We start from the raw sequence: 94,776 nt of genomic DNA on the forward strand, positions 1-94,776 counted from the left end.
ATGAGGCTTCCGGCCCCGTGGGTTCGCCCCGGGGCCGGAAGCTTTTTCACATTTGTCCATTTATGCATTGAATTTATTGACCGAAATTCGCAGAGTGCATGTTGCACATTGCCGGTCAAGGGTGTTGTTCACCCGATCAGGTCGACAGTTCTTGCGGGTATTACTACAGTGGTCCGGTCCCTGCATATCCGCGCTTTAGTCGACGGCTGGAGCAATGGCCGCACGAACGTTCCGTGTGCTGACCACGACGGCCCTGGCCGGGCTGGCGCTACTGGTGATCGTCACCAGCTCGGGGATGCTCTCCTGGTGGGCGTCGATGATCACGGACAAGGCCTTCCAGCTGGTGGCGGCGCTGTTCGCGGTGTTCGGGTACGCCTGGACCGCACGCGGCCGCACCGGTGTCGGACGCAGGTGGCGGTGGTGGATGGCCGCGGCCAGTGTCGGCCTGGCCTTCGGACTGGGGGCGCTGACCGTCGGCTCGGTGTTCGGGATGAGCCGGACCATCGCCATTCTCGCCTCGGTCGCCTTTGTCGTGGCGCCATTGCTGTCCATGGCCGGCGTGGTCGAGTTCGCCAGGGGTGAGCATTCCGAGGTGGCCGCGCCGGTGATGAAGCGGCGTTACGGCGGCGCGATGCTGCTGGTGGACGCGCTGATCATCCTCGGCTCGCTGTCCTTCCTGGTCTGGGTGGCCTCGGCCATCCCGAGCGGAGCGCCGCGGTCCTGGTTCAACGGCGGGGCCGGGATGATCACGCTGCTGATCCACCCGGCCGCCTACGTGGTGCTGCTCGGCGTGGTGGCCACCCTGTCCCGAGTGCGCCTGCCGGCCCGGCAGCTGCCGGTGGTGTTCCTGAGCATCTCCTTCGCCTGCCAGTCCGCCTCCGGATGGCTGTTCGCCTACCTGATCTCCAAGGGCACCGGGCACGTGCCGCCGATCGCCGACATCGGCTTCATGGCAGGCACCCTGGTCTTCGCGCTGGCGCCGTGGGCGCCGGTGGAGCAGAAGCCGGGTGAGCGGGAGTCGGTCCGGTTGCAGGCCGGGGACTACCTGCACCTGGTGGTGCCGTACGTGCCGCTGGTGATCACCGGTGTGTTCATCGCGATCGGCACCGCGCTGGGCATCCAGCTCGGCATCTGGCAGGTCTACCTCGGGCTGTTCTGCGTCGGGCTGATCATGATCCGCCAGCTGCTGACCTCCGCGGACAACATGCGGCTGCTCAAGCGCCTGCAGGACAGCCAGCGACAGCTGGAGTACCAGGCCTACCACGACTCGCTCACCGGGCTGGCCAACCGGGTCGTCTTCCGGGACCGGCTGGCCAAGGCGATCCACAGCCGGATCGAGGAGCACCGGCCGCTGATGCTGCTGTTCATCGACGTGGACGACTTCAAGGCCGTGAATGACAGGTTCGGACATGCCGCGGGTGACGCGGTGCTGCGCGCGGTCGGCGAACGGCTCCGCGGCTGCGTGGTCGCCAGCGACACGGTGGCCCGGCTCGGCGGCGACGAGTTCGGTGTGCTGCTCGACGGCACCGAGTACCCGCCGGAGGAGGTCGGCGAGCGGGTGCTGGCCGCGTTGCAGGTGCCGTACGCGATCGCCGGGCAGCAGCACGTGGCCAGGGCGAGCATCGGCGTGGTGTGCCTGACCGTGTTCGAGCACGACCTGACCGCGGACAAGCTGCTCGGCCTGGCCGACGCGGCGATGTACACGGCCAAGCGGCGCGGCAAGGCCAGGCTCGTCGTGCACGGCACCGGGGTTGAGGTCACCGCCGAGGGGCAGGACCAGGCGCGCCGGCTGGGGATCAGCGGCTGAGTCGCCCGCGCTGGTCGCGGTTCAGCAGCCGCCGAGGTTCACCCGGAACGGGTCCAGCGAACCCACCGGCGCGGACTCGCCGAACTGGAGCAGCTCCACCATCCGGTGCGACCGGAACGGCTCGCTGACCGGCGGGAACGTCCGGGCGCGGCCGAGCAGCTGCAACGGCGTGGCCGTGCGCAGGCGCAGTGGCCTGCCCGAGCCGGGGGAGCGTTCGATGTCCACCGCGCAGTGCAGGAACAGCGCGCTCACGCCGGGGAGCTCGGCACTGCCGTTGTCGACCAGGCTGGTGGGCGCGGAGTCCGGTTCGGTGCGGGTGATGGTCACCTTGCCCAGCTGCGGGTGGTCGGCCAGCAGGTGGAAACCCAGCACGCGCAGCCGGGTGCGGCCGTCGACGGCGGGTTCGGCGCGCAGGCGCAGGCCGCCGGAGAGGAACAGGTGCAGGCAGCGGTGGCCTAGTTGCAGGCCGACCCGGGGTGCGAAGGCCAGCAGCGGCACCTCGGTGCCTGGCTTCGGCGATACGGACCGCCGGGCGAGCTGTACTGGTGCGTTGCCCTCCACGATCAACCTCCCTACCCCAGTACTGACAACGCCTTCTCTGCGCAAGCTAACCCGGGATGACACACACCACCGGATCCACTGCGGATTTGCACCCGTTGGGGGCGGCCAACGGTCGGTGAAAGCCGTAGTGTGCCGACATGCGACGATCATCGAGCCGACTGCGCGGTGTCGCGTCGCTTCTCGTCCTCAGCCTCGTTTTCGCCGGTTGCACGGCAGGCAACCTGGCCACCGCGCCGGCCGATCCGAACACCGTCAGCATCGGATTCACCGCTGAGCCGCAGAACTTCGACTTCACCCGCACTGACGGCTCCGCGATCTCGCAGGTGCTGCTCGGCAACGTCTACGAGGGGCTGGTGAAGCGGGACGACGGCGGCCGGATCGTGCCCGGACTGGCCGAGAAGTGGGAGATCAGTCCGGAGGGGACGGTCTACGACTTCTGGCTGCGGCCCAACGTGCGCTTCGCCAACGGGGCGCCGTTCACCGCCGAGGACGTGAAGTTCAGCCTGGAGCGGGTGCGCACCGACTGGGCGGTCTCGCTGAAGTCCACAATGGACGTTCTCAAGCAGGTCGACGTGGTCTCGCCGCTGCACGCCAGGGTGGTGCTGCAGCGGCCGAGCAACGGCTGGCTGTTCGCGATGACCGGGCGGGTCGGCGCCATGTTCAGCCCGACCGGGGTCAACGAGCTGGGCACCCGGCCGGTGGGCACCGGGCCGTACGAGGTGCTCTCCCGGACCAGGGGCGACTCCATCGTGCTGCGGGCCAGGGACGGCTACTGGGGAAAGCGGCCCGCTTACACCACCGTGCAGCTGAAGTACTACCGCGATCCGACCGCGCTGAACAACGCGCTGCTGAGCAACGGCATCGACGTGATCTCCACCGTCGCCGCGCCGGACTCGATCCCGCAGTTCACCCAGGACCGCCGGTTCCGGGTGATCGAGGGCACCACCAACGGCGAGGTCGTGCTCTCCTTCAACAACCGCAGGGCTCCGCTCAACGACGTCCGGGTGCGGCGCGCGCTGACCCACGCCATCGACCGGGCCGCGTTGCTGCGCCTGGCCTGGGGCGGCAAGGGCACGCTGATCGGCAGCATGGTGCCGCCGACCGACCCCTGGTACGAGGACCTCACCGGCGTCACCCCCTACGACCCGGACCGGGCGCGGGCGCTGCTGAGCGAGGCCGGGGTGAGCGGGCTGGACCTGCGGCTGCGCATCCCGAACCTGCCGTACGCGGTCTCCGCCGCCCAGGTGGTGAAGTCCTACCTGGACAAGGTCGGGGTGACGGTGCGGATCGAGCCGGTGGACTTTCCCTCGGTGTGGCTGAAGCAGGTGTTCACCGAGCACGACTTCGACCTGTCCATCGTGCAGCACGTCGAGGCCAGGGACATCGCCAGCTTCGGTAACCCGAAGTACTACTGGGGCTACGACAACCCGGCGGTGGGCCAGCTGCTGACCGTGGCCGACAAAGGCGACGCCGCGGCCCAGGACCGGGCGATGCGGCAGGTCGCGCGGACCATCGCCGAGGACGCCGCGGCCTGCTGGCTGTTCCTGTTCCCGATGCTGATCGTGGCCAGGACCAAGGTCACCGGCCTGCCGCTCAACGAGGTCGGTGAGTCCTTCGACCTGGCCCGGCTGGGCAGGCAGTGACCGCGGGCATGCTGCCGCGGCTGTTCCGGCGCACCACGATCCTGCTGATCAGCATGGTTGTCGCCTCGGTGGTGGTGTTCGGCTTCCTCGCGGTGCTGCCCGGTGATCCGGCGCAGGTCGCGCTCGGGCTCAACGCCTCGCCGGAGCTGGTGGCGCAGACCAGGCGGGAGTTCGGCACCGATCGGCCGCTGGTCACCCAGTACCTGGACTGGCTCGGCGGGTTCGTCACCGGTGAGTTCGGCCGTTCCTACGTGACCAGGGAGCCGATCGGGCCACAGCTGGTAGACCGGCTGGGGGTGACGTTGTGGCTGGTCGGGGCCGGGATGCTGGTGGCGCTGCTGATCGCGGTGCCTGCCGGGGTGTACGCGGCGGTGGCGCGGCGGCGGGCCGGTGGGGTGGCGGTGTCCTGGCTGAGCCAGCTCGGGCTGGCGGTGCCCGGGTTCGTCGCGGGCATCCTGCTGGTGCAGCTGTTCGCGGTGCGCTGGCAGCTGCTGCCCGCCGGGGGCTGGACGCCGCCGGTGCGCGATCCGGCCGAGTTCCTGCGCGGACTGGTGCTGCCGGCGCTGTCGTTGGGCCTGATCCAGGGCGCGGTGCTCACCAGGTACGTGCGCTCCGCGGTGCTGGACGTGTCCACTGAGGACTACCTGCGCACCGCGCGGGCCAAGGGGCACACCAGGTTCAGCGCGCTGCTGCGGCACGGGCTGCGCAACGCGGCGGCGCCGGTGCTGACCGTGCTCGGCCTCCAGCTGACCACGCTGCTGATCGGCGCGGTGGTGGTGGAGCGGGTGTTCGTGCTGCCGGGACTGGGCAGTCTGCTGTTGGACGGGGTGGCGGCACGGGACCTGCTGGTGGTGCAGAACGTGGTGATGGTGCTGGTGTGCGCGGTGCTGCTGGTCAACTTCGCGGTGGACGTGCTGTACACGGTGCTCAACCCCCGGCTGCGGCAGGCCACGTGAGCGCCCGCGCCGAACGGTCGGCCAGCCTGTGGGCCGGCACCGTCCTCATTGGACTGGTGCTGGCCGCCGCGCTGCTGTCGCTGGTGTGGACCCCGCACGATCCGCTGCTGGTGGACGCGACGCTGCGGCTGCTCGGGCCGGGCGCGGAGCACTGGCTGGGCACCGACCGGTTCGGCCGGGACGTGGTCAGCCAGTTGATGGTGGGCGCGCAGACCACGCTGCTGATCGGCCTGGTCTCGGTCGGCGCGGCGGCACTGGCAGGCACTCCGCTGGGGGTGCTGGCCGCGCTCGGGCCGCGCTGGCTGGACGAGCTGGTGATGCGGGCCAACGACCTGCTGCTGGCCTTCCCGACCCTGTTGCTGGCCATCATGTTCGGCGCGGTCTTCGGCGCGGACACCGGCACCGCGATGATCGCCATCGGCATCGCCTCGGTGCCCGGCTTCGCCCGGATCGCCAGGGCAGGCACCGCGCAGGTGCGCGGCACCGAGTTCGTGCTGGCCGCGCGGGCGGCCGGGCGGGGGCGGGCCGGGATCGCGGTGCGGCACGTGCTGCCCAACATCGGCGGGCTGGTCATCGTGCAGGGCTCGGTGTCCTTCGCGATCGCGGTGCTGGCCGAGGCCGCGCTGTCCTTCCTGGGTTTTGGCACCCGGCCGCCGACGCCGAGCTGGGGCCGGATGTTGCAGGAGTCGCAGGAGCTGCTCTCGGTGGAGCCGCGGCTGGCGCTGGCGCCGGGGATCGCGATCGCGGTGGCGGTGCTCGGGTTCAACCTGCTCGGCGACGGGCTGCGGGACCGGTTCGACCCCAGGCTGGTGAGCCGCCGATGAGCGTGCTGAGCGTCCAGGGACTGACGGTGTCCACTGTGGACCGGACGCTGGTGCGCGAGGTGTCCTTCACCCTGGCGCGGGGCGAGCGGCTCGGGCTGATCGGGGAGTCCGGTTCCGGCAAGAGCCTGACCGCCGCCGCGGTGCTCGGGCTGCTGCCGGAAGGGGTGTCGGCGAGCGGGTCGGTTCGGCTGTCCGGTGTGGACGGTGACCTGCTGCGGCTGCGGGAGCGGGAGCTGGCCAGGGTGCGCGGGCGGCGGCTGGCCATGGTGTTCCAGGAGCCGATGACCGCGCTCAACCCGGCCATGCGGGTCGGCAGGCAGGTCGCGGAGGCGATGACCCTGCACCGCACCAGGACCAGGCGGGCCGCGCGGGCGGCCGCGGTGGAGCTGCTGGACCAGGTGCGGCTGCCCGATCCGGCGGTCACCGCGCGGGCCTATCCGCACGAGCTCTCCGGCGGGCAGCGGCAGCGGGTGCTGCTGGCGATGGCCCTGGCCAACGATCCGGACGTGCTGATCTGCGACGAGCCGACCACCGCGCTGGACGTCACCGTGCAGGCCAAGCTGCTCGCGCTGATCCGCACGGCCACCGAGGAACGCGGCACCGCGCTGCTGTTCATCACGCACGACCTGGCCGTGGTCGCGGACATGTGCGAGCGGGTGCTGGTCATGCACGGCGGCCGGGTGGTCGACTCCGGCACGCTGCCCGGCCTGTTCACCGCTCCCGCGCACCCCTACACGGCGGGACTGCTGGCCGCCTCCGACCTGGAGTCGCTGGACGAGCACGGCCGGCTGCGCACGATTCAGTGGACGGCCGATGAGTGAACCGCTGATCCAGGTCCGCGACCTGCGCCGCACCTACCGGCGCGGGCGGACCTCGCTGCTGCGGCCGGGCGCGGAGATCCCCGCCCTGCACGGCATGTCCTTCGACATCGCGGCGGGCCAGCGCTTCGGCGTGGTCGGCGAGTCCGGCTCCGGCAAGTCGACCCTGGTGCGGCTGCTGGCCGCGCTGGACCGGCCCACCGGGGGCTCGATCCGGTTCCAGGGCAAGGAGATCACCGGCCTGCCCGAGCGGCGGCTGGGTTTCCTGCGGCGCGAGCTGCAACTGGTGTTCCAGGACCCGATGGGCTCGCTCAACCCGCGCCTGCGGGTCGGCGAGATCATCAGCGAACCCCTTGTGGTGCAGGGGATTCCCGGCCGCGCGGCGCGAGTGGCCGAGCTGCTGGCCGCGGTCGGGCTGCCCGCGGATGCCGCGCGCGGGTATCCGCACCAGTTCTCCGGCGGGCAGCGGCAGCGGATCTCCATCGCGCGGGCGCTCGCGCCCAGGCCCAGTGTGCTCATCGCGGATGAGCCGGTCAGCGCGCTGGACGTGTCGGTGCGGGCGCAGATCCTCAACCTGCTGGACGATCTGGTGCGCCGGTTCGCGCTGACCCTGGTGTTCGTCTCGCACGACCTCGGCGTGGTCCGGCACGTGTGCGACACGGTGGCCGTGCTGCGCCGGGGCGAGCTGGTGGAGCTGGGACCGGTCGAGCAGGTCTACGGCGCACCGCGACAGGAGTACACCCGAGGGCTGATCGCGGCCGCGCCGAACCTGGCGCGCTCGCTGGCCCGCTTCGAGTGAGGAGTGTCCACAGTGGACTATTCGAGCCTGTTCCGGCTGGACGGCAAGACCGCGGTGGTGCTCGGTGCGGGCAGCGGCATCGGCCGCGAGTCCGCGCGGGCGCTGGCCGGGCACGGCGCCGAGGTGGTGTGCGCCGACTTCAACCTGGTCACCGCGCGGGAGACCGCCGAGCTGATCGGCCCCTCGGCCACCGCCCGGCAGCTCGACGTGCTGGACTCGGCCGCGCTGGCCAGTGCGGCGGAGAGCATCGGCGAGATCGACATCGTGGTGCTCACCGCGGCCACCAACGTGCGCAAGCGGTTGCTGGACTACAGCCGCGCGGAGTTCGACCGGGTGATCGCGCTCAACCTCACCGCGACCTTCGAGGTGGTGCGGGCCTTCGGCGCGGCCATGGTGAGCCGCGGCCGGGGCAGCATCATCGCCTTCTCCTCCATTCGCGCGGTGACCGTCGAGCCCGGCCAGGGCGCCTATGCCGCGACGAAGGCGGGCATGGTGCAGCTGCTGCGCACCGCGGCCGCGGAGTTCGGGCCGTCCGGGGTGCGGGTCAACGCGATCGCGCCGGGTGTGGTGGAGACGCCGCTGACCCAGCAGATCAAGAACAGCCCGGAGTGGTACCAGGCCTACGCGGACAAGAACGCCCTCGGCCGGTGGGCGACGCCGCAGGAGCTCGCGGGCGCGGTGGTGTACCTGGCCTCGGAGGCGGCCAGCTACGTCACCGGCTCGGTGCTCAGCGTCGACGGCGGCTGGACCGCCGTGGACGGCCGCTTCGACCCGCCAGCCAGCTGAGAGGAACACCGGGGATGACAACCGAACTGCCCGACCTGACCGCGGTGGAACTGCTGGCCGGCTACGCCTCCGGCGCGGTGTCGCCGGTGGAGGTGACCGAGGCGGTGCTGGCCAGGATCGGCGCCTGGGAGCCGAGCCTCCAGGCCCTCTACGCCCCCGACCCGGCCGGTGCGCTGGCCCAGGCGCGCGAGGCCGAACAGCGCTGGCGGCGCGGTGAGCCGCAGGGCGCGCTGGACGGGGTTCCGGTCACCATCAAGGAGAACATCGCCACCAAGGGCGTGCCGGTGCCGCTGGGCACCGCGGCCACCGAGCTGGTGCCCGCGGCCGAGGACGCGCCAGCCGCGGCCCGGCTGCGCGAGGCCGGGGCGGTGTTGCTGGCCAAGACCACCATGCCGGACTTCGGCATGCTCACCTCCGGCCTGTCCAGCTTCCACCCGCTGACCCGCAACCCGTGGCGGCTGGACCGCAACCCCGGCGGCTCCAGCTCCGGCGCGGCGGCGGCCGCGGCCGCGGGCTACGGGCCGTTGCACGTGGGCACCGACATCGGCGGCTCGATCCGGTTGCCCGCCGGGCTGTGCGGACTCATGGGGCACAAGCCGAGTTTTGGCCGGGTGCCGGTGGATCCGCCGTTCCCCGGCCGCACCGCCGGTCCGCTGACCCGTACGGTGGCCGATGCGGCGTTGCTGATGTCGGTGCTGGCCCAGCCCGACGACCGCGACTTCACCAGCCTGCCGCCGGCCCAGATTCCTTGGCAGGAGTTGGACATCGAGGTCAAGGGCCTGCGGATCGGGTTGCTGGAGGAGGCTGGGGCCGGGCTGCCGGTGGAGCCGGCGGTGCTGGCCGCGGTGCGCGCGGCGGCGGCCGCGTTCGAGGCGGCGGGCGCGATCGTCACGCCGGTGCGGCCGTTCCTCACCGAGGAGATGCTGGCCGGGCTGAACCGCTTCTGGCGCACCAGGTTCGCCGCCGACCTGGCCGGGGTGCCGAAGGAGCGGATCGAGCGGATCCTGCCCTACATCAGGGACTGGATCTTCGGTGAGTCCGAAGTGGACGGTGTGTCGGTGTACCGCGGCTTCGCCCAGATGGACGTGATGAGCGCGGCGGCCACCAGGGCCTTCCGCGAGCTGGACTTCGTGCTCAGCCCGGTGTGCCCGGTGGTCTCCTTCGGCGCGGACCAGGCGTCACCGGTGCACGATCCGGCGAAACCCTTCGAGCACATCGGGTTCACCGTGCCGTTCAACATGTCCGGCCAGCCCTCGGCCTCGGTCAACGCCGGCTACAGCGCGGACGGGCTGCCGATCGGCGTGCAGATCACCGGCAGGCGCTTCGACGACCTCGGCGTGCTGCGGGTGGCCCGCGCCTTCGAGCAGCTCCGGCCGGAGCAGCGGCCCTGGCCGACGCTTTAGTTGCCGCGCACCAGGTGCGGGGCGACGCTGCGCAGCTTCTCGCAGGTCTCCTCCAGCTCGCGGTCCGGGTCCGACTGCTCGATGATGCCGGCCCCGGCCCGCAGCCAGGTCTGGCCCGCGCGCTGGAAGACCGTGCGCAGCACCAGCGCCGCGTCCAGGGTGCCGTCGCTGTCGGCGTAGAACACCGCGCCGCTGTAGAGCCCGCGCGGTTGCGCCTCGTGCCGGGCGATGGTCTCGTAGGCCGCGCGCTTGGGCACGCCGGAGGAGGTGACCGCGGGGAACAGCGCGGCGAAGGCTCCCCAGGGGCCCTCGCCCGCGGGCAGCTCGCCGGTCACCGTGGAGGCCAGGTGCTGGGCGCTGCCCCGCTTCTTCACGGACATGAACCCGTGCACCTCGACGCTGCCGGGGCGGCACAGCTCGGCCAGCTCGTCGTGCGCGACCTTCACCGAGATGGCGTGCTCGTAGATCTCCTTGCTGTCCTGTAACAGGTCCGCCTCCAGCCGCCGGTCCTCCTCGGCCGACCCGGTCAGCGCCCTGGTGCCGGCCAGCGGCTGGGTGGTGACCCTGCCGTTGGCGTCCACCTCCAGGACCGTCTCCGGGCTGAACCCGGCCGCGCGGATGTCGCCGAGGTCGAGCAGGAAGGAGCGGGCCGGGGTGTTGCCGCGGCGGCCGACCAGGTAGGTGCCCGCCAGGTCGACCGGCTGTGCCACCGGCACCACTCTGGAGAGGATCACCTTCTGCAGGCGGCCCTGGCGGATCTCCTCGATCGCGCCGGCCACCGCGGCCCGGTACTGGGTGGCGCCGGCTTCGCCGAGCTCCACCGGGACCGGCTGGTAGGCGGGTTCGGTCATCGGCTGGGCGAGCAGGTCGGCGACCTTGCGCAGCAGGGCGGGATCGGTGCCGCGGACGGTCGCCGCGCCCGCGCTGAGCCGCGCCTCGACGGCCGGGATGACCAGGTGGAGCAACGGTTCCTCGCCCACCTGGTCCAGCAGGCCCGCGTGCGCGTAGGCGAACTCGAACCCGGCCCAGCCGTAGGCCCGCCAGCCGGCCAGCGGCACCTCGGCGAGCAGTTCGCCGATGTCCTCCAGCGGGGTGCGCCGCCACGGCTGGCTGCGCCGCAGGCCGCCGGCGACCAGGCTGATCTGGCTGCGGGTGACGGTGATCCGGGCGACCGCGCCGAGGGCGACCGCGAACTCGCCGTCCCGCTCGTAGAGCACGTGCGTCTCGGTCAGTCCCGCCTCGGTCAGCCGGGTGGCGGCCAGCAGCGGATCGGCCACGAGATCGACCGTGAGCTGCTCGTTGTCCTGTCTGGCTGGCGCTTCGAGCGGCACCGGCTGCCTCCACCACTCAAGATCGGACGGTTCTGGTAGGCAACGCTAACTTAGGTTAGGCTAAACACCTAGTTCGACAAGGGCGACTGTGGTCTGCGCGGCATCTGGGCGGTGCGAGCTTGACAGGGGCGCGACTGATTGTTTCGGTAAGCCTAACCTAAGTTTCCAGTGCCGTGGCTCGGCAGTGAAGGGGCAAGTGTGTCGACTGCGACCGAGGAACGAGACATTCCGGTCCTGGACTTCGTGGGCATTGGTTTCGGCCCGTCCAACCTCGCGCTGGCCGTGGCGATGGAGGAGCGCAACCAGCAACAGCCCGGCCAGCGGCAGCTGCGCGGCGCGTTCTTCGAGAAGCAGGCCCGCTTCGGCTGGCACCGCGGGATGCTGATCGAGGGCACCACGATGCAGGTCTCCTTCCTCAAGGACCTGGTCACCATGCGCAACCCCACCAGCCCGCACAGCTTCCTGTGCTACCTGCAGGACAAGGGCAGGCTGGCCGACTTCATCAACCACAAGATGCTCTTCCCCACCAGGGTCGAGTTCCACGACTACCTGGAGTGGGTGGCCGGCCGGTTCGAGCACCTGGTCTCCTACGACAGCGAGGTGGTCTCGCTGCGCCCGGTGCACGCCGCCGACGGCGCGATCGAGCACTTCGACGTGGTGGTGCGGCAGGGCGGCAGACTGGTCGAGCACCGGGCCCGCAACATCGTGCTGGCCGCCGGTCTCCAGCCCAACCTGCCGCCGGAGGTCGTTGTCTCCGAACGGGTCTGGCACAACCAGCAGTTGCTGCACCGGCTTGAGGAGCTGCCCGAGGCCGCGGCCAAGCGGTTCATCGTGGTGGGCGCCGGGCAGAGCGCCGCGGAGACCACCGAGTACCTGCACCGGCGCTACGCCGACGCCCAGGTGCACGCGGTGTTCGCCCGCTACGGCTACGCCCCCGCCGACGACAGCGCCTTCGTCAACGGCATCTTCGACCCCGAGGCGGTGGACTACTTCTTCTCCGCCAGCGACGAGGTCAAGCGGATGCTGCTGAACTACCACCGCGGCACCAACTACTCCGCGGTGGACATCGACCTCATCGACCAGCTCTACGCCAGGGTCTACCAGGAGAAGGTCCGGGGTGTGCACCGCATGCACATCCACAAGATCTCCCGGATGGCCGAGGTGCACGCCACGCCGAACGGGGTGCGCGCGGTGCTGCGCTTCCTGCCCACCGGCGAGCTCAGCGTGATCGAGGCCGACGTGCTGGTCTACGCCACCGGCTACCGCCCGGTCGACCCGCTGTCGCTGCTCGGTGAGCTGGGCGAGCACTGCCTCCGGGACGAGCGCGGCGAGCTGCGCGTGGACCGGGACTACCGGGTGTCCACACAGGACGGTGTGCGGGCCGGGATCTACCTGCAGGGCGCCACCGAGAGCAGCCACGGCATAACCTCCACGCTGCTGTCCAACACGGCGGTCCGGGTGGGCGAGATCCTGGACTCGATCCTGCTGGCCACCGAACGCCCCACCGCGTCCCTGGTGACGGACCAGGCCGTACCCGCCTGAGCAGAGGTCTGAAGCAACGGGCAACGCCCGTGCGCCTGAGTTGTCCCAGGCGCACGGGCGTTGCCGCGTCTACTTCCTAGCGCGGTTCCCACTTGTAGAACTTCGCGGTGATGATCCCCAGCACCACCGCGGACAGCGCGATCCCGGCGGGCAGGATCAGGGGCAGCTCGGTCAGCTGGATGCCGGCGGTGCCGCCGCCCCAGCCCTTGGCCAGCATGTCGGTGGGGCCGTTGAGCGGCATCAACATGCCCAGGGTGCGGGTCAGGTCGGAGTCGGAGAAGGTGGCGATCATGCCACCCAGCGCGGCCACCAGCACCGGCATCGCGGTGATCTGGGTGACCTCCACGCTGCTGCTCAGGCTCGCGGTGGCCGCACCCGCCAGCACCGCGACCGCGGTGCCCAGCAGGATGCCGCCCAGGGCCAGCAGCGGGTTCTCCGGCAACGGGGCGCCGATGGCCAGGCAGAAGCCCAGGTACACCGCCATCTGCGCCAGGGTGATCACGATCAGCGGGGTGATCATCCCGGCGACCAGTGCGGAGTCGGTGATCTCGGCGGTGCGCATCCGCTTGAGCACCAGGGACTGGCGGCGGGCGGTGAACACCGTGGTGCTCACCAGGAAGGTGGACACCAGCAGCACGATCATGAAGGCGTGCGCGAAGATCGAACCCCAGCCCGCCGCGTTCTCCGGACGGTCGTTGGAGTAGGCCACCGCGCACATCGCCACCGGCACCCCCAGCACCGATGCCGCGTTGATCTTCTTGCGCAGCACCAACTTCAGCTCGGTCAGGCCGAGCAGCACAGCGGCACGCATGCCGGTCATCCCTTCTCGGAGGCGGCCAGGAACACCTCGTGCAGCGAGGCGGGGCTGGCGTTGAGGTTTTCCAGTGTCAGCCGGTGCTGTTTGGCCCAGACCAGCAGCGTGGTGAGGTCTTCTTGCAGGGCAAGGGTTTCCACCCGCAGCCGGGAGAGGTCCACGACGGCCGTTCCGTGCAGCTGGGGCAGGGCGGGGGCGGCGGGCGGCAGGTCGGCGACGATGCTGGCCGGGCGGCCGGAGAGCACCTCGTGCAGCGTGCCGGAGATCTGCGCGATCCCGCCGTGCATGATGGTCACCTGGTCGGCCAGCGCCTCGGCCTCCTCCAGGTAGTGCGTGGTCAGCAGGATGGTGCTGCCGCGCTCCTTCAGCTCGCCGACCCGGCTCCACAGCCGCTGCCGCGACTCCGGGTCCAGGCCGGTGGTCGGCTCGTCCAGCACCACCAGCTCGGGCGCGCCCCAGGTGGAGATGGCGAAGTCCAGCCGTCGCCGCTCACCGCCGGAGAGCTTGACCACCTGGACCTCCGCCCGATGGCTCAGGTCCACTCTGGACAGTGCGGTGGTCACCTCGTCGGTGCGGCTGGACAGCTTCTGCCACAGCCGCAGCGTCTCGGCCACGGTCAGCTCCTCGACCAGGCCCGCGTTCTGCAGCATGATGCCGACCCTGGGCTGCACCTGGTAGCGGTCGGCGTGCGGGTCGAGGCCGAGCACCCGGACCCGGCCCCGCGCCGGCCGGCGGAAGCCCTCGATGACCTCCAGCGTGGTGGTCTTGCCCGCTCCGTTCGTCCCGAGCAGGGCGAAGGTCTCCCCTCTGCGCACGGTGAAGCTGATCCCGCGCACCGCGGCGAACTCGCCGTAGCGGTAGTGGAGGTCCTCGACCTCGATCACGTTGCCGTTCATGGGGACAAAGTTAGGAAGCCGGGGGCCGCGCGGGCAGTGTGCGCTGTCAGGGGGTGGGGTGACGGGTGTCGCGCCCGGGCATGACAGGTGTCATCAGCGCTGCTCGGCGGGCCGGGGGCGCTGCTAGTTTCTGGGTGTGAAGGGCAGTCGGGCACAGGAGCCGGAGTCCGCCGCGCTGGGTCACCTGCGGCGGCACAGCCGGGACTCGCTGTACAGCGTCGCGTTCCTGGCGGTGATCTTCCCGCCGGTGGCCGCGCTCAACGGCGGGCCTGGGGGCGCGGTCGAGCTGGTGGTGCTCGGGGTGGGCTGGGCGGTGTTCAACGCGGTGTTCCTGCCCGGCGCGCTGAGCGTGCTGCGCGATCCGTGGCGGGTCCGGTCGCTGCGCACCGGAGTGCCGCTGCTGGTGCTCGGGGTGGTGCTCACCGTGCTGGCCGCGCTCTGGCTGAGTTCCGGCGTGCTGTGGGCGGTGCTGCCCGGGCTGGCCGCGGCCGAGTTGCTGGCCAACCGGCCGACCCGGCTGATCTGGCCGGTGGTCGTGGCGGTGGTGCTGGTCACCGCGGGGCTGGTGCTGCTGGTCAGCCAGGCCAACGCGGTGCCGGAGATGGTCCGGGAGGCCGTGCTCGCGGGGGTGGTGATCGGCACCACCAGTTATATGCAGGAGACCTCGGTGCGGCTGTGGCGGTCCAGCCTGGAACTGGACAACGCCCGTCAGGAGGCCGCCGAGCTGGCCACCACCAGGGAGCGGTTGCGGCTGTCCCAGGACCTGCACGACATCCTCGGCCACGCGCTGGAGGTCGTCTCGCTGAAGAGCGAGCTGGCCGCTCGACTGTCCACTGTGGACCCTGGGCGGGCGCACGCGGAGATGGTGGAGGTGCAGGAGCTGGCGCGGGGCGCGTTGCAGGACGTGCGGGCGCTGGCGCACGCGCAGCGGACCACGGACCTGGTGGCGGAGCTGGCCGGGGCGCGGAAGCTGTTGGCCTCGGCGGAGATCCGGTGTGAGGTGGACGCCCGGCCGGAGGAACTGCCCGCGGCGCAACGGGAGCTGTTCGGCTGGGTGCTGCGGGAGGCGGTGACCAACCTGCTGCGGCACGCCGATGCTCGCCGGTGCTGGATCACCCTTGGCGCGCAAGGGGACTTGGTGGTGCTGACGGTGGGCAACGACGGGGTGCTGGCAGCGGGGGAGTGGGGGTCGGGGCTGTCCGGGCTGGCTGAGCGGATCGCCGGCGGTGGCGGTTCGTTCGCGGCGGCGGCGCGGGACGGGGAGTTCGTGGTGACCGCGAGCCTGCCGAAGGTGGAGGTGGCCGGGTGATCAGGGTGCTGCTGGTCGACGACGAACGGCTGACCCGGCAGGCGGTGGCCGCGCTGCTCGAGCTGGAGCCGGACCTGACCGTGGTCGCGGACGTCTCCGACGGGTTGCAGGGTATGGCGGCGGTGGCCGAGCACCGGCCCGATGTGGTGGTGCTGGACGTGGAGATGCCGGGGCTGGACGGGCCCGCGGTGGCGGCGCGGCTGGCGCGGGAGTTCCCGAAGGTGCGGGTGGTGATGCTGACCCGGCACGCCCGGCCGGGTGTGCTGCGGCAGGCGTTGTCGTTGGGGGCCAAGGGGTTCCTGGCCAAGAACGCGCCGGCCTCGCTGCTGGCCGAGGTGATCCGGCGGGTGCACGCCGGGTTGCGGTACGTGGATCCGGAGTTCGCGGCCGATGCGCTGGCGGAGGCGGACTGCCCATTGACCGAGCGGGAGCTGGATGTGTTGCGGCAGGTACATGACACGGCGACGGCGGCGGAGATCGCGGCCGCGGTGCACCTGTCACCGGGCACGGTGCGCAACTACGTGTCCTCGGCGATGGCCAAGCTCGGGGCGCGGACGAGGGCGGAGGCGGCGCGGATCGCGCGGGACCACGGGTGGCTGTGATTCTGGCTTGAACTTGACGTTACGTCATGGTGCAGCGTTGCGGGCATGAGTGAGATTGGGACTGGTCGCCGGGAGTTCCTTGGGTGGCTGAGCGGGATCGGGGCGGCGGCGGTTGCCGGGGGCTGGTTGGGTGCTGGGGTCGCGGCCGCTGATTCTGTTGCGGTGACTGTGTTGCGGGGTGTGAACCTGGTGGACACCTCGGGGGCTCCGGTGCGGCGGAATGCCACGATGGTGCTGGGGGACGATCGGATTCTTGCGGTGGGTGGGTGGGATCTGCCGGTTCCGGCGGGGGCCCGGGTGTTCGATCTGGCGGGGAAGTACGTGATCCCTGGGTTGTGGGACATGCACATGCATGGGGCCTACTTCGAGAAGATCACGTTGCCGTTGTGCCTGGTGCACGGGGTGGTGGGGCTGCGGGAGATGTGGGGGTTCCCGCAGCATCACGATCTTCGGCGGCGGATTGAGGCTGGGGAGGTTTTTGGGCCTCGGTTGGTCATTGGGAGTGTGATCATCGATGGGCCGGACTCGGTGTTGCCTGGGGCGTTGATCGTGCGGAGTCCGGAGGAGGCTCGGGCTGCTGTGCGGGCTGCCGTGGAGGGGGGCGCGGACTTCGTGAAGGTGTATCCGTTTTTGGGGCGGGAGTTGTTGCGGGCTGTCGCGGATGAGTGCCGGGGCTTGGGGATTTCGTTTGCTGGGCACGCTTCTGACCATGTGTCGATGGCGGAGTCGAGTGCCTTGGGGCAGCGGACGTTTGAGCACATGTTCGGGTTGAGTCTGGCGACGAGTACGCGGGAGGCGGAGTTTCGGCGGCGGATCGCTGCCCTGCCGTTGGATCCGGCGGACTCGTTCGCCTGGTTCAAGGCGGTGCGGGAGATCGAGCGGGAGGCGGTGGCGTCACACTCTCCGGTGAAGGCTCGGGTGCTGGCGGAGTTGTTGCGGCGCAATGGTTCTTGGCAGTCGCCTACGTTGCGGGCGATGCTGGTTTACTCCTCGCCTGCGGAGGAGTTCGCTTCGGATCCGCGGATGAAGTATCTGCCGCCGATGTACAAGGATTACTGGGCGAGCTCGTTGAAGCGGTGGGTGCCGGTGGGCGCGGAGGAGGTTCGGCGGCAGCGGGAGTACTTCGCGGCTCGGCTGCGGATGGTGGCGGCTCAGCACCGGTATGGGGTGGGGACGTTGCTGGGGACTGATTCGGGGAATCCCTATGTGTTTCCTGGGTTTTCGGTGCATGAGGAGTTGGAGTTGCTGGTGCGGGCGGGGTTGAGTCCGTTGGAGGCGTTGCAGGCTGGGAGTCGGGATGTGGCTCGGTTCTTGGGGATGCCGGTGGGGGCTGGGACGTTGGGGGTGGGGCAGCGGGCGGATGTTGTTGTGGTGGAGGGGGATCCGTTGGTGGATATTCGTAATACCCAGCGGATCTGTTTGGTGGTTGCTCGGGGGCGGGTTCTGACGGCAGCTGATCGGGAGCGGATGTTGGGTGAGGTGGAGAAGGCTGCGTTGGAGCCTGTTGGCGGGCGAGCTTTTGGTGGCTGCTGCTAGGTTTTCGCGGCGTGCGGTGGATTGTGTGATTTGGTTTGGGGCCCCTAGGCCATCCCGGATTGGGCTGACGGGGCAGGCGGTGAGGCCTGCCCAATCGCTGGGGTAGCTTATGGGATGGCCTTCCCCCAAACAAAATCACACAATCCACCGAGCGGGTGAGGTCTGATTCCGCTTCGCGCCAAGGCGATCGCGCAATCGTGGCAAGCTCGCTCGCGCGGGTCCATTGTGGACAGTCGGGCGCGTGGGTTGGCTAGACGACGGGCTGCGGGGGTTCTGCCGCTCGTTCGTCGAAGGCTTGGCGGGCGGTGACGACCTGGGGGAGGTTGGCGGTGGACCAGGCTCGGACTGCTGCCAGGGGGGCTGCGGCGGAGCGGCCCAGCTCGGTGAGCTCGTAGTCGACTCTTAGGGGGACGGTGGGGTAGACGGTGCGGGTCACCAGGCCGTCGCGTTCCAGGGTGCGGAGGGTTTGGGTGAGCATCTTCTGGCTGACGCCCTCCAGTTTTTGTCTCAGCTGGCCGAAGCGGCGAGGGCCGTCCTCCAGTGCGCCGATGGTCAGGGCGGTCCACTTGTCGGCCAGCATGTCCAGTAGGTCGCGGCAGGGGCATTCGCGGGAGTAGACGTCCCGCACCCCCTCCTCTGGGACCCAGTCGGGGTTTTCCTGCATACTTCCCATAAGAGACTTGGTACCACATGGAGTGATGGGGAGAAAACGATGCGTGCGGTGCTGGTACGGGAGCCGGGTGGGCCTGAGGTGCTCGAGCTGACCGAGGTCGAGCGGCCGGAGCCTGCGGCTACCGAGGTGCTGGTGCGGGTGCGGGCGGCTGGGGTCAACCCGGTGGACTGGAAGGTGCGGGCCAGCGGGGACCTGCGTGGGGCGCGGGCGACTGCGGTTGGTTGGGATGTCGCTGGGGTGGTCGAGGCGGTGGCGCCTGGGGTGACCTGGCTCCGGGTGGGGGATGAGGTGCTGGGGATGCCGTACTTCCCGCACACGGCCACCGCCTACGCCGACTACGTCACCGCGCCGGCTCGGCACCTGGTGCGCAAGCCCGCTGGGCTGGACTTCTTCCAGGCCGCGGGGTTGCCGTTGGCGGGGTTGACCGCGTGGCAGGCGTTGGTGGACACGGCGGACGTGCAGCCTGGGCAGCGGGTGCTGGTGCACGCGGCGGCCGGTGGGGTTGGGCATCTGGCGGTGCAGATCGCCAAGGCGCGGGGGGCTTATGTGCTGGGCACCGCGAGTGCCGGTAAGCACGAGTTCCTGCGGTCGCTTGGGGTGGACGAGCCGGTGGACTACACGGCCGGGCCGTTCGAGGAGGCGGTGTCCAAGGTGGATGTGGTGGTGGACGCGCTGGGGCCGGAGACCAGTCTTCGGTCGCTGGAGCTGCTCGGCGCCGGTGGGTACCTGGTGTCGGTGTTGTGGGGGGTGGATGAGCAGGTGGCGGCCGAGGCTGAGCGGCGCGGGGTCCGGGCGGACAACGTGATGGTCGAGCCGGACCACCTCGGGCTCGGGGAGCTGGCGGCGCTGGTGGACGCGGGGCGGTTGACCGTGCACGTGGACAAGGTGTTCCCGCTGGCCGAGGCCGGTGCGGCGCACGCCTACGGCGAGGCGGGCCGCACCAGCGGGAAGATCGTGCTGGCCGTCTAGTCCTCGCGGTGCTCGGTGATCGGGGAGGGCACCATCGCCTCGGTCACCGCGTGGCCCATCCGGCGTAAGGCGGCCTCGATGGCCAGCCGGATGGAGCCGTTCATCGGCAGCAGCGGCAGCCAGGGCTGCGCGTTCCACTCCGGGCCGCGCAGTCCTGGGCTGACCGTCACGCTGGCCAGCTCGTCGTTGGGCAGCAACAACTCCAGCCGCGCCTGCCGGACCACCACCTCGGCGCTGTGCTCCGCGCGGGGCGGTGGCACCGGCTCGTACTGGGCGGCCACCAGCCACTCCAGGTCATCGCTGATCCGCTGCACGGCCTCGGCGATGCCGATCAACAGCTCCGCCCTGCGGTGCGGACAGGTCTCCTCGGTCGCCTGGGACAGTCGCCCGGCCACCTCGGTGAGGGCCACTGCGGCCTCGGACTCGGTTCGGCACTCCACCATGTCGTGATCAACGGCACGGGCCGCGGAAAGTCGCGGCTTCCAATCGTTGTCACCCGATTGTGTAAGCCGACTTGTCACCTGGGTCACAAATTTCTCAGCGGGCGGGACTGAGCCGCGTTTGGACTCGGCTTAATATCATCGGAGTTCACCTCCTGGGTATTGACAGTCTTCCTCGTTGATAAATAGCGTCCAGCTCCGGGGAAGTCGGAGGAGAAAACATTGTGATCGGGTCTTTTCGTGCTGCCTCACTAATTCCGCAACAGCTCTTCCATAAGCTGGACCAGGGCGGATTGTCCCTGCCGGACAACCTCAACCGCTGGGCGGCCGGGTTCGGGGACCAGCCGGCGCTGAGTTTCCTCGACCACCACGGGCCGCGGCCCGTCGGCGAGGCCAGCGTGCTCACCTGGGCCGAGCTGGACCGCAGGGTCAGCGCGGTCGCCGCCTGGATCCAGCGCCGCGCCTGCCGTGGCCAGCGGGCCGCGATCCTGGCCCCGCACGGGCCGGACTACGTGATCGCGTTCCTGGCCGCGCTGCGCGCCGGGATCATCGCCGTGCCGCTGTTCCCGCCCGGGCATCCCGGCTCGGTGACCAGGCTGGCCGCGATGTTCGCCGACTGCGGCCCGCGCCTGGTGCTGACCACCCGCGCCCAGCTGGCCGTGGTGGAGGCCTTCCTGGAGGGCCACGGCCTGCGCAAACCCGAGGTGGTCGCGGTGGACGCGCTGCCCGATGCCATCGGCGCGGAGGTCGAACCGGCCTGGCACACCGGCGACGACGTGGCCTACCTGCAATATCCGCCCACCTGGACCGGCTCGCCCTGCGCGGTGCAGGTGACCTTCCGCAACGCGGTGGACAACGCGCTCACCCTGGTCGAGTCCATCGGCGCGCTGCCCGGCCAGTCGCCCTCGGTCAGCTGGCTGCCGCTGCACCACGCCGAGGGCCTGCTGCTCGGGGTGATCGCCCCGGTCGCGGTGCGCGCCCGCGCGGTGCTGATGGACCCGGCCGCGTTCCTGCTCAAGCCCGAGCGCTGGCTGCGCGCGCTCACCGCCAACCCCGGTGCGGTCAGCGCCGCGCCGGACTTCGCCTACGCCTACTGCGCCACCCGGATCGGCGCCCAGGAGAAGGCGCTGCTGCGGCTGGACCACGTGCGCGCGCTGTTCGTGGACGGGGCAGGCGCGCAGGCGGAGACGCTGACCAAGTTCCTGGCCGCCTTCGCCGAATGCGGGCTGCGGCCCGAGGCGGTGCGCTGCGGGTACGGGCCGGTCGGCGCGGCCGCCCTGGTGTCGGTGACCAGCGCCGCGCCCCGGCGCACCGCGTTCGACCGGGCCCTGCTGCGCCGGGGTCGCGCCACGCCCTGCGCGCAGGAGTCACCCGATGCGCTGACCTTGCTCTCCAGCGGAACTCCCACCCGGCACCGGGTGCGGATAGTGGCCGCGGACAACGGTCGGACGCTGCCCGACGGCTCGGTCGGCGAGGTGTGGGTCTCCGGCTCGCTCGGGCCTGGGTTCTGGGGCCGCCGGAAGCCGGGGGAGCGGCCCTTCGGCAACCGGCTGGAGGACGCCGCCGCGCCCGCGCACGGCTGGCTGCGCACCGGGGACCTCGGCGTGGTCGACGACGGCGAGCTCTACGTGCTCGGCCGGGTCGCCGACCTGCTGACCGTGCGCGACCGCCAGCACTACCCGCAGGACGTGGAGGCCACCGCGGCCGGCGCGCACTCGGCGCTGCGCGCGCACCAGCTGGCCGTGTTCACCGTGCGCGAGTTCGACCGGGTGCTCACCGTGCTGGTCGCCGAGCGGATCAGGGAGTGCTCGACCCAGCAGGTCCTCGGCCAGGTGCGCCGCGCGGTGACCGCCCGGCACAGCCTGGTGCTGGACCGGATGTTGCTGGTGGACTCCGGCCGCCTGCCACGCACGCCCGATGGCGCGATCTGCCGCGCCACCACCCGCGAGCGCTACCTGACCGGCGGGTTCGACTGACGGAGCCGGGCGGCCCGCAGCACGAGCTCCAGCTCGAAGCGGGCCGCCGGGTCGGTCAGCGTCTCGCCGAAGAGGTTCTCCAGCTGGTGCATCCGGTAGCGCACGGTCTGCGGGTGGATGCCCAGCCTGGCGGCCACCTCCGGCGCGCCGCTGCGGGTCTCCAGCCAGGCCAGCAGGGTCTCGGTGAGCCGCTCGCGCTGGCGCGGGGTCAGCTCGGCCAGCGGGGCCAGCACCCGGCGGGTCAGCTCGTCCAGCAGGAACTGCTCGTGCAGCAGCCACAGCGTGGCCAGGTGGTCCGCGCAGTGCTGCACCTCGGCCGAGGGCAGCGTGCCCGCGCGCATCAGCTGCAACGCGTGCCGGGCCCAGCGCAGTGACTGGGCCGCGTCGGGCAGCTCCACGGTGGGGCCGACCGCGACCAGCCAGTCCTGCAACGGCCGGTCCAACAGCTGTTCGTGGTCCGCGCCCGCCGGGATGAGCAGGCAGGGGGCGCTGCCCTCGAAGTCGACCAGGATGGCCCGGTCCAGCCGGGGCTCGGCCCGGTGCGGGCGGTCCGGGCGCGGTTCCAGGGCCACCGCGCAGACCCGGTCCGGCAGCTCCCACTCCGCGGCCGCGGCCAGCTCGATCACCAGGTGCCGCGGGTTCGGCGGCTCGGCCAGCAGCACCTCCAGCAGGCGACGGCGGCGGCGCTCGCGGGCCCCGGTGGCCCGCTGCTGCGCGGCCACGTAGCCCTCGACTGACAGCGCGGCCAGCTCGTCGATGTGCGCGAACACCGCCTCGCCGAGCAGCCGCATGGTGTCCACCGACAGGTGCACCCGCTCACCGAAGTCGGTCAGCCTGCGCCAGGCGATCCGCGCGCCCAGCCGGTAGGCCTGCTGAAGGGTGTCCAGGCTGCGGCCCTCGTGGAACTCGCCGCGGCCCAGCCGCCGGTACATCTCCGCCCGCTTCGGGTGCGCCGCGGCCGGGTCGGCCACCCGGTCCACGAACTGCATCAGCGCGTGTTCGATCCCGTCGCTGATGATCTGCCCGAACGCCTCGTCCAGCGGCCGGGAGTACTCGGGTATACCGCGTTGGATCTCGCCGAGTATCTGGTTGGCCACATCCGGCACCTCGGCCCGCATCAGCGGCGCGAGATCGCGGGAGAGGCCTTTCCACGGGTCGATGCCCGCGCGTAGCTGGTTCACGCCCGACTCCAATGGCGGGTAGGAGGTCGAAGCATTTCAAGGAGGGGGTCAACAATGGTGCTGATCAGGCGGGTTGTCATCCTCCGAAAGAACTACATCCCATGATCGGCCCTGATTCCTGTGGAAAGCGCTCTCATTTGTTCCTCCCCGCTGAAAAACGCCTGGTCGGCCTCATCCGTCACTCCGACTAACGAGCGGGGTGGGCCAGGGGGAACGCAACCGCTCGCAGCGGTTCCTGGCTTAGGCAAGCCTAAGGTAAGTTCCGGGGGTGCGACTCGGACAGCTCGTCATCGACACCGCCCCGCTGCGCAGCAGCCCACCGTTCCGGCTGGTGTTCGCCGTGCAGGTGATCGCCATGGTGGGCACCAACCTCACCGTGGTCGCGGCCAACCTCCAGGTCTTCGCGCTGACCCGCTCCTCGCTGCAGGTCGGCCTGGTCAGCCTGGCGCTCGGGGTGGCCCTGCTGTTCGGGCTGCTGGCCGGCGGCGTGCTGGCCGACCGGGCGGGCAAACGGATGATCATCGTGACCACCCGGCTCGGCATGGTCGCGGTGCTCGGCGTGCTGGCCTGGAACTCCGCGCTGCCCGAACCGAGCCTGACCGTCATCTACGTGACCGCGGTGCTGGCCGGGCTGGTCAACGGCCTCGGCGCGCCCGCGCTGATCGCGGCCACCCCCGCACTGGTCGGCGCGGACAACCTGGCCGCGGCCGGCGCGCTGACCGCGATCACCACCCAGATCGGCGCCATGGTCGGCCCGCTGCTGGCCGGGTTCATCGCCGAGGCCTGGGGCCTGGCGGTGTGCTTCGCCATCGACGCGGCCACCTTCCTGCTCGGCGCGCTGCTGCTGGCCTTCCTGCCCAAGCTCGGCCCGGACGGCACGGCCGAGCACGCCCACCCGGTCCGCTCCATCGCCGAGGGCTTCGCCTTCCTGCGGCAGAGCCGGGTGGTCACCGGCCTGCTGCTGATCGACGTCTTCGCGATGGTCTTCGCCATGCCGTACGTGCTGTTCCCGGAGATGGGCCTGGCGGTCTTCGGCGGTGAGTTCGCCACCGGCCTGCTCTACGCCGCCCCCGCGGTGGGCGCCTTCCTGGCCGCGCTGACCAGTGGCTGGACCGCCACCGTGCGGGCCTCCGGCAAGGTGCTGATCGGCTCGGTCCTGTTGTGGGGCCTCGCGGTCATCGGCTTCGGGCTCAGCCCCGCGCTGTGGCTGGCACTGGTGTTCCTCGCGCTGGCCGGCGCGGCGGACACCATCTCGGAGATCCTGCGCCGCACCCTGTTGCAGCACTACACGCCGGAGCGGCTGCTCGGCAGGGTGGGCAGCATGTGGCTGGCCCAGGCCACCACCGGCACGGCGGCGGGCAACGCGGTGATGGGCGGGCTGTCCCGCGTGCTCGGCTCCGGCATGGCGCTGGTGACCGGCGGCGTGGCCTGCGTGGTGGGCGTGGTCGGCATCGCGATCGCCTTGCCTGAGCTGCGCAAAGCCACGCTGAGCGGGCCCAGTGCGGAGGAGTCCGAACGCGTCACAGAAGGTTGCAAGGTTAGCTTTACCTAACCTAGGCTTCAGTCGTTCGGACAGTCGCGCAAGGAGTTGTGGATGAACCCGCTGGATGACGAGAACGGCACGTTCTACGCCCTCGTCAACGAGGAGGGCCAGTACTCGCTGTGGCCGGTCTTCGTGGATGTGCCCGCCGGCTGGACGATCGCCTTCGGCAAGGACACCAGGGCCAACTGCCTGGAGTTCATCGAGCGGACCTGGACCGACATGCGCCCGAGGAGCCTGGCCGAGGCCATGCGCGCCGCCGACTGACCCAGCCACTGACGTTCGCGAAGAGGAGAGCGCCAAAGTGCGGCGTACGTTGATGAACGGCAAGATCCACCGGGCCACCGTGACGCAGGCCGACCTGCACTACGTCGGCTCGGTGACCATTGACGCCAACCTCATGGAAGCGGCCGACATCGTCGAGGGCGAGGTCGTGCACATCGTCGACATCACCAACGGCGCCCGCCTGACCACCTACGCCATCACCGGCGAGCGGGGCAGCGGCGTGATCGGCATCAACGGCGCGGCCGCGCACCTGGTGCACCCGCAGGACATGGTGATCATCATGTCCTTCGCGGAGTTCACCGAGGAGGAGCGCGCCGCGCACGTGCCGCACGTGGTGCACGTGGACGCGGACAACCGGATCATCGCGCTGGGCAGCGACCCGGCCGAGCCGGTGCCGGGCAGCGACCAGCTCTCCGGCCGCGTGGTCGCCGCCGCGCACTGAGGACTCGCGGACGACACCGGTTCGGGGCCGGTGCCGATCGCCACCGAGGGCGGTCACCCGGGGTGCGGGTGACCGCCCTTCACTTATGCGGCAACGAGATCAGCTGCCGACAGCCTTGCGCAGCTTGGGTAGCACCTCGGTGATCAGCCAGGGGATGTTGCCCGGGGTCGGTGTGCGCAGGGCGTGGAAGGCCAGGCCGTCCAAGGAGATCCGGCCGCCTGCCTTGACCACGCGCAGGTTGCGGAACAGCGGGTTGGACTCCACCTCTCGTTCGTTGTCCGCCGAGCCGTCGTAGTTGATCAGCAGCAGGTCCACGTCCAGCTTGTCGTACTGCTCTGCGCTCAGCTCGGCCGCGAAGTTGCCGGGAAGTGCTTGCAGGGACTCCGGAATGCGCAGCCCGAACGCGCCCAGCTGGACCCCGGCCGGGTCCTTCGGCTCGCGCAGCGCGTACAGCTTGCCCGCGCCGGCGGCCTGGGCCATGGTGGCCCGTTTCCCTTGCAGCGCCGGGTTGTCCGCGCGGGTCTTGGCCAGCGCGGACTCGGTGCCGTCGACCAGCTTGTCCGCCTCCGCGCCCTTGCCGACCGCCTTGCCGACCTGGCGGGTCACCGCCTGCCAGCCGTCCTGGTAGGCGCCGAGCTCGAACGCGGTGGTCGGCACGAAGGCGCTCAGCCGCGCGTAGTACTTCTCCAGGTAGTAGTCGGTGTTGGCCAGGACGAGGTCCGGTTGCAGCTTGAGCACCTGTTCCGGGTCGAACCCGCTGTCGCCGGCGGTCAGCAGTTCGGGCGCGGCGCCGTTGAGCTTCGCCTTCGCCCACGGGGTGATGCCGCTGGGGTGCTCCTTGGACCTCGGCATGCCCACCGGCGTGATGCCCAGTGCCAGCAACGCGTCCTGGTCCACCTCGCCCAGCACCACGATCCGCTTCGGCGTCGCCGGGATCGTGGTGGTGCCGAGCTTGTGCGTCAGCGTCACCGGGTATCCGGCCGCCGCGGCGGGTGGGGGCGCCTCCGGCGCGCTGCTACACCCTGCCGCAACGACAAGGGCCGCGCTGACGAGCAGCGCGGCCCCGTTCCTGATCGCTGTGCTGGAAAGGCTCACCAGCTCAGTCTGGCATCAGGTAGCCGTCTTCTTCACCGCCTCGGACAGCTTCGGCACCATCACGTCGATCGCGTACGGGATGCCCAGCGGGGACGGCGTGCGGATGGAGTAGAACTGGGTCAGGTCCACCACGATGTTGGCGCCCTTGCTGACCACCTTGAGCTTCTTGAACAAGGCGTTCTGCTCGACGTCGTTCTGGTGCTGCTTGTTCTCGTTGTAGTACGTGATCAGCACGTCCTGGTCCAGCACTTCGTACTTCTCCGCACTCACCTCGACCGCGAAGCTCTCGCCAGGCAGCTGCTGGATGACCGGCGGCAGCACCATGCCGAACTCGCCGAGCAGCTTGGTGGCGGTGTCCGTGGTGGACTTCAGCACCATGATCGTCCCGGTCTGGCCGGTGACGCCGAAGGCGAACTTCTTGCCGGTCAGCTCCGGGTTGCTCTTCTTGACCCCGGTGATCTTGCCCTCGACGTCGCTCACCAGCTTGTCCGCCTCGGCGCTCTTGCCGACGGCCTTGCCGACCTGGCGGGTCAGCTGCTGCCAGGAGTCCTCGGCCGGGCCCGCCTCGTAGGCGGTGGTCGGCACGATGTCGTTGAGCTTCTTCCAGTACTTGTCGATGTAGTAGTCGTAGTTGGCCAGGATCAGGTCCGGTTCGAGCTTGAGGATCTGCTCGACGTCGAAGCCGTTGTCCCCCGCGGTGAGCAGCGTGGGCATGGCGCCGGTGAGCTTGGACTTGGCCCACGGCGTGACGCCGTCACCGATGTTGGCCTTGACCATGGCGATCGGCTGGATGCCCAGCGCCAGCAGCACGTCCTGGTCGGTCTCACCGAGTGCCACGATCCGCTTCGGCGCGGACTTGATGGTGGTGGTGCCGAGCTTGTGCGTGATGGTGATGGGGTATCCCGGCGCGGCACCGGCCGACGTGTCCTTCGGGGCGCCGGTGTCACCGCCGCCACCGCACGCGGACAGGCCCAGCGCCAGGGCCGCGCCCACCGCGAGCATACGAACGAGCCGACTCGACGACCTGTGCGTTCGCGTCGTCATACGGAGGTCCTTCTTTCCTAGTGAGCCGATTAGGTTAGCCAACCCTAATCCACTGGTGCGGTCGATCGATCACGGGACTGTCCGCTAGCGGTAACGGAACTACTCCACTTCCCGCAGCGCGGCGGTGAGCACCGGGCCGAAGACCGCGACGGCCTCCGGGGACAGCAGCTCGTCGTGCGGATACGGCAGCACCCGGTCCTCGATCTTCCCCGCCACCTGCCCGGCCCAGCTCGCCGCGCCGGTCCCGGTGGACCCCTCGGCGCTGAACAACAGCAGCGTGCCCCGGCAGGCGGGGTAGTCCTGGCCGGGCAGCAGCCGGTCGTGCACGGTCCAGGCCCTGACCAGCGCCTCGGTGGTCGGCTCGGCCGCGCTCAGCCGCAGCCGGTCCCTGATCTGCCCGGCCTCCAGCGGCTCGTCCGGCGGCAGCGCGGGATCGGCGGGCTGGGCGTCGAGCACCGCGAGCAGCGCGACCTGTTCGCCCTCGGCCTGGAGCAGTCCGGCGACGGCGTGCGCGAGCTGGCCGCCGAAGGACCAGCCGAGCAGGTGGTACGGGCCGCTCGGCTGCACGGTGCGGATCCGCCGCAGGTGCTCGCGGGCCAGCGCGTCGAAGCTGTGCACGGTCTCCCCGGCCACCACGGGCGACTGGAGGCCGTAGAGCGGCCGGTCCTCGTCCAGGTGCGGCACCAGCGCTGCGTAGGGCCAGGCCAGGCCGAAGCCGGGGTGGATGGCGAACAGCGGGGCCTTGCCGCCCTCGGCGCGCAGCGCGAGCAGCCCGGCCAGCGCCGGGTCGGCGCCGTCGGCCGCGCCGAGGCGTTCGGCCAGCGCGGCCACCGTGGGGGCGGCCATCACCGCGCCGACGGAGACCCCGTCGACCCCGGCCGCGCGGAGCTGGCTGACCAGCCGCATGGCCAGCAGCGAGTGCCCGCCCAGCTCGAAGAAGCTGTCGTCCACGCCGACCTTGGGCACGCCGAGCACCTCGGCGAACACCTGGCACAGCACGGCTTCCCGCTCGGTGCGCGGTCCCCGGCCGGAGCTGCGCGCGCCGAAGTCGGGCGCGGGCAGCGCGGCCCGGTCGAGCTTGCCGTTGACGGTCAGCGGCAGCGCGTCCACGGTGATGAAGGCCGAGGGCACCATGTAGGCGGGCAGCCGCTGCCCGGCCCACTCGCGCAGCTCGGTCTCACCCGCCGTGCCGACCAGGTAGGCGACCAGCCGCTTCACCCCGGCCAGCTCGCTGTCCACGGCGAGCACCGCAACCTGCCGGACACCGGGGTGCTCGGCCAGGGTGGCGTCGATCTCGCCGATCTCCACCCGGTAGCCGCGGATCTTGACCTGGTCGTCGGTGCGGCCCAGGAAGTCGATGGTGCCGTCGGCGCACCAGCGGACCAGGTCGCCGGTGCGGTACATCCGCTCACCCGGCGCGCCGAAGGGGTTGGCCACGAAGCGTTCCGCGGTGAGCGCGGCCCGGTCCAGGTAACCGCGGGCCAGGCCGACCCCGGCGATGTAGAGCTCACCGGCCACGCCCGGCGGGACCGGCCGCAGGTACTCGTCGAGCACGTGCGCCCTGGTGTTCCAGATCGGGCGGCCGACCGTGGGCAGGTCCCGGTCGGTGGTGCCGCCGCCGAGGGTGTTGATGGTGTATTCCGTTGGGCCGTAGAGGTTGTAGCCCAGCACGCCGGGGGTGTCCCGCAGGGTTTCCCACACCTGGTTGGACACCGCCTCGCCGCCGAGCAGCACCAGCAGCGGCCGGTGGCCGGGATCCTGGTCGAGCAGACCGGCTTCGATGAGCTGCTGGCAGTAGGTCGGGGTCACGTTGACCACGTCGATGAGGTGCTCGTCGCAGTAGGCGGTGAGCGCCTCGGCGTCCCGGCGCAGCTCCTCGTCGCACACGTGCACCTCGTGGCCCTCGACCAGCCAGAGGAGTTCTTCCCAGGACATGTCGAAGGAGAAGGACACGGTGTGCGCGATCCGCAGCCGCCGTCCGGCTTCGGCCACCACCGGATCGAAGATCGCGGCCCGGTGGTTGAACTGCATGTTGGTCAGCCCGCGGTAGGGGGTGACCACGCCCTTGGGCTTGCCGGTGGAGCCGGAGGTGTAGATGACGTAGGCCGGGTGGTCCAGGCTGAAGACCGGCCGTTCCGCCGCACTGAGATCGTTGCCGGACAAGGCGTTCAGCTCGTCCTCGACGGTGTCCAGCAGCACCGTCGGCGCGGCCGTGGCAGGCAGCGTGGCAGCGACCTCGGTGGTGCTGACCAGGCACCCGGCCCGCGCGTCGGCGAGCATGAAGGCCAGTCGCTCGGCCGGGTAGTCCAGGTCCAGCGGCAGGTAGGCGGCGCCGGTCTTGAGCACCGCGAACAGGGTGGCCACCATGTCGGCCGAGCGCGGCAGGCCAAGGGCCACCACGGTTTCCGGCCCGGCGCCGCGGTCGCGCAGCAGGCGGGCGATCCGGTTGGCGCGCTCGTTGAGCTGCGCGTAGCTCCAGCGGACCTCCCCTGGCAGTCCAGGGTTAGCGACCAGGGCGGAGGCGGAAGGGGTGCGTGCGGCCTGCTGTTCGAGCAGGTCGGCGATGGTGAGCTCGGGGAAGGCGCGGCCGGTGTCGTTCCAGGCGGCCAGGCGGGCGCCTGCCGCGCCGAGCACGTCCAGCTCGCTCATCCGCAGGTCCGGGTCGGCGGTGACCCGGTCGAGCAGGTCGAGCAGCCGGTCCAGCAGGGTGGCCGCGGTGGCCTGGTCGAACAGGTCGGCCGCGTACTCCACGTCCAGGCCCATGCCGTCGGTGTCCGAGCCGTAGTCGCGCAGCACGAAGTCCAGGTCGAACTTGGCGGTCGGCGGGTCGAAGCGGCCGTCGGCCACGGTCAGGCCGGGGAAGCTCGCGCCGCCGGTGCCCTGGTTCTGGTAGCCGACCATCACCTGGAACAGCGGGTTGCGGGAGAGCGTGCGGGTCGGGTTGAGCGCCTCGACCAGCCGGTCGAAGGGCAGCTCGGCGTGGCTGAGCCCGGCGATGTCGGTGTAGCGGACCCGGTCCAGCAGCTCGCCGAAGCTCGGGTTGCCGCTGACGTCGGCCCTGATCACCAGGGTGTTGACGAAGAACCCGATGAGGTCGTTGAGCTGTTCGTTGTCCCGGCCGGCCGCCGGGCAGCCCAGCGGGATGTCCACGCCGCCGCCGTAGCGGTGCAGCAGCGCGGCCACCGCGGTCTGGAACACCATGAACACGCTGGCGTCCCGGCTCCTGGCCAGCCGCCGCAGCCGCACCGCCAGCTCGGGGCCGATGTGCCGCTCGATGGTCTCGCCCTGGAAGCTGGCCACCGCGGGGCGCGGCCGGTCCAGCGGCAGGGACAGCTCCTCCGGGATGCCGGCCAGCGCCTGCCGCCAGTACGCGAGCTGCTTGCTGTGCAGGCTGTTCGGGTCCTCCGGCGAGCCGAGCAGGGCGCGCTGCCAGAGCGCGTAGTCGGCGTACTGCACCGGCAGCGGGGCCAGTTCCGGCGCCTGGCCGGCGTGCCGGGCGGCGTAGGCGGTGGTGAGGTCCTCGACGAAGGGCCGCATCGACCACTCGTCGAAGGCGATGTGGTGGAACACGGCCAGCAGCACCGAGTCCTGCGCGCCGAGGGAGAGCACGGCCAGCCGGACCGGGTGGCCGGTGGCCAGGTCGAAGGGCTCGGCGATGGTCGCGGCCACCGCGGCGTCCAGCTCGGCCTCGCTGACCGCGGTCACCGTGACCCTGGGGTCGATCTCGGTGACCGGCAGGACGCGCTGGTACGGCGTGCCCTCGTGCAGCTCGATCACCGTGCGCAGGCTCTCGTGCCTGGCCAGCACATCGCCGAAGGCGGCGCGCAGCGCGTCCAGGTCGAGCACGCCGGTGAGCCGGATGCCGGTGGGCACGGTGTAGGCGGCGCTCGCGGTGTCCAGCTGGTCGAGCAGCCACAGCCGCTGCTGGGCGAAGGACAGCGGGATCCGCTCCGGCCGCTGGCCCGCGGTGAGCACCGGGACCGCGGAGCGGGGCGCGCTGCCCAGCGCCTTGGCGGCCAGTTCGGCCACGGTGGGCGCGGTGAACAGGTCCCGGATGGCCAGCTCCACGTCCAGCGCGGTGCGGGCCTTGCCGATCAGCCGGGCGGCCAGCAGCGAGTGGCCGCCGAGGTCGAAGAAGTTGTCGTGCACGCCGACCTTGGGCACGCCGAGCACCTGGGCGAACAGCTCGCCCAGGGCTTCCTCAGTCGGGCTGTCGGGCGCGCGGCCGCCGCCTGCGCCCGCGGCCAGGTCGGGGCTGGGCAGGGCGCGGCGGTCCAGCTTTCCGTTGGTGGTCAACGGCAGCCGTTCCATGGTGACCAGCGCGGCGGGCACCATGTAGTCGGGCAGCACCGCCTTGAGGTGCTCGCGCACCCTGGCCACCAGGCCGGTGTTGTCGCGGGCCGCGGAGGGGTTGTTGGCGTAGCCGCTCAGCGCGGCCCTGCGGGTGCGGGTGGGCGCGTAGGCGTCCAGCAGGATCTCGTCGGTGGCCAGGGTGAACACCGCGTCGAAGCTGCCGTCGGTGGTGTCGGACCAGGTGAGCAGCAGCCGGTAGCCGGTGCGCTCGGCCAGTTCGCACAGGGCCTCGGGTTCCACCCCGGCGGCGGTGTCCGGGCGCAGCAGGCGCTGGGCGACCGCGATGGGCGAACCGGCCTCCAGCGCGCGCTGGGCGGCGACCTCGGCGGTGAGGCGGGCGTTGGGGATGCGGGTGACCCGCAGCGACTCCGGCCGCTCGGCCAGCCGGGAGGCCAGGTCCACGGCGCTGTCCCACACCAGCTTCGGACCGTCCACAACGGACAGCGCGTCCGCGCCCGCCTTGCGCAGCACCACGTCATAGCGGTGCCGGGACAGCTCGTTGTGCATGTGCCCGCGCTTGATCCGCAGGTCCGCGCCGGCCAGCGTGGGCAGGTGGTCGGACAGGGCGGTGAAGTAGTCCGGGTCGACCAGCAGCTCCTTCTCCAGCAGCACCGCGCGCTCGATCGCCTTGCGCAGTGCGGCTTCCCCGGTCCCCTCGCCGGTGCGGCCGAGCTGGATCGCGGTGTGGAAGGTGCGGGCCAGCCGCAGGTTGCGCACGTCGCCGATGAACAGCGCGCCGCCGGGAGCGAGCAGGTCCATCGCCTTGCCGATGACCTCGGTGAGGTAGTCGACGTTCGGGAAGTACTGGATCACCGAGTTGATCACGATGGTGTCGAAGTGCCCGACCGGCAGGCCCTCGGTGTCGTGCGCGGCCCGCACGCTCAGCTCGACCTTGGCGGCCAGGTCCGGGTCGGCCAGCAGGTCCCGGCGCAGCTTCTCGATCACCGGGGCGGCGAAGTCGCAGGCCCAGTAGGACTCGGTGTGCTGGGCCAGGCCGGAGAGCAGCAGGCCGGTGCCGACGCCGATCTCCAGCAGCCGCTTTGGCTTGAGCTCGCGGATACGTTCCAGGGTGGCCGCGCGCCAGTCGCTCATGTCGGCGAACGGGATGGGCGCGCCGTCGTAGCTGCTGTCCCAGCCCGCGTAGTCCTCCTCGAAGACCGCGGTCGGGATCTCGGTGTACTCGTCGCTGTAGATCTGCCGCCACTCGGCGATCTGCTCGGCCTCCACCTCGGCGCGGAAATCCTCGTCGGTGGCCTCGGCAGGCACCAGGTAGCCGAGAAGTCGTTTCACGCCGGGCAGATCGGTGTCCGCGGCGATGACCGCGGCCTGGGCGACCTCGGGGTGCGCGGCCAGCGCGCTCTCCACCTCGCCGATCTCCACCCGGTAGCCGCGGATCTTGACCTGGTCGTCGGTGCGGCCGAGGAAGTCCAGGTTGCCGTCTGGCCGCTCCCGCACCAAGTCTCCGGTGCGGTACATGCGTTCGCCCTGCGCGCCATAGGGATCGGCGATGAAGCGGTCCGCGGTCAGGCTGGGGCGCTTGAGGTAGCCGCGGGCCAGGCCGACGCCAGAGATGTAGAGCTCACCCGGCACTCCGACCGGGACCGGGCGCAGGTAGGCGTCCAGGATGTAGGCACGGGTGTTCCAGATCGCCTTGCCCACGGTGGAGGTCGCGCTGTCCTCGGTGCCGCCGCCGAGGGTGTTGATGGTGTATTCCGTTGGGCCGTAGAGGTTGTAGCCGAGCACGCCGGGGGTGTCGCGGAGGGCGGACCACACCTGTTCGGAGACGGCCTCGCCGCCGAGCAGCACCAGCACCGGGCGGTGGCCGGGGTTCTGCTCCAGCAGCCCGTTGTCGATCAGCTGCTGGCAGTAGGTGGGCGTGACGTTGATGACGTCGATGAGGTGCCGGTCGCAGTAGGCGGTCAGCGCCAGCGCGTCCCGGCGCATGTCCTCGGTGAGCACGTGCACCTCGTGGCCCTCGACCAGCCAGAGCAGCTCTTCCCAGGACATGTCGAAGGAGAAGGACACCGTGTGCGCGATCCGCAGGCGTCGCCCGGCCTGCGCGACCACCGGGTCGAAGATGGCCACCCGGTGGTTGAACTGCATGTTGGTCAGGCCGCGGTAGGGGGTGACCACGCCCTTGGGGCGGCCGGTGGAGCCGGAGGTGTAGATGACGTAGGCCGGGTGCGCCAGCCGGTGCGGGTCGGTGCGGTTGAACCCGCGCCGCTCGGCGTCGGCCAGGTCCGTGCCGGGCAGCGCGGCCAGCTCGGCGGCGATCTCCGCGGAGTCCAGCAGGACGTGCGGGATCTCGGTGTGCGGCAGCGTCGGGTCGACGTCCACAGTGGACAGAACGTAGAGCGGCACGGTGTCGGTGAGCATGAACTCCAGCCGGTCGGCCGGGTAGTCCAGGTCCAGCGGCAGGTAGGCGGCGCCGGTCTTGAGCACCGCGAACAGCGCGGCCACCATGTCCGAGGACCGGGGCAGGCCAAGGGCCACCACGGTTTCCGGCCCCGCGCCGTGCTGGACCAGCCAGCGGGCGATCCGGTTGGCCCGCTCGTTCAGCTCGGCGTAGGTGTGGGTGGTCTCGCCGAAGACCAGCGCGGTCGCCTCGGGCGTGCGCGCGGCCTGCTGCTCCAGCATGTCCGCGATGGTGATGTCCGGCACCGGGTTGGCGGTGCTGTCCCAGCCCGCGCGCAGCAGCGCCAGCTCGTCACCGACCAGCACGTCCACCGCGGCGCAGGATGCCTGCGGGGTGTCGGCCAGCGCGGTCAGGATGTTCAGGTAGCGCTCGGCCAGGCGCTCGATCTCGGTGCGGCTGAACACATCGCGGTGGAACATCACCCGCAGCTCGGTGGTGACGCCGGGGTTGACCACCATGGTGACCGGGTAGTGCGTGGCGTCGAGCACCTCGTGGTCGCGCACCCGCAGCGAGCCGTCCGGCCCGAAACCGCGTTCCTTGGACGGGCGCGGGAAGTTCTGGAACACGAACAGGGTGTCGAACAGGGTGCCGATGCCGACCAGGCCCTGCACGTCGGTGAGCCCGAGGTACGGGTAGTCGAAGAGCTCGGCCTGCTCCTCCTGCACCCGGCGCAGCACGGTCTCCAGCGGGTCGGTCGCGCCCAGCTGGACCCGCACCGGCACGGTGTTGAACAGCAGGCCGACCGTGGTCTCCACACCGGCCACGTCGGGGTGGCGGCCGGAGACCGAGGCGCCGAAGACCACGTCGTCGCGGCCGGTGAGCCTGCCCAGCAGCATCGCCCACGCGGTCTCGTACAGCGTGCTCGCGGTGACCCCGGACTCGCGCATCCGCTTGGCCAGCCGGGCGGCCAGGTCGGCTGGCAGCTCCAGGTGGATCTCGTCCGCGGCGGTGAGGTCCACCGCGCGGCTGTCCGCGCCGGGGGCCAGCAGGGTGGGCTCGGTGAGGCCGTCCAGGTTGCGCCGCCAGGCCGCGCGGGCCTGGTCGTGGTCCTGCGCGGTGAGCCAGCGCAGGTAGTCCCGGAACGGGGTGGTCGGCCGGGCGGACTCGGCGGCCGGGTCGGTGTAGAACTCCAGCAGGGTGCTCAGCAGCAGACCGCCGGACCAGCCGTCCAGCAGGATCAGCTCGGAGGTCATCACCAGCCGGTGCTCGCCCGCGCCGACGGTGGCCAGGCCGAAGCGGATCAGCGGCGGCCGGTCGGCGTGGAAGGGCCTGGAGCGCTGGTCGGCGACGAAGGCCTGGAACGCGGCATCGTCCTGAGTGGACAGATCGGCGTACTCGAACGGGGTGTCGAACTCGGCGGGGATGAACTGCACGGCGGGGGCGTCGTCGGCGGTGGCGAACCCGGCGACCAGGTTGGGGTACTTGGCCAGGGACAGCCGCACCGCCTCGCGGAAGCGGTCCGGGTCCAGCGTGCCGGTCAGGTGCAGCACGGCCTGCTGCACGTAGACGTCCCGCTCGGCGCCATCGAGCATCAGGTGGAAGAGCAGGCCCTCCTGCAACGGCGAGAGCGGCAGTGCCTCGACCGCGCCGGGCGGCAGCGCGACCGAGGGCGCGGGCGCGGCGGCGGGCTCGTGCGCCAGCAGGGCCTTGCCCCAGGCGGAGAGCAGCGCCTCGGCGTCGAGCTCGGGCAGCGCGGCCGGGTCCCAGGAGACCGTGGCGCGCACGCGCTCGCTGTTGCGGTCGAACCAGGCGCCGATCCGCAGTAGGTAGCGGGCGGCGTTGTCCGGCACGGGTTCGCCCGCGCCGGGGTCTGGGTCGTCGCCGAGGTCGGTGATTCCGTACTCGATGAGGACGGCGGCCTCGGCCAGGTCGGCGAAGGTGGCCGAGGTGCTGCCGCTGAGGTACTTGGCCACGCCGAACTCGGTGGCCGCGGCGGCCTCGACCGCCACCGCCCGTGCGCCCGCACCGTCCACATCGGACAGCTCGGCCGGGCCGAACAGCACGGGGAACACCCGGCGCAGGTTGCCCAGCACACCGGGGCGGTCGCGGTCGGACTCGCTGACGTCGACCAGCAGGCCGTCGGTGGCGCCCAGGTGCGGGACCAGGCCGAGCAGCACCCGCGCGCGCAGGCCCTCGGCGACCGCCACCTCGTTCAGCGGCAGCACCCGCTCAAGCGTGCGCTGCGGCCCGCTGGGCTCACCGTCGCTGACCCAGGGCGCGGCCAGGTCCAGCTCGTCCACCCGGTCGGCCAGCTCCAGCCAGGGCTCCACCCGGTCGGCCAGACCCGGGTCGCGGGCCAGGGTGTCCAGCGCGGACAGGTACTCCCCGGTGCCCGAGGTGCTCGGTGTGCCACCGGCGAGCGCGGCGCGCAGGTCGGCGACCAGCACCGCCCAGCCTTCACCGTCCACATCGGACTCATGTGCGGCCACCACGAGCAGCCCGTCCCGCTCCGCGCCCCGGTCCACCCAGGCAGCGGCCAGCGCGGCGTCACCGTCGAGCGAGGCCGCGGTGTGCTGCTTCGCCTCGGCGAGCTTGGTGGCGGTGCCGGCCCAGCGCAGCTCGCCGCGGTGCCGCAGCACCTCGTGCGCCTCGATCACGGCCCGCACGGCGGCCTGCGCGTTTTTCTCACTGGTGCCCGAAGGTCCGGCGACCACGCGCAGCACGGGCGCGGAGGTCCCGGTGAACGCCTCGTCCAGCCAGGCGGCCGCCGGGGTGTCGGCGAGGTGGATCTGACCGGATGATGCGCTCAACTCTTCGGCTCCGATTCTGCTGGTGCGGTCACTGCGGCCGACCACAACCCGAGCAGCGCGCTGGCGGCCGCCGGGTCGAGGTCGGGGGAGAACTGGAGGTCGAGCAGCACGCCGTCCGCCCGGACCTGGTGGGTGGCCACGAGCACGCGCCCGGCCGGGAACAGCGGATCCGGCGCGCCTGCGCGCAGCAGCACCGCGGCGTCCCGGTGCCCGCGCAGCGCTTTGGAGCCTGCCCTGCTGGCGTGCCGGAGCAGGCCGAACTCGTGGCCGCGGTCGGCCCAGTAGCGCAGCTCCAGCTCGGTCTCCGCGCGCGGGGCGGCCGCGGCGGTGAAGGCGAACGGGTGGATGTGGCTCAGCGGCCCAACCGTGCCGGAGAGGTCACCGGCCGCGGACTTCGCGCCGGTGCGCGGATCCACCTCGCGGTCGATCCGCAGCCGGGTCCCGTTCGCGCCGGACCAGGTGCGCAGCGCCTCGATGAAGGCCGCCGCCACCGGGTCCGGATCGGCCGCCACGAGCTCGTTGATCCGGCCGCCGTCGCTTGATGCCAGCGCTGAGGCGGGAATCGGGTCGGCGGTCTCGTGCAGGGCGGCGGTCCACTCCGGCAGCGCGGCGGCCACCTCGTTGGCCTGCGCGGCCAGGTGCTCGGTCCAGGCCCGGAAGGTGGTCGGCGGCGGGGTCAGGGTCTCCCCGGCCAGCACGGCGGTGAGCTCGTCCGCGATCAGCTCCAGCGAGGGCTGGTCCACCGCCAGCCCGTGCCCGGTCAGCGTGACGCCGTCCGGGGTCAGGTCGAGCCGGAGGGTGGCGCCCCTGGTGATGTCGATCTCGGTCAGGTCCGGCTCGCCGGGCTGGATCTCGGCCCGCCACAGGCGTTTGTTGCCCGGGTCCACCACCAGGTGCAGGGCCTCGTGCCGGGCCAGCACGGTGGCCGCGGCGGCCCGCAACCGCTCCTCGGTGGCCTCGATTGACCTGGTGACCGAGACCAGCAGGCCGTTGACGCCCAGTTCGCTCTGCCGCAGCCAGTGCAGCAGCGGCGGCGGGGTCACCGGGCCGGGCGTGATCGCCGGGGGCGCGCACAGCTCGGCCAGCGCGGCCACCGTGCGGTGCTTGAACACCTCGCGCACCGACAGCGCCAGCCCGGCCTCCTTGGCCTTGGCCACCAGCAGCGCCGCGCTGATGCTGTCACCGCCGAGGCTGAAGAAGCTCTCGCGCACGTCCACCGTGGTCAGGCCGAGCTGTTCGGCGAACAGCCGGGCCAGGGTGGCCTCGGTCGGCGTGGCCGGTTCGGTGGCCGCCGCGACCTGCGGGGCGGGGTCGGGCAGCCGGGCGCGGTCGAGCTTTCCGTTGGGGTTCTTGGGGAACTCGGCCAGCGGCACCAGCAGCGCGGGCACCAGGTAGTCCGGCAGCCTGCCCGCGAGCCGCTCGCGCAGCGCGGCCGGGTCGGGCTCGGTGCCCGGCGCCGCGATGAAGTAGCCGATCAGCCGGAGCGCGCCGCCAGGTCCCGGCCGGGCGACCACCACGGCCTTGTCCACCTCGGGCTCGGCCAGCAGCGCGGCCTCGATCTCGCCGGGCTCGATCCGGAAGCCGCGGATCTTGACCTGGCTGTCCGCCCGGCCGAGGAACTCGATCACCTCGCCGCGGCGGCGGGCCCGGTCGCCGGTGCGGTACAGCCGGGAGCCGGGCGGGCCGAAGGGGTTGGCCAGGAAGCGTTCCGCGGTCCGGCCGGGCTGGCCGAGGTAGCCGCGGGCCAGTCCGTGCCCGGCCAGGTACAGCTCACCGGCCACCCCCGGCGGTACCGGCCGGAGCGCGTGGTCGAGCAGGTAGGCCTGGGTGTTGGCCACCGGCACGCCGATCGGCACCGGCCCCGAGCCGGGGCTGCCGACCTGCGCGAGGCTGTCGCCCGCGGCCTCCGAGCAGCCGTAGAGGTTGACCAGCCTGGCCAGCGGCCAGCGCGCGGCCACCTGCCCGGCCAGCTCGGCGGAAAGCGCCTCACCGCTGGAGATCCAGGTGCGCACCGAGCCCAGCGTGCCCTCGGGCGCGGTGCGCAGCAGCGCGGAGAGCAGGCTGGGCACCACGGTGACCAGGTCCACCGCGTGCCGGTCGATCAGCTCGACCAGTGCGGCCGGATCGCTGACCGCGGCGTCATCGGCCAGCACCACGGTGTCCCCGGCGACCAGGCCGCCGAGCAGCTCGGTGGAGCCGTCGATGAAGCTCAGCGAGCTCTTCGCGATCCGCACCCCGCCGGCCAGTTCCCGGCCCCAGTCCAGCCGGTTGGCCAGCGCGGTCTGGGTGCCCGCGACTGCTTTGGGGCGGCCGGTGGAGCCGGAGGTGAACACCAGGTAGGCCGGGTGCTCGCCGCGGATCTCCACCGGTGGCCGGGCAGGCCCGGTGGCCGCCGGTGGGCAGGTGTCCGTGAGCCCGAACTCGGCGGCGAACTCCGGCAGGCACACCACCAGCGCGGGCCGCGCGTCGGCCAGCATCAGCTCGATGCGGTCCCGCGGGTAGCCCAGGTCGACCGGCAGGTAGGCGGCGCCGGTCTTGACGATCGCCAGCAGCGCCACCACCAGCTCCGCGGTGCGCGGCAGCGCCAGCGCGACGATCCGCTCCGGTCCCGCGCCCCTGGCCGCCAGCGCGTCCGCGAGCCGTTCGGCCCTGCGGTCCAGTTCGGCGTAGCTCAGCGACTCCGCGCCCGCCAGCACCGCGGTGGCCTCCGGCGTGCGCGCGACCTGCGCGGCGAACAGGGCGGCCGGGTCGGGCGCGGTCAGCTCGGTCGCGTTGCCGGGCATGGTCACCGCGGCCAGCTCAGCCTCGGTCATGATGTCCACAGTGGACAGTGCGCGGTCCGGTTCGGCCAATGCGGTGCGCAGCAGCAGCTCCAGCCGGTCGATCAGGCGCTGCACGGTGCCGTGGTCGAACAGGTCCTTGGCGTAGACGGCGAACCCGTCCAGCCCGGCGGACTCGGTCTCGGTGAAGTACAGGTCCAGGTCGAACTTGACCCCGCCGGTGTCCGGCAGGAACGGCTGGGTGGTCAGGCCGGGCAGCTGGAGCTCCAGGTCGTCGGCGCGCTGGTGGATCAGCATCACCTGGAACAGCGGGTGCCGGGACAGCGAGCGCTCCGGCGCGACCCGCTCCACCACCCAGTCGAAGGGCACGTCGGCGTGCGCGAAGGCGTCCAGGTCGGCGGCGCGCACCCGGCCCAGCAGCTCGGTGAAGCTCGGGTCGCCTGCGAGGTCGGTGCGCAGCACCAGCGTGTTGGCGAACAACCCGACCAGGGGTTCCAGGTCCGCGTCGCCGCGGCCGGTGATCGGCGAGCCGAGCGGGATGTCCGTGCCCGCGCCGAGTTTGCTCAACAGCGCGGCCAGTGCCGCGTGCAGCACCATGAAGACGCTGGCGCCCTGCCGGGCCGCGAGCGCGCGCATCGAGTCCAGCAGTTCCTGGGGCAGCTGGAACTGGACCAGCCCGCCGCGGTGGCTGGCCTCCGCCGGTCGCGGCCGGTCGGTGGGCAGGGACAGTTCCGCCGGCGCGCCGGCCAGGGTCCGCGCCCAGTAGTCGAGCTGGCGACCGGCCACCGAGTCCGCCTCGGTGCGGGCACCGAGGATCTCCCGCTGCCACACCGCGAAGTCCGCGTACTGCACCGGAAGCTCGGGCCAGCTCGGCTCCTGCCCGGCGGCCCTGGCGGTGTAGGCCTCGCCGAGGGTGGCCAGCAGCGGGCCGAAGGACCACTCGTCGGCCGCGGAGTGGTGCAGCAGCAGCACGAGCTCCCACTCCTGCTCGCCGGTGCGGGCCAGGCTCACCCGCACCGGCAGCTCGGCGTCCAGCCGGAAGGTGTGCTCGGCCGCCGTGCTCAGATTGTCCACAATGGACACGCTGAGCTGCTCGCGAGCCTCGGCGGGGGAGAGGATCCGTTGCACCGGGAGGCCGTCCGGCCCCTCGGTCAGCAGGGTGCGCAGCGCCTCGTGCCGGGCGACCACATCGCCGAAGGCCGCCCGCAGCGCGTCCAGGTCCACCGGCCCGCGCACCCGCACGCCCAGCGGCAGGCCGTAGGAGGTGGACGGGCCGCGCAGCTTCTCCTCGAACCACAGCCCGGTCTGCGGGAACGAGGCGGGCACCACCTCGGGCCGCCGCACCTCGCGCACCGCGGGCCGGGTGTCCGTGGCCGAGGGCAGCCGGGCGGCCAGCTCGGCCACGGTCGGCGCGTCGAACAGCGCCCGCAGGTCCAGCTCCACCGACAGCAGGGCGCGCACCCGGCCGATCACCTTGGTGGCCAGCAGGGAATGCCCGCCCAGTGCGAAGAAGTCGTCGTCGATGCCGATCTCCGGCAGCCCGAGCACCTCGGCGAACACCCCGCACAGCACGCGTTCCCGCTCATCCCGGGGGCCGCGGCCGGAGACCTGCGCGCCCAGGTCGGGCTCGGGCAGCGCGCGCCGGTCCAGCTTGCCGTTGACCGTGACCGGCAGCTCGGTCATGGCCACGAAGGCCGCGGGCACCATGTAGTCCGGCACCCGCTCGGCCACCCCGGCCCGCAGCGCGGCCAGGTCCACCTCGGCGGCAGGCACGAAGTAGGCGACCGGAAGTCCTTGGCGCAGCACGACCGCGCACTGCGCGACCTCGGCCTGCGCGGCCAGCGCGGCCTCGATATCGCCCAGCTCCACCCGGAAACCGCGGATCTTGACCTGGTCGTCGACCCGGCCGAGGCAGTCCAGGCTGCCGTCGGCCAGCCAGCGCGCCAGGTCGCCGGTCCGGTACATCCGGCTGCCCGCGTGGCCGTAGGGGTTGGCGGTGAAGCGTTCCGCGGTCAGGCCCGGCCGGCCCGCGTACCCGCGCGCCAGCTGGGTCCCGGCCAGGTACAGCTCGCCGGTGACACCCGGCGGCACCGGCCGCAGCCGCTCGTCCAGCACGTAGGCCTGGGTGTTGTGGAACGGCCGCCCGATCACCGGTGTGCCGGTCACCTCGGCCGAGGTCGCCCAGATGGTGGCCTCGGTCGGCCCGTACACGTTCGTCACCCGCGCGGCGACCGCGCGCAGCTCCGCCGCGGTGGCCGGGGGCAGTGCCTCGCCGCCGACCAGCACCCGCAGGCCGCGCAGCAGACCCGGTTCCTGGGCCAGGATCGCGCCGAAGAGCGAGGGCGTGGCCTGGATGACGGTGGCCCCGGAGCCGGCGGCCAGCCTGGCCAGCCGGGCCGGGTCGCGCACGGTGTCCTTGGTGGCCAGCACCACCTGCGCGCCGGAGACCAGCGGCAGGTAGATCTCCAGGGCCGCGATGTCGAAGGCGATCGTGGTCACCGCGAGCAGCCGGTCGGCGCAGGCCAGCGGCGTCAGGTCGTCCATTGTGGACAGGAAGTTGGCCAGCGCGGAGTGCGGGATGCCCACGCCCTTGGGGCGGCCGGTGGAGCCGGAGGTGTAGATGGTGTAGGCGAGTTGGCCCGGCCGCAGTCGCCCGTGCGGCTCCGCGTCCAGCACGTCCCAGCCCGGCCGGTCCAGCACCAGCTGCTCCGGCCCTGGCGCCAGTTCGGCCAGTGCGGCGGTGGTGAGCACGCAGGCCGCGCCCGCGTCGGTGATCATGTAGTGCAGCCGGTCCGCCGGGTGGTCGGCGTCCAGCGGCAGGTAGGCCGCGCCGGACTTGAGCACGCCGAGCAGCGCCACCACCAGTTCGGGGGTGCGCGGCAGCAGCAGCGCCACCACCGACTCCGCGCCGATTCCCTTGGCGCACAGGGCTGCCGCCAGTCGCTCGGCGCGGTGGTCCAGCTCGGCGTAGGTCAGCGTGGACCCGTCCTCGCCGCGTACGGCCACCGCCTCCGGGGTGCGCCGGACCTGCGCCTCGAACCGGTCCACCACCGTGGTCTCCGGCACCGCGCGCCCGGTGTCGTTCCACTCGGCGAGCTGGGTGAGCAGTTCTTCCTCCGGCAGCAGGGGAAGTGCGCTGATCGGAGTGTCCGGAGTGGACAGTGCGGCGGCGAGCAGGTGCTCCAGGTGGTCCAGCAGCCGGGTGATCCGGTCCGCCTCGAACAGGTCCAGCCGGTAGGTGGCCTCCACCAGCAGCCCGTCCGGCCGCAGGAACGCCTCCAGCCACAGGTCGAACTGGGCGCCGTCGTTGCGGATGTGCTCCCAGTCCGACTCGATGCCCGGCAGGTCGAGGCCGCCGATGCGCTGGGCCAAGAACAACAGCATCACGTCGAAGAGCGGACCGCGCCCTCGGCGGCGTTCCGGGCGCAGGTCGTCGATCAGCTTGTCGAAGGGCAGGCCCTGGTGGGCGAACCCGTCGGTGGCGGTGCGCCGCACCTGGCCGAGCAGCTCGCGGAAGGTCGGGTCGCCGGAGACGTCGGTGCGCAGCACCAGGGTGTTGCCGAAGTTGCCAACCAGCTGCTGTGCCTGCGCGTGCCCCCGGTCCATCACCGCGGAGCCCAGCGGGATGTCGGTGGCCCCGGTGTAGCGCCGCAGCAGCACCGAACAGGCCGCCACCATGATCATGAACGGCGTGACGTTCTCGCTCGCCGCGACCGCGCGCAGGCCCTGCGCCACCGCCGGGTCGAACCACTTCGCGACCAGCCCGCCGCGCTCGGAGCCGCTGGTCGGGCGCGGGTGATCCGTCGGCAGGTCAAGGGGTTCCGGGGCGGGGGTGAGCTGCTCGCGCCAGTACGCCAGGTCGGCCTTGCTGCTCTCGGTCGGCCAGCGGGACTGCTCCCAGGCCGCGTAGTCGGCGAACTGCACCTCCATCGGCGGCAGCCCGCTGGGCTCGCCGGTGACCTCGGCCCGGTACAGCGCGGAGAGCTCGTGCGAGAGCACGCCCCAGGTGCCGCCGTCCCAGGCGATGTGGTGCACCACCAGGATCAGCGCCAGCTCGCGCTCGGCGAAGCGGAGCAGCGCCAGCCGGATCGACTCCTCGGCGGAGAGGTCGTAGGGCACCGCGGCCAGCCGCTCGGCCGCCGCCCGCCCGGCTGCGGCCCATTCGGACTCCGGCAGCGACGTGTGATCCGTCACGGGCAGCTCGACCCGGTAGTCCGCGGTGACCACCTGGTGTGCGGTCCCGTCGGCCTCGGCGAGGTAACGGGTGCGCAAGATCTCATGCCGGTCCACCAGGACTTGCAGCGCGCGGTGCAGCGCAGGCACGTCCACCGGGCCGGACAGCCGGACCAGCAGCGGCACGTTGTAGGTGGTGGAGTGCGGAAACGTCCGCTGGTGCACCCACATGCTCTGCTGGGCGAAGGACAGCGGGGTGCGCGCGGAGCGGTCCCTCGGGGTGACGCGGTCCGGTGACGAGTCCTCGGCGATGCCGGCCTTGGCCATCAGCTGGCGCATGAGCGCGCGTCGCTTGGCCGCGGCGTCGGTCCGCGCGCCCGGTTCGTTCGTCATCAGTCGTTGTCCTCGGAGAGCGCGGGGAGCAGGGTCTATGAGGCTAACCTTGCTTAGGTTAGCCTTCCTTTTGCAAGAGGCCAGTGTGCCATGCAGCCTGGATCACAAGGGAGTACAAGCCCGTGCCGAGCAGCCCGACCGCCGATGACCTGCGCCGCGAAGTGGCACAACTGGTGGACCGCACCCCGGAGGAGCTCCAGGACGCGGACAACCTCATCGAGCTGGGGCTGGACTCGATCCGGCTGATGCGGCTGGCCGGGCAGTGGCGCAAGCGCGGCATCGAGGTGACCTTCGCCGAGCTGGCCGAGCGGCCGAGCCTGGGGGAGTGGTTCGACCTGCTCAGCGAGCGCCTCGCCCCGGCGGCGGCTCCGGCCGCGCCCGCGGCCCCGGCGGCCCGGTTCGACAGCGCCGCGCCGTTCCCGCTGGCGCTGATGCAGCACGCCTACTGGGTGGGCCGTGGCGACGGGCAGGCCCTCGGCGCGGTGGCCGCGCACCTGTACGTGGAGTTCGACGGCGGCGACGTGGACCCGGACCGGCTGATCCCGGCGGTGCGCGCGCTGGTCCAGCGGCACGGCATGCTGCGCGCCCGGCTCACCGACGACGGCCACCAGCGCATCCAGGACCAACCCAGCGCCGACTCGCTCACCGTCGAGGACCTGCGGGAACTCGACGCCGCGGCGGTCGAGGCGCGGCTGGCGGAGCTGCGCGAGGCCTGGTCGCACCAGATCCTGGACATCGAGGGCGGGCAGGTCTTCGCCCTCCAGCTCACCCGGCTGCCCGGCGGGCGGACCCGGCTGCACGTGGACGTGGACATGGTGGCCGCGGACGCGCTCAGCTTCCGGGTGCTGCTGGCCGACCTCGCCGCGCTCTACCAGGGCGCCGAGCTGGCGCCGATCGACTACAGCTACCCGCAGTACCTGGCCGAGCGCGCGCCGCTGCGCCAGGACGCCTGGGAGAAGGCCCGCAGCTGGTGGCAGAGCCGCCTGCCCGAGCTGCCCGCCGCGCCCGACCTGCCGCTGGTGCCCGAGCAGGACCGCGGCGACGCGCTGCGCACCGTGCGCAAGCACCTGTGGCTGGCGCCTGCGGACAAGCAGCGGCTGATCGAGCGCGCGCACCAGCACCGGATCACCCCGGCGATGGCGCTGGCCACGGTGTTCGCCGAGGTGCTCGCCGCGTGGAGCGGGCAGCCCCGGTTCCTGCTCAACCTGCCGCTGTTCGACCGGGAGAACACCCACGCCGACGTGGCCAAGCTGGTCGGCGACTTCACCGGCTCGGTGCTGCTGGACGTGGACCTGTCCGAGCCGCGCTCCTTCCTGGAGGACGCCCGGCGGCTGCAGGGCCGGATGCACACCGACGCCGCCTACGCCGACTACTCCGGCGTCGAGGTGCTGCGCGACCTCTCCCGCGCCAACGGCGAACAGGTGCTCGCCCCCGTGGTCTACACCAGCGCGCTCAACCTGGGCGAGCTGTTCGACGAGGCGGTCAAGAGCAGCTTCGGCGAGCCGGTGTGGATCATCTCGCAGGGCCCGCAGGTGCTGCTGGACGCGCAGGTCACCGAGGTCAACGGCGGTCTGCTGGTCAACTGGGACATCAGGGACGCGGCCTTCCCCGCCGGGCTGATGGACGCGATGTTCGAGGCCTACCGCACGCTGGTGCACTGGCTGGGCTCGGCCGACTCGGACTGGAACCAGCCGGTGCCCGCGCTGCTGCCGGAGTCCCAGCTGGCCGTGCGGGAGGCCGCCAACCAGACCGCCGCGCCGCGCTCCGGCCGCCGGCTGCACGAGGGATTCTTCAACCAGGCCAAGAAGACGCCGGACGCGCCCGCGGTGCTGTGGGGCGCGGACGGCTCGCTGAGCTACCGCGAACTGGCCGAGCAGGCCCGCCGGGTGGCCGGGGCGCTGCTGACCCGCGGCGTCGAGCCGGGCGAGGCGGTCGCGGTCACCCTGCCCAAGGGGCCGGAGCAGATCGTGGCCGTGCTGGGCGTGCTCGCCGCGGGGGCGACCTACGTGCCGGTGAGCGTGGAGCAGCCGGCCGCGCGGCGGGAGCGGATCCACGCCCGTGCCGGGGTCCGGCTGGTGCTCGATGCCGACCGGCTGGCCGAGGCGCTGCGGGCGGAACCGGTGGAACCGTTGCTGGGCAACGAGGAAGTCCCCGCCTACGTGCTGTTCACCTCCGGCTCCACCGGCGAGCCCAAGGGCGTCGAGGTGCCGCACCGGGCCGCGATGAACACCATCGACGACCTCAACGCGCGCTTCGAGATCGGCCCGGCGGACCGCACGCTCGGGGTGTCCGCGCTGGACTTCGACCTGTCCGTGTTCGACATCTTCGGCCCGCTCTCCGTCGGCGGCGCGATCGTGCTGGTCGGCGAGAGCGAGCGCAGGGAGGCCGCGGACTGGGCCACCCTGGTGCGCGAGCGCGGGGTCACCATCGTCAACTGCGTGCCGCCGCTGCTGGACATGCTGCTCAACGCCGGAAACCTGGGCGAGAGCCTGCGCCTGGTGCTGCTCGGCGGCGACTGGGTCACCGTCGACCTGCCCGGCCGCCTGCGCGCCCAGGCCCCGGCGGCCAGGTTCGTCGGCCTCGGCGGCACCACCGAGACCGCCATCCACTCCACCGTGTGTGAGGTCACCGGCGAGGTGCCCGGCCACTGGATCTCGGTGCCCTACGGCACTCCGCTGGCCAACGTGCGCTGCCGGGTGGTGGACGCGCGCGGCCGGGACTGCCCGGACTGGGTGGCCGGTGAGCTGTGGATCGGCGGCGACGGCGTGGCACTGGGCTACCGCGGCGACCCGGAGCGCACCGCCGACCGGTTCGTTGTCCACAATGGACAGAACTGGTACCGGACCGGGGACCTGGGCCGCTACTGGCCGGACGGCACCCTGGAGTTCCTCGGCCGCCGCGACCACCAGGTGAAGCTGCGCGGTTTCCGGATCGAGCTGGGCGAGGTCGAGTCCGCGCTGGGCGCGCTGGACGGGGTCGGCCGGGCCATCGCCGGGGTGACCCGCGCGCCAGGCGCCGCCCTGGTCGCCGCGGTCGCCGCCAGTGGGGTCACCGGCGAGGAGCTGCGCGAGCGGGTCAGGGAGTCGCTGCCGCCGCACATGGTGCCCGAGCGGGTGCTGGTGCTGGCGGAGCTGCCGCTGACCGCCAACGGCAAGATCGACCGGCGCGCGGTGCAGAAGCTGTGGGCCGAGGAGGACACCGGCAGGCCGTTCGTGCCGCCGCGCACCGCGCTGGAGAAGGTGATCGCGGGCGTCTGGCACGAGGTGCTCGGCGGCGCGGAGTTCGGCCTCGATGACGACTTCTTCCAGCGCGGCGGCGACTCGGTGCTGGCCACCACGATCGTCAGCAGGCTGCGCGAGGCACTGGACACCACGGACGTCTCGGTGAAGCTGCTGTTCGCCACGCTGTCGGTGGGTACCATGGCCGCCCAGCTGGCCGAGCGGGAGAGCACCCCCGGCAGGCTGGCGCAGGTGGCCGAGATCTACCTGGCCGTGCAGGAGATGTCGGCCGATGAGGTCGAGGCCGAACTGTCCCGCACCGCAGGCGAATGAGGACAAGATGATCGAGAGTCAGTCCACATTGGACGGATTTGTGCCGTGGCCTGCCGAGTACGCCCAGCGCTACCGCGAAGCGGGCTACTGGCAGGACGTCCCGCTCGGTGAGCTGCTCCGCGACTGGAGCGCCCGCTACGCCGACCGGACCGCCCTGGTCGACGGCGAACGGCGGATCAGCTACGCCCAGCTCGACGCCGCCGCCGACCGGATGGCCGCGGGCCTGCGTGAGATCGGTGTGCGGCAAGGCGATCGGGTGGTCGTCCAGCTGCCCAACGTCGCCGAGTTCGTCGTGCTGCTCTTCGCCCTGCTCCGCCTCGGCGCGGTCCCGGCCCTGACCCTGCCCGCGCACCGCTCGCACGAGATCGGCCACCTGGCCGAGCTCTCCGAAGCGGTCGCCTACGTCATCCCCGAGACCTTCGGCGGCTTCGACTACCGCGGCCTGGCCCGCGAGGTGGTCGCCAGGGTCCCGTCGGTCAAGCACGTCCTGGTCCTCGGCGACCCCGGCGACATCGGCACCGCACTGTCCACAGTGGACGCGGAACCGGCTGACCTGCCCGCGGTCAACCCCGCCGACGTGGCCGTGCTGCTGGTCTCCGGCGGCACCACCGGCCTGCCCAAGCTGATCCCCAGGACGCACAACGACTACGCCTACAACGCCCGCGCCAGCGCCGAGGTCTGCCAGCTCACCCAGGACGACGTCTACCTGGTCGCCCTCCCGGTGGCGCACAACTTCCCGCTGGCCTGCCCCGGCGTGCTCGGCATCCTGGGCGTCGGCGGCACCGCGGTCTTCCTCTCCGATCCCAGCCCCGACAACGCCTTCCCGCTGATCGAGCGGTCCGGCGCCACGGTCACCGCGCTGGTGCCGCCGCTGGCCATGCTGTGGGGCCAGGCCACGGAATGGGAGGACGGCGACCTGTCCAGCCTCCGCCTGCTCCAGGTAGGCGGCGCGAAGCTTGCCCCCGAACCCGCCAGGGAACTTCCCGGCCAGCTGAACTGCGCCCTGCAACAGGTCTTCGGCATGGCCGAGGGCCTGCTCAACTACACCCGCGCCGACGACAGCGAAGACCTGATCAGCACCACCCAGGGCCGCCCGCTGTGCGCCGACGACGAGCTCCGCGTCGTCGACCCCAACGGCAACGACGTCACCCCCGGCGAGACCGGCGAGCTCCTGGTCCGGGGCCCGTACACCATCCGCGGCTACTACCGCGCGGCCAAGCACAACGAGACCGCCATCACCCCGGACGGCTACTACCGCAGCGGTGACCTGGTCCGCCAGCTCCCCACCGGCCACCTGATCGTCACCGGCCGGGTCAAGGAGGTCATCAACCGCGGCGGCGAGAACGTCTCAGCCGAGGAGCTGGAAGAACACCTGCTGGCCCACGCCAACATCCGCCAGGTAGCGGTCATCCCGGTCCCGGACGACATGCTCGGCGAACGAGTCTGCGCCGTCATCGTCCCCGAAGGCGAAGCCCCAGCCCTGCGTGACCTGAAGGCCTTCCTCACCGCACGCGGCCTGGCCCAGTACAAGCTGCCTGACCTGCTGGAACTGGTCGAGGACCTGCCGCGAACCGCCGTCGGCAAGATTGACAAGCGTGAGGTGGCAGCCAGGCTGACCAAGGCCTGACCCAGACGAGGCTTCGCCCGGGGCACGGAATCCCCCCGGGCGAAGCCCGACCCAGGGCGCCGGGTTCGCGACCAAGGACCAGCGACGGGCTGGCTTCTCAAAACTTGTCCGAAGTCTTGAGGTTCCCCATGCCCGTCAACCTGGAGAAAACGAACCACATCCCAGCCCACGGACGTTCACAGCAACCGCCGCCAAGGCCACGCAACGCGAGGGCGGCCGTGGGCTGGGATGTGGTTTGATTTCGGAGGGTTGACGGGCATGGGGAACCTCAAGACCTGCCTGCGTCTTGGCCTTTGACTTTGACTTTCCCCCCCATGCTTTGATCTCTGCCCGTCCGGCGAGGACGCTCTTGACTTTGATCTTCGCCTGAAAAAGCCGACCAGCCGCCGTCACGTTGCGAGGCTTCGGCGGTGGTTGCTGTGAGCGTCTGCTCGGCGGGATGCGGTCAGCAGTCTCCAGGCCGTACGGAGAAGACGAGAGCCCCGCTTCGTGGGTTGTCACCCCGCTCCGTGCCGCGATCCCCGGTCACTCCGTGTGTCCTGATCGACACCCGACCGCAACCGCTCACCCCCGTTGTTGAGCCCCCAGCTTCCTATAGTTAGCCTCGCCTTAGTTGAGGAGCGCGGACGACGGAGGGGGCAAGCGGTGGTCTCGGCTGGTCGGGTCACCCGCAGTGCGGGGCTGGTCGTGGCTGTGGGCTTGCTGGTGCTGGTGTGCCTGCTCAGCATCGCCGTCGGCGCCAGGAGCATTCCGCTGCCCGAGGTCTGGCAGGCGCTCTGGACCCGGGACGGCTCCACCGAGTCCCTGGTCATCCACGACCTGCGCATCCCGCGCACCCTGATCGGCCTCGGTGTCGGCGCCGCCCTGGGGCTGGCCGGCGCGCTCATGCAGGCGCTGACCCGCAACCCGCTCGCCGACCCCGGCCTGCTGGGCATCAACCTCGGGGCCTCGGCCGCCGTGGTGATCGGGATCGGCTGGTTCGGGGTGGGCAGTGCCTCCGGGTATGTCTGGTTCGCCTTCGTTGGTGCGGCGGTGGCCTCGGTGCTGCTGTTCCTGCTCGGGTCGGCGGGGCGGCGGGCGGCGACGCCGGAGCGGCTGGTGCTCTCCGGGGTGGCCATCAGCGCGGTGCTCAGCGCGTTCATCTCCACGCTGATCCTGTTGGACAGCAAGACTTTTGACCAGTTCCGCTACTGGGTGGTGGGCGCGCTCGCCGGGCGCAAGATGGAGACCGTCTATGAGCTGGCCCCGTTCCTGCTGGTCGGGATCGTGCTCGCGCTGCTGCTCTCCCGCGCGCTGAACGCGGTCGCGCTGGGCGAGGAGGCGGGGCGGGCGCTGGGGGCCAACATCGGGCGAACCCGGTTCTTCGGCGCCATCGCGGTGACCCTGCTGTGCGGGGCGGCCACCGCGGCCGCCGGGCCGATCGGGTTCGTCGGGCTGGCCGTGCCGCACATGGTGCGCGGGTTCACCGGACCCGACCAACGCTGGCTGCTGCCCTACTCCACCATCCTCGCGCCCGTGCTGCTGCTCTCCGCCGACATCCTCGGCCGGGTGCTGCTCGCGCCGAGCGAGCTGGAGGTCGGCGTGGTCACCGCCTTCCTCGGCGCGCCCGTGTTCATCCTGCTGGTGCGGCGCCGGAAGCTGGTGGCGGCATGACCCAGCTGGCCACCCGCCCCCGCCCGCGCCGGGTGCTGCGCAGCCGCGGCGGCTCCGTCTCACTCCGGCTACACGCGCGCAGCACCGCGGCCACCCTCGGCCTGGTGCTGGCCATCCTGGTGATCGGCGTGCTCACGCTGACCATCGGCGAGTACGAGCTGACCGTCAGCCAGGTGCTCTCCGCGCTCGCCGGGGAGGGCGGCCGGGCCGCGCAGTACGTGATCACCGAGTTCCGGCTGCCGCGCTGGCTGACCGGCCTGCTGGTCGGCGCGGCGCTCGCGGTCAGCGGCGCGATCATGCAGAACCTGGCCCGCAACCCCTTGGGCAGCCCCGACTTCATCGGCTTCACCACGGGCGCGGCCACCGGCGGCATCCTGATGGTGCTGGCCGGGGCGAGCGCGGCGCAGCTGGCCTTCGGCGCGATCGCGGGCGGGGTGCTCACCGCGCTGGCCATGTACCTGCTGGCCTTCACCAATGGCGTGCACGGCTCCCGGCTGGTGCTGGTCGGCGTCGGGGTCAACGCCGTCCTGATCGCGGTCAACTCCTACCTGATCAGCCGCGCCAGCCTGCGCGACGCCACCGCCGCGCAGGCCTGGCTCACCGGCAGCCTCAACTCCCGGGGCTGGGAGCACGTGCTGCCGGTGACCGTCGCGCTGGCCCTGCTGCTGCCGATCGCCTTCGCCTACGGCCGCAGGCTTTCCCTGCTGGAGATGGGCGACGAGGCGGCCAGCGCGCTGGGCGTGCCGGTGCAGCGCAGCCGGGCCATCCTCATGATCACCAGCGTCGCGCTGGCCGGGGTCGCGGTCGCCTCGGCCGGGCCGATCGGGTTCGTGGCGCTGATGGCGCCGCAGCTGACCCGGCGGCTCACCAAGGCCGCCTCCGCGGTGTTGCTGCCGACCGCGCTGATGGGCGCGTTCGTGGTCTCCCTCAGCGACTTCGCGGCGCAACGGTTCTTCTCCCCGGTGGCGGTGCCGGTCGGGGTCATGACGGCGGCGGTCGGCGGGGTCTACCTCGCCTGGCTGCTGGCCACCGAATGGCGAGGAAGGTAGATCGGACCATGGCTGTGGAACGCACCGAACCCCGGCTGCACGCCGAGGACCTCACCCTGGCCTACGAGGCCCGGATCGTGGCCGAGGGACTCGGCGTGCGCATCCCGGACGGGTCCTTCACCGTGATCGTCGGCCCCAACGCCTGCGGCAAGTCCACCTTGCTCAAGGCGCTGTCCCGGATCCTCAAGCCCAAGGCCGGATCCGTGCTGCTCGACGGCGCCGCGATCTCCTCCTACCCGGCCAAGGAGGTGGCGCGGCGGCTCGGCCTGCTGCCGCAGACCTCCATCGCGCCCAACGGGATCACCGTGGCCGACCTGGTCGCCCGCGGCCGCTACCCGCACCAGCGGCTGCTGCGCCAGTGGTCGCCGGAGGACGAGCTCGCGGTGTCCGAGGCGCTGCGGCTGACCGGGGTGGACGAGCTGGCCGAGCGGTTCGTGGACGAGCTCTCCGGCGGGCAGCGGCAACGGGTCTGGCTGGCCATGGTGCTGGCCCAGCAGACGCCGATCCTGCTGCTGGACGAGCCCACCACGTTCCTGGACATCGCGCACCAGGTCGAGGTGCTGGACCTGTGCGCGGACCTGCACGAGGACCGCGGACACACCCTGGTCGCGGTGCTGCACGACCTCAACCACGCCTGCCGTTACGCCACCCACCTGATCGCCATGCGCGGCGGCCGGATCGTGGCCCAGGGCGACCCCAGGGAGATCGTCACCGCCGAGCTGGTGCGGGAGGTCTTCGGCCTGGCCTGCCGGGTCATCCCGTGCCCGGAGACCGGCACCCCGCTGGTGGTGCCCGCCCGCCGGGTCCGCGAGCAGACCCCGGTCACCGCCGTCGGCTGATCCAGTGTGGACGGTGGGTCCTTTGGGGCCTAAGGACCCGGTCCCAAAGACCACCGCGCCAAACCTTGCCGCGCGGGCCGCGGTTTTGCCAGCATCGGCACCATGACCCGCCGCCCGGCCACCGCGCTCCTGCTCGCAGGCGCGCTGCTGGCCGGGTGCGGGGCGGCCGAGCCCGGACTGGTGCAGCTGCGCCACAGCGCGGAAACCCCGGCCGCGGCGGCCGAGATCGCCGGGTTCACCTGGGCCGTGCCGCGTGAGCCGCGGTCGCTGGACTGGCCGCAGGGCGGCGAGGCGCCCGAGGACACCGTCACCGCGAACCTGTGCGAGCCGCTGGCCGCCCTCGCCGCCGAGATCGGCAACCCGGAACCGCTGACCCATGTCTACCGGCTGCGCCCCGGCGTCCGGCTGCACGACGGCACTACGCTGACCGCCGCGGACGCGGTGGCCAGCCTGCGCCGTTCAGCCGACCGGGGATCCGGCGGCAGGCTGTCCCGCGGCTTCGACAAGGTGGAGAGCATCACCGAGACCGGCCCGCTGGAGGTCACCCTCCGGCTGCGCGTCCCCGACCCGCTGCTGAGCCGCACCCTGGCCGGGCGCGCGGGCACGGTGGCCAGCCGCGAGTACCTCGCCGCCGGAGCACCGTCCACTTCGGATGGTTGCAGTGGACCGTTCCGGCTCGCCGAGTGGGCGCCCGGCTCGCACATCCTGCTGACCCGCTTCGAGGACTACTGGAACCCGGCGGCCCGCGCGCTGGCCGGCGCCGTCCGGTTCACCTTCGCCAGCGGTCCGGCGCTGGTCAACGGCCTGCTGGACGCCTCGATCGAGGGCAGCTACCTGGACAGCCCCACCGCCGTGCTCCGGCTCGGCCACAGCACCGGCGGCCGGGTCTACTTCGGTCACGGCAACGCCGTCGCCGCACTGGACCCGGTGCCCGGCGGCGCGCTGGACAACCCGCGCCGCCGCCGCGCGCTGGCCTTGGCCCTGGACCGCAAGGCCATTGCCCGCGAGGGGTTCGCCGGACTGGCCCAGCCCGCCGACCCACCGGTGCCCGAGGGCGGCGGCACCATCCTGGCCGCGGGACCCAGTCCGCGGCTGCCGCTGACCGTGCTGGACGAGGCCCGCCAGCTCGTCGCCGAGACCGAGCCGCTCGGTCAGGACCTGGTGATCCAGGGCGGCGGGGGAGTGGAGGCGGTCGCGACCGCCGCCGAGGTGCTCGCCGCCTGCACCCGCATCGGCCTGCCCGCCCGCATCGGTTCGGAGCAACCCGACCTGGCGCTGGTCAGCGGCGCGCCCACGCCCGCGGATCCGGCCTGGACCAGGTGGATTCCGCTGGTCCAGTTGCCGAACACGCTGTACCTGAACCACCGCATCACCGGCGCGCCCACCGGCGCGGGGTACCTCGATGAGGCCTGGGCGGCCCGGATCGGCCGCAGCAGGCGCTGAGTGCGGGTCAGTGCAACGCGGCCCGCACGTCGTCGAACAGCTCGAAGGTGCGGAGCAGGCCGGTCGCGGCCAGCGGCCGGGTGACCGAGCGGGCGGTGGACACCAGACGTAGCTTGACCGAGTTGGCCGTGGCGGCGCGCTCGAACTCCACCAGCGCGGCGAGTCCGCACGAGGCGAGGAAGGACACTCCGCTAAGGTCGAGGACCAGCAGCTTCGGTGCGGTGGCTAGTTGTTCGTCCAGCGCGGCGCGAAGACTGTCCACAGTCAGCAGGTCGACTTCGCCCACCGCGGTGAGCACCACCGCATCGCCCGTGGTGCGCGAGGACAGCCGCAGCATCTGCTGGCTGTCCTGCGGCTCGCCGGGTTCGTGCGTAGCTGGAATCACCCGCTCACCGTAACCCCAATGTTTGCTGAGCGACAACTAATGCGCGCCCGTTGAGCGACGTGTCCTCGATCGCCCGGACATAACAGTCAGCCACCTCGGCGGCAGGCACCCCCCGATCCGGCACCCCCAGCGTCTCCCGGACCCACCCCGGCGCGACCAGGTTCACCCGCAACCCACGCGGCAGCTCCGCCGCGGCCGCCGCCACGAACCCGGCCAGCCCCGCGTTGATCAACGCGCCAAAACTGGCCCCAGGCAACGGTTCGGTGAACGTGCCGCCGGTCAACGTGACCGACCCGCCGTCCCGCAACCGGGGAATCGCGGCGCGCAGCAACCGCACCTGCCCGAGCAGTTTCCCCGCCAGCCCCGTGGTGAACTCCGCCTCGTCCCCTTCGTGCACCAAAGTCAGCCCGCCGCTGGCCGCGCAACACACCACCGCGTCCAGCTCCGCCACTCCATCGAGCAACGCCACCACCGACTCCGCCCGTGTCAGATCCACCACAGGTTCACTCAACCGAGAAGCCCCCAGCACCGCATGCCCCCGCGCCCGCAACGCCCGCGTCACGGCCGTCCCGATGGTTCCGGACGCCCCCACCACCAACACCTTCACCAGACCTCCAGCGCCAACTCGCCGAACAACACGCCCTCGATCGTGGCCGCCGCCGGGTGGGCGTGCCTGTCCCTGTCAGGTGCAGGATGCTGAAGGCATGGACACGGTGCTGGGCGAGTTCCTGCGGTCGCGCCGGGCGCGGCTGACGCCGGCCGCCGCCGGGCTCACCGACTACGGTGACCGGCGCCGCGTGCCGGGGCTGCGCCGCGAGGAGCTGGCCCAGCTGGCCGGGGTGAGCGTCGGCTACTACACCCGCCTGGAACAGGGCCTGAACCACAACGCCTCCGAGTCGGTGCTGGACGCGCTGGCCGCCGCGCTGCGCCTGGACGCCGACGAACGCGCCCACCTGCACACCCTGGCCCGTCCCAGGCCCAAGGCCGGCCGTAGGCACGGCCCGGAACACCTCCAGCCCCACCTGCGCAGCCTGGTAAGCACGGTCAACCTGCCCGCGCTGGTCCTGGGCAGGCACACCCACGTGCTCGCCTGGAACCCGCTGGCGCACACCCTGCTGGCCGCCCACCTGGACTTCCACGCCCCCGGGGACCCGGCCACCCGCCCCAACTGGGCCAGGCTGTTCTTCCTGGACCCGCGCGTGCGCGAGCTGTTCGGCGACTGGGCGGACAAGGCCAGGGACACCGTGGCCGACCTACGGCAGATCGCCGGGCGGGACCGCGGCGACCCAGGACTGGCCAGGCTGATCGAGGAGCTGACCCGGTGCAGCCCCGAGTTCGCCGAGCTGTGGTCCGGCCACCCGGTGCGCGGCTGCGCCAGCCACACCAGGGAGTACCGGCATCCCCAGGCCGGCTCACTCATCCTGGCCGACGAGTTGCTGACCCTGCCGGATACCGACGGTCAGCGGCTGGTGCTCTTCCACGCCGAGCCCGGGTCCGCCTCGGCGGCCGCGTTGGCGCTGCTCAGCGATACTGCCCGGCACGCCGGGGAGGTGCTTGCGATATGACAAATGCTTAAGGTTAGAATCCTTGCCTCATGGCAAAGACCTGGCTGGGTTGGCTCGCGGAGGGTGGGAATGCGATGGCTGCTAGGCCGTGTCCTCCTGCTGAGCTTCCAGCCCGCCGGATGCCGCGTGGAAGCTGGCGAGCCCGCTCAGCAGCGCGGTCTGTTCAGCCGGGCTCATGGCCCCCAGCACTCGTCCCAGCTCGGCCTGCCGCGCGCCCCGCAGCTGCGCCAGCAGCCGGGAACCGTCCTTGGTGAGTTCCAGCGACACCTCTCGCCGGTCCGCCAGGTTCGATCGCCGCGCCAGCAGTCCCGCGGCCTGCAGCCGGTCGCACAACCGGCTCGCCGAGGACGGGATCGCACCGAGCTCCTCGGCCAGCTTGCCCAGCGTGATCGACTGGTGCCGTTCGACGACGACCAGCGCGCCCAGCTGCGAGGCCGATACCTTCGGGTGGACGCTCTCCGCGGCGCGCCCCCACACGATGACCAGTGTTTCCGCCGCAGCCTCCACCGCGGCCGCAAGCTCGGCCGGACGGTGACTGTGGTTCCGAACCAGGGCAGTACTCCACTCAGGCAGGTGTCGTGACATGCGAACCAACCGTCTCGCCTTTGCTGAGCGTGCCATGCTCTGCGCCCCGGCGCACGATCTGGGTGATGTCCTGGCCGACATTCTCCACACTGAGTATGGGGCCAGTAGCACTGAGGTGTTCCTCGCCGACTACCGGATGCTCGCCCTGCAGCCGCTGCGCGCGGAGAATCCGGGCCCGATGGCCATCGCGGGCACCCCGGCCGGCCTGGCTTTTGGCGGCCAGGAGCCGGTGCGCCGCACCGAGGGCGCCGAGGAGGCGTGGTACCTGCCGATGACGGTGCGTGGCGACCGCTTCGGCGTGCTGCGGGTCACCTTCCCCGACCCGTCCGATGACAACACCGCCGAGGAGCTCATCGACCTGGCGCACGCCGCGACCCAGGCCTTCCAGGTAGCCGAGGCCGCCACCGACCGCTTCCGCCTGGCCCGCCGGGCCGAACGCCTGACCCTGGCCGCCGAGATCCAGTGGCAGCTCCTGCCCGGCCGGGGCCTGGACCGCGAGGAGTTCAGCCTGGCAGGCCAGCTCGAACCGGCCTACGCCGTCCGCGGCGACAACTTCGACTGGACCGCCGACGCCGACGCCCTGACCATCGCCGTCACCAACGGCATGGGCGAAAGCGTAGACGCCGCCCTGCTGACCAGCCTGGCCATCAACGCCCTGCGCAACGCCAGGAGAGCGGGCGTCAGCCTCCCCGACCAGGCGGCCCTGGCCGACCAGGCCATCTGGTCCCAGTACGGCGGCCGCCAGCACGTCTCCACCCTGCTGCTCCGCCTGGACATCGCCGACGGCCGGGTCACCGCCATCGACGCGGGCTCCCCGAGGATCTGGCGCCTCCGCGATGGCGAGGTCGAACCCGTGCACCTGGAGCCTCAACTCCCGCTGGGCATGTTCGACAGCACCGTCTACGTCGAACAGGAGTTCAACGTCCTCCCCGGCGACCGCCTGTTCCTGCTCAGCGACGGCATCTTCGAGTCCGTCTACGAAGGCCGCCGCTACTCCGACAATTTGGAACGCATGCTCCGCGCCACCGCCAGCCTGCCCCCCGGCGAGGCGATCCGGGCGTTGTTGCACGACCTGCGCGCCTTTTGTCAGGACCAGTACCTGGACGACGACGCGGTGGGCGTGTGCCTGGACTGGACGGGGAAGGGTTAGCGACCCAGGGCGAAGCCCGCGAACAAGCGGCCGGGGCTCGCGACAAGGAACCAGCGACGGGCTGGCTTTTCAAGACCTGCCTGCGTCTCTGACTTTGATCTTCGCCTGAAACCCCGAAGATCAAAAGAAGTGTCCTCGCCGGACGGGCAGACCCCCGGAGGGGTTTGACAAGTCAAAAGCCGGTTGAGCAGGTTGCGGGGCTGAGCAGGCTGCCGGGGCCGGTTCCAGCGTGCTCGCGGTCCTCTCGTCTTCTCCGCACGGCCTTCCGACAGCGAACCACATCCCGCCGAGCAGCCGCCGTCACGTTGCGAGGGTTCGGCGGCGGTTGCTGTGAGCGTCTGCTCGGCGGGATGCGGTTAGCAGTCTCCAGGCCGTACGGAGAAGACGAGAGGCCCTCTTTGTGGGTTTTCACCCCGGCCCGGCTACACCAATCCGTTCAAATGCGCGTACACCACCGCGTGCACCCGATCCCGCAATCCCAGCTTCGCCAATATCCGCGACACATGCGTCTTCACCGTCTCATCCCCCACGTGCAATGCCGCCGCGATCTCCGCGTTGCTGTGTGCCCGGGCCACCAACAGCAACACCTCTCGCTCCCGAGCCGTCAACGAGTCCAACCCGGGTGCCGACGCGGGCGGCGCGATGCTTCCCGCGAACCGGGAGATCAACCGCTGCGTCACCGACGGGTCGATCAACGCGTCCCCGCGCGCCGCCACCCGGATCGCGGTCAGCAGCTCCTCCGGCGGCAGGCTCTTTAACAGGAACCCGCTCGCTCCGGCGCGCAGTGCCCGGTACACGTACTCGTCGTTGTCGTAGGTCGTCAGCACCACGACCTTGGTCCGGTTGTCCGGCGCGGCCAGGATCGCCTCGGTGGCGCTCAGGCCGTCCACCTTCGGCATCCGGATGTCCAGCATCGCCACGTCCGGGCGCAACCGGGCCACCTCGGCCACGGCCGCGCGGCCGTCGGCTGCCTCGCCGACGCATTCCAGGTCCGGTTGTGTGGTCAACAGTGCCCGCAGGCCGGATCGCAGCATCGCGTGGTCGTCGGCCAGCAGTACCCGCACCGTCACGCCCGGACCTCCAGTGGCTCCAACGGAAAAGTCACCGACGTTTGCCAGGTTCGGCCGTCCTCGGTGACGCCGTAGGTGGTGACTCCGTCGAACATGCCTGCCCTGCTGCGGATTCCGGCCAGGCCGCGTCTGCCGCTGGGCTCCGGGTCGCGGGTTGCCTTGGCCGCCACCGTGTTCCGGGTGGTCAGTTCCAGCTCGCCTTCGCGGAACTCCAGTGCCACGTCGATGCCCCGGGAATCGCCGTGCCGCAACGCGTTGGTGAGCATCTCCTGGATGATCCGGTACAGGGTGATGCCCAGGGAGTCCGGTAGCGCGCGGGGTTCGCCGCTGGTGCGCAGCCGGGCCGGGATGCCTGCCGCGCGTACGCCGTCGAAGAGCTCGTCCAGGTTGTCCAGGCCTGGTTGGCGGGCGCCGTCCAGGTTGTCGCCGTGCAGCAGGTCCAGCAGGTGGCGCAGGTCGATCATGGCGGACTGGCTGGCGGTTTCCACCGCGCTCAGGGAGCTGGCCACGGCCTCGGCGCCGGGGGCCAGGTTCAGGCGGGCGGCGCCGGCGTGCAGGTTGATCGCGCTGACGTGGTGGGCGATCACGTCGTGCAGGTCCCTGGCGATGGCGCTGCGCTCCTTGGCGATCGCCTGCGCCATGGCCTCCTCGGCGTCGCGGCGTTCCCGTTCGGCGCGCTGCTCCAGCTCGGCCAGGTGGGCGCGGCGGGCGGTGGTGTAGCGGCCGACCAGCCAGGGCAGCACCGCGCCGGAGAGCACCGCCACCGGCCACAGGTGCCAGACCTCGGGGCGGCGCATCAGCTGGACGGCCATCCTGCTGATCACCAGCACGCCGAGTGCGGTCCACGCGTGCCAGCCGGAAAGCCAGGCCCCGGCCCGATATCCGGCGATCATCAGGCCCGCGTCGTTGCCGTGCACCGGCAGCATCGCCGCGGTCATGTGCACGATTCCGTGCACGGCGGCCATGATCCCGGATTTCCGGGCCGGACCGGCCAGGCCCGCGTCGGCCAGGATGATCGCGCCCAGCACCGCCCAGGTGTCCCAGGTGGTGGCGCAGCCGGTGAGCAGGAACAGCATCGAGTCGGTCAGCAGGGCCACCGCCGCGACCAGCACCGACTGCCGGGACAGCGACCGGCTCGGCTCGTCGGTGGTCAAGCGCATCGCACCGCTCCTTCCCCTGGGCCACCGCAGCGGACCCTGAGATGATCCGGCACCATCCCCCGGCACCGAGTCCCCCGTGCGGGGGAGGCCGGATCACCCGCCGTCGTGACGCCCCCGACCCCCGGCCGACCCTAACCTCCAGCGGCGATGGACATCTCCGCGAACCGGCGGCGCGGCGCGCTGGTCACCCTGCTCTGCGCGCTCGGGCTGCTGCTCGGCGCCGGTGCCGCGCACGCCGACGGCGCGGACCGCGGCGCGGACATCCAGGTCGCGCAGACCCTCGGCGAGCGCGAGCTGACCGTGGTGATCCGCGCGGTCGAACCGGTGCCGGGACCGGTGCACGTCGACGTGGTCACGCACGCCGGCAGCCCGCCCGGCGAGCTCGCGCTGCGGCTGTCCAGCTCGGGCGTGCAGCACAGCGCCACCCGCGTCCGCCTGGGCGCTGTCCCGGGTTTCCACCGCGCCACCCTGAGCGTGGACCGCGCCGGGCCGTGGGAGCTCGCGGTCGAGGACGGCAGCCGCACCGCCACCATCCCGTTCGTGGTGCCCGCGAAGGTCAAGTCACCGGCGGAGAACACCGTCTACGGCGGGTTCGTCGCCGCCGGGATCCTGTTGCTGGCGGCCCTGTTCCTCGCCCTGCGCGGCCACGCCCTGATCGCGCTGGCCCCGGCCGCGGGCCTGGTCGCCGCGCTCGCGGTGGCGGTCACCGCGGCGCTGCTGTCGGCCACCGTGCCGCTGCCGCCCGCGCCCGGCTCGGTGTGGGACCCGACCTACGACAGCGTCGCCGACCCCTACGCCCGCACCCAGCGACCCGCCGTCGACCCGGCCCGGCCACCGGTCACCCTGCTCGCCGACCAGGTCGGCGAGGACCTGCGGCTCGCCCTGGCCGACAGCGCCACCGGCCAGCCCGTCGACGACCTGCTGGTGCACGACAACGCCTTGGTGCACCTCGCGGTGGTCTCGCCCTCGGGCCGCCTGTGGCACCTGCACCCGATCCGGGTCGGCCCCGGCGACTACCGCGCCCGGCTGATCGCCCCGGAGACCGGCCGCTACGCCGTGGCCGCCGAGCTCGCCCGGCGCGGCGGCGGCCGTCAGCTGGCCCGGACCTCGGTGCGCCTCAACGAGATCGCGCCCAGCACCGCCCAGCTGGAACCGGTCGAGCTGCACCGCCGGATCGAACCGGCGGGCACGCCGAGCACGCTCACCGCCCGCTTCGGCGCCGCGGATCTCCAGCCCTGGCTGGGCATGCTGGGCCACCTCATCGTCATCGGGCCGGTGCGCGGAGAGGTCGCGGACGCCCCGGTGTGGGCGCACGTGCACTCGATGATCCCGCCCACTCCCGGGCAGCCGGGCAAGCCGGATGAGAGCGTGGCCGCCTACGGCCCGGACGTGCCGTTCACCTACACCTTCCCGCTGCCCGGCCGCTACCTGGTGTGGGCCCAGGCCGAACGCGGCTACGCGGTGCGCACGGTCGCGGCCGAGATCACGGTGCCGGAGGCAGCCCGGTGAAGAAGGCGGTTCTCCTTGCCACGGCGGGACTTCTACTGCTCGCCGGAGCGCTGTTCGTGTTCTGGCCACGCGCCGAAGCCGGGGCCACCACCGCCCAGCAGAGCACGCCCAAGCACACCGTCGCGCTGTCCATCGCCGACCCGAAACCCGGCGACAACACCGTCACCCTGGCCGTCACCGACCGCGAGGGCAAACCCGCCGCGGTGGACCGGGTCAGCCTGGAACCGGTGATGCCGCAGATGGGCCACGCGCTCGCCCCAGTAGGCGCGCAGGCCGAGGCGCCCGGCCGGTTCCGGGTGCACGGGTTCCTGTTCCACATGTCCGGTCCCTGGCAGCTGACCGTGGTGCTGCACGGCGCTTCCGGCGTCGACCGGGTTGTTTTTCCCTTGCTGGTCAAGTGAAAGGGACGCCAATGGAGACCACCGCGCCGAAAGGGTTGGTAGCGGCCGGTTTTGTGCTCGGCGGCAGCCTGCTGTCGCTGACCGGGCTGACCTGGGACATCCAGTGGCACAGCGATGTCGGCCCGGACACCTTCTTCACCCTGCCGCACCTGTTCCTGTACTCCGGCAGCGCGATCGCCGGTATCGCCAGCCTGGTCGTGGTGCTGCTGACCACCGCGGCCCAGCGCGGCGGCCGGCCGGTGGACCCGCTGGTCGGCGGCCGCGCGGTGGGCGTGTTCGGCCGCACCTTCGCCGCCCCGGTGGGCTACCTGGTCTGCGGGCTGGGCGCGGCCTCGTTCCTGCTGTACGGCCTGTGGGACCAGTGGTGGCACTCGCTGTACGGCTTCGACGCGGTGATCGCCTCGCCACCGCACATCGGCCTGCTGCTGTCCATCTCCATCACCATGATCGGCGCGGTGATGGTCTTCGCGGTCGCCCGGTCCTACCGCTGGGGCGCGATCGGCACCCTGGTCGGCCTCGCCGTGCTGCTCGCCTTCAGCACGGTGATCACCATCGGCCTCGGCGAGTTGCCCGCCGCCCCGGTCAACCCGATCGCCGCGGGCACCGCGTTCCTGTGCGTGCTGGTGGTGATCATCGGCGCGAGGGTGCTGGACCGGCCAGGTGGCGCGATCGGCGTGGCCGCGGTGCTGGCGGCGTTGCAGGCGGTGTTCTGGTGGTTCTCGCCGTGGGCGGCCAGGACGTATGCGGACGCGATCGGCCTGCCGGTGCGCGACTTCGTCAGCGAGGTGCCGGGCATGCCCTCGCTGTGGCCGCTCTGCCTGCTGCTGGTCGGCGGCGGCCTGGAGTTGTGGCTGGCCGCGGCACGGCGGGGCGGGGCTCGGCTGACCAGGGTGGGCGCGCTGGCCGGGGGAGTGGCCGGGCTGCTGGTCGGCGGTCTCGCGCCGGTGCAGGCCTCGCTGCTGCGCGGGCTCGCGCTGCCGGCTGCGGAAGTGTTGGTCAGTACCGCGATCGCCAGCCTGGTGCTCGGCGTGCTCGCGGGATTCCTGGGTGTGCGGTTCGGCGGGATGCTGCGGCAGCTCGCCCCGGTGCGGGAAGGGTGAACGGGATGCGCAGGACACTGGCCGCGCTGCTGGGCGCGATCGGACTGCTGGTCGGCTCGGCCGCACCGGCACTGGCCTACGAGCCGGTGAACGTGGTGCACGCCGAGACGGTCCAGGCCGGGCCGTACAAGCTGACCGTCGGGTTCAGCACCTGGCCGGTGAAAGCCTTGCAGTCACTGGACTTCAGCTTCATCCCCGAAGGCGGCATCCAGGGCCGCACCGGCACGCTGAGCATCATGGGTCCAGGCGTGAGCCGGGAACGTCCCCGGCCGCTGGTGCGGCACCCGCGCAAGCGGGAGGTGTGGGGACTGGACGTGCAGAGCCTGCCCAGCGAGGGCGACTGGACGTTCAAGTTCACCGTCAACGGCGCCGAGGGCTCCGGCACCGGGCAGCTGACCCTGCCCGTGCTGGAGCAACCCGGCCCGCCGATGGCGCTGAGCTGGTCGATCAGCACCCTGCCGCTGTTCGGTCTGGTGGCACTGTTGGTGATCGCCTGGCGCCGCAGCACACCTGAGGCGGCGCCCGCGCCCGGCTAGCGCCGGATCTTCCGCAGCAGCAACAACACCACGATCACCGCGAGGCCGCCGAGGGCGAACGGGACGAGCTCGGCGGCCTTGTGCATCTTCTCCTCGGCCCGCCGGTTCAGCTCGTCCACGGTCTGCCCGAGCTGCGCCCGGGTGTGCTCGACCTGGTGCTGCAACTCTTCAACCTGGTCGGTGCCGCTCATCGCAGGGTCCCTTCCTGGATCAGCTCCATGTCCTTGCGCACGTTGGCCCGTGCCTGTTCCGGGATCGGCGGCACGGCCCGCTTGAGCTGCGCGCGCCCGGCCAGCGCCAGAATCCCGGCGATCACCAGGATCCCCGCCCCGACCACCAGTGCGGACGCCCACGGCACCAGCACCGTGGCCAGCAACAGCACCAGCCCCGCGATCACCGCCGCAAGTCCGTACAAGGCCAGCAAACCGGCCGCGCCGGCCAGCCCCGCGCCGACCCCGGCCTTCTTGCCCTTCTCCTGCAGCTCGGCCCTGGCCAGCGCCATCTCTTCCCGGACAAGCGTGCTGACCTGCTCCGTCAAGCTCTTGACCAGCTCTCCAGTGGACCGCTGGTCAGCGTGCTCCACAACGGGTCTCATCCTCCGCGCTCCTTCCAGCGACTGCAATCGGAGTAACCCCGCACCGCGATGTGAAACCCCCCGTTTCCGCAGGCAGCATCCGGGGCACAGCCAGCACATGGAGACCATCGAACCCACCCCGTTACGCCGCGGCTCGGCCACCGCCACCGACGAGGGCCGGGCCGCGCCCGAACAACTGCACGCCGAGGCCCTGGCCGCCTGCCTGTGGCACGCCATCGCGGAGGCGGCCGGACGCCTGGAGCTCAAGCCCGGCAAGGTCGAGGTGCGGGTCGAGTCGCAGATCGCCAGCAGTCTCAACGGCGAGTACAGCGTGGAAGTGGTGGCCAAGGTCGACGTGCCAGACCTCGACGAGCGGGACCGCCACCGGCTCATCAGGGAGGCGGACCGCCTGTGGCCCTACACCAGCGGGAACTGGGGACGAATCGCGATCCGGGTCGGCATGGTGGAACAACCCGCCCAATAGTGCGCCAAGGCGGTACCACTTCCGGCCGGGCCGCGACGGCGGTCCGCCGAACGACTGGCGCAGCGTCTTCGGCGGCCCGGCCTGGACCAGGATGGGCCGGAACGAGTGATACCTCCACCTCTTCGCCCCGGAACAACCCGACCTCAACTGGGACAACCCGGAAGTCCGCGCCGAGTACCTCGACATCCTCCGGTTCTGGCTGGACCGCGGCGTGGACGGGTTCCGCATCGACGTGGCGCACGCCCTGATCAAGGACCCGGACATGCGCTGCCCCCGGACGCCGCGGCCTGGCTGGTCAGGCCGGGAGTCGCAGCCAGCGGTATCCGTAACCGTTGAGCGACAAGGAGTTCAGGTCCACGTCCTGGTCGTAGTCGCCGTCCGCGGCCAGGTTGGGCGGCGGACGCTCGCCCTCCCGCAGCTCGCACAGGAACTGGTAGTCGTAGTGGCCGCCGGCGCCGTTGCCCGACCGGCGCTCCAGCAGGAACGGCGCCCCGTCGATGCGGAAGCCGGCCACGCCCAGGCGCTAGAAGCGGTGCCGGCACCAGAGTCCGGCCTGCTCGCTGAAGGTCCAGGTCTCGTGCTCGACGCCGGGGAACACACCGCCGCTCCAGCGGTCCACCGGCTCGTCCCCGGGCCACCACCAGGTCCAGGATGATCCGCATGCCCAGCTCGTCGGCCTGGTCCAGCAGTTCGGCGAAGTCGCCGAGGCTACCCAACCGGGGATCGACGTCGTAGTAGCCGGTGACGTCGTAACCCCCGTCCTGGCGCGGCGAGGGGTAGATCGGGTTGAGCCAGATGGTGCTCACCCCGAGCCGGGACAGGTAGTCGAGCCGGCTGCCCAGCCCGGCCAGGTCGCCGATGCCGTCGCCGTCGGAGTCCTGGAACAGCGACACGTCCACCGAGTAGATGACCGTGTTCCGATACCGCCGTTGGGTCACCAGGTAGTGGTTCCCCGGGGTTGACCAGGTATGTCCGCCCGATCAGGGCCCTTCGCAGGCGCACCGCGGCCAGCGCGGTGCCGAGCAGGGTGACCAGCCCCGCCAGCAGCAGCGCCCGGCCAGGGGCGAGGTGCTCGCACAGCCAGCCCAGCAGCGGCGCGCCGGTGGCGCCCGCGGCCGCGGCGACCGCACCCTGCACCGCGAGCACCCGGCCGCGCAGGTCCTCGGCGGTGTCCAGTTGCACCCTGGTGCCCAGCACGGTGTCGATCAGCACCGCGCCCGCGGCGATGGGCAGGATCACCGCGGCGAATCCGATCAGCCCTGGCATGAAGCCGCTGACCGCCTGCAACGCGCTGGTGACCGCGGCCGCGCCGAGCAGCACGGGCAGGGTCAGCTCGGTGATGCGGGCGGCGATCAGGCCACCGATCACGGTGCCGACGGCGAACACCGCGGACAGCACGCCGTAGCCCGCCGCGCCCGCGCCGAGCGGGCCTTCGCTCATCGCGGCCATGGTGACCTGGTAGTTGCGGCCGAGACCGGAGAGCAGGAAGCCGAGGGCGAACAGGGTGAGCAGCCGGTGGTCGCGGCGGACGTGCCGGAGTCCGGCTCGGACGCCCGCGCGTTCCGGCGGGCTGACCGCCAGCGGGTGCAGTTCGGCGGGGCGGACGGCGCGGATGGCGATGATGACGGCGAGGAAGCTGGCCGCGTTGATCAGGAACAGGGCGGGTTCACCGATGGTGACGGCCAGGATGCCCGCGCCGCTCATGCCCAGCACGCGGCCGGTGGAGTTGAGCACCGAGCCGAGGGCCAGCGCGTTGCCGAGGTCCTTGGGCGGCACCACCTGCGCGCCGAAGCGGCCGAGCGCGGGGGACTCGAAGACGGTGACCAGGCCGGAGAGCGCGGTCAGCGCGTAGAGCGTGCCCAGCGGCGCGGCGGTCCAGACCAGGAAGGCCAGCGCCAGCGCCAGGACGGCGTGCGCGGTCTGGCCCGCGAGGATGATGCGCCGGGGGTCGAAGCGGTCGGCCAGCGCGCCCGCGTACGGGGAGAGCACCAGCGCGGGCAGGGTGCTGACCATGACGGAGAGGCCGACCGCGGCGGGGGAGCCGGTTCTGGCCAGTACGACCCAGTTGAGGGCCAGGACCTGCATCCACGATCCGGTCACCGAGATGAGGTCGGCACCGGCCCAAAGCCGATAGTTGTGGTTCGCGAGCGCGCGAAACATCGGCGGCATGGTTCGCCGCAACGGGGATTCCCTTCGAGATGGTGAGCGATCGGTACGCTAGCCACTTCTCGGGGGGCGCTCCAAACTTCGGGGCTGTGTCTTGAGTAACAGGGAGTGGTGTAACGCTTTGCGGCGTTTCTCTTGTTCGGTGGATTTTGTGAATTGGTTCGGTCCTAATGGCGGTCCGTGGATCTGTTCCTTTCCGGGATGTGGTTCGCGTCAGGTGCGTCCGGTGCGGCGGGCGTAGGCGCGGGCGGCGCGGGCGCGGTCGCCGCACCGGGTGGAGCACCAGTGGCGGCGGCCGTGGCGGAGCAGGTAGCGGTTGCAGGGGGTGGAGGCGCAGGCGGTGAGGCGCTCGGCTTCGGGGCCGGTGAGGAGATCGGCGGCGTCGGCGGCGAGGGCCGCCAACGCGTGGTCGACGAGCTCCGAGGTGGGGTGGGGCATGGCGCGGTAGGGGCCGCTCTTGTCGTCCCAGGCCAGCAGCGGGGCGGTGGGAACGCGGGTCAGGGCGTCGTTGATCGCGGTGACGGCGGCCGGCAGGGCGGGCAGCCCCGCGACCCGGGAGGCGAAAAGTGCCCGGACCTGCTCGCGGAGGGAGCGCAGCTGCGCGGCGCACATGTCGAGCATGCCCGCGTCAACCGGGGTGAGGCCCTGCTGGGTCAGCCACTGGTCGGCCCCGGCGGGCGTGCCGAGCTGGTCGACGTAGTGTCCGCCCGGTAGCGCGATGACGCTGTTGACCAGGGCGAGCGAGGGATGCTGCTCGGCCCCCGGTGCCGGTGGCAGCCCGGACTCGGTGGTGGCGCTCTCTTCCATGCCTGTCATGGTACGACCTGCTCCCAAACGTGACTCACGGTTGAGCTTGCCCTCATCCGTGATGCCTGTTTATAGTCGAGTCACGGTTCAAGCAAATCTATCCGTGAGGTTTTGGTGTCTGCTTCTCCTGCGACCACGCAGTTCCCCGTCCGCGTCTTCGGTGGCCCCACGGCCCTGTTCGAGTACGGTGGCCTGCGCTTTCTGACCGACCCGACCTTCGACGCTCCCCGCTCCTACCCGGCACCCCCCGGCGTCCCGGTCCTGACCAAGACCGCCCCCGCCACCGGCACCCCGGCCGAGCTCGGTCCCGTCGACGTCGTCCTGCTCTCCCACGACGAACACGAGGACAACCTCGACCACGCCGGCCGCGCGCTGCTCGCCGACATCCCGCTCACCCTCACCACCACCGGCGGCGGCGAACGCCTCGGCCGGCGGGCCAAGGGGCTGGCCGACTGGGAGTCCATCGAGCTGGACCGCCCCGGCGGCGGCACGCTCACCGTGACCGCCGTTCCCGCCGTCCACGGGCCCGGCGCCCGCGACGAAGTCGAACCGATCACCGGACAGGTCATCGGGTTCGTCCTGACCGGCGAGGACCTGCCCACCGTCTACGTCAGCGGCGACAACGCCTCCCTCGACGCCGTCAGGGAGATCGCCGAACGCTTCGCCCCCATCGACACCGCGATCCTCTTCGCCGGCGCGCCCCGCTTCGCCGGGATCTTCGACGGCGGAGTGCTCGTCCTGGACAGCGCCCAGGCCGCCGAGGCCGCCCAGATCCTCGGCGCCCGCCGCGTGGTGCCCGTCCACTTCGACAGCTGGGCCCACTTCACCGAGGGCCGCGAGGAACTGGAGGCCGCCTTCACCGCCGCCGGTCTGGCCGACCGCGTGCAGCTGAGCTGAGGCGCGTCAGCCGAGGTTTCGCGCCAGTCTGAATCCGACGTCGTCGATGGCGTAGGTGGGGTGGCTTTTCCTTCTCACTCCGGCCCGGACGCTCCAGCGCTCGTCCAGCCAGCCGCCGCCCTTCAGCACCCGGTAGGTGCCGTAGGCCTCCGGGTCGTACAGGTCCCAGCACCACTCCCAGACATTGCCGAGCATGTCGTGCAGGCCCCAGGCATTGGGTTCTTTTTCGCCCACGTTGTGGATTTGTTCTCCGGAGTTTTCGCGGTACCAGGCGATGTCGTCCAGGTCGCCATAGCGGGGAGTTGTGGTGCCTGCTCGGCAGGCGTGTTCCCATTCGGCTTCGGTGGGGAGGCGATAGCCGTCGGCGGTCCGGTCCCACTGGGTGGTTTCGCCGGTGGGGTGGTAGGCCGGGGTCAGGTTCTCCTGGCGGGACAGGGTGTTGCAGAAGGTGATCGCGTCGTGCCAGGACACGGATTCCACCGGGTGGTCGCCTTGGCCGGCGCCGGAGCGCCGGCCGATGGTGGCCGCGTACTGGGCCTGGGTGACCGGGAACGCGGCGAGCCGGTAGGGGAGCAGGCCCACCGGCCGGCTGCGCTGGGTTCGCCGGTCGGTCAGGACCACCCGGCCCGGGGGAACGGCGATCATCCTCATGATCGGCAGGTTAGCCGCGCTGAGCGCGAGGTGAGGTCAGCGGAACACGGCGAAGGACTCCGGCGGGAGGGTGAGGGATTCGGCGGGGCGGACCGGGGCGGAGGAGAGCAGGACGGTGCTGGCCGGGTAGGGGAGCTGGGCTTCGGTGGCGGCCAGGTTCACCGCCACGCGGAGCTCGCCCCGGTGCATGACCAGCCAGCGGGCCTGTTCGTCGTAGTCGACCCGCAGGCGGTCCAGGCGCGGGTCGGACAGCTCGGGCTGCTCGCGACGCAGGCGGATCAGGTCGCGGTACAGGGTGAGCAGCTGTGCGTGTGCCGGGCGGGCCGGCTCCGACCAGTCCACTGTGGACTGTTCCAGGGTTTCTGGGGCCATGGGGTCCGGGACGTCCTCGGCGGACCAGCCGTGGTCGGCGAACTCGCGGCGGCGGCCGGTGCGGACCGCTTCGGCCAGGGCTGGGTCGGGGAAGGTGGCGAAGAACTGCCAGGGGGTGCGGGCGCCCCATTCCTCACCCATGAACAGCATGGGGGTGTACGGGCCGCAGAGGACCAGGGCCGCGCCGCAGGCCAGCAGGCCGGGGGACAGGGTCGCCGAGAGGCGGTCGCCGGTGGCTCGGTTGCCGATCTGGTCGTGGTTTTGCAGGTAGGCCAGGAAGCGGTGGCCGGACTGGCGGTGCGGGTCGATCGGGCGGCCGTGGGTGCGGCCGCGGAAGGAGGACCAGGTGCCGTTGTGGAAGAAGGCTTCGCGCAGGGTGCGGGCCAGGGACTCCAGGGAACCGAAGTCGGCGTAGTAGCCCTGGCGTTCGCCGGTGAGGGTGGTGTGCAGGCAGTGGTGGATGTCGTCGGCCCACTGCGCGTGCAGGCCAAGGCCGCCTGCCTCGCGTGGGGTGACCAGGCGGGCGTCGTTGAGGTCGGACTCGGCGATCAGGGTCAGCGGGCGGCGCAGGTGCGCGGACAGCGACTCCACCTCGACCGCGAGCTCCTCCAGCAGGTGGGTGGCGCGGCGGTCGGACAGGGCGTGCACCGCGTCCAGGCGCAGGCCGTCCACGTGGAAGTCGCGCAGCCAGGACACCGCGTTGTCGATGACGTAGCGGCGGACCTCGCCGGAGTCCGGGCCGTCCAGGTTGAGCGTCGGACCCCAGATCGTCTCGCCGGCGAAGTACGGGCCGAACCGGTCCAGGTAGGCCCCGGACGGGCCCAGGTGGTTGTAGACCACGTCCAGGATGACGCCAAGGCCCTTGCCGTGGCAGGCGTCCACGAACCGCTTGAAACCGTCCGGGCCGCCGTAGGACTCCTGCGCGGCGTACCAGAGCACCCCGTCGTAGCCCCAGCCGTGCGGGCCGTCGAAGGAGTTGACCGGCATCACCTCCACGAAGTCCACGCCCAGCTCCACCAGGTGGTCCAGGCGCTCGATCGCGGCGTCGAAGGTGCGGCCGGGGGTGAAGGTGCCGATGTGCAGCTCGTAGATCACCGAACCCGGCAGCGCCCGGCCGGTCCAGCTCTGGTCGGTCCAGGCGAAGTCGTGCCGGTAGACCCTGGACAGCCCGTGCACGCCATCCGGCTGGCGCAGTGAGCGCGGATCGGGCAGCACGGCCGGGTCGTCGTCGAGCAGGAAGCCGTAGTCGTTGCCGGACAACGGTTCCGCCGGTCGCCACCAGCCGTCCTGGTGGCGGCGCAGGTCGTGCTCGGCGCCGTCGAGGCGCAGGCGGACCCGCTCGGACTTCGGCGCCCAGACGCTGAACCCGCTCATGACCGCACCAGCAGCGCCACCGGGTACGGGGACAGCAGCTCGGCCAGCCGGGGGCAGCCGGAGACCTCGCGGCCGGTCAGCGCGTCCGTCCACGAGCCCTCGCCGATCGGCAGTGGTAGCACCGTGGACCGCCAGCCGCCTGCCGCGCCCAGCCCCACCGGCAACCGGGTCGCCACCGCCACCAGGTTCAGCTGCGCCCCGCGCGCGAACACCAGCGCGTGCTCAGCCGACGGGCCTTCGGCATCCAGCGGGCGGTAGCCGGTGAACAGCTCCGGCCGGTCCCGCCGCAGCCGCAGCACCCGCGAGGTCAGCAGCAGCTTGGCCGCGCCCAGCTCGTCCACCTCCGGCAGCCAGCCGGAGTCGATGCGCGCCAACAGGTTCCGCCGCGCGGCGAAGTCCACCGGCCGCCGGTTGTCCGGGTCCACCAGGGAGAAGTCCCACAGCTCGGTGCCCTGGTACACATCCGGCACGCCCGGCCCGGCCAGCTGGACCAGCTTCTGCCCCAACGAGTTCGACCAGCCGTGCGCCCGGATCGCCTGGGCGAAGGCGGCCACGTCCGCGGCCAGCTCGGTGTCGGCCAGCACCCGCTCCGGCCAGGCCGCCACCACCGCGTCGAACTCGGCGTCCGGGTCGGTCCAGGAGGTGGCGACCTTGGCTTCCTTGGCCGCCTTCGCCAGGTACTCGCGCATCCGCTCCGGGCTGATCGGCCAGGCCCCCACCAGGGTCTGCCAGGCCAGTAGGTTCAGTGAGGGCTCGGGCAGCCCGGCCCGGTCGGTCCACCGGCGCACCGCACCGGCGAACTCGTCCCGCACCTCGGCCAGCACCGCCAGCCGGGCCCGCACGTCCTCCGAACGCTTGGTGTCGTGGGTGGACAGCGTGGTCATGGTGGCAGGCCAGCCCGCCTCGCGCGCGGCGTTGCGGAAGTGCAGCTCGGCCACGGACACCCCGAACCGGTCCAGCGCCCCGCCCACCTCGTTCAGCGCGGCGAACCGGGTGCACCGGTAGAACGCGGTGTCCTCAACGCCCTTGGCCATCACCATGCCCGAGGTCTGCTGCACCCGCTGGGTCAGCTCGCACTCCGGATCGGTGAGCATCCGCTGACCCACCAGGCTGATCACGTCGGAGAGGTCCGGCCGGGCCATGCTCGCCGCGGCCAGCGCCGCGCACAGCGGCCCGCGCCCCTCCGGCAGATAGCTGCGGTACACCCGGAACGAGGACAGCAGCTCGGCGATCCCGGCCTCCGCGCGGGCGGCCTCGAACTCCGGCAGCAGCCGGGCGATCCGCCGCACCTCCGCGGCCAGGATGGTGCCCGCGGCCCGGCGACGGCAGCCGCGCTCCACCTCGTGCACCTGCACCGGCACACCCAGCTCCGCCGCCAGCCTGGTGAACACCGGCTCGCCCTTGGGATCCACGAACACCCCGCAGATCTCCCGCAGCGCGTCATAGCCCGTCGTGCCCGCCACCGGCCAGGAGGTCGGCAGCGCCTCGTCCACGCCGAGGATCTTCTCCACCACCAGCCACACCTCCGGCGCGGCCGCGCGCAGCCGCCGCAGGTAGCGGCCGGGATCGGTGAGACCGTCCGGGTGGTCGATCCGCAACCCGGTCACCTGCCCCGCGGACACCCAGCGCAGCAGCTCGCCGTGGGTGGCCTGGAAGACCTCCTCGTCCTCCACCCGCACCGCGGCCAGCTCGTTGATGTCGAAGAACCGCCGGTAGTTCAGCTCAGTGGAGGCCCGCCGCCAGTCCACCAGCCGGTAGTGCTGCCGCTCGTGCACCACCCGCGGCGAGCCCTCCTCGGTGCCCGGCGCCAGCGGGAACCGCAGGTCGCCGTAGACCAGGCAGTCCTCCTTGATCTGCAGCTCGTCCAGCGCCGCCTCGTCATCGGCCAGCACCGGGATCAACAGCGGCCCGTGCGACCACTCCACGTCGAAGTAGTGCGCGCACGGCGAGGACTGCCCAAGCTTGAGCACGTCCCACCACCACGGGTTGGCCGCGGCGTCGGCCACCCCCATGTGGTTGGGCACGATGTCGAGCACCAGCCCCAGCCCGCGCTGGCCGAGCCTGGTGCTCAACGCGGCCCGCCCGTCCGGCCCGCCCAGCGCCGCCGAGGGCTGGGTCGGGTCGACCACGTCGTAGCCGTGCGTGGAACCGGGGGCGGCCTGCAGCACGGGGGAGGCGTACAGCGCCCCCGCGCCCAGCTCGGCCAGGTAGTCGGCCAGGTCGGCCGCCGCGGCGAAGGTGGTCTCCGCGTTGAGCTGCAACCGGTAGGTCGAGCTGGGCGTGGTCATCGGCAGTAGCCCCCGTGTGGTGTGTGAGCTGGTCAGTCGGTGCGCTGGAGGACGAGCAGCGACCGGTCGACGACCTTGATCGTCTCCCCGCCGCGGACCGTGCGGGCCTGGGTGGGTGTGACGCCTGCGATCACCCCGGTCACCACACCGCCGCCGGAGCCGGCCAGTGCCTCACCGGTGGCGGTGTCGAGCACGACCGCCCACTCCTGGCCGTAGTCCGAGTTGGGCACGGTCAGCTCCATCTCCCCGTCGTGGGCGTTGAAGCAGAGCAGGAACGAGTCGTCGGTGACCCGTTCGCCCCTGGCGTCCAGGTCGGTGATGCCGTCACCGTTGAGGAAGACCATGATGCAGCGCCCGAACCCGGATTCCCAGTCCTGTTCGGTCATCTCCTCACCGGCCGGGGTGAACCAGGCGATGTCGCGCAGCTCCTCGCCCTTGCGCACCGGCCTGCCGCGGAAGAACCGCCGCCGCCGGAACACCGGGTGCTCCCTGCGCAGCCGCGCGGTGGCCCTGGTGAAGTTCAGCAGGTCCACATTGGACTCCAGCAGCGACCAGTCCACCCAGGACAGCTCGTTGTCCTGGCAGTAGGCGTTGTTGTTGCCGTGCTGGGTGCGGCCCAGCTCGTCGCCGTGGGAGAGCATCGGCACGCCCTGGGCCAGGAACAGGGTGGCGATGAAGTTGCGCCGCTGCCGGGCCCGCAGCTCGTTGATCTCCGGGTTGTCGGTCGGCCCCTCGGCCCCGCAGTTCCAGGACCGGTTGTCGTCGTGCCCGTCCCGGCCGTCCTCGCCGTTGGCCTCGTTGTGCTTGTCGTTGTAGGAGACCAGGTCGTTGAGGGTGAACCCGTCGTGCGCGGTGACGAAGTTGATCGAGGCGTACGGGCGGCGGCCGTCGTCCTGGTACAGGTCGGAGGATCCGGTGATCCGCGAGGCGAACTCGCCGAGGGTGGCCGGTTCGCCGCGCCAGAAGTCGCGCACGGTGTCCCGGTACTTGCCGTTCCACTCCGTCCACAGTGGCGGGAAGTTGCCGACCTGGTAGCCGCCGGGCCCGACGTCCCACGGCTCGGCGATCAGCTTGACCTGGCTGATGATCGGGTCCTGCTGCACGATGTCGAAGAACGCGCTCAGCTTGTCCACGTCGTAGAACTCGCGGGCCAGCGTGGAGGCCAGGTCGAACCGGAAGCCGTCCACCCGCATCTCGGTCACCCAGTACCGCAGCGAGTCCATGATCAGCTGCAGGGTGTGCGGGTTGCGCGCGTTGAGCGAGTTCCCGGTGCCGGTGTAGTCCATGTAGTGCTGCGGCTCGTCCTCCACCAGCCGGTAGTAGGCGGCGTTGTCGATACCGCGCAGCGACAGCGTCGGCCCGAGGTGGTTGCCCTCGGCGGTGTGGTTGTAGACCACGTCCAGGATCACCTCGATCCCGGCCTCGTGCAGCGCCCGCACCATCGCCTTGAACTCCTGCACCTGGTTGCCCTGCGAGGTGATCGCGGCGTAGCCGTCGTGCGGGGCGAAGAAGGCGACGGTGTTGTAGCCCCAGTAGTTGCTCAGCCCGCGCTCGGCCAGGTGGTGGTCGGTGATGAACTGGTGCACCGGCATCAGCTCCACCGCGGTGACGCCCAGCTCCCGGAAGTACTCGATCATCACCGGGTGCGCCAGCCCCGCGTAGGTGCCGCGCAGCTCGTGCGGGACCTCCGGGTGCTGGATGGTCAGCCCGCGCACGTGCGCCTCGTAGATCACCGTCTGGCTGTACGGGGTGCGCGGCGGCCGGTCGCTGTTCCAGTCGAAGAACGGGTTGATCACCACCGACTTGGGCACGTGCGGCGCCGAGTCGAGGTCGTTGCGCTCCTCGTGGTCGTCGAAGCGGTACCCGAACAGGGACTCGTCCCAGTCGATCTGCCCGTCCACGGCCTTGGCGTAGGGGTCCAGCAACAGCTTGTTCGGGTTGCACCGCAGACCGTTCGCCGGATCGTGTGGTCCATGTACCCGATAGCCGTACCGCTGGCCGGGTCCGACGCCGGGCAGGTAGCCGTGCCAGACGAAGCCGTCGACCTCGGGCATGCGCACCCGGGTCTCCGTGCCGTCCTCGTCGAACAGGCAGAGCTCGACCCGCTCGGCGACCTCGGAGAAGAGGGTGAAGTTGGTCCCCGCGCCGTCATAGGACGCGCCGAGGGGATAGGCGTGGCCGGGCCACGGCCGCATGGCTGCTCCAGGGTGAGTTGTCGCGGGACGACGCTGTCCTGTGGGTTATGCCCATAATCTGGCGCGACAACGCTAGCGAAGCGAACGTTCACCATCGCGGCGGGTAGGTGAACAGCTACCTCGGGCGCTCGAACTCCGCGACCCAGCAGCTGCCCCGGCTCGGCCTGCCGGTGTCCTCGGCCCGCTCCACCCGGCGTTCCCGCAGGTCATCGGCGGTGAAGAGAGCCAGGTCGGCGCGCACCAGCGGCCACGGCGGCCCCTCGGCCTCGGCGGGCGGCCGCTCGGCGAACCGGGCGATCACCAGCAGCGTGCCGCCGGGGGCGACCAGCTCGCGCACCCCGGCCACCGCGCCCGCGCGCAGCTCACGGGGCAGGGCCTGCACGGTGAAGATCTCCACCACCAGGTCGAAGGCCCGGCGCCACTCCGGTGGCAGCGCGAACAGGTCCGCGGTGGTGTAGTGCACCGGCGAGTCCGGGCGGCGCTCCCGGTTGGTCCGGATCGCGGTCTCGGAGATGTCGAAGCCGGTGGTGGCGAAGCCCAGCCCGGCCAGGAACTCCGCGTCCGCGCCCAGCCCGCAGCCGACCACGACCGCCCGCTTCCCGGCCTCAGCCTGCCCGGCCTTCGGCGAGCCGGCCCCGGACAGCCCGTTCCCGGCGGCCCAGGCGGCCAGCAGCGGCTGCGGGGCCTGGCGGTCCCAGGGCATGTCCACCCCGCCGTCCGCGCCGGCCCGGTAGAGCCGGTCGAACCAGGCCGTCGGGGCGCCCTCGGCCAGCGCCTCGTGCGCGAGCCTGCCCGCCAGCGGCTCCCAGTCGGTCATGCCTGCGGCAGCAGCTCTGGCGCGTGCTCGCGGACCGCGGCGGTGACCTGGCCGATGCTCGGGTTGACCATCGCGGCCGGTCCGACGAACACCGTGGGCACCACCTCGTTGCCGTTGGCCACCGAGCGCACCCGCGCCGCCGCCTCCGGGTCCTCCCAGATGTTGACCTTGCGATACGGCAGCCCGGCCTGGTTCAGCGCCCGCTCCAGGCTCATGCAGAAGCCGCAGCCCGGCCGCCAGTAGAACTCCACCGCGTTCTCGCTCATACCTCACGTTTACCCGCAGCGACCGTGCCTAGCCAAATCCGACCGATGGGCCAGCGCACAGTGGCCGTTTCCCACACCCACCGTCACCGGCAAGCACCCTGTGTTGCTCTTTTCCGGTAGGACCTGCCTGGAGACAAGCGTGCGCTTTCGTGCGCTTCTAGGGTGTTCGATGTGTCGCGGCAGGGCGGGTTCATCGCGGCGTTCGGAATCGCCGAGTTCCGTGCGCTGTGGCTCGCGGAGCTCCAGTCGGTGGTGGGAGACCAGCTGGCCAAGGTCGCGCTCTCACTGCTGGTCTTCGAGCGCACCGGCTCGGCCCTGCTCACCGCGGGCGCCTACGCGCTGACCATGCTGCCCCAGCTGGTCGCCGGTCCACTGCTGTCCTGGCTGGCCGACCGCTACCCCCGGCGCCCGGTGATGGTGCACACCTCGCTAGCCCAAGCGCTGCTGGTCGGTCTGATGGCCGTGCCCGGCATGCCGCTGTGGCTGGTCGCCAGCCTGCTGGTGCTGGTCCAGCTCGCCCAGGCCCCGTTCGCCGCGGCCCAGGCGGCCACCGTGCCGGTGGTGCTCACCGGCGAGGTCTACCAGGCCGGACAGGCGCTGCGGCAGATCACCGCGAACGCGGCCATGCTGCTCGGCCTGGCCGGCGGCGGCCTCGCGGTCGGCCTGCTCGGACCACATCTCGCGCTGGCCATCGACGCGGTCACCTTCGCCATGGTCGCGCTGCTCGTCCAGCTCGGCGTCAAGCACCGGCCCGCGGCCCGCGAGACGGTCGCCGCCGAGGTCAAGAGCACCTCAGGGGTGCGGGTGGTGTGGCGGAGCAGGCGGCTGCGCGCGCTGCTCGGGCTGTCCTGGCTGGCCGGGATCGCGGTGGTGCCGGAGGGACTGGCCGCGCCACTGGCCCTGGAGTACGGCGCGGGACCGGCCGCGGTGGGCTGGCTGCTCGCGGTGGATCCGGCCGCGTACGCGCTGAGCACCTTCCTGCTCACCCGCTGGACCAGCACCGAGACCCGGCTCCGGCTGCTCGGGGTGTTCGCGGTCGGCTCGGTCGCGGCCCTGCTCGGCTTCGCCGGGGTGGGCCTGGCGGGCGCGCTCGTGCTGCTCGCGATCTCGGGCGCGCTGGCCGCGTACCAGGTCACGGCGGCGGCCGAGTTCATGGCCGCGGTGCCGGACGCGGACCGGGGCGCGGCCTATGGCGTGGCTCGCACCGGGCTCCGCGTGGTGCAGGGTCTGGGCGTGGTGGCGGGCGGTGTGACCACAGAGCTGGTCGGAAGCCCGAGCACGACGGTTACCCTGGCAGGGGCCGTTGGCCTGGTCCTGGCGGTTCCGGCCGCGTGGGCATGGCGACGGTCGCGTCAGGAGGGTCCGGTGAGTCCGTCATGGGTGTGAGACTCAGCGGATGCCGGTCACACGGAGTGCAAAACGGGGTACACCGGTGTAACGACGCCGGGCTGCGGCGCCGACAAACCAAGCGAGAGTCACCAGTCGCGGTCAGTCACGGGAATCACCTCCGGTCGGCTGCGGTGGGTGCGGGCGAAAGGGGACGGCCATGACCTTCACCAGTCGCGGTCGGACACGGAGACCACCTCCCCGGGAGGTCAGCGCCACGCTCAGGCCGCAGCTACACGACACCCGTGTGCCGGGCACACGGGATAGAGGTATGAACAGTGTGGGGGGTCAGTCGCACACCGGCCAAACGAAGAAGCGGGAATCGTTCGCACGAATTCGCCCGAGTAAATGGGCGCTGTGGTCGCTGCCTCGGCGAGTAATCGTTTATCTGCTGGTAGTCGAGGCGGTGCTGCTGACTGCTCTAGTCACATCCGCGCTGGCCATGGACGCGCCCGCGGGCCGGGAATGGCTGACTTGTCTAGTCCTCATCGCCTGTGGCGGAGCGCACGTGCACCTGTCCCGGCGCACCGAGGAACAACGCCGGGGCAGCACCCCAGGGCCACATATTGATCTTACGAGTATCTGGACGCTGCCCGCGGTTCTGCTGTTGCCGGTGCCGCTAATGGCATTGGTCGTCATCGCCATTCGCACGCAGCGTTACCTCATCGCGCGCCGCCCGCTGTTCCGGTTCGCCTTCAGCACCAGCAGCATCCTGCTCGCCGCGCTGTCCGCGCACGAGGTGCTCGACCTGCTCGGCACTCCCGCCTGGACCAGCGCCCACCCGCTGACCATGCTCGCCGAGGCCGGCACCACCGCGGCCGCCGGGTTCAGCTACGGCCTGACCCAGCTGCTCGTGGTCGCCGGCGTGATCGCGCTGAGCACCCCCAAGCCGGACCTGACCGAGCTGTTCGGCACCGCCCCGGACAACGCCCTGGAGGCCATGACCGTGGCCCTGGGCGCGGTCGCCGCCGTGGTGCTGATCCACAACCCGTTCCTGGCCTTCGCCCTGGTCCCGGTCGCCGCCGTGCTGAACCGGATCGCGCTGCTGCGCCAGTTGGAGCGGGACGCCTCCACCGACGCCCTCACCGGCCTGCTCAACCGCAGGGGCTGGCTGGACCGCGCCAACCGCACCCTGGTCCGCGCCGACCACCAGGCCGCGCTGCTCATGCTGGACCTGGACCACTTCAAGTCGATCAACGACACCTACGGCCACGTGGCAGGCGACGACGTGCTGCGCGCGGTGGCCGAGGTCCTGCGCGAGAGCACCCGCGCGGGCGACCTGGTCGGCCGATGGGGCGGCGAGGAGTTCATCGTGCTGCTGCCCGAGGTCAGCCGCCTGGAAGCGCACACCGTGGCCGAGCGCATCCGCGCCAGGGTCCGCGACATGCAGGTCCCCACCACGCACCGCCGAGGCGGCCACGTGGTCATCATCGACGACCGCACCACCTCCGTCGGCCTGGGCATCTCCCCGGATCACGGCCCGGACCTGGACAGCCTGGTCGCCGCCACCGACGCCGCGCTGTACCGGGCGAAGGAAAGCGGCCGCGACCGGGTGGAGGCCGCGGAGGCCGCCGTCCGCCTGCCGGAACAACGCGAGGCCTGACCCGTCACCAGCTGAGCTCGTTGAGCCTGCGCATCAGGTAGAGGTCGCCCACGATCGCCTCCACCGCCAGGAAGTGGAAGCCGTAGTTGATCACGCCGGTGTTCACCACGACGGCGTAGGCCGCCACCGCCAGCGCGGGCAACGCGGCCCAGACGAGCACGTTCGCCGCCCGGTAGAGCCCCAGCGCCAGCCGAGGCCGCACCTGGGTCAACCGGGGCCACCGCGGCCCGCGCAACAACCGCACCCGGTACCGGAACCGCAGCACCAGCCCGAACATCAACCCCACGAGCAGCATCGCCAGCCCGAGCGGTGAGAGCGACCCCGCCAGGCCCGCCTGCAACAGCACGCCGGCACCCTGGCCGCTCAGGTAGGCGAACAGCAGCCAGAGCAGGGCGGTGGTCAGCGCGGAGCCGAAGACGCGGAGGAAGTAGGAGGTGGGCATGGGGCGGCCACGCAGGTACTCGACGGAGGGCGGCCCCGGCGGCACGTACGGCACCGGCTGAACTGGCTGGACCGGCTTGGTCCCGGCCACCGGTTCCCGCTTCGCGGCCACCACCGCCAGCCCCGGCCAGGTCAGCTCCGGCGCGACCCGCCCCGAGGGCTCGGTCGCTTCCGCATCCGGCCGCACCGGCTCCGCCGCGACCCGCATCCCGGGCTCCACCACTTTCACGCCCGGCCCCCTGGATTCCCGCCGCAGCAACAGATCCCCGCTGGTGTCCCCCAAGCTCCCCTTCGGCCGCGGCAGCTCCCGCCGAGCCAGCGCCGCCGACACCGACCGGAACAACTGCTGCACCGTCAACGGCGCGTCCCGCAACGGCGACCCGTCCTGCAGCAGCCGGATCACCTCCCCGGTGAACGCGGTGTGCGCCTCACCCACCGGCGAGTGCGACCGCTCGTTGCGCGGCGAGGACGCGATCACCGCCGTCCCCCGCACGTCCACCTCCTGGATGTCCACCCCGGCCGTGGACATCGTGCTCACCGCGAGCCCCGAGTAACAGCAGTCCAGCAACAGCAACCGGGTCCGCGCCGGCGAGCCCTCGATGATCTCCCTGACCGAGTCGAACGGCACCCCGGTACCCCACAGGCTGCGCTGACTCGTCTGCCGCACCCCCAGGAACAACCGCTCCTTGACCGGATGCCGGATCCCGTGCCCCGCGTAGTAGACCAGCAACAGGTCCTCGGCCTGCCCCGCCACCGCGGCCAGCCGGTCCAGCAGACTGGCGGGGGAGTCCGGGGTGTCGATCACCGTGCACTGGCCGCGGTCCAGGATGCCGGTGTCCGGATCGGTCAGCGCCCGGCGCAGGTCGGCGAGGTTGTTGCCGACGGCGGGCAGCGGCGGCAGCTCCTCGGCGTGCAGGTAGTCGCTGGTGCCGATCAGCACCGCCCGGGACAACCGGCGCTCCGGCGGCCGGTGCACCTAGACCTCGCCGTCCAGCACCTTGCGCACCTCCGCCAGCACGGCCCGCGCCTCATCCGCCGACCCCGCCTGCAAGGTCACCTCACGCCCCTCGGCCCGCACCTTCAGCGTCACCCGCCGCGTCTCGGTCCGCCGACCCAGCCACCCGAACAACGACCGCACCAGCACCGTCGCCGTCCCACTGGTCACCAGCACCACCACGGCATCCAGCTCCGCGCCCAGCTCGCCGGGCCGCACCGGGGCGTCGAGCAGCTCGACCCGGCCGCGCAGCTCGTCCTCGCCGCGCAACCAGACGGCCAGGTCCCGCAACTGCTCGGCCCCGATGCCGCTGATCGCGATGCTCGCGCCGGTCATCACGCCCCCTGCATGCTCGACTACCCAGAGCGATGACGCTATCCCAGGGAGTGCGGGCGGAGTGTGCGGACAAGTCACGTTGCCGCAAAGCTTCGGCCAACACCGCTGTGAGTTCGGGACTACACACACGGTGCTACTCGAGCAACGACCGGATGCTCAGGCTGGTCGAGCCTGGAGCACGCCGCGGACCTGTGGCTACTCGTCGCCCTCGTATCCATCCTCGCCGGTGCCGTTCTCGGCTTCCTCTACGTGGTCGGCAGGTTCCTGCCCGAGCACCGCGTCCGCATCGTCGCCCGAATGGGCCGCGCCATCGGCTGCACCGTCGAGCTGCGCCGGGACGCGCGCGAGATCGAGACCCCGCGCGCGCCCGACACCTGAGCTCACGCCCCGGTCTTGCGGAGCTGCTCGTTCATGATCAGGAACGCGCCCAGCCCGTGGAAGTCGTTCGTGTTCCGCGGTCGCTTCAAGTAGTACGACAGGTCCCCGACGTTCGTCCCCTCGCTGATGTCCCGCACATTGGTCAGCCCGTCCGACCCAACACTCGCCTTCGCCAGCACGCCCTGGTACCCCTTGCGGCTCACCGCGCTGAAGCTCGCGTCCAGGTACCCGCGCTCCACCCCGCGCGAGATCATGAAGGTGTACATCGCCGAGGCGGAGGTCTCCGTCCAGTTGCCGCTCGCGGTCGGCTTGTCCACCACCTGGAACCAGCGTCCGGTGGCCGTGTCCTGGTAGCGCTGGTAGCCGCGGGCCAGGTGTTGCACCATGGCGATCACCTCGGCGCGGCGGGGATGGTTGGCGGGCAACACTTCCAGGATGTCGATGGCGGTCATGCCGAACCAGCCGATGGCCCGGGCCCAGTGCTCGGCGGAGTGCCTGCCGGGGTTGTTCGCCCACGGCTCGGAGCCGTCCTCGTCATAGGCGTGCCAGAGCAAGCCGTTGTCGCGTTTGAGGTTCTTGAAGTAGGCGGCCAGGTTGCGGACGGCCTCGTCGTAACCGTAGGTCTCGTCGTACTGCTTGGCGTAACTGGCGATGAACGGCTGGGCCATGTACACCCCGTCCGCCCACAGCTGGCCCACCTTGCCGACCGCGTGGAACATGCCGCCGTCCCTGGTCCTCGGGTAGGCCGGGAACCGGTTGCGCAGCTTGTCCGCCGCCTTCTTGTACTTCGCCTGCCCGGTCTCGGCGTGCAGGATGACCAGCAGGGTGGCCGAGCGCATCGCGTCCAGGTTGGTGAAGTTGTTGCTGATCTCGCCGTTGGCGTTGACGAAGCGGTCCACCCACGCCTTGAGGTAGTCGAAGTACTTCTTCTCCCCGGTGCGCTTGTAGACCAGGTACTGGCCGTACAGGTACAGCCCCCGGGTGTAGCTCCAGCCGCCCAGCGTGGCGGGGGTGTAGCGCTGCATGGTCGAGTCCACCACCGCCTTCGACCAGTCCTCCGGCGCGGGCGCGGCGACGGCCGCCGGGGTGCCCAGCGCGGTGGTCATGGCCAGCAGCAGGCCGAGCACCAGCCCGCGGGCGCGGGTTGTCGTGATCACGTCGTCCACCTCTCGATGTAAAGGTAATCATCCGATCTCATGGCGAACGGTGGCGGCGAGGCGGTGGCGGTTCGTCCAGCACACCGGGGGTGGGGGAGCCTGTCAAGGGTCAGAAGTTGCTGTCCTTCCCTCAGGGTGGCCGGAGTGACAGGTTGACGGTGGTTTTGGCCAGTCCTACGCTCGGATCGGCCACACATCCGATCTTTGAGCAACGTGTGTATGAGTTGCCACGTACGGACGAGGTGCTGATGGACGAGTGGACCGCGGGCATCTCCCGCAGGGGCTTCCTGGGCGCGGCGGTGGCCGGCTCACTCGCCGGATCGCTGGCCGGGCCGCTGAGCGGGCAGGCCATGGCCACCGAGTTGGTCGAGGCCGCCGGGGGCGGGCTGCGCGACCGGATGCGCACCGAGGCGGCCTGGGCGGAGTTCCTCGGCGCGCAGGACCTGCGCTGGGCCCGGCTGCCGCGTACCTGGTACGAGGGTCCGTTCCTGGGCAACGGTTTCCTGGCCACCAGCGTCTACCGCGAACCCGGCGCCAACGCGCTGCGCTTCACCGTCGACCACAGCCAGGTCCAGGACCACAGGCCCAGCTTCGGCAACGAGTGGGGCGTGGCCAGGTTGCCGGTCGGCAGGCTGCTGCTCACCCCGGTCGGCGCCATCACCGGCGTGGACCTACGGCTGGACCTATGGCAGGCCGAGTTGCGTGGCACCATCACCACCGACCGCGGCAGCCTGGAGATCCGCGCGATCGTGCACAGCGTCCGCGCGCTGCTGCGGATCTCGGTGCGTCCCAGCGCGGGCGAACGGGACTTCACCCTCGCCTTCCACCCGGCCGAGGCGATCAGCCCGCGCACCATCCGCGAGGACCCACCCAAGGACTTCACCCGCAACCCGGCCCCTGAGCTCCGCACCTCGGGTGAGGTGAACCTGGTCGTGCAGCCCATGGTGGCCGGTGGCCAGACCGCCACCGCCTACCGCAAGGCCAAGGGGCGCAACGAGACCACCCTGCTGCTCTCGGTCGCGCACACCTACCCGGACACCACCGCCGAGCAGTTCGCCCGCACCACCGTGCGCCGCGCCGCGCTCACCGGTGAGGACGAGCTGCTGCGCGAGCACCGAAACTGGTGGCAGGACTGCTATCGCCGCAGCTTTGTGTCCATTCCGGACGGTCTGCTGCAGAGCTTCTACTGGATCCAGCTGTACAAGCTCGCCAGCGCCTCCCGCGCCAGCGGCCCGGTGATGGCCACCACCGGGCCCTGGCTGGAGCCGACGCCCTGGCCCTCGGTGTGGTGGAACCTCAACGCCCAGTTGCAGTACTGGCCCGTGCACGGCTCAGGCCACCCCGAGCTGGACCCGATCCCGCGCACCCTGGCCACCCACCGGCAGACCCTCGTCGACGGCCTGCGCCCGGAGTACCGGCACGACTCGGCCGGACTGCGCCGCAGCACCGACGCCCAGTTCGACGACGCCGGATTTGTCGGCGTGCCAGGCAAGACCTCACCGGACCCCGAGGTCGGCGACCTGCCCTGGCTGCTGCACAACGTGTGGCTGACCTACCGGCACAGCATGGACGAACGGGTGCTGCGCGAGGTGCTGTACCCGTTGCTGCGCAAGGCGATGAACTACTACCTGCACTTCCTCGCCCCCGGCCCGGACGGCAAGCTGCACCTGCCGCCCACCTTCTCCCCGGAGTACGGCAGCGCGCCGGACTGCAACTACGACCTGGCGCTGATCCGCTGGAGCTGCGCCACCCTGCTGGAATCCGTGCGGCTACTGCGCATCCACGATCCGCTGGCCCCGCGCTGGCGGGAGGTGCTGGACACCCTGGTCGACTACCCGGTGGACGGCAACGGCTTCATGATCGGCGCGGGGGTGCCGTTCGCCAAGTCGCACCGGCACTACTCGCACCTGCTCATGGTCTACCCGCTCTACCTGGTCACCGCCGAACAACCCGAGCACCGCGAGCTGATCGACCGCTCGTTGAAGCACTGGATCAGCTTCGAGGGCGCGCTGCGCGGCTACAGCTTCACCGGCGCCGCCTCGATCGCCAGCCAGTTCGGTCGTGGTGACGACGCGCTGAAGTACCTGCGCGAGCTGGTCGCCCGCTTCCTGCAACCCAACACGATGTACTACGAGGCCGGGCCGGTCATCGAGACCCCGCTCTCGGGCATGCAGTCCCTGCACGACATGCTCTGCCAGAGCTGGGGCGGCATCATCCGGATCTTCCCCGCGGTGCCGGGCGAATGGGACGAGGTCACCCTGCACGACTTCCGCACCGAGGGCGCGTTCCTGGTCAGCGCGGTGCGCCGCAACGGAAAGACCGAGTTCGTGCGCATCCGCAGCCTGGCCGGTGAACCCTGCCGGGTGCGCACCGGCATCCCCGGCCGCCTCACCGTGCGCGATGTGCACGGCCGGCCGCACCGGTACAAGCAGGGCGCCGCCGACACCATCGAGATCGAGCTGCGCCGCGGGCAGGAGGTCATCGTGCACGCCGCCGGCGCCCGGCCCGACCTCACCATCGCCCCGGTCACGGTCACCACCCCCGCCGCGCCTTGGGGCCTGCCGCCACTGCCACCCGGCGGCGACATGGTCACCGTGGACCTGGAACCCTTCTACACCAACGACGGCATCACCAACGAGTTCTACCTCGGCGACGGCGACTTCGACGGCACCGGCCGCACCTACCCCTCCGGCGCGTTGCCGCAGAACGGATCCCTCAGCAACGACGGCGTGCCGTTCCGCTTCACCAACGGCCACGAAGGCACCAGGAACAACGTCACCGCCGCCGGACAGACCCTCGAACTGCCCGAGGGCAACTACCGGAAGCTGCACCTGCTGGGCGCCAGCGACAACGGCAACACCGACGCCACGGCCACCCTGCACTACACCGACGGCGGCACCGCCCCGGTCCGCCTCGCCCTCACCGACTGGCTCTCCCCGGCCGCCTTCGGGGAAAGCGAACCGTTGCGCACCAACCAGATCCACACCCGAACCGGACCCGTGGACCGCAGAGCCACCGTGTTCCACCAGGTTCTCGCCGCCGACCCGACGCGGCGACTGCGCGCGATCACCTTGCCCGCCAGCGCGAAGCCCCGTTCGCACGTGTTCGCCGTGACATTGGAGAAAGCCACCAACCCCGACTGAGGAAGGGGAGCTCCATGTCCGAGCAACCGCATCGGATAGACCGCAGGAACGCACTGAGACTCGGCGCCCTTGGCGCACTGGCCGCCGGAGGACTGGCCGCCCCGCAAGCCGCCGCCGCCCCGGCCCGCACCAGTGCGGTGGAACCCAGGCCGGCCGACTGGGTGCTGCGCTGGAACCCGAACCCCGCCACCGACAAGCTGCGCGCCTTCGAGGGCCTGGAGGACGACCGCGCCGGCTCGCACCAGGGCGTCAAGCACATCCACGCGCTGGCCGACCACTGGCGCTTCGACATGCACACCAGGGACCGCGACGGCTCCGACCGGCAGCGCAACGAGTCCAAGGGCATGCGCACCGGCGACACCCTGCACAAGATCCAGGAAGGCCAGACCTGGCGAATCACCTACCAGGCCTACCTCCCCAGCTCGCTCACCGCCACCACCCGGTTCAGCCACATCTTCCAGATGAAGGTGCAGGACGTGGGCGGACCGCTGATCACCATGACCCTGCGCGAGCGCAACGGCCCCAAGATCGAGATGCTCACGCTGCGGGACGACGACGCCGGCACCGTGCACGCCCCGGTGCCGCTGACCCCGTTGCAGAACAAGTGGATCGACATCGAGTTCGAGGTCAAGGCGGTCAACAGCGGCGGCTACGTGCGCTGGGTGATCAAGGACGGCGGCCGGGTGGTGCAGGACTACCGGACCACCGCGGTGGACATGTGGCGCGACAAGAACTACCTGCGCCCCAAGTGGGGCATCTACCGCAGCATCGAAAGCGCGGGACTGAAGGACTGCTACCAGCTCATCCGTGGCTACCAGGGATATATCCTCCAGTGACAGGAAGGGAGTAGCGGTGAACAGGTTGGCGCGCAAGCTGATCGCCTCGATCGGCGCGGCGGGCGCCGTGCTCGGGCTCCTGGTGGCGCTGCCGCAGCAGGCGGCTGCGCTGCCGGACGGGCTGGCGCTCACCCCGCCGATGGGCTTCAACAACTGGAACGCCACCGGATGCGCGGTGGACGAGAAGCTGATCAGGGACACCGCCGACCTGTTCATCAGCAAGGGACTCAAGGACTCCGGCTACGAGTACGTCAACATCGACGACTGCTGGGCCGCACCCGACCGCGACCCGGTGACCAAACGGCTCACCCACCATCCCGAGCGTTTTCCCAGCGGCATCAAGGCATTGGCCGACTACGTGCACGCCAAGGGCCTGAAACTGGGCATCTACACCAGCGCGGGCACCCTCACCTGCGCCAAGACCATGCCCGGCGCGCTGGACCACGAGGAGATCGACGCGCAGACCTTCGCCGACTGGGGCGTGGACTACCTCAAGTACGACAACTGCAACAACCAGGGCCGTCCCGCGCTGGAGCGCTACACCAAGATGGGGGACGCGCTCAAGAAGACCGGCCGCAAGATCGTCTACTCGCTGTGCGAGTGGGGTGAGAACAAGCCGTGGGAGTGGGGAGCCGAGGTCGGCCACCTGTGGCGCACCACCGGCGACATCACCGACACCTGGGCCAAGACCATGGACATCATGAAGCGCAACGCCGTGCTGGCCGAGCACGCCGGGCCCGGCCGGTGGAACGACCCGGACATGCTGGAGGTCGGCAACGGCGGCATGACCGACACCGAGTACCGCTCGCACTTCAGCCTCTGGTCCATCATGGCCGCCCCGCTGCTGATCGGCTCGGACCTGCGCAAGGTCACCCCGGCCACCTTCGACATCCTGAACAACCGCGAGATCATCGCGGTCGACCAGGACAAGCTGGGCAAGCAGGGCAGGGTGCTGTCCAACCAGGACGGTCGCTGGATCTTCGCCAAGCCGCTGGCCAACGGGGACACCGCGGTCGCACTGTTCAACGAGACCGAGGTGGCCGCCCGGATCAGCACCAGCGCCACCGAGCTCGGCCTGCCCAAGCGGGCCGGGTACAAGGCGCGGGACCTGTGGCAGCACAAGGACTTACAGACCGCGGGCGAGGTCTCCGCGGTGGTTCCGCCGCACGCCACCGTGATGTACCGCATCTCCACCGGCGCGGACTGGAGCTGGCAGCAGCCCGCGGTCACCACCGGCCTCGACCTGGCCACCACCATCCCCGGCATCCCGGCCAACCTCACCCCGGCCGGGCGCACCTTCGAGGTCGGCGTCTCCGCCACCAACCTGGCCCGCACACCCGTCTTCGACCCCGAGCTCACCTTGACCGTGCCGCCGAAGTGGCACGCCCGGCTGGTGCGCACGGACCGCCGCTGGCTGCTGCGCACCGGGGAAACCGTCCGCGCGGTCTACGAGGTCACCGTGCCCGCCACCACACCCGACGGGCCAGCGAAGCTCCACAATGGACTGGAGTTCGCCTGGGCCGGTGCGCGCAAGGTGACCCTGGGCGGAGAGCAGCAGCTCATCGTGCCGCCCATGGTGCCCGGCACGGTCAGCAGCCTCGGCGACGTCCGCTCGGCCGTGGAGCACGGCGGCTACGGCCCGGTCGAACGCGACATGTCCAACGGCAGCTACCGGCCCGGCGACGGCAAACCCCTGACCATCAACGGGAAGCGCTTCGCCAAGGGACTCGGCGGGCACGCGCCCAGCACCCTCACCTACTACCTGAACAACCGCTGCACCAACCTGACCACCACCGTCGGCATCGACGACGAGCGCGACGAGCGGCAGCTCGGCTCGGCCACCTTCGAGATCTGGGCCGACGGCCGCAAGGTCGCCGACAGCGGCCTGCGCACCTGGCGCGACGACGCCGTGACCCTGTCCGCCGACCTCACCGGCGCCCGCTACCTGAAGCTGGTGATCACCGACGGCGGCGACGGCGTGCAGTTCGACCGAGGCGACTTCGCCGAACCCCTGCTCACCTGCCACCTGTGAGGAAACCCTTGACCCACAAGCGCTACGCGCTCATCGGCACCGGAAACCGGGCCACCGTGTTCCTGCGCGCCCTGACCGTCGAACACACCGGCACGGCCGAGCTGGTCGCGCTGGCCGATGTCAACCGGACCCGGATGGCCGCGCACAACCGGAGGCTCGCCGGGCTCGGCGCGGCCCCCGTCCCGGAGTACCCGGCCGAGGACTTCCTGGCCATGCTGGACCGGGAGGCCGTGGACACCGTGCTGGTCACCACGGTGGACCGCACCCACGACGAGTACATCACCGCCGCCCTGCGCGCGGGCCGCGATGTCATCACCGAGAAGCCGATGACCACCGATCCCGAACGCTGCCAACGCATCCTGGACGCGGTGGCGGACACCGGGCGCACGGTCACGGTCGCCTTCAACTACCGCTACCAGCCGGTCTTCGAGCGGTTGAAGCAGATCATCGCGGCCGGGGAGATCGGCGAGGTCGGCTCGGTGCACTTCGAGTGGCTGCTGGACACCCGGCACGGCGCGGACTACTTCCGCCGCTGGCACCGGGACAAGGCCAACTCCGGCGGCCTGCTGGTGCACAAGGCCACCCACCACTTCGACCTGGTCAACTGGTGGCTGGACACCGAACCGGCCGAGGTCTACGCGCAGGGCCGGCTGTTCTTCTACGGTCCCGACAACCTGCGCCGGCACGGCCAGGACCCGGCGGCCTTCCGGCTCGACCTCACCGAGGACCCGTGGCTGCGCGAGCTCTACCACGAGGCCGCGCACGAGGACGGCTACCGGCGGGACCAGGACGTCTTCGCCCCCGGAGTGTCCATTGAGGACGATCTGGCGGTGCTCGCCCGCTACCGCTCCGGCGCCACCCTGACCTACCACCTGACCGCCTACGCCCCGTGGGAGGGCGTGCGGGTGATGGTCAACGGCAGCAAGGGCCGGGCCGAACTGGAGGTGGTGGAGGCCGATCCCGGCGGCCAGCCGCACGCCAGCCTGTGGGTGCGCAGGTTCTGGCAGCCGCCGCAGCAGGTCCCGGTGTCCGCGGAGGAAGGACACGCCAGTGCCGACCGCAGGCTGTGCGCGGCGCTCTTCGGCGCGGAAACCGAGGACAGCACCGGCAAACGCGCCGACCACCTGGCCGGGGCACGCTCGCTGCTCACCGGGTTCGCGGCCAACCGCAGCCTGGTCACCGGCGGGCCGGTGCGCACCAACGAGCTGGGCGTCCGGTTGTGAGGAGGGGGCGCTGCTGACCGAGGGCCAGTGGCCGGCGCCACCGACTTCGCGGGCACCGAGGACCGCGCTGGAGCCCCACCTCGGCGACCCGCCGCCAACCACCTGAAGTGAGCCCAGTGTGACGCGCCTCCCGCACAGGATGGCGCGCACCGGCCATAGTGGGTGCCATGGCCGTCCTCGGTGCGCTGCTGTGGATCTGCTCGGCGCTGCTGTGCGTCGGCGGCCAGCTGATCACCGCGGCGGCCTGGGAACCGCCCTACTCCTGGTACCAGGACCTGGTGGGCCATCTCGGCAACACCGGCTGCGGCCTGTTCATCGAACCGCACGGTGGACCGGAGTTCGTCTGCTCGCCGCTGCACCCGCTGATGAACACCACGCTGGTGCTGGCCGGGCTGTGCCTCATCGGCGGCACGCTGCTGCTGCGCGGGCTGTGGCCGCAGGGCTGGGCCGGGTCCGCCTCCTTCGCGCTGATGCTGGCCACCGGCGCGCTGGAGGCGCTGACCGGCCTGGTGCCGGAGAACATCAACCGCACCGGGCACGCGCTGGCCGCGCTCAACCTGCCAGTCGGCGGGATCGCGATCTTCCTGGTCAGCCTGGCCGTGGTGGACTGGGCGCGGTGGATCGGCGTGTTCGGCTGCCTGGCAGGCGGGCTCGCGGTAACCGCCTCGATGCTGTTCACCGCGGGGCAGTACTCGGCCCAGGTGCTGCACTTCGGGCTCGGCCCCGGCGGCATGGAACGGCTGGCCGGCTACCCGTTCCAGCTGTGGCTGCTGGTGATCGGGCTCATCCTGTGTACCGGGCCAGGCCGTGCAGGATGTCGTGCCTGCTCACGATCAGACGCTGCTGACCGGCGCGCTGCATGAGCAGCTGCACCGCCAGCGCGCAGGCAGGCAGCACGTCGGCCAGGTGCGGATAGGGCGTGACCAGCGCGCGCCGGGTGTCCGCCGGCATGGTGAGCAGCTCGGCGGTGGCCACGGTGACCTCCTCCTCGGTGATCACCGCGTGGTGCAGCGGCTGCTCCGGACCGGGCCGGTCGCCGAGCACGAAGGCGGCGATGCCGGCCACCGACTCCGACACCCCGACCAACCGGGCGGTCCGCCAGCCCGGCACCGCGGCCAGCGCGTGGTCGACCACGAAGGTCATGTCCTGCCTGGCCTGCTCGATCTCGTCCCCGGTCGGCGGATCGTGCTGGAAGTAGCGGTCCGCCAGCGCCGCGCAGCCCAGGTCGACCGAGGCGATCCGGTCCACAGTGGACACTCCGAGGGCCAGCTGGGTGCTGTGGTTGCCGATGTCGGCGACCAGGTGCGTCACCTGGCCCGCGCCCGGCAGGTCGCCGACCGCGCCGGCGAAGGCCAGCGCGGCGCACTCGGCCGCGGTCAGGGTGTCCGGTTTGACGCCGAGGGTGTCCAGCGCGATCGCGGTCAGCGACTCGTCCGCGCCGGTGCCGCACAGCCGCACCTTGTGCACCTGGAGCTCGGCGATCACCTCGGCGTAGTCGGCCAGCACCGCGCGCGCCCTGGGCAGCGCCTCGTCGCCGGGCTTGAGCGGCTCGAACCGCCTGGTGACCTCGGTCAGGCCGGTGCCGTCGGTGGCAGCCAGGTCGGCGACCAGCAGCTGGATCGAGTCAGCGCCGCACTCAATGGCCGCGACCCTGCCGTGTGGCACCACAACTCTCCCCAGCACTCGACTGCTGCCGAGCCTAGGGATCTTGGCGAAGGGCCGGACAGGGCAGAACGGGTGACGACACTCACGCGAAACCGCCCCACTCAGCTGAGCAGGGACTCCGGGTCCAGCGTGTATCCCGTTTCGTCCACCAGTCGCCCGTCCTGAAGGAAGATCACCTGATCGGCCCACGCCGCATGGCGGGCCTCGTGGGTGACCAGCACCCCGGCCGCACCCGCGTCGCAGCGCGCCCGCAGCAGCCGCAGCACCGCCTCACCACTGTCGGAGTCCAGCGCTCCGGTCGGCTCGTCGGCCAGGATCAGCCTGCGCGGGCCGACCACCGCCCTGGCGATCGCGATGCGCTGCTGCTGCCCGCCGGAGAGCTGGTCGGGGAACAGGTCACCGATGTCGGCGATGCCCAGCTGGGTCAGCGTCTCCCGCGCCTCGGCCCGCGCGGTCCGGGCAGGCACCCCGTCCAGCTCCCTGGGCAGTGCCACGTTCTCCGCCGCGGTGAGCGCGGGCACCAGGTTGTACTCCTGGAAGACGTAGCCGATCGTGTTGCGCCGCAACGCCGCCAGCTCAGCGGCGCGCAGCGTGGCCAGGTCGCGCCCGTCCACCGTCACGGTGCCCGAGGTCGGCACGTCCAGTCCGCCGGCCAGGTTCAGCAGGGTGGACTTGCCCGACCCGCTCGGCCCCATCACCGCGACCAGCCGGCCAGGCTCGACCGTCAGGGTGACACCGCGCAGCGCGTGCACACTCCGAGGCCCGCTGCCGTGCCTGCGGTGCAGATCGGAAAGTGCCAGCGTGGGCGGCCTACGGTCTGCCATGGCCAGCAGTCTGTCAGCTCAGGGTGGCTGGTCCATAGGCACAGCCCGGCTGTGCCTATGGACTGAATTTGGTCTAGACCTATTGACGACGCCCGGTGTTGCGGGCAAGTTAGGGGCCGGTCACCGAGGACCCCCGCCGCCAAAAACCCTCGCGGAGACGCGAGGGAGTGGCAGCTCCCCGGGACCGGTCCCGCCGCGGCCCTGGGGAGCCGCCGCTCTCGGAGTTCTCAACCCGCCAGTTCCGCGTCGGTGATCCACGATCCGTGGAAGCCGGCCGGCACCCGGTGGGGCAGGTGCACGGTCGCCACCGGCCCGGCCGCCAGGTCGGTGGCGTCCAGCACCAGCAGGTCGGAGGCCGCGCCCGTCTCGCTGCTGGTCACCGACAACAGCCACCCGGCATCCTCGGATTCGCCGTGCCCACTTGGCACAAACACCGCCTCACCCGGCTGCCAGGTCTCCGCGAGCTCGTGCTGATCGGTCGACCCGTCCCGCAGGTCGTACTTGACGATGCCCCGCCCACCACCGGTCAGCTGCGCGCCCACGGTGTAGACGAACCGGTGCGCGAGCCCGGTCAGCCCCTCGTTGATGGTCGGAAACTCCACTGACTCGTCCCCGAGCGCCTGCTCCCGCGCCGTGCTCCGCACCGGATCCAGCACCCACCGGTGCAACGAGGTCGGCGCGGAGGTCTGGGCCTCGGTCAGGTCGGCATGCCCGCCGATCCGGCGCCAGGTCCGCTGGATGGTGGCGGGGGTGTAGCGCACCGCGTCGAAGGTGATGGTGCCGTCCGGGTTCTCCGCCGCGTTGGCCACGTGGAAGACGTAACAGGGATCGATCTCGATCCACCGCACATCCGCACTGTTCCCATTGCGCGGCATGACCCCAATCCGCGCCGGGTAGTCGTCATGCCACCGGAACGGCAAACCCCCGGCCACGTTGAGGTCCAGCGTCATCGGCAGATCCAGCCACAACACGTGGTTCGCGGTGATCGCGAAGTCATGCATCATGCTCGGCCCCAGCACGTCGATCGGCACACTGCGCACCAGCTCGCCGGCCGCCGACAACACGTGATAGGTCAAGAACGGCGGCCGCATGCCCACCCCGAAGAAGTGCAGCTCCCCGGTAACCGGGTCCTCCTTGGGATGCGCGGTCATGGCCGTGGTCAACCGCCCCCCGAAGTCGCAGGGCCCCACCGTCTCCAACTCCGGCGTCAGCTCATACGGAAACCCCGACTCCACCAACGCCAGAATCCGCCCCGCATGCGGGATGACATGCGTATTGGCATTCACCGCCGCGAGATCAACACTCCCATCCGCCCGAACATAAGGCCGATCCTCCCCAGCAAACCGCGGCGTCCGAACCCACCGATTCCGATACCACTGCGCCCGCCCATTCCCCAGCCGAACCCCGTGGATCATGCCTTGCCCGGTGAACCAGTGACCGGGATCGGCGCCGGGAAGCGGATTGGGCCCGTTGCGGAAGTAGCGACCGTCGAGCTCCGGCGGGAGGTTGCCGGTGACGCGGAGGTCCAGGGCGGTGTGCTCGGTGGCGACGGGGGCCAGGGCGCCGGAGAGGTAGGTGCGGGGCGTGGTGGTGTTGGTCATGGTTCATTTATGACGTGTCATTTTTGACATGTCAAGATGGGAGTGTGGAGGGCGTGGGGCGTGGGGCGTGGGGTGTGGGGTGTGGGGTGTGGGCGAGTGTTGTGGGTGGCGGGTGCGCGTGTGGGACGGGGGCGCGGTGAGCGGCGGATGCGGGGCTTGGAGGGGGTCTTCGAGTTGCGGTTCGTGGGTGGCGGGTTGGGGCGCGGGGCCGTTCGGGGTGCATGCGGGGGCTTGGTTCGGTGAGTTGGGTTTGCGGTCGGAGGAGGGGGCGGTTGGGGATGGGATGGGCGTTGAGCTGGGGATATGTGGGATGCTGGTGGAGGCTGCCGAGTTGCTCGGAGGCCCGGGGCAACCAAATGGCCGCGAAAAGCGTTCCGCAGAAGAAGCGGAGGGCGCGGGCGGGCAGCCGGTAGGCACGGAGCCGAGAGCCAGGCTCAGCACTCGGCAGATCAGGCAACGTGGCCAGTGCCGCCGGAAGCCGCAGCCGGGGGCCAGGCGCGGTGGCT

The 94,776-nt window shown here is 71.4% G+C and carries 72 protein-coding genes and 1 pseudogene; 40 read left to right on the plus strand and 33 right to left on the minus strand.

The genetic code is table 11. The features are described 5' to 3' along the window. Nucleotides 1-214 precede the first annotated feature (214 nt). Complete coding sequence (locus M8C13_RS37390) at nt 215-1,807, plus strand: GGDEF domain-containing protein (protein WP_252485533.1); 1,593 nt, start codon at nt 215-217, stop codon at nt 1,805-1,807. Nucleotides 1,808-1,828: 21 nt separating this feature from the next. Here M8C13_RS37390 and M8C13_RS37395 read toward each other — a convergent pair whose 3' ends face one another. Further along, entirely contained in the window at nt 1,829-2,368 is a 540-nt protein-coding gene (locus tag M8C13_RS37395; protein ID WP_252485534.1) for a hypothetical protein, read from the minus strand. Between the two features lie 137 nt (nt 2,369-2,505). Here M8C13_RS37395 and M8C13_RS37400 point away from each other — a divergent pair, with 137 nt between their 5' ends. The 7 genes from M8C13_RS37400 to M8C13_RS37430 are packed head-to-tail and all read left to right on the plus strand — an operon-like array spanning nt 2,506 to nt 9,597. Continuing rightward, nucleotides 2,506-4,011, plus strand: a complete 1,506-nt coding sequence (locus M8C13_RS37400) for an ABC transporter substrate-binding protein (RefSeq protein WP_252485535.1) — start codon at nt 2,506-2,508, stop codon at nt 4,009-4,011. An 8-nt stretch (nt 4,012-4,019) separates the two neighbouring features. Beyond that, nucleotides 4,020-4,967: an ABC transporter permease gene (locus tag M8C13_RS37405; RefSeq protein ID WP_252485536.1), complete on the plus strand. Its 948-nt coding sequence runs from the start codon at nt 4,020-4,022 to the stop codon at nt 4,965-4,967. Next, on the plus strand, nt 4,964-5,791 hold the full coding sequence (locus M8C13_RS37410) for an ABC transporter permease (protein WP_252485537.1): 828 nt from the start codon (nt 4,964-4,966) through the stop codon (nt 5,789-5,791). The genes M8C13_RS37405 and M8C13_RS37410 overlap by 4 nt, the downstream gene beginning before the upstream one ends. Next, nucleotides 5,788-6,612 (plus strand): ABC transporter ATP-binding protein, encoded by an 825-nt coding sequence (locus tag M8C13_RS37415; protein WP_252485538.1) that lies wholly within the window; start codon nt 5,788-5,790, stop codon nt 6,610-6,612. The genes M8C13_RS37410 and M8C13_RS37415 overlap by 4 nt, the downstream gene beginning before the upstream one ends. Continuing rightward, on the plus strand, nt 6,605-7,408 hold the full coding sequence (locus tag M8C13_RS37420) for an ATP-binding cassette domain-containing protein (protein ID WP_374213286.1): 804 nt from the start codon (nt 6,605-6,607) through the stop codon (nt 7,406-7,408). The genes M8C13_RS37415 and M8C13_RS37420 overlap by 8 nt, the downstream gene beginning before the upstream one ends. 12 nt (nt 7,409-7,420) lie before the next feature. Then, the gene (locus tag M8C13_RS37425) at nt 7,421-8,194 is read left to right on the plus strand and encodes an SDR family NAD(P)-dependent oxidoreductase (protein WP_252485539.1); all 774 of its coding nucleotides are present in this window, start codon (nt 7,421-7,423) and stop codon (nt 8,192-8,194) included. Between the two features lie 14 nt (nt 8,195-8,208). Next, the gene (locus tag M8C13_RS37430; RefSeq protein ID WP_252485540.1) at nt 8,209-9,597 is read left to right on the plus strand and encodes an amidase; all 1,389 of its coding nucleotides are present in this window, start codon (nt 8,209-8,211) and stop codon (nt 9,595-9,597) included. Here the strand turns inward: M8C13_RS37430 and M8C13_RS37435 are convergent. Beyond that, a complete protein-coding gene (locus M8C13_RS37435; RefSeq protein WP_252485541.1) occupies nt 9,594-10,928 on the minus strand; it encodes a salicylate synthase in 1,335 nt (444 codons plus the stop codon). The genes M8C13_RS37430 and M8C13_RS37435 overlap by 4 nt on opposite strands. 198 nt (nt 10,929-11,126) lie before the next feature. Here M8C13_RS37435 and M8C13_RS37440 point away from each other — a divergent pair, with 198 nt between their 5' ends. Beyond that, nucleotides 11,127-12,470 carry a lysine N(6)-hydroxylase/L-ornithine N(5)-oxygenase family protein gene (locus tag M8C13_RS37440; protein ID WP_252485542.1) on the plus strand — a complete coding sequence of 448 codons (1,344 nt, stop codon included), beginning with the start codon at nt 11,127-11,129 and terminating at the stop codon, nt 12,468-12,470. Nucleotides 12,471-12,546: 76 nt separating this feature from the next. Here the strand turns inward: M8C13_RS37440 and M8C13_RS37445 are convergent, their stop codons facing one another. Beyond that, nucleotides 12,547-13,281, minus strand: coding sequence for an ABC transporter permease (locus M8C13_RS37445; RefSeq protein WP_252485543.1), 735 nt, complete (start codon nt 13,279-13,281; stop codon nt 12,547-12,549). A 5-nt stretch (nt 13,282-13,286) separates the two neighbouring features. Further along, nucleotides 13,287-14,180: an ABC transporter ATP-binding protein gene (locus tag M8C13_RS37450; protein WP_252485544.1), complete on the minus strand. Its 894-nt coding sequence runs from the start codon at nt 14,178-14,180 to the stop codon at nt 13,287-13,289. Between the two features lie 136 nt (nt 14,181-14,316). Here M8C13_RS37450 and M8C13_RS45645 point away from each other — a divergent pair, with 136 nt between their 5' ends. The 3 genes from M8C13_RS45645 to M8C13_RS37465 are packed head-to-tail and all read left to right on the plus strand — an operon-like array spanning nt 14,317 to nt 17,627. Beyond that, entirely contained in the window at nt 14,317-15,489 is a 1,173-nt protein-coding gene (locus M8C13_RS45645) for a sensor histidine kinase (RefSeq protein WP_252485545.1), read from the plus strand. Then, nucleotides 15,486-16,091: a DNA-binding response regulator gene (locus tag M8C13_RS37460; RefSeq protein WP_252485546.1), complete on the plus strand. Its 606-nt coding sequence runs from the start codon at nt 15,486-15,488 to the stop codon at nt 16,089-16,091. Before M8C13_RS45645 ends, M8C13_RS37460 begins: the two co-directional genes overlap by 4 nt. A 45-nt stretch (nt 16,092-16,136) precedes the next feature. Then, entirely contained in the window at nt 16,137-17,627 is a 1,491-nt protein-coding gene (locus M8C13_RS37465) for an amidohydrolase family protein (protein ID WP_252485547.1), read from the plus strand. A 250-nt stretch (nt 17,628-17,877) separates the two neighbouring features. On the opposite strand, the gene M8C13_RS37470 is transcribed toward M8C13_RS37465, so the two are convergent. Next, the gene (locus M8C13_RS37470; protein ID WP_252485548.1) at nt 17,878-18,300 is read right to left on the minus strand and encodes a helix-turn-helix domain-containing protein; all 423 of its coding nucleotides are present in this window, start codon (nt 18,298-18,300) and stop codon (nt 17,878-17,880) included. Between the two features lie 39 nt (nt 18,301-18,339). Between M8C13_RS37470 and M8C13_RS37475 the strand changes: the two genes are divergently transcribed. Then, nucleotides 18,340-19,269 carry an NADP-dependent oxidoreductase gene (locus M8C13_RS37475; protein ID WP_252485549.1) on the plus strand — a complete coding sequence of 310 codons (930 nt, stop codon included), beginning with the start codon at nt 18,340-18,342 and terminating at the stop codon, nt 19,267-19,269. Here M8C13_RS37475 and M8C13_RS37480 read toward each other — a convergent pair. Further along, nucleotides 19,266-19,712 carry a hypothetical protein gene (locus tag M8C13_RS37480; RefSeq protein WP_252485550.1) on the minus strand — a complete coding sequence of 149 codons (447 nt, stop codon included), beginning with the start codon at nt 19,710-19,712 and terminating at the stop codon, nt 19,266-19,268. The genes M8C13_RS37475 and M8C13_RS37480 overlap by 4 nt on opposite strands. A gap of 290 nt (nt 19,713-20,002) precedes the next feature. Here M8C13_RS37480 and M8C13_RS37485 point away from each other — a divergent pair, with 290 nt between their 5' ends. Further along, complete coding sequence (locus M8C13_RS37485) at nt 20,003-21,685, plus strand: fatty acyl-AMP ligase (RefSeq protein WP_252485551.1); 1,683 nt, start codon at nt 20,003-20,005, stop codon at nt 21,683-21,685. Here the strand turns inward: M8C13_RS37485 and M8C13_RS37490 are convergent. Then, nucleotides 21,661-22,866 carry a helix-turn-helix domain-containing protein gene (locus M8C13_RS37490; RefSeq protein ID WP_252485552.1) on the minus strand — a complete coding sequence of 402 codons (1,206 nt, stop codon included), beginning with the start codon at nt 22,864-22,866 and terminating at the stop codon, nt 21,661-21,663. The genes M8C13_RS37485 and M8C13_RS37490 overlap by 25 nt on opposite strands. A gap of 268 nt (nt 22,867-23,134) precedes the next feature. Between M8C13_RS37490 and entS the strand changes: the two genes are divergently transcribed. From entS to panD, 3 genes are read left to right on the plus strand one after another with little or no spacing between them, the layout of a single operon-like run. Beyond that, nucleotides 23,135-24,418 (plus strand): enterobactin transporter EntS, encoded by a 1,284-nt coding sequence (gene entS, locus M8C13_RS37495; RefSeq protein ID WP_252485553.1) that lies wholly within the window; start codon nt 23,135-23,137, stop codon nt 24,416-24,418. A 42-nt stretch (nt 24,419-24,460) separates the two neighbouring features. Beyond that, nucleotides 24,461-24,673 (plus strand): MbtH family protein, encoded by a 213-nt coding sequence (locus tag M8C13_RS37500; RefSeq protein WP_305884042.1) that lies wholly within the window; start codon nt 24,461-24,463, stop codon nt 24,671-24,673. 37 nt (nt 24,674-24,710) lie between these two features. Next, nucleotides 24,711-25,133: an aspartate 1-decarboxylase gene (gene panD, locus M8C13_RS37505; RefSeq protein ID WP_252485555.1), complete on the plus strand. Its 423-nt coding sequence runs from the start codon at nt 24,711-24,713 to the stop codon at nt 25,131-25,133. A 99-nt stretch (nt 25,134-25,232) separates the two neighbouring features. Here panD and M8C13_RS37510 read toward each other — a convergent pair whose 3' ends face one another. The 4 genes from M8C13_RS37510 to M8C13_RS37525 all read right to left on the minus strand — a co-directional run bounded on the left by M8C13_RS37510 (nt 25,233) and on the right by M8C13_RS37525 (nt 44,137). Next, nucleotides 25,233-26,228, minus strand: coding sequence for an iron-siderophore ABC transporter substrate-binding protein (locus M8C13_RS37510; protein ID WP_252485556.1), 996 nt, complete (start codon nt 26,226-26,228; stop codon nt 25,233-25,235). Nucleotides 26,229-26,243: 15 nt separating this feature from the next. Continuing rightward, a complete protein-coding gene (locus M8C13_RS37515; RefSeq protein WP_252485557.1) occupies nt 26,244-27,230 on the minus strand; it encodes an iron-siderophore ABC transporter substrate-binding protein in 987 nt (328 codons plus the stop codon). Nucleotides 27,231-27,371: 141 nt separating this feature from the next. Then, nucleotides 27,372-36,791 carry a non-ribosomal peptide synthetase gene (locus tag M8C13_RS37520; protein ID WP_252485558.1) on the minus strand — a complete coding sequence of 3,140 codons (9,420 nt, stop codon included), beginning with the start codon at nt 36,789-36,791 and terminating at the stop codon, nt 27,372-27,374. Further along, nucleotides 36,788-44,137 (minus strand): non-ribosomal peptide synthetase, encoded by a 7,350-nt coding sequence (locus M8C13_RS37525; protein ID WP_252485559.1) that lies wholly within the window; start codon nt 44,135-44,137, stop codon nt 36,788-36,790. Before M8C13_RS37525 ends, M8C13_RS37520 begins: the two co-directional genes overlap by 4 nt. Nucleotides 44,138-44,259: 122 nt before the next feature. Here M8C13_RS37525 and M8C13_RS37530 point away from each other — a divergent pair, with 122 nt between their 5' ends. The 6 genes from M8C13_RS37530 to M8C13_RS37555 all read left to right on the plus strand — a co-directional run bounded on the left by M8C13_RS37530 (nt 44,260) and on the right by M8C13_RS37555 (nt 54,299). Beyond that, on the plus strand, nt 44,260-47,688 hold the full coding sequence (locus tag M8C13_RS37530) for an amino acid adenylation domain-containing protein (protein WP_252485560.1): 3,429 nt from the start codon (nt 44,260-44,262) through the stop codon (nt 47,686-47,688). 7 nt (nt 47,689-47,695) lie between these two features. After that, nucleotides 47,696-49,315 carry a (2,3-dihydroxybenzoyl)adenylate synthase gene (locus M8C13_RS37535; protein WP_252485561.1) on the plus strand — a complete coding sequence of 540 codons (1,620 nt, stop codon included), beginning with the start codon at nt 47,696-47,698 and terminating at the stop codon, nt 49,313-49,315. A 687-nt stretch (nt 49,316-50,002) separates the two neighbouring features. Beyond that, nucleotides 50,003-50,968 (plus strand): FecCD family ABC transporter permease, encoded by a 966-nt coding sequence (locus tag M8C13_RS37540; RefSeq protein ID WP_374213288.1) that lies wholly within the window; start codon nt 50,003-50,005, stop codon nt 50,966-50,968. Next, a complete protein-coding gene (locus M8C13_RS37545) occupies nt 50,965-52,017 on the plus strand; it encodes an iron chelate uptake ABC transporter family permease subunit (RefSeq protein ID WP_252485563.1) in 1,053 nt (350 codons plus the stop codon). The genes M8C13_RS37540 and M8C13_RS37545 overlap by 4 nt, the downstream gene beginning before the upstream one ends. 8 nt (nt 52,018-52,025) lie before the next feature. Continuing rightward, nucleotides 52,026-52,856: an ABC transporter ATP-binding protein gene (locus M8C13_RS37550; protein WP_252485564.1), complete on the plus strand. Its 831-nt coding sequence runs from the start codon at nt 52,026-52,028 to the stop codon at nt 52,854-52,856. Between the two features lie 102 nt (nt 52,857-52,958). Then, entirely contained in the window at nt 52,959-54,299 is a 1,341-nt protein-coding gene (locus M8C13_RS37555) for an ABC transporter substrate-binding protein (RefSeq protein WP_252485565.1), read from the plus strand. A 7-nt stretch (nt 54,300-54,306) separates the two neighbouring features. Here the strand turns inward: M8C13_RS37555 and M8C13_RS37560 are convergent, their stop codons facing one another. Together M8C13_RS37560 and M8C13_RS37565 are read right to left on the minus strand one after the other, a co-directional pair. Next, nucleotides 54,307-54,684 (minus strand): STAS domain-containing protein, encoded by a 378-nt coding sequence (locus tag M8C13_RS37560; RefSeq protein WP_252485566.1) that lies wholly within the window; start codon nt 54,682-54,684, stop codon nt 54,307-54,309. A gap of 4 nt (nt 54,685-54,688) precedes the next feature. Continuing rightward, a complete protein-coding gene (locus M8C13_RS37565) occupies nt 54,689-55,291 on the minus strand; it encodes an SDR family oxidoreductase (protein WP_308202897.1) in 603 nt (200 codons plus the stop codon). Between the two features lie 97 nt (nt 55,292-55,388). Here M8C13_RS37565 and M8C13_RS37570 point away from each other — a divergent pair, with 97 nt between their 5' ends. Beyond that, nucleotides 55,389-56,249, plus strand: coding sequence for a helix-turn-helix transcriptional regulator (locus M8C13_RS37570; RefSeq protein WP_252485567.1), 861 nt, complete (start codon nt 55,389-55,391; stop codon nt 56,247-56,249). An 81-nt stretch (nt 56,250-56,330) separates the two neighbouring features. Here the strand turns inward: M8C13_RS37570 and M8C13_RS37575 are convergent, their stop codons facing one another. Further along, on the minus strand, nt 56,331-56,726 hold the full coding sequence (locus M8C13_RS37575) for a MarR family transcriptional regulator (RefSeq protein ID WP_252485568.1): 396 nt from the start codon (nt 56,724-56,726) through the stop codon (nt 56,331-56,333). A 106-nt stretch (nt 56,727-56,832) separates the two neighbouring features. On the opposite strand from M8C13_RS37575, the gene M8C13_RS37580 reads away from it, so the two are divergent. After that, complete coding sequence (locus M8C13_RS37580) at nt 56,833-57,984, plus strand: PP2C family protein-serine/threonine phosphatase (protein WP_252485569.1); 1,152 nt, start codon at nt 56,833-56,835, stop codon at nt 57,982-57,984. A gap of 422 nt (nt 57,985-58,406) precedes the next feature. On the opposite strand, the gene M8C13_RS37585 is transcribed toward M8C13_RS37580, so the two are convergent. After that, on the minus strand, nt 58,407-59,054 hold the full coding sequence (locus M8C13_RS37585) for a response regulator transcription factor (protein WP_283664448.1): 648 nt from the start codon (nt 59,052-59,054) through the stop codon (nt 58,407-58,409). Continuing rightward, the gene (locus M8C13_RS37590; RefSeq protein WP_252485570.1) at nt 59,051-60,214 is read right to left on the minus strand and encodes a sensor histidine kinase; all 1,164 of its coding nucleotides are present in this window, start codon (nt 60,212-60,214) and stop codon (nt 59,051-59,053) included. Before M8C13_RS37590 ends, M8C13_RS37585 begins: the two co-directional genes overlap by 4 nt. Nucleotides 60,215-60,361: 147 nt before the next feature. On the opposite strand from M8C13_RS37590, the gene M8C13_RS37595 reads away from it, so the two are divergent. The 4 genes from M8C13_RS37595 to M8C13_RS37610 are packed head-to-tail and all read left to right on the plus strand — an operon-like array spanning nt 60,362 to nt 63,760. Next, a complete protein-coding gene (locus tag M8C13_RS37595) occupies nt 60,362-61,723 on the plus strand; it encodes a hypothetical protein (RefSeq protein WP_252485571.1) in 1,362 nt (453 codons plus the stop codon). Next, complete coding sequence (locus M8C13_RS37600) at nt 61,720-62,124, plus strand: FixH family protein (RefSeq protein WP_252485572.1); 405 nt, start codon at nt 61,720-61,722, stop codon at nt 62,122-62,124. Before M8C13_RS37595 ends, M8C13_RS37600 begins: the two co-directional genes overlap by 4 nt. An 11-nt stretch (nt 62,125-62,135) precedes the next feature. Then, nucleotides 62,136-63,224, plus strand: a complete 1,089-nt coding sequence (locus M8C13_RS37605) for a hypothetical protein (RefSeq protein WP_252485573.1) — start codon at nt 62,136-62,138, stop codon at nt 63,222-63,224. 5 nt (nt 63,225-63,229) lie between these two features. Then, complete coding sequence (locus M8C13_RS37610; protein WP_252485574.1) at nt 63,230-63,760, plus strand: hypothetical protein; 531 nt, start codon at nt 63,230-63,232, stop codon at nt 63,758-63,760. On the opposite strand, the gene M8C13_RS37615 is transcribed toward M8C13_RS37610, so the two are convergent. Then, complete coding sequence (locus tag M8C13_RS37615; protein WP_252485575.1) at nt 63,757-63,951, minus strand: DUF3618 domain-containing protein; 195 nt, start codon at nt 63,949-63,951, stop codon at nt 63,757-63,759. The genes M8C13_RS37610 and M8C13_RS37615 overlap by 4 nt on opposite strands. Further along, nucleotides 63,948-64,355, minus strand: coding sequence for a phage holin family protein (locus tag M8C13_RS37620; RefSeq protein WP_252485576.1), 408 nt, complete (start codon nt 64,353-64,355; stop codon nt 63,948-63,950). Before M8C13_RS37620 ends, M8C13_RS37615 begins: the two co-directional genes overlap by 4 nt. Before the next feature lie 97 nt (nt 64,356-64,452). On the opposite strand from M8C13_RS37620, the gene M8C13_RS37625 reads away from it, so the two are divergent. Together M8C13_RS37625 and M8C13_RS37630 are read left to right on the plus strand one after the other, a co-directional pair. Further along, nucleotides 64,453-64,818: an OsmC family protein gene (locus tag M8C13_RS37625; RefSeq protein WP_252485577.1), complete on the plus strand. Its 366-nt coding sequence runs from the start codon at nt 64,453-64,455 to the stop codon at nt 64,816-64,818. After that, a pseudogene (locus M8C13_RS37630) lies at nt 64,808-65,083 on the plus strand (alpha-amylase family glycosyl hydrolase); the annotation flags it as partial. The gene M8C13_RS37625 and the pseudogene M8C13_RS37630, both read left to right, overlap by 11 nt. Here the strand turns inward: M8C13_RS37630 and M8C13_RS37635 are convergent. The 3 genes from M8C13_RS37635 to M8C13_RS37645 form a co-directional block, all read right to left on the minus strand. After that, nucleotides 65,067-65,624, minus strand: coding sequence for an alpha-amylase family glycosyl hydrolase (locus tag M8C13_RS37635; RefSeq protein WP_252485578.1), 558 nt, complete (start codon nt 65,622-65,624; stop codon nt 65,067-65,069). The pseudogene M8C13_RS37630 and the gene M8C13_RS37635 sit on opposite strands and share 17 nt — an antisense overlap. Continuing rightward, nucleotides 65,527-66,987, minus strand: a complete 1,461-nt coding sequence (locus tag M8C13_RS37640) for an MFS transporter (protein WP_256510366.1) — start codon at nt 66,985-66,987, stop codon at nt 65,527-65,529. The genes M8C13_RS37635 and M8C13_RS37640 overlap by 98 nt, the downstream gene beginning before the upstream one ends. A 210-nt stretch (nt 66,988-67,197) precedes the next feature. Further along, complete coding sequence (locus M8C13_RS37645; RefSeq protein WP_252485580.1) at nt 67,198-67,791, minus strand: ABATE domain-containing protein; 594 nt, start codon at nt 67,789-67,791, stop codon at nt 67,198-67,200. 114 nt (nt 67,792-67,905) lie between these two features. Between M8C13_RS37645 and M8C13_RS37650 the strand changes: the two genes are divergently transcribed. Then, nucleotides 67,906-68,688, plus strand: a complete 783-nt coding sequence (locus M8C13_RS37650) for an MBL fold metallo-hydrolase (protein WP_252485581.1) — start codon at nt 67,906-67,908, stop codon at nt 68,686-68,688. Nucleotides 68,689-68,694: 6 nt separating this feature from the next. Here M8C13_RS37650 and M8C13_RS37655 read toward each other — a convergent pair whose 3' ends face one another. From M8C13_RS37655 to M8C13_RS37680, 6 genes are all read right to left on the minus strand, one after another. Further along, a complete protein-coding gene (locus M8C13_RS37655; protein WP_252485582.1) occupies nt 68,695-69,339 on the minus strand; it encodes a formylglycine-generating enzyme family protein in 645 nt (214 codons plus the stop codon). A gap of 36 nt (nt 69,340-69,375) precedes the next feature. After that, nucleotides 69,376-71,085 (minus strand): malto-oligosyltrehalose trehalohydrolase, encoded by a 1,710-nt coding sequence (gene treZ, locus M8C13_RS37660; protein WP_252485583.1) that lies wholly within the window; start codon nt 71,083-71,085, stop codon nt 69,376-69,378. Then, a complete protein-coding gene (gene treY, locus M8C13_RS37665) occupies nt 71,082-73,373 on the minus strand; it encodes a malto-oligosyltrehalose synthase (RefSeq protein ID WP_252485584.1) in 2,292 nt (763 codons plus the stop codon). The genes treZ and treY overlap by 4 nt, the downstream gene beginning before the upstream one ends. Nucleotides 73,374-73,405: 32 nt before the next feature. Further along, entirely contained in the window at nt 73,406-75,568 is a 2,163-nt protein-coding gene (glgX, locus tag M8C13_RS37670; RefSeq protein ID WP_252485585.1) for a glycogen debranching protein GlgX, read from the minus strand. 115 nt (nt 75,569-75,683) lie between these two features. Continuing rightward, a complete protein-coding gene (locus tag M8C13_RS37675) occupies nt 75,684-76,385 on the minus strand; it encodes a bifunctional 2-polyprenyl-6-hydroxyphenol methylase/3-demethylubiquinol 3-O-methyltransferase UbiG (protein WP_252485586.1) in 702 nt (233 codons plus the stop codon). Then, nucleotides 76,382-76,651, minus strand: a complete 270-nt coding sequence (locus M8C13_RS37680) for a glutaredoxin domain-containing protein (protein ID WP_252485587.1) — start codon at nt 76,649-76,651, stop codon at nt 76,382-76,384. Before M8C13_RS37680 ends, M8C13_RS37675 begins: the two co-directional genes overlap by 4 nt. Before the next feature lie 162 nt (nt 76,652-76,813). On the opposite strand from M8C13_RS37680, the gene M8C13_RS37685 reads away from it, so the two are divergent. Both M8C13_RS37685 and M8C13_RS37690 read left to right on the plus strand, forming a co-directional pair. Then, nucleotides 76,814-78,037 (plus strand): MFS transporter, encoded by a 1,224-nt coding sequence (locus tag M8C13_RS37685; RefSeq protein ID WP_252485588.1) that lies wholly within the window; start codon nt 76,814-76,816, stop codon nt 78,035-78,037. 622 nt (nt 78,038-78,659) lie between these two features. Next, nucleotides 78,660-79,640, plus strand: coding sequence for a GGDEF domain-containing protein (locus M8C13_RS37690; protein ID WP_252485589.1), 981 nt, complete (start codon nt 78,660-78,662; stop codon nt 79,638-79,640). A gap of 4 nt (nt 79,641-79,644) precedes the next feature. Here the strand turns inward: M8C13_RS37690 and M8C13_RS37695 are convergent, their stop codons facing one another. Further along, nucleotides 79,645-81,057 (minus strand): caspase domain-containing protein, encoded by a 1,413-nt coding sequence (locus M8C13_RS37695; protein ID WP_252485590.1) that lies wholly within the window; start codon nt 81,055-81,057, stop codon nt 79,645-79,647. Further along, nucleotides 81,058-81,411: a hypothetical protein gene (locus M8C13_RS37700; protein WP_252485591.1), complete on the minus strand. Its 354-nt coding sequence runs from the start codon at nt 81,409-81,411 to the stop codon at nt 81,058-81,060. A gap of 249 nt (nt 81,412-81,660) precedes the next feature. On the opposite strand from M8C13_RS37700, the gene M8C13_RS44865 reads away from it, so the two are divergent. After that, nucleotides 81,661-81,789 carry a hypothetical protein gene (locus tag M8C13_RS44865; protein ID WP_256510367.1) on the plus strand — a complete coding sequence of 43 codons (129 nt, stop codon included), beginning with the start codon at nt 81,661-81,663 and terminating at the stop codon, nt 81,787-81,789. A gap of 2 nt (nt 81,790-81,791) precedes the next feature. Here M8C13_RS44865 and M8C13_RS37705 read toward each other — a convergent pair whose 3' ends face one another. Next, complete coding sequence (locus M8C13_RS37705; RefSeq protein ID WP_252485602.1) at nt 81,792-82,895, minus strand: glycoside hydrolase family 105 protein; 1,104 nt, start codon at nt 82,893-82,895, stop codon at nt 81,792-81,794. Between the two features lie 299 nt (nt 82,896-83,194). On the opposite strand from M8C13_RS37705, the gene M8C13_RS37710 reads away from it, so the two are divergent. From M8C13_RS37710 to M8C13_RS37730, 5 genes are all read left to right on the plus strand, one after another. Further along, nucleotides 83,195-86,089 (plus strand): glycoside hydrolase family 95-like protein, encoded by a 2,895-nt coding sequence (locus tag M8C13_RS37710; RefSeq protein ID WP_308202898.1) that lies wholly within the window; start codon nt 83,195-83,197, stop codon nt 86,087-86,089. A gap of 14 nt (nt 86,090-86,103) precedes the next feature. After that, the gene (locus tag M8C13_RS37715; protein WP_252485593.1) at nt 86,104-86,925 is read left to right on the plus strand and encodes a polysaccharide lyase; all 822 of its coding nucleotides are present in this window, start codon (nt 86,104-86,106) and stop codon (nt 86,923-86,925) included. A gap of 16 nt (nt 86,926-86,941) precedes the next feature. Then, complete coding sequence (locus M8C13_RS37720; protein WP_252485594.1) at nt 86,942-88,957, plus strand: NPCBM/NEW2 domain-containing protein; 2,016 nt, start codon at nt 86,942-86,944, stop codon at nt 88,955-88,957. Continuing rightward, nucleotides 88,954-90,180, plus strand: a complete 1,227-nt coding sequence (locus tag M8C13_RS37725) for a Gfo/Idh/MocA family protein (RefSeq protein ID WP_252485595.1) — start codon at nt 88,954-88,956, stop codon at nt 90,178-90,180. Before M8C13_RS37720 ends, M8C13_RS37725 begins: the two co-directional genes overlap by 4 nt. A 167-nt stretch (nt 90,181-90,347) precedes the next feature. Continuing rightward, complete coding sequence (locus M8C13_RS37730; protein WP_252485596.1) at nt 90,348-91,043, plus strand: DUF998 domain-containing protein; 696 nt, start codon at nt 90,348-90,350, stop codon at nt 91,041-91,043. On the opposite strand, the gene M8C13_RS37735 is transcribed toward M8C13_RS37730, so the two are convergent. The 3 genes from M8C13_RS37735 to M8C13_RS37745 form a co-directional block, all read right to left on the minus strand. Then, nucleotides 90,964-91,845: a hypothetical protein gene (locus M8C13_RS37735; RefSeq protein WP_252485597.1), complete on the minus strand. Its 882-nt coding sequence runs from the start codon at nt 91,843-91,845 to the stop codon at nt 90,964-90,966. The genes M8C13_RS37730 and M8C13_RS37735 overlap by 80 nt on opposite strands. A gap of 101 nt (nt 91,846-91,946) precedes the next feature. Beyond that, nucleotides 91,947-92,669: an ABC transporter ATP-binding protein gene (locus tag M8C13_RS37740; protein WP_252485598.1), complete on the minus strand. Its 723-nt coding sequence runs from the start codon at nt 92,667-92,669 to the stop codon at nt 91,947-91,949. A gap of 227 nt (nt 92,670-92,896) precedes the next feature. Further along, complete coding sequence (locus tag M8C13_RS37745; protein ID WP_252485599.1) at nt 92,897-94,270, minus strand: carotenoid oxygenase family protein; 1,374 nt, start codon at nt 94,268-94,270, stop codon at nt 92,897-92,899. Nucleotides 94,271-94,776: the final 506 nt, after the last annotated feature.

This window comes from Crossiella sp. SN42, assembly GCF_023897065.1.
GTDB lineage: Bacteria > Actinomycetota > Actinomycetes > Mycobacteriales > Pseudonocardiaceae > Crossiella.

Excerpts from the sequence above, each read along its gene's own strand:
- M8C13_RS37390 (WP_252485533.1), top strand. The coding sequence starts at position 215 with ATGGCCGCACGAACGTTCCGTGTGCTGACCACGACGGCCCTGGCCGGG.
- M8C13_RS37400 (WP_252485535.1), top strand. The coding sequence starts at position 2,506 with ATGCGACGATCATCGAGCCGACTGCGCGGTGTCGCGTCGCTTCTCGTC.
- M8C13_RS37405 (WP_252485536.1), top strand. The coding sequence starts at position 4,020 with ATGCTGCCGCGGCTGTTCCGGCGCACCACGATCCTGCTGATCAGCATG.
- M8C13_RS37415 (WP_252485538.1), top strand. The coding sequence starts at position 5,788 with ATGAGCGTGCTGAGCGTCCAGGGACTGACGGTGTCCACTGTGGACCGG.
- M8C13_RS37420 (WP_374213286.1), top strand. The coding sequence starts at position 6,605 with ATGAGTGAACCGCTGATCCAGGTCCGCGACCTGCGCCGCACCTACCGG.
- M8C13_RS37430 (WP_252485540.1), top strand. The coding sequence starts at position 8,209 with ATGACAACCGAACTGCCCGACCTGACCGCGGTGGAACTGCTGGCCGGC.
- M8C13_RS37445 (WP_252485543.1), bottom strand. The coding sequence starts at position 13,281 with ATGCGTGCCGCTGTGCTGCTCGGCCTGACCGAGCTGAAGTTGGTGCTG.
- M8C13_RS37450 (WP_252485544.1), bottom strand. The coding sequence starts at position 14,180 with ATGAACGGCAACGTGATCGAGGTCGAGGACCTCCACTACCGCTACGGC.
- M8C13_RS37465 (WP_252485547.1), top strand. The coding sequence starts at position 16,137 with ATGAGTGAGATTGGGACTGGTCGCCGGGAGTTCCTTGGGTGGCTGAGC.
- M8C13_RS37470 (WP_252485548.1), bottom strand. The coding sequence starts at position 18,300 with ATGGGAAGTATGCAGGAAAACCCCGACTGGGTCCCAGAGGAGGGGGTG.
- M8C13_RS37475 (WP_252485549.1), top strand. The coding sequence starts at position 18,340 with ATGCGTGCGGTGCTGGTACGGGAGCCGGGTGGGCCTGAGGTGCTCGAG.
- M8C13_RS37480 (WP_252485550.1), bottom strand. The coding sequence starts at position 19,712 with ATGGTGGAGTGCCGAACCGAGTCCGAGGCCGCAGTGGCCCTCACCGAG.
- M8C13_RS37500 (WP_305884042.1), top strand. The coding sequence starts at position 24,461 with ATGAACCCGCTGGATGACGAGAACGGCACGTTCTACGCCCTCGTCAAC.
- M8C13_RS37515 (WP_252485557.1), bottom strand. The coding sequence starts at position 27,230 with ATGCTCGCGGTGGGCGCGGCCCTGGCGCTGGGCCTGTCCGCGTGCGGT.
- M8C13_RS37525 (WP_252485559.1), bottom strand. The coding sequence starts at position 44,137 with ATGACGAACGAACCGGGCGCGCGGACCGACGCCGCGGCCAAGCGACGC.
- M8C13_RS37535 (WP_252485561.1), top strand. The coding sequence starts at position 47,696 with ATGATCGAGAGTCAGTCCACATTGGACGGATTTGTGCCGTGGCCTGCC.
- M8C13_RS37545 (WP_252485563.1), top strand. The coding sequence starts at position 50,965 with ATGACCCAGCTGGCCACCCGCCCCCGCCCGCGCCGGGTGCTGCGCAGC.
- M8C13_RS37550 (WP_252485564.1), top strand. The coding sequence starts at position 52,026 with ATGGCTGTGGAACGCACCGAACCCCGGCTGCACGCCGAGGACCTCACC.
- M8C13_RS37555 (WP_252485565.1), top strand. The coding sequence starts at position 52,959 with ATGACCCGCCGCCCGGCCACCGCGCTCCTGCTCGCAGGCGCGCTGCTG.
- M8C13_RS37570 (WP_252485567.1), top strand. The coding sequence starts at position 55,389 with ATGGACACGGTGCTGGGCGAGTTCCTGCGGTCGCGCCGGGCGCGGCTG.
- M8C13_RS37580 (WP_252485569.1), top strand. The coding sequence starts at position 56,833 with ATGCGAACCAACCGTCTCGCCTTTGCTGAGCGTGCCATGCTCTGCGCC.
- M8C13_RS37590 (WP_252485570.1), bottom strand. The coding sequence starts at position 60,214 with ATGCGCTTGACCACCGACGAGCCGAGCCGGTCGCTGTCCCGGCAGTCG.
- M8C13_RS37595 (WP_252485571.1), top strand. The coding sequence starts at position 60,362 with ATGGACATCTCCGCGAACCGGCGGCGCGGCGCGCTGGTCACCCTGCTC.
- M8C13_RS37605 (WP_252485573.1), top strand. The coding sequence starts at position 62,136 with ATGGAGACCACCGCGCCGAAAGGGTTGGTAGCGGCCGGTTTTGTGCTC.
- M8C13_RS37610 (WP_252485574.1), top strand. The coding sequence starts at position 63,230 with ATGCGCAGGACACTGGCCGCGCTGCTGGGCGCGATCGGACTGCTGGTC.
- M8C13_RS37615 (WP_252485575.1), bottom strand. The coding sequence starts at position 63,951 with ATGAGCGGCACCGACCAGGTTGAAGAGTTGCAGCACCAGGTCGAGCAC.
- M8C13_RS37620 (WP_252485576.1), bottom strand. The coding sequence starts at position 64,355 with ATGAGACCCGTTGTGGAGCACGCTGACCAGCGGTCCACTGGAGAGCTG.
- M8C13_RS37625 (WP_252485577.1), top strand. The coding sequence starts at position 64,453 with ATGGAGACCATCGAACCCACCCCGTTACGCCGCGGCTCGGCCACCGCC.
- M8C13_RS37640 (WP_256510366.1), bottom strand. The coding sequence starts at position 66,987 with ATGCCGCCGATGTTTCGCGCGCTCGCGAACCACAACTATCGGCTTTGG.
- M8C13_RS37645 (WP_252485580.1), bottom strand. The coding sequence starts at position 67,791 with ATGGAAGAGAGCGCCACCACCGAGTCCGGGCTGCCACCGGCACCGGGG.
- M8C13_RS37655 (WP_252485582.1), bottom strand. The coding sequence starts at position 69,339 with ATGAGGATGATCGCCGTTCCCCCGGGCCGGGTGGTCCTGACCGACCGG.
- treZ (WP_252485583.1), bottom strand. The coding sequence starts at position 71,085 with ATGAGCGGGTTCAGCGTCTGGGCGCCGAAGTCCGAGCGGGTCCGCCTG.
- treY (WP_252485584.1), bottom strand. The coding sequence starts at position 73,373 with ATGACCACGCCCAGCTCGACCTACCGGTTGCAGCTCAACGCGGAGACC.
- glgX (WP_252485585.1), bottom strand. The coding sequence starts at position 75,568 with ATGCGGCCGTGGCCCGGCCACGCCTATCCCCTCGGCGCGTCCTATGAC.
- M8C13_RS37675 (WP_252485586.1), bottom strand. The coding sequence starts at position 76,385 with ATGACCGACTGGGAGCCGCTGGCGGGCAGGCTCGCGCACGAGGCGCTG.
- M8C13_RS37680 (WP_252485587.1), bottom strand. The coding sequence starts at position 76,651 with ATGAGCGAGAACGCGGTGGAGTTCTACTGGCGGCCGGGCTGCGGCTTC.
- M8C13_RS37690 (WP_252485589.1), top strand. The coding sequence starts at position 78,660 with ATGGCATTGGTCGTCATCGCCATTCGCACGCAGCGTTACCTCATCGCG.
- M8C13_RS37700 (WP_252485591.1), bottom strand. The coding sequence starts at position 81,411 with ATGACCGGCGCGAGCATCGCGATCAGCGGCATCGGGGCCGAGCAGTTG.
- M8C13_RS37705 (WP_252485602.1), bottom strand. The coding sequence starts at position 82,895 with ATGACCACCGCGCTGGGCACCCCGGCGGCCGTCGCCGCGCCCGCGCCG.
- M8C13_RS37710 (WP_308202898.1), top strand. The coding sequence starts at position 83,195 with ATGGACGAGTGGACCGCGGGCATCTCCCGCAGGGGCTTCCTGGGCGCG.
- M8C13_RS37715 (WP_252485593.1), top strand. The coding sequence starts at position 86,104 with ATGTCCGAGCAACCGCATCGGATAGACCGCAGGAACGCACTGAGACTC.
- M8C13_RS37730 (WP_252485596.1), top strand. The coding sequence starts at position 90,348 with ATGGCCGTCCTCGGTGCGCTGCTGTGGATCTGCTCGGCGCTGCTGTGC.
- M8C13_RS37740 (WP_252485598.1), bottom strand. The coding sequence starts at position 92,669 with ATGGCAGACCGTAGGCCGCCCACGCTGGCACTTTCCGATCTGCACCGC.
- M8C13_RS37745 (WP_252485599.1), bottom strand. The coding sequence starts at position 94,270 with ATGACCAACACCACCACGCCCCGCACCTACCTCTCCGGCGCCCTGGCC.